This window comes from Raineyella sp. LH-20 (genome assembly GCF_033110965.1).
GTDB lineage: Bacteria > Actinomycetota > Actinomycetes > Propionibacteriales > Propionibacteriaceae > Raineyella.
Genome location: NZ_CP137003.1, coordinates 3,052,347 through 3,166,797 on the forward strand (window position 1 = coordinate 3,052,347; position 114,451 = coordinate 3,166,797).

The 114,451-nt window shown below is 70.6% G+C and carries 104 protein-coding genes, 1 pseudogene and 1 riboswitch (2 of these 106 only partly in view); of the genes and pseudogenes, 51 read left to right on the forward strand and 54 right to left on the reverse strand.

Going from position 1 to position 114,451, the window contains the following annotated elements; all coding sequences use genetic code 11:
* Nucleotides 1-645 carry the 5' portion of a sensor histidine kinase gene (locus tag R0146_RS13460; protein ID WP_317690363.1) on the reverse strand. 555 nt of this gene lie to the left of the window's left edge, so 645 of the gene's 1,200 nt are visible here — the first part of the coding sequence; the start codon lies at nt 643-645; its stop codon lies beyond the left edge, outside the window.
* 464 nt (nt 646-1,109) lie between these two features.
* Between R0146_RS13460 and R0146_RS13465 the strand changes: the two genes are divergently transcribed.
* A complete protein-coding gene (locus R0146_RS13465; protein WP_317690364.1) occupies nt 1,110-1,802 on the forward strand; it encodes a response regulator in 693 nt (230 codons plus the stop codon).
* A gap of 27 nt (nt 1,803-1,829) precedes the next feature.
* Here R0146_RS13465 and metW read toward each other — a convergent pair whose 3' ends face one another.
* Together metW and metX are read right to left on the reverse strand one after the other, a co-directional pair.
* Nucleotides 1,830-2,435, reverse strand: coding sequence for a methionine biosynthesis protein MetW (gene metW / locus R0146_RS13470; protein ID WP_317690365.1), 606 nt, complete (start codon nt 2,433-2,435; stop codon nt 1,830-1,832).
* A complete protein-coding gene (gene metX / locus R0146_RS13475; protein WP_317690366.1) occupies nt 2,432-3,622 on the reverse strand; it encodes a homoserine O-acetyltransferase MetX in 1,191 nt (396 codons plus the stop codon). Before metX ends, metW begins: the two co-directional genes overlap by 4 nt.
* A 394-nt stretch (nt 3,623-4,016) precedes the next feature.
* On the opposite strand from metX, the gene R0146_RS13480 reads away from it, so the two are divergent.
* Nucleotides 4,017-4,445: a hypothetical protein gene (locus tag R0146_RS13480; protein WP_317690367.1), complete on the forward strand. Its 429-nt coding sequence runs from the start codon at nt 4,017-4,019 to the stop codon at nt 4,443-4,445.
* Between the two features lie 49 nt (nt 4,446-4,494).
* On the opposite strand, the gene R0146_RS13485 is transcribed toward R0146_RS13480, so the two are convergent.
* From R0146_RS13485 to R0146_RS13495, 3 genes are all read right to left on the reverse strand, one after another.
* A complete protein-coding gene (locus R0146_RS13485; protein WP_317690368.1) occupies nt 4,495-5,724 on the reverse strand; it encodes a M23 family metallopeptidase in 1,230 nt (409 codons plus the stop codon).
* A gap of 177 nt (nt 5,725-5,901) precedes the next feature.
* Nucleotides 5,902-6,615 (reverse strand): hypothetical protein, encoded by a 714-nt coding sequence (locus R0146_RS13490; RefSeq protein ID WP_317690369.1) that lies wholly within the window; start codon nt 6,613-6,615, stop codon nt 5,902-5,904.
* Between the two features lie 174 nt (nt 6,616-6,789).
* Nucleotides 6,790-7,764 carry a quinone oxidoreductase family protein gene (locus R0146_RS13495; protein ID WP_317690370.1) on the reverse strand — a complete coding sequence of 325 codons (975 nt, stop codon included), beginning with the start codon at nt 7,762-7,764 and terminating at the stop codon, nt 6,790-6,792.
* Between the two features lie 112 nt (nt 7,765-7,876).
* Between R0146_RS13495 and R0146_RS13500 the strand changes: the two genes are divergently transcribed.
* The gene (locus tag R0146_RS13500; protein WP_317690371.1) at nt 7,877-8,974 is read left to right on the forward strand and encodes an AbrB family protein; all 1,098 of its coding nucleotides are present in this window, start codon (nt 7,877-7,879) and stop codon (nt 8,972-8,974) included.
* A 163-nt stretch (nt 8,975-9,137) separates the two neighbouring features.
* The gene (locus tag R0146_RS13505) at nt 9,138-10,847 is read left to right on the forward strand and encodes an AMP-binding protein (protein WP_317690372.1); all 1,710 of its coding nucleotides are present in this window, start codon (nt 9,138-9,140) and stop codon (nt 10,845-10,847) included.
* Nucleotides 10,848-10,979: 132 nt separating this feature from the next.
* On the opposite strand, the gene R0146_RS13510 is transcribed toward R0146_RS13505, so the two are convergent.
* From R0146_RS13510 to R0146_RS13520, 3 genes are all read right to left on the reverse strand, one after another.
* The gene (locus tag R0146_RS13510) at nt 10,980-12,455 is read right to left on the reverse strand and encodes a glucosaminidase domain-containing protein (protein WP_317690373.1); all 1,476 of its coding nucleotides are present in this window, start codon (nt 12,453-12,455) and stop codon (nt 10,980-10,982) included.
* Nucleotides 12,456-12,808: 353 nt separating this feature from the next.
* Entirely contained in the window at nt 12,809-13,468 is a 660-nt protein-coding gene (gene thpR, locus R0146_RS13515; protein WP_317690374.1) for an RNA 2',3'-cyclic phosphodiesterase, read from the reverse strand.
* A 15-nt stretch (nt 13,469-13,483) separates the two neighbouring features.
* On the reverse strand, nt 13,484-14,206 hold the full coding sequence (locus tag R0146_RS13520; RefSeq protein ID WP_317690375.1) for a competence/damage-inducible protein A: 723 nt from the start codon (nt 14,204-14,206) through the stop codon (nt 13,484-13,486).
* Nucleotides 14,207-14,353: 147 nt separating this feature from the next.
* Here R0146_RS13520 and R0146_RS13525 point away from each other — a divergent pair, with 147 nt between their 5' ends.
* The 6 genes from R0146_RS13525 (at nt 14,354) to R0146_RS13550 (ending at nt 21,871) form a co-directional block, all read left to right on the forward strand.
* On the forward strand, nt 14,354-15,565 hold the full coding sequence (locus R0146_RS13525) for an NAD(P)/FAD-dependent oxidoreductase (protein WP_317690376.1): 1,212 nt from the start codon (nt 14,354-14,356) through the stop codon (nt 15,563-15,565).
* 46 nt (nt 15,566-15,611) lie between these two features.
* A complete protein-coding gene (locus R0146_RS13530; RefSeq protein ID WP_317690377.1) occupies nt 15,612-16,637 on the forward strand; it encodes a heparan-alpha-glucosaminide N-acetyltransferase domain-containing protein in 1,026 nt (341 codons plus the stop codon).
* A gap of 216 nt (nt 16,638-16,853) precedes the next feature.
* A complete protein-coding gene (locus R0146_RS13535; protein ID WP_317690378.1) occupies nt 16,854-18,113 on the forward strand; it encodes an efflux RND transporter periplasmic adaptor subunit in 1,260 nt (419 codons plus the stop codon).
* On the forward strand, nt 18,113-18,805 hold the full coding sequence (locus R0146_RS13540) for an ABC transporter ATP-binding protein (RefSeq protein WP_317690379.1): 693 nt from the start codon (nt 18,113-18,115) through the stop codon (nt 18,803-18,805). Before R0146_RS13535 ends, R0146_RS13540 begins: the two co-directional genes overlap by 1 nt.
* The gene (locus R0146_RS13545) at nt 18,802-20,031 is read left to right on the forward strand and encodes an ABC transporter permease (protein ID WP_317690380.1); all 1,230 of its coding nucleotides are present in this window, start codon (nt 18,802-18,804) and stop codon (nt 20,029-20,031) included. The genes R0146_RS13540 and R0146_RS13545 overlap by 4 nt, the downstream gene beginning before the upstream one ends.
* Nucleotides 20,032-20,044: 13 nt before the next feature.
* Nucleotides 20,045-21,871 carry a permuted SH3 domain-containing protein gene (locus R0146_RS13550; protein WP_317690381.1) on the forward strand — a complete coding sequence of 609 codons (1,827 nt, stop codon included), beginning with the start codon at nt 20,045-20,047 and terminating at the stop codon, nt 21,869-21,871.
* 10 nt (nt 21,872-21,881) lie between these two features.
* Here the strand turns inward: R0146_RS13550 and R0146_RS13555 are convergent, their stop codons facing one another.
* Complete coding sequence (locus R0146_RS13555; protein ID WP_317690382.1) at nt 21,882-22,406, reverse strand: 2'-5' RNA ligase family protein; 525 nt, start codon at nt 22,404-22,406, stop codon at nt 21,882-21,884.
* A 143-nt stretch (nt 22,407-22,549) separates the two neighbouring features.
* On the opposite strand from R0146_RS13555, the gene R0146_RS13560 reads away from it, so the two are divergent.
* The gene (locus R0146_RS13560; RefSeq protein ID WP_317690383.1) at nt 22,550-23,848 is read left to right on the forward strand and encodes a low temperature requirement protein A; all 1,299 of its coding nucleotides are present in this window, start codon (nt 22,550-22,552) and stop codon (nt 23,846-23,848) included.
* Between the two features lie 116 nt (nt 23,849-23,964).
* Here the strand turns inward: R0146_RS13560 and R0146_RS13565 are convergent, their stop codons facing one another.
* Complete coding sequence (locus tag R0146_RS13565) at nt 23,965-24,390, reverse strand: OsmC family peroxiredoxin (RefSeq protein ID WP_317690384.1); 426 nt, start codon at nt 24,388-24,390, stop codon at nt 23,965-23,967.
* A 176-nt stretch (nt 24,391-24,566) separates the two neighbouring features.
* On the opposite strand from R0146_RS13565, the gene R0146_RS13570 reads away from it, so the two are divergent.
* The 3 genes from R0146_RS13570 to R0146_RS13580 are packed head-to-tail and all read left to right on the forward strand — an operon-like array spanning nt 24,567 to nt 26,490.
* The gene (locus R0146_RS13570; protein ID WP_317690385.1) at nt 24,567-24,941 is read left to right on the forward strand and encodes a GntR family transcriptional regulator; all 375 of its coding nucleotides are present in this window, start codon (nt 24,567-24,569) and stop codon (nt 24,939-24,941) included.
* Entirely contained in the window at nt 24,938-25,783 is an 846-nt protein-coding gene (locus R0146_RS13575) for an ATP-binding cassette domain-containing protein (protein ID WP_317690386.1), read from the forward strand. Before R0146_RS13570 ends, R0146_RS13575 begins: the two co-directional genes overlap by 4 nt.
* Nucleotides 25,784-25,785: 2 nt before the next feature.
* The gene (locus tag R0146_RS13580) at nt 25,786-26,490 is read left to right on the forward strand and encodes an ABC-2 transporter permease (protein ID WP_317690387.1); all 705 of its coding nucleotides are present in this window, start codon (nt 25,786-25,788) and stop codon (nt 26,488-26,490) included.
* 7 nt (nt 26,491-26,497) lie between these two features.
* On the opposite strand, the gene R0146_RS13585 is transcribed toward R0146_RS13580, so the two are convergent.
* Entirely contained in the window at nt 26,498-27,448 is a 951-nt protein-coding gene (locus R0146_RS13585; protein WP_317690388.1) for a helix-turn-helix transcriptional regulator, read from the reverse strand.
* 90 nt (nt 27,449-27,538) lie between these two features.
* Between R0146_RS13585 and R0146_RS13590 the strand changes: the two genes are divergently transcribed.
* The 3 genes from R0146_RS13590 to R0146_RS13600 all read left to right on the forward strand — a co-directional run bounded on the left by R0146_RS13590 (nt 27,539) and on the right by R0146_RS13600 (nt 29,638).
* Entirely contained in the window at nt 27,539-27,904 is a 366-nt protein-coding gene (locus R0146_RS13590) for a VOC family protein (protein WP_317690389.1), read from the forward strand.
* A 76-nt stretch (nt 27,905-27,980) separates the two neighbouring features.
* Nucleotides 27,981-29,123, forward strand: coding sequence for a glycerate kinase (locus R0146_RS13595; protein ID WP_317690390.1), 1,143 nt, complete (start codon nt 27,981-27,983; stop codon nt 29,121-29,123).
* 50 nt (nt 29,124-29,173) lie between these two features.
* Entirely contained in the window at nt 29,174-29,638 is a 465-nt protein-coding gene (locus tag R0146_RS13600; protein ID WP_317690391.1) for a YbhB/YbcL family Raf kinase inhibitor-like protein, read from the forward strand.
* Nucleotides 29,639-29,778: 140 nt separating this feature from the next.
* On the opposite strand, the gene R0146_RS13605 is transcribed toward R0146_RS13600, so the two are convergent.
* The 4 genes from R0146_RS13605 to R0146_RS13620 form a co-directional block, all read right to left on the reverse strand.
* On the reverse strand, nt 29,779-30,159 hold the full coding sequence (locus R0146_RS13605; protein WP_317690392.1) for a VOC family protein: 381 nt from the start codon (nt 30,157-30,159) through the stop codon (nt 29,779-29,781).
* A 161-nt stretch (nt 30,160-30,320) separates the two neighbouring features.
* Entirely contained in the window at nt 30,321-31,466 is a 1,146-nt protein-coding gene (locus tag R0146_RS13610; RefSeq protein ID WP_317690393.1) for a thiolase family protein, read from the reverse strand.
* Nucleotides 31,463-32,515: an AMP-binding enzyme gene (locus R0146_RS13615; protein ID WP_317690394.1), complete on the reverse strand. Its 1,053-nt coding sequence runs from the start codon at nt 32,513-32,515 to the stop codon at nt 31,463-31,465. The genes R0146_RS13610 and R0146_RS13615 overlap by 4 nt, the downstream gene beginning before the upstream one ends.
* A 100-nt stretch (nt 32,516-32,615) precedes the next feature.
* Entirely contained in the window at nt 32,616-33,245 is a 630-nt protein-coding gene (locus R0146_RS13620; RefSeq protein WP_317690395.1) for a LysE family translocator, read from the reverse strand.
* A gap of 140 nt (nt 33,246-33,385) precedes the next feature.
* On the opposite strand from R0146_RS13620, the gene R0146_RS13625 reads away from it, so the two are divergent.
* The 8 genes from R0146_RS13625 (at nt 33,386) to R0146_RS13660 (ending at nt 41,452) form a co-directional block, all read left to right on the forward strand.
* The gene (locus R0146_RS13625; protein ID WP_317690396.1) at nt 33,386-33,838 is read left to right on the forward strand and encodes an Lrp/AsnC family transcriptional regulator; all 453 of its coding nucleotides are present in this window, start codon (nt 33,386-33,388) and stop codon (nt 33,836-33,838) included.
* Between the two features lie 155 nt (nt 33,839-33,993).
* Nucleotides 33,994-34,590 carry a winged helix DNA-binding protein gene (locus R0146_RS13630; RefSeq protein ID WP_317690397.1) on the forward strand — a complete coding sequence of 199 codons (597 nt, stop codon included), beginning with the start codon at nt 33,994-33,996 and terminating at the stop codon, nt 34,588-34,590.
* Between the two features lie 293 nt (nt 34,591-34,883).
* Nucleotides 34,884-36,074, forward strand: a complete 1,191-nt coding sequence (locus R0146_RS13635; protein WP_317690398.1) for a Rieske 2Fe-2S domain-containing protein — start codon at nt 34,884-34,886, stop codon at nt 36,072-36,074.
* A 15-nt stretch (nt 36,075-36,089) separates the two neighbouring features.
* Complete coding sequence (locus R0146_RS13640; RefSeq protein ID WP_317690399.1) at nt 36,090-37,148, forward strand: 2Fe-2S iron-sulfur cluster-binding protein; 1,059 nt, start codon at nt 36,090-36,092, stop codon at nt 37,146-37,148.
* Between the two features lie 11 nt (nt 37,149-37,159).
* Complete coding sequence (locus R0146_RS13645) at nt 37,160-38,506, forward strand: M20 family metallopeptidase (RefSeq protein WP_317690400.1); 1,347 nt, start codon at nt 37,160-37,162, stop codon at nt 38,504-38,506.
* Nucleotides 38,507-38,508: 2 nt separating this feature from the next.
* A complete protein-coding gene (locus R0146_RS13650) occupies nt 38,509-39,597 on the forward strand; it encodes a VOC family protein (protein WP_317690401.1) in 1,089 nt (362 codons plus the stop codon).
* Between the two features lie 17 nt (nt 39,598-39,614).
* Complete coding sequence (locus R0146_RS13655) at nt 39,615-40,052, forward strand: lipocalin-like domain-containing protein (protein ID WP_317690402.1); 438 nt, start codon at nt 39,615-39,617, stop codon at nt 40,050-40,052.
* 14 nt (nt 40,053-40,066) lie between these two features.
* Nucleotides 40,067-41,452, forward strand: a complete 1,386-nt coding sequence (locus R0146_RS13660; RefSeq protein WP_317690403.1) for an amidase family protein — start codon at nt 40,067-40,069, stop codon at nt 41,450-41,452.
* A 24-nt stretch (nt 41,453-41,476) separates the two neighbouring features.
* Here R0146_RS13660 and R0146_RS13665 read toward each other — a convergent pair whose 3' ends face one another.
* Nucleotides 41,477-42,382 carry an NUDIX domain-containing protein gene (locus R0146_RS13665; RefSeq protein WP_317690404.1) on the reverse strand — a complete coding sequence of 302 codons (906 nt, stop codon included), beginning with the start codon at nt 42,380-42,382 and terminating at the stop codon, nt 41,477-41,479.
* Between the two features lie 148 nt (nt 42,383-42,530).
* Here R0146_RS13665 and R0146_RS13670 point away from each other — a divergent pair, with 148 nt between their 5' ends.
* On the forward strand, nt 42,531-43,115 hold the full coding sequence (locus tag R0146_RS13670; RefSeq protein WP_317690405.1) for a dihydrofolate reductase family protein: 585 nt from the start codon (nt 42,531-42,533) through the stop codon (nt 43,113-43,115).
* Between the two features lie 121 nt (nt 43,116-43,236).
* On the opposite strand, the gene R0146_RS13675 is transcribed toward R0146_RS13670, so the two are convergent.
* The 6 genes from R0146_RS13675 to R0146_RS13700 form a co-directional block, all read right to left on the reverse strand.
* On the reverse strand, nt 43,237-44,331 hold the full coding sequence (locus R0146_RS13675) for a transaldolase family protein (protein WP_317690406.1): 1,095 nt from the start codon (nt 44,329-44,331) through the stop codon (nt 43,237-43,239).
* 123 nt (nt 44,332-44,454) lie between these two features.
* Nucleotides 44,455-45,255 (reverse strand): AIR synthase related protein, encoded by an 801-nt coding sequence (locus R0146_RS13680; protein ID WP_317690407.1) that lies wholly within the window; start codon nt 45,253-45,255, stop codon nt 44,455-44,457.
* On the reverse strand, nt 45,252-46,022 hold the full coding sequence (locus R0146_RS13685) for an energy-coupling factor transporter transmembrane component T family protein (RefSeq protein WP_317690408.1): 771 nt from the start codon (nt 46,020-46,022) through the stop codon (nt 45,252-45,254). The genes R0146_RS13680 and R0146_RS13685 overlap by 4 nt, the downstream gene beginning before the upstream one ends.
* Entirely contained in the window at nt 46,019-47,773 is a 1,755-nt protein-coding gene (locus R0146_RS13690; RefSeq protein ID WP_317690409.1) for an ABC transporter ATP-binding protein, read from the reverse strand. Before R0146_RS13690 ends, R0146_RS13685 begins: the two co-directional genes overlap by 4 nt.
* Nucleotides 47,774-47,780: 7 nt before the next feature.
* The gene (locus R0146_RS13695) at nt 47,781-48,305 is read right to left on the reverse strand and encodes an ECF transporter S component (RefSeq protein WP_317690410.1); all 525 of its coding nucleotides are present in this window, start codon (nt 48,303-48,305) and stop codon (nt 47,781-47,783) included.
* Nucleotides 48,306-48,414: 109 nt separating this feature from the next.
* On the reverse strand, nt 48,415-49,899 hold the full coding sequence (locus R0146_RS13700; protein WP_317690411.1) for a type II toxin-antitoxin system RelB family anti-toxin: 1,485 nt from the start codon (nt 49,897-49,899) through the stop codon (nt 48,415-48,417).
* Between the two features lie 131 nt (nt 49,900-50,030).
* Between R0146_RS13700 and aceA the strand changes: the two genes are divergently transcribed.
* Nucleotides 50,031-51,302 carry an isocitrate lyase gene (gene aceA / locus R0146_RS13705; RefSeq protein WP_317690412.1) on the forward strand — a complete coding sequence of 424 codons (1,272 nt, stop codon included), beginning with the start codon at nt 50,031-50,033 and terminating at the stop codon, nt 51,300-51,302.
* Nucleotides 51,303-51,332: 30 nt separating this feature from the next.
* Nucleotides 51,333-53,561: a malate synthase G gene (locus tag R0146_RS13710; RefSeq protein WP_317690413.1), complete on the forward strand. Its 2,229-nt coding sequence runs from the start codon at nt 51,333-51,335 to the stop codon at nt 53,559-53,561.
* Between the two features lie 112 nt (nt 53,562-53,673).
* Here R0146_RS13710 and R0146_RS13715 read toward each other — a convergent pair whose 3' ends face one another.
* The gene (locus tag R0146_RS13715) at nt 53,674-54,363 is read right to left on the reverse strand and encodes an NUDIX hydrolase (protein WP_317690414.1); all 690 of its coding nucleotides are present in this window, start codon (nt 54,361-54,363) and stop codon (nt 53,674-53,676) included.
* A 136-nt stretch (nt 54,364-54,499) separates the two neighbouring features.
* Nucleotides 54,500-54,606: riboswitch (TPP riboswitch) on the forward strand.
* Between R0146_RS13715 and R0146_RS13720 the strand changes: the two genes are divergently transcribed.
* Together R0146_RS13720 and thiH are read left to right on the forward strand one after the other, a co-directional pair.
* On the forward strand, nt 54,605-55,423 hold the full coding sequence (locus R0146_RS13720; protein WP_317690415.1) for a thiazole synthase: 819 nt from the start codon (nt 54,605-54,607) through the stop codon (nt 55,421-55,423). (Overlaps the previous riboswitch by 2 nt.)
* Nucleotides 55,420-56,571, forward strand: a complete 1,152-nt coding sequence (gene thiH / locus R0146_RS13725; RefSeq protein ID WP_317690416.1) for a 2-iminoacetate synthase ThiH — start codon at nt 55,420-55,422, stop codon at nt 56,569-56,571. The genes R0146_RS13720 and thiH overlap by 4 nt, the downstream gene beginning before the upstream one ends.
* Before the next feature lie 72 nt (nt 56,572-56,643).
* On the opposite strand, the gene R0146_RS13730 is transcribed toward thiH, so the two are convergent.
* Complete coding sequence (locus R0146_RS13730; protein WP_317690417.1) at nt 56,644-57,489, reverse strand: NAD(P)H-binding protein; 846 nt, start codon at nt 57,487-57,489, stop codon at nt 56,644-56,646.
* Between the two features lie 96 nt (nt 57,490-57,585).
* Between R0146_RS13730 and R0146_RS13735 the strand changes: the two genes are divergently transcribed.
* The 3 genes from R0146_RS13735 to R0146_RS13745 all read left to right on the forward strand — a co-directional run bounded on the left by R0146_RS13735 (nt 57,586) and on the right by R0146_RS13745 (nt 59,326).
* Complete coding sequence (locus R0146_RS13735) at nt 57,586-57,948, forward strand: winged helix-turn-helix transcriptional regulator (protein WP_317690418.1); 363 nt, start codon at nt 57,586-57,588, stop codon at nt 57,946-57,948.
* A gap of 91 nt (nt 57,949-58,039) precedes the next feature.
* Complete coding sequence (locus R0146_RS13740) at nt 58,040-58,393, forward strand: MTH938/NDUFAF3 family protein (RefSeq protein WP_317690419.1); 354 nt, start codon at nt 58,040-58,042, stop codon at nt 58,391-58,393.
* A gap of 216 nt (nt 58,394-58,609) precedes the next feature.
* Complete coding sequence (locus R0146_RS13745; RefSeq protein WP_317690420.1) at nt 58,610-59,326, forward strand: AAA family ATPase; 717 nt, start codon at nt 58,610-58,612, stop codon at nt 59,324-59,326.
* A 15-nt stretch (nt 59,327-59,341) separates the two neighbouring features.
* On the opposite strand, the gene R0146_RS13750 is transcribed toward R0146_RS13745, so the two are convergent.
* The 3 genes from R0146_RS13750 to R0146_RS13760 are packed head-to-tail and all read right to left on the reverse strand — an operon-like array spanning nt 59,342 to nt 64,238.
* Nucleotides 59,342-61,846 carry a polynucleotide kinase-phosphatase gene (locus tag R0146_RS13750; RefSeq protein WP_317690421.1) on the reverse strand — a complete coding sequence of 835 codons (2,505 nt, stop codon included), beginning with the start codon at nt 61,844-61,846 and terminating at the stop codon, nt 59,342-59,344.
* The gene (locus R0146_RS13755) at nt 61,843-63,252 is read right to left on the reverse strand and encodes a 3' terminal RNA ribose 2'-O-methyltransferase Hen1 (protein WP_317690423.1); all 1,410 of its coding nucleotides are present in this window, start codon (nt 63,250-63,252) and stop codon (nt 61,843-61,845) included. The genes R0146_RS13750 and R0146_RS13755 overlap by 4 nt, the downstream gene beginning before the upstream one ends.
* A 29-nt stretch (nt 63,253-63,281) precedes the next feature.
* Nucleotides 63,282-64,238: a LysR family transcriptional regulator gene (locus tag R0146_RS13760; protein WP_317690424.1), complete on the reverse strand. Its 957-nt coding sequence runs from the start codon at nt 64,236-64,238 to the stop codon at nt 63,282-63,284.
* A gap of 143 nt (nt 64,239-64,381) precedes the next feature.
* On the opposite strand from R0146_RS13760, the gene R0146_RS13765 reads away from it, so the two are divergent.
* Nucleotides 64,382-65,566, forward strand: a complete 1,185-nt coding sequence (locus R0146_RS13765) for an MFS transporter (RefSeq protein ID WP_317690425.1) — start codon at nt 64,382-64,384, stop codon at nt 65,564-65,566.
* A 98-nt stretch (nt 65,567-65,664) separates the two neighbouring features.
* Here R0146_RS13765 and R0146_RS13770 read toward each other — a convergent pair whose 3' ends face one another.
* Complete coding sequence (locus R0146_RS13770) at nt 65,665-65,952, reverse strand: helix-turn-helix domain-containing protein (RefSeq protein WP_317690426.1); 288 nt, start codon at nt 65,950-65,952, stop codon at nt 65,665-65,667.
* A gap of 63 nt (nt 65,953-66,015) precedes the next feature.
* On the opposite strand from R0146_RS13770, the gene map reads away from it, so the two are divergent.
* The 3 genes from map to R0146_RS13785 all read left to right on the forward strand — a co-directional run bounded on the left by map (nt 66,016) and on the right by R0146_RS13785 (nt 68,665).
* Nucleotides 66,016-66,789: a type I methionyl aminopeptidase gene (map, locus tag R0146_RS13775; protein WP_317690427.1), complete on the forward strand. Its 774-nt coding sequence runs from the start codon at nt 66,016-66,018 to the stop codon at nt 66,787-66,789.
* Nucleotides 66,790-66,864: 75 nt separating this feature from the next.
* The gene (locus R0146_RS13780) at nt 66,865-67,887 is read left to right on the forward strand and encodes a type IV toxin-antitoxin system AbiEi family antitoxin (RefSeq protein WP_317690428.1); all 1,023 of its coding nucleotides are present in this window, start codon (nt 66,865-66,867) and stop codon (nt 67,885-67,887) included.
* Nucleotides 67,862-68,665: a hypothetical protein gene (locus R0146_RS13785; RefSeq protein ID WP_317690429.1), complete on the forward strand. Its 804-nt coding sequence runs from the start codon at nt 67,862-67,864 to the stop codon at nt 68,663-68,665. Before R0146_RS13780 ends, R0146_RS13785 begins: the two co-directional genes overlap by 26 nt.
* 524 nt (nt 68,666-69,189) lie before the next feature.
* On the opposite strand, the gene R0146_RS13790 is transcribed toward R0146_RS13785, so the two are convergent.
* Nucleotides 69,190-70,275, reverse strand: a complete 1,086-nt coding sequence (locus R0146_RS13790) for a type 2 periplasmic-binding domain-containing protein (protein WP_317690430.1) — start codon at nt 70,273-70,275, stop codon at nt 69,190-69,192.
* A gap of 802 nt (nt 70,276-71,077) precedes the next feature.
* On the opposite strand from R0146_RS13790, the gene R0146_RS13795 reads away from it, so the two are divergent.
* A protein-coding gene (locus tag R0146_RS13795; RefSeq protein WP_317690159.1) for an IS3 family transposase occupies nt 71,078-72,336 on the forward strand; the annotation gives its coding sequence in 2 pieces (ribosomal slippage) (nt 71,078-71,366 and nt 71,366-72,336; 1,260 coding nt in all).
* 94 nt (nt 72,337-72,430) lie between these two features.
* On the forward strand, nt 72,431-73,258 hold the full coding sequence (gene lexA, locus R0146_RS13800; RefSeq protein ID WP_317690431.1) for a transcriptional repressor LexA: 828 nt from the start codon (nt 72,431-72,433) through the stop codon (nt 73,256-73,258).
* A gap of 165 nt (nt 73,259-73,423) precedes the next feature.
* On the opposite strand, the gene R0146_RS13805 is transcribed toward lexA, so the two are convergent.
* The 4 genes from R0146_RS13805 to miaA form a co-directional block, all read right to left on the reverse strand.
* Nucleotides 73,424-75,484 carry an ATP-dependent DNA helicase gene (locus R0146_RS13805; protein WP_317692414.1) on the reverse strand — a complete coding sequence of 687 codons (2,061 nt, stop codon included), beginning with the start codon at nt 75,482-75,484 and terminating at the stop codon, nt 73,424-73,426.
* Nucleotides 75,485-75,679: 195 nt separating this feature from the next.
* Nucleotides 75,680-77,092: a GTPase HflX gene (gene hflX, locus R0146_RS13810; RefSeq protein ID WP_317692415.1), complete on the reverse strand. Its 1,413-nt coding sequence runs from the start codon at nt 77,090-77,092 to the stop codon at nt 75,680-75,682.
* A 329-nt stretch (nt 77,093-77,421) separates the two neighbouring features.
* Nucleotides 77,422-78,297, reverse strand: a complete 876-nt coding sequence (gene dapF, locus R0146_RS13815; protein WP_317690432.1) for a diaminopimelate epimerase — start codon at nt 78,295-78,297, stop codon at nt 77,422-77,424.
* A gap of 30 nt (nt 78,298-78,327) precedes the next feature.
* Complete coding sequence (gene miaA, locus R0146_RS13820; protein ID WP_317690433.1) at nt 78,328-79,296, reverse strand: tRNA (adenosine(37)-N6)-dimethylallyltransferase MiaA; 969 nt, start codon at nt 79,294-79,296, stop codon at nt 78,328-78,330.
* Nucleotides 79,297-79,766: 470 nt separating this feature from the next.
* On the opposite strand from miaA, the gene R0146_RS13825 reads away from it, so the two are divergent.
* Nucleotides 79,767-79,952 (forward strand): hypothetical protein, encoded by a 186-nt coding sequence (locus tag R0146_RS13825; RefSeq protein ID WP_317690434.1) that lies wholly within the window; start codon nt 79,767-79,769, stop codon nt 79,950-79,952.
* On the opposite strand, the gene miaB is transcribed toward R0146_RS13825, so the two are convergent.
* On the reverse strand, nt 79,892-81,463 hold the full coding sequence (miaB, locus tag R0146_RS13830; protein ID WP_317690435.1) for a tRNA (N6-isopentenyl adenosine(37)-C2)-methylthiotransferase MiaB: 1,572 nt from the start codon (nt 81,461-81,463) through the stop codon (nt 79,892-79,894). The genes R0146_RS13825 and miaB overlap by 61 nt on opposite strands.
* A 131-nt stretch (nt 81,464-81,594) precedes the next feature.
* On the opposite strand from miaB, the gene R0146_RS13835 reads away from it, so the two are divergent.
* The 4 genes from R0146_RS13835 (at nt 81,595) to R0146_RS13850 (ending at nt 85,082) form a co-directional block, all read left to right on the forward strand.
* Complete coding sequence (locus tag R0146_RS13835; protein ID WP_317690436.1) at nt 81,595-82,380, forward strand: amino acid ABC transporter ATP-binding protein; 786 nt, start codon at nt 81,595-81,597, stop codon at nt 82,378-82,380.
* A gap of 85 nt (nt 82,381-82,465) precedes the next feature.
* Nucleotides 82,466-83,302: a glutamate ABC transporter substrate-binding protein gene (locus R0146_RS13840; protein WP_317690437.1), complete on the forward strand. Its 837-nt coding sequence runs from the start codon at nt 82,466-82,468 to the stop codon at nt 83,300-83,302.
* A 191-nt stretch (nt 83,303-83,493) separates the two neighbouring features.
* Entirely contained in the window at nt 83,494-84,177 is a 684-nt protein-coding gene (locus R0146_RS13845) for an amino acid ABC transporter permease (RefSeq protein WP_317690438.1), read from the forward strand.
* Nucleotides 84,174-85,082 carry an amino acid ABC transporter permease gene (locus R0146_RS13850; RefSeq protein ID WP_317690439.1) on the forward strand — a complete coding sequence of 303 codons (909 nt, stop codon included), beginning with the start codon at nt 84,174-84,176 and terminating at the stop codon, nt 85,080-85,082. Before R0146_RS13845 ends, R0146_RS13850 begins: the two co-directional genes overlap by 4 nt.
* A 7-nt stretch (nt 85,083-85,089) precedes the next feature.
* Here the strand turns inward: R0146_RS13850 and rny are convergent, their stop codons facing one another.
* The 11 genes from rny to R0146_RS13905 all read right to left on the reverse strand — a co-directional run bounded on the left by rny (nt 85,090) and on the right by R0146_RS13905 (nt 97,589).
* The gene (gene rny / locus R0146_RS13855) at nt 85,090-86,865 is read right to left on the reverse strand and encodes a ribonuclease Y (protein WP_317690440.1); all 1,776 of its coding nucleotides are present in this window, start codon (nt 86,863-86,865) and stop codon (nt 85,090-85,092) included.
* A 287-nt stretch (nt 86,866-87,152) separates the two neighbouring features.
* Nucleotides 87,153-87,782 (reverse strand): regulatory protein RecX, encoded by a 630-nt coding sequence (locus tag R0146_RS13860; RefSeq protein WP_317690441.1) that lies wholly within the window; start codon nt 87,780-87,782, stop codon nt 87,153-87,155.
* Nucleotides 87,783-87,784: 2 nt separating this feature from the next.
* On the reverse strand, nt 87,785-88,846 hold the full coding sequence (gene recA / locus R0146_RS13865; RefSeq protein WP_317690443.1) for a recombinase RecA: 1,062 nt from the start codon (nt 88,844-88,846) through the stop codon (nt 87,785-87,787).
* 478 nt (nt 88,847-89,324) lie between these two features.
* Nucleotides 89,325-89,519, reverse strand: a complete 195-nt coding sequence (locus R0146_RS13870) for a DUF3046 domain-containing protein (protein WP_317690445.1) — start codon at nt 89,517-89,519, stop codon at nt 89,325-89,327.
* A 53-nt stretch (nt 89,520-89,572) separates the two neighbouring features.
* The gene (locus R0146_RS13875; protein ID WP_317690447.1) at nt 89,573-89,887 is read right to left on the reverse strand and encodes a helix-turn-helix domain-containing protein; all 315 of its coding nucleotides are present in this window, start codon (nt 89,885-89,887) and stop codon (nt 89,573-89,575) included.
* Between the two features lie 54 nt (nt 89,888-89,941).
* Entirely contained in the window at nt 89,942-90,400 is a 459-nt protein-coding gene (locus R0146_RS13880) for a CinA family protein (protein ID WP_317692416.1), read from the reverse strand.
* Between the two features lie 329 nt (nt 90,401-90,729).
* A complete protein-coding gene (gene pgsA, locus R0146_RS13885) occupies nt 90,730-91,341 on the reverse strand; it encodes a CDP-diacylglycerol--glycerol-3-phosphate 3-phosphatidyltransferase (protein ID WP_317690448.1) in 612 nt (203 codons plus the stop codon).
* The gene (rimO, locus tag R0146_RS13890) at nt 91,338-92,783 is read right to left on the reverse strand and encodes a 30S ribosomal protein S12 methylthiotransferase RimO (RefSeq protein WP_317692417.1); all 1,446 of its coding nucleotides are present in this window, start codon (nt 92,781-92,783) and stop codon (nt 91,338-91,340) included. The genes pgsA and rimO overlap by 4 nt, the downstream gene beginning before the upstream one ends.
* A gap of 55 nt (nt 92,784-92,838) precedes the next feature.
* Complete coding sequence (locus tag R0146_RS13895) at nt 92,839-95,487, reverse strand: DNA translocase FtsK 4TM domain-containing protein (RefSeq protein ID WP_317690449.1); 2,649 nt, start codon at nt 95,485-95,487, stop codon at nt 92,839-92,841.
* 163 nt (nt 95,488-95,650) lie between these two features.
* Nucleotides 95,651-96,571 carry a bifunctional hydroxymethylpyrimidine kinase/phosphomethylpyrimidine kinase gene (gene thiD, locus R0146_RS13900; RefSeq protein WP_317690450.1) on the reverse strand — a complete coding sequence of 307 codons (921 nt, stop codon included), beginning with the start codon at nt 96,569-96,571 and terminating at the stop codon, nt 95,651-95,653.
* The gene (locus R0146_RS13905) at nt 96,555-97,589 is read right to left on the reverse strand and encodes a thiamine-phosphate kinase (protein ID WP_317690451.1); all 1,035 of its coding nucleotides are present in this window, start codon (nt 97,587-97,589) and stop codon (nt 96,555-96,557) included. Before R0146_RS13905 ends, thiD begins: the two co-directional genes overlap by 17 nt.
* Nucleotides 97,590-97,688: 99 nt before the next feature.
* Here R0146_RS13905 and R0146_RS13910 point away from each other — a divergent pair, with 99 nt between their 5' ends.
* The gene (locus R0146_RS13910) at nt 97,689-97,934 is read left to right on the forward strand and encodes an Lrp/AsnC ligand binding domain-containing protein (protein WP_317690452.1); all 246 of its coding nucleotides are present in this window, start codon (nt 97,689-97,691) and stop codon (nt 97,932-97,934) included.
* 23 nt (nt 97,935-97,957) lie between these two features.
* Nucleotides 97,958-98,389 carry a DUF3515 domain-containing protein gene (locus R0146_RS13915; RefSeq protein ID WP_317690453.1) on the forward strand — a complete coding sequence of 144 codons (432 nt, stop codon included), beginning with the start codon at nt 97,958-97,960 and terminating at the stop codon, nt 98,387-98,389.
* Nucleotides 98,390-98,512: 123 nt separating this feature from the next.
* Here R0146_RS13915 and R0146_RS13920 read toward each other — a convergent pair whose 3' ends face one another.
* Nucleotides 98,513-99,631 (reverse strand): D-alanine--D-alanine ligase family protein, encoded by a 1,119-nt coding sequence (locus tag R0146_RS13920; protein WP_317690454.1) that lies wholly within the window; start codon nt 99,629-99,631, stop codon nt 98,513-98,515.
* A 76-nt stretch (nt 99,632-99,707) separates the two neighbouring features.
* On the reverse strand, nt 99,708-100,715 hold the full coding sequence (locus tag R0146_RS13925; protein WP_317690455.1) for an NAD(P)H-dependent glycerol-3-phosphate dehydrogenase: 1,008 nt from the start codon (nt 100,713-100,715) through the stop codon (nt 99,708-99,710).
* A 158-nt stretch (nt 100,716-100,873) separates the two neighbouring features.
* Here R0146_RS13925 and R0146_RS13930 point away from each other — a divergent pair, with 158 nt between their 5' ends.
* Together R0146_RS13930 and R0146_RS13935 are read left to right on the forward strand one after the other, a co-directional pair.
* Nucleotides 100,874-101,446, forward strand: a complete 573-nt coding sequence (locus R0146_RS13930) for a hypothetical protein (protein ID WP_317690456.1) — start codon at nt 100,874-100,876, stop codon at nt 101,444-101,446.
* Nucleotides 101,447-102,124: 678 nt separating this feature from the next.
* Complete coding sequence (locus R0146_RS13935; protein WP_317690457.1) at nt 102,125-102,709, forward strand: hypothetical protein; 585 nt, start codon at nt 102,125-102,127, stop codon at nt 102,707-102,709.
* Between the two features lie 93 nt (nt 102,710-102,802).
* On the opposite strand, the gene R0146_RS13940 is transcribed toward R0146_RS13935, so the two are convergent.
* Nucleotides 102,803-103,630 carry a TetR/AcrR family transcriptional regulator gene (locus R0146_RS13940; RefSeq protein ID WP_317690459.1) on the reverse strand — a complete coding sequence of 276 codons (828 nt, stop codon included), beginning with the start codon at nt 103,628-103,630 and terminating at the stop codon, nt 102,803-102,805.
* Nucleotides 103,631-103,800: 170 nt separating this feature from the next.
* Between R0146_RS13940 and R0146_RS13945 the strand changes: the two genes are divergently transcribed.
* Nucleotides 103,801-104,514 (forward strand): DUF4386 domain-containing protein, encoded by a 714-nt coding sequence (locus tag R0146_RS13945; protein ID WP_317690460.1) that lies wholly within the window; start codon nt 103,801-103,803, stop codon nt 104,512-104,514.
* Between the two features lie 276 nt (nt 104,515-104,790).
* On the opposite strand, the gene leuD is transcribed toward R0146_RS13945, so the two are convergent.
* Nucleotides 104,791-105,396: a 3-isopropylmalate dehydratase small subunit gene (gene leuD, locus R0146_RS13950; protein WP_317690461.1), complete on the reverse strand. Its 606-nt coding sequence runs from the start codon at nt 105,394-105,396 to the stop codon at nt 104,791-104,793.
* 12 nt (nt 105,397-105,408) lie between these two features.
* The gene (gene leuC, locus R0146_RS13955; protein WP_317690462.1) at nt 105,409-106,824 is read right to left on the reverse strand and encodes a 3-isopropylmalate dehydratase large subunit; all 1,416 of its coding nucleotides are present in this window, start codon (nt 106,822-106,824) and stop codon (nt 105,409-105,411) included.
* A gap of 206 nt (nt 106,825-107,030) precedes the next feature.
* Here leuC and R0146_RS13960 point away from each other — a divergent pair, with 206 nt between their 5' ends.
* Nucleotides 107,031-107,759: an IclR family transcriptional regulator gene (locus R0146_RS13960; protein ID WP_317690463.1), complete on the forward strand. Its 729-nt coding sequence runs from the start codon at nt 107,031-107,033 to the stop codon at nt 107,757-107,759.
* 230 nt (nt 107,760-107,989) lie between these two features.
* Here R0146_RS13960 and R0146_RS13965 read toward each other — a convergent pair.
* Nucleotides 107,990-110,197: pseudogene (locus R0146_RS13965) on the reverse strand (6-phosphofructokinase); the annotation flags it as partial.
* A gap of 88 nt (nt 110,198-110,285) precedes the next feature.
* Here R0146_RS13965 and R0146_RS13970 point away from each other — a divergent pair.
* Complete coding sequence (locus R0146_RS13970; RefSeq protein WP_317690464.1) at nt 110,286-110,879, forward strand: DNA-3-methyladenine glycosylase; 594 nt, start codon at nt 110,286-110,288, stop codon at nt 110,877-110,879.
* A gap of 56 nt (nt 110,880-110,935) precedes the next feature.
* Here R0146_RS13970 and R0146_RS13975 read toward each other — a convergent pair whose 3' ends face one another.
* Both R0146_RS13975 and R0146_RS13980 read right to left on the reverse strand, forming a co-directional pair.
* Entirely contained in the window at nt 110,936-112,870 is a 1,935-nt protein-coding gene (locus R0146_RS13975) for an ABC transporter ATP-binding protein (RefSeq protein ID WP_317690465.1), read from the reverse strand.
* A gap of 75 nt (nt 112,871-112,945) precedes the next feature.
* Nucleotides 112,946-114,451: the 3' portion of an NAD(+) synthase gene (locus R0146_RS13980; protein WP_317690467.1), read on the reverse strand. Its footprint extends 534 nt past the window's final position; only the last 1,506 of its 2,040 coding nucleotides appear in the window; its start codon lies beyond the right edge, outside the window; its stop codon occupies nt 112,946-112,948.

Here is a 114,451-nt window from a genome sequence, read left to right on the forward strand (position 1 = left end):
CGCCAGGCCCTCGGTGGCGGCTGATGGTGCGGTCCGCTCCCGTACGGTTCCTCTGGTGACGGCGTCGGACGGGGCGAGCAGCTGCACCTGAAGTGCGGCACGGGTGAGGGCATGTCCGATCGAGTCGTGGATCTCCCGTGCCAGGAGCGACAGCTCCTGCTCGTACGACTGCTGTTCGAGTGCCTGCACGCGTGCCAACTGGTGGGCATGCCGGTCACGCTGGGAGAAGTATCGGCGGGCGAGGAGACCGATCGACGTCGCCAGGAAGGCGACGGCGAGGATGAGCGCCAGGAATTGCACCCGGTGAGCCGGGTCGAACACCACCGCGGCGGCGGTCGTCCACGCCACTGCCCACGCCCAGGCGAGGACCACCCAGTGGCGTCCGCCCAGCGCGGTGGTCGTCAACAGGCCGACCAGGATCAGCACCGGGGTCCACTCGTAGTCGGCCAGGGAGAAGGTCAGGACGATGGACGGCACCGTCGACACCAGGAGCCATCGGGGCGCCCACACCGCAAGGAAGAACGACAGGTAGGCGAAGCCCTCGACGGCGACGACCTCGAGAGGTGTCCGGCCGCTGAGACCATCGACGGTGAAGAACTCCAACCCGATGTCGGCGAGGAGCACGGCCGCGATGAGCACGGTCATGGTCAACCGGAGTCTCCGGTCGGCGTGACCCATCCGCCAGCCGGGTGTCGGACCTGGGTGCATGCTCCCCCCACTCCACGAGTCGCCTACGGACACAACCAAGGGAAGAGCTGGCACGGGCCGAGGGCACTCTCCCCGTCGGCCACCGACATGGTCACCGCGGCCCACGCTCCGGGCGCTGCGCCCGGCACGGGCGTGGACGGCTGGAACGCGAACATCCACACGATGCCCAGTGTCGTGGCGATGACCATCTTCATGACTGTCCCCCAACAGAAGATAATGACAAGAGAATACCGACCGGAGGATGTCCGGCGGCACCGGAGCCCCGACGCGGCTCGGCACCGTCGGAGCGCCCAGCCTGTTGGTCGAGGGAATTCTTCCAGCACTCGGCGCTGGAGCGGCCTCCCCCGAACGGGGGATTTCCGGTGGCCGTCCAGCAGGATCGAAAGGCTAGGCTCATCGGTATGGACAGGATTCTGGTCGTCGAGGACGAGGATGATCTGCGCGCCCTCATGGTCGACCTGGTCCGCAGGGAGGTACCCACCGCCGAGGTCAGCGGTGCCGGGTCCGGCGAGGCCGCCGTCGCCGCCTGCGACCAGCAGGCGTGGGATCTGGTGCTGATGGACATCAGGATGCCGGGCATCGGCGGGGTCGAGGCGACCAGGCAGATCGTGGCCCGGCACCCGGACGCCCGGGTGGTGATGATGACCAGTGTCGAGGACTCCCGCTCCGTACGTCTCAGTGTCGCCGCCGGGGCGCAGGGCTACGTGGTCAAGGGGCTGTCCGGGCAGCTGGAGGCGGTGGTGCACCGGGCGCTCGGAGACGTCCCGGTGTCCGCCGAGGCCCTCGACTCACTGATCGACCACACCCGGCAGACCACCTATGCGTTGACGCCCGGGTTCAAGCCGCTCAGTGCGCGCGAGCGCGAGGTGTTCTGGCTGATGGCCGACGGCCTGTCCAACAAGCAGATCGCGCAGCGGCTGTTCCTCAGCCCGAACACGGTCAAGGACCACGTCGCCAGCATCCTGGTGAAGTGCCGGGTCTCCACCCGTGCGGCCGCCATCGTCGCCGCCCGGCAGAACGGTCTGGTCGACCTCACCGAGCGCCCCAACGACCTCACCGAGCGACCCCGCGGCCGCCAGACCGGGACGTGGTGACCGGGCCTTCGGAAGCCCGTCGGCGGCTCAGGCCATCGCCCGCGGGGTGAGCACGTAGATGGCGTTGGCCGCCAGCAGGTTCGCCCACCGGGCCGGGTAGTCACGCTGCCGCCCGTCGGGGGTGGACAGCTGACGATCCCAGACGTCCAGCCCGACCACGTCGAACAGGTCCTCCAGGTCGGAGAGCGTGGACAGGTGGATGTTGGGCGTGTCGTACCAGGCGTGCGGCAGTTCCTTCGACATCGGCATCCGGCCGCGCATCAGCACCCAGCGGTGGCGCCAGTAGCCGAAGTTCGGCACCGAGACGATGCACCGCGAGCCGATCCGGGCCATCTGGGTCAGCACGTCGCGCGGCTTGTAGGTCGCCTGCAGCACCCGGGACAGGATCACCACGTCGTACGACTTGTCGCCGAACTGGTCGAGCTGGTGGTCGATGTCGAGCTCGATCAGCGGCACGCCCTTCGCGATGGTGTCGACCACCGCGTCGGGGGCGATCTCGACTCCGGTGCCGGTGCAGTCTCGCCGGTCCATCAGATAACGCATCAGACTGCCGTGCCCGCAGCCCAGGTCGAGCACCCGCGAGCCGTCCGGCACGAAGCGGGTGACGACCGTCTGGTCCGGTCGCAGGGTCATCGCTCTCCCCTCCCGGCCGCGCGGTCGCCGGCGGCCCGTTCGTACGCCACCCGCTCCAGGAAGGCCGCCACCGTGCGGTGGTAGTCGTCGATCGTCAGCAGGAAGGAGTCGTGGCCCCACGGGGAGCGGATCTCCCGGAAGCTCACCGGCACCCGCTGGCTCTCCAACTGCCGGACGATCGCCCGGGAGTGGGAGGTGTCGAAGCGCCAGTCGGTGTCGAAGGAGAGCACCAGGCACGGCGACCCGACGGCGGCCAGCGCCGCCGCGGCATCCGCCTCCGCGAACGGGTCGAAGTAGTCCATCACCCGGGTGAGGTAGAGGTAGGACAGCGCGTCGAACCGGGACAGGAAGACCCGTCCCTGGTGGTCCAGGTAGCTCTCCACCGCGAAATCCACCCCGAAGCCGCGCCGGGCGTCCTCGCCGAACTGGTACCGCCGGCCGAACTTCTCCTCCATCCCGGCCTCGGACTGGTAGGTGATGTGGGCCATCATCCGGGCGATTGACAGGCCGGTGTCGGGGCTGGTGCCGGACTCCAGATAGCGGCCGCCGGCGAAGCCGGGATCGCGCATGATCGACTCGCGGGCCACCGCGGAGAAGGCGATGTTCTGCGCGTTCAGCCGGCTGGAGGCGGCGATGATCACCGCGCTGCCGACCTGTTCGGGGTAGGACAGCGCCCACTGCAGGGACTGCATGCCGCCCATCGAGCCGCCGACGACGGACAGCAGATGGTCCACCCCGAGGTGGGCCAGCAGCGCGCGGTGCACGGTGACGAAGTCGGCGATCTGGAGCAGCGGGAAATCGAGGCCGTACGGACGGCCGGTCGCCGGGTTGGTCGACGCCGGGCCGGTGGTGCCCTGACAGCCGCCGAGCAGGTTGTCGGCGATGACGAAGAAGCGGTCGGTGTCGATCGGCTTGCCGGGCCCGATGATGGAATCCCACCAGCCCGGCCGGTGATCATCCTCCTGGTGCCGGCCGGCGGCATGGGCGTCCCCGGTCAACGCGTGACAGATGAACACGGCGTTGTCGCGGGCGGCGTTGAGGGTGCCGTACGTCTCGTACGCGACGTCGACCTCGGGAACGACGGCACCGCTCGCCAACACGAGGGGGTGGTCCCCCTCGAAGAGTCGTACGGTGTGCTGCTCGACGATCCCCACCGAGTCCTCGGCGGTCGGGGGGCGGGAAGTCATGGTGGGTATTGTGTCACTTCCGTCCCCGCAGGTCGCGGGCGTCCGCCGCGGGGCGCCCCGGCGATCGTCGGGTTCGAGGGCATGCACGTCTGCGCAGACGCGGCGCTTCCATACGCAGACGCCGCGCTTCCACACAGACGACGCGCTTCCACACAGACGCCGCGCTTCCACGCAACCGCGGCCTGCCGACGGGCCGCATCTGACGGAAAGTGCGGCGGATGGCCGAACAGGCGGCAGATGTCGCCATCCGAGCAGCTACTCCGCCACGAAGATCCCGCCTGACGAGGTCTCGGTGTCACGGTTTGCCGTCGCGGGGATCCGGCTCGGCTGGTTCGACTAGGATCGATGGACCCCGGTGGCACTGAGGCGACCGGGCCGGCGGGAGGAGGCGGCCATGTTCGACCACCCACTGTTGGACTTCGGCGAGCGCTGCGCGCAGGCGGGTTTCGTCCCGATTGATGCGCGCGAGTCGCTGTGGCGGGAGATCGGTGCGGAGGAGCGCGCGTGCTCGCCCGCGGATGACCCGACCGAGGGGGTGCTGTCGATCGAGGGGGTCGGCCCGGGACGGTGGGACGGCTGGCACGGACGAGTCGCGACGGTGACGGCCAGCCTCCCGGTCGCCCCTGAGCAGGTCGACGCCGAACAGCAGGAGCTCGTTCGCGAGATGTCGACGATCTTCGGCGATCCGCATGTCCTCGACGGGCAGCGCGACCGGGTCTACCGCTGGCAGCTCGAGCGCTGGACGATCGAGGTGAGCATCGACAGCGTGGAGCGCAACCGGGTGGAACTCACCCTCGCCGACGCCGAGCTGCTGCCCCGCTGACGCCCCGCTGACGCCGACTACTCCCGGCGTGCCGCCCCCGGCCCGCGTCTCAGGGGGTGACACCGCGGGAGGCCAGCCAGAGCAGCGGATCGGATGCCGCGTAGGGCGTCTGCAGGCTCGCGCCTCGCGGGTAGTACTCGAAGTGGAGGTGCGGGCCGAAGGTCCGCCCGGTCATCCCGACGAACCCGATGATGTCCCCGGCCTTCACCCGTTGGCCGGGTCGTACGGTCGAGGCAAGCAGATGGGCATAGAGGGTGGATCCGTCGGAGTGGGCGACGATCACGTGGGTCCCTGCCCATTCGCCGGCGACCGGGATCACCACCGTGCCGTCGGCGGCGGCGCGGACCGGGGTGCCGATCGGGGCTCCGAAATCGACACCGGTGTGGTAGCTGGCCCAGCTGCCCACCGCACCCCATCGGGCGCCGAGCCGGTAGGTCCCCTTGGCGAGCGGAGTCACGGTGCGGCCGGTGGGACCCGTCCGACCGAGGCGCCCCAGCGTGGCGAGCACGGAGGCGGGCCACCTGCCGTCGGCCGACGGGCGGACGAGGGTGCCATCGGGCAGCCTGATCGCCCCGTCGGACAGCCGACCTGCGCCGAGCGCGGCCAGCTGGGCCCGGAGCAGAGCCTCGTCAGCAGCGGCCCGGTTCTGCTCGTCCACCAAGCGGGTCTGCTCGGTGCGGATCTCCTCGGCGGCGGCCGCCTGGGCGGCGACCCGCCGGACCTGCTCGAGCTTTCCGTTCTGTCGCCGCGCCTGCTCCACCCGGGTGTGCTGGTCGGTGATCCGCTGCCTCGCCGAGAGCTCGACCAGAGCGTGGTCGAAGGCGGGTGCCGCCGGACCGACAGCCACCTTGGCCGCCACCGCGGCGTCCGAGTCGAGGTATCTCGCCGGCCCGTCCGACGCGGACACCGCGCCCGTGCCGGCCACCGTCCCACCGGAGGTCTGCGAGGAGCCTGCGCCGGGACGTGATGCGGGTGGTGACCCGTCGACACTCGACGCCGGGGCGACGGGCGGGTCGGCCGGCGGTGGCGCGGTGTCGTGTCCGGCCGGGGTGAGCCCGTGGGTGCCACCCGTGTCGGCGGCGACCGCCACCAGATGGTCGCCCTCGGCAAGGGGCCGCACCTCCCGATCGGCGCCAGGGGCGGTGTTCGCCTGGTGAGTGAGTCCGAAACCGGCTGCGATGAGCAGGCCGATCAGTGCGATCGCGATGGCGAGCAGGCCTTGGTGGGCCCATTCGTCCCGCGAGAGTCGAGTGGTCGGCAATGCCGTGGCCATGGCCATGCGTGTCCCCCCTGGTCGAACCGGTCCCCCGCCGCGTTCGGCATCAGCCTAAGGGCGGGAGGGCGGTTGACGGGAGGGCTGACGACGAAGTTGTGGACAACAAATTCGTCGGTTCAATCTCCCCCAGAAGGTGACGGAGGCCACACCAGCCCCCGCGTGTTCTCGGGGGCTCAGTGATCAGGCGGCGTCCGGGGTGGACTGAGCGGGCTGCTCCTCCGCCACCGGGGCATCCTCGGTGCGCGTCTCCTCGGCGATCTCTCGGGCCACCTGGCCGGGCTCCTCGCGGGCCAGCGTGGTGCGCAGCCGGTCGTACGACACCTCCCACTCGCGGACGGTGCGACCGTAGCTGCGCAGGAAGGTGGGGTCTGTGTGTGCCAGCCGCCACATCGTCCGGGCGTCGTCGCGGTCGGCGTCGGCGGGGCCGGGCTCGATCCGGTCGAGCACCGCGGCGATCCGGATCACCTCGCGGCAGGCCTCCCCGGTGACGGTCACGGTGTGCCGCTGGGCCAGCATCCGTCCCCGGTTGGGCAACGACGCGAGCAGGACGGCGGCGGCGACCAGCACCGCCAGGGCGACCGGCAGGATCACCACGGCGGACTGTAGGAACAGGGCAAGCAGTCCGCCCAGCACCACGGCGGCCAGCACGCCGCGGAGGGCCCACCGGGTGCCGACCTGGATCATCCCGGCGCGATCGTCACGGAACAGGGTGGCGTGGATGATGTCCCGCTTCCACCCGGGAAGCCGCGGCTCGCACACCGTGTAGGAACGTTCCAGGCCGTCGTCGGTCTCGATCCACCGGGACCAGCCGAAGCGGGTCCGTTCCACGACCGAGCGTGGTCCTTCGTCGGGGTCCGGCCTGTTGTCGGGCTCGGACCTGAGGGCGGTGTCCATCCGCATCTCCTTGCGTGTCATACCGGGGAAGTTGCACGACGTCTCCACTGTCACATCGGACAGTGGGGTCCCGGGTGCGACACGCCGCGCACTTACCTGGCCCACAGTCGAGCAATCCGCTCCTGGGAACGGCGAATGCTCGTCGGGCCCGTTCGTACGGTCCGCTCCGGAACCTCAGTCGACGGTCAACACCACTTTGCCGAGACGGTGTCCGGTGCTGACCAGGGCGAAGCCGTCGGCGATGCGTTCCAGTGGCACCCGATGGCCCACCAACGGTGCCAGGGTGCCGTTCTCCAGCCCTGCACCGATCGCCGCCAGCGCCTGGCCGGCCTGGGTGGGGGTGATGTTCCACAGGGCGACCCCGAGGACGGCGGCCTCGGTGCGCATCACCAGTCGCGGGGTGATCTCGACCGGCGTACGGGCGCCGACGATCACCACCCTGCCATCAGTGGCGAGCAGACCGAGATCGGCCTCCAGGTTGCTGCTGGCGGCCATTTCGATCACCACGTCGATGCCCTCGGGGGCGAGCCGGCGCAACTCCTCGACATGGCCGGGCGTGCTGTGGTCGACCACGACGTGGGCCCCCTGACGGGCGGTCAACTCGCGGCCCTCGGCGCTGCCGGCGGTGGCCAGCACCCGGGCGCCGTGGGCGCGGGCGAACTGGACGCAGGCCTGGCCGACACCACCGCTGGCCCCGTGGACCAGCACCGTCTCCCCCGGCCGCAGGTCGGCTCGCTGGAACAGGGCGCGGTAGGCCGTCGCGTACGGCACGCCGAGCGCGGCGCCCTCCTCGAAGCCGACGTTGTCGGGAAGATGGCGGACCACCCGGGCCTCGGCGACGTGGTACTGGGCGAAGGCCCCGTCACTGGCGGCGAGGATGCCGGCGACGAAGACCCGGTCGCCGACCGCCAGTCCGGTGACGTCCGGGCCGAGTGCGTCGATCTCGCCGGCCGAATCGAAGCCGGGCACCCACGGCAGCGGATTGCGGAAGAACTCGTAGCCGCCCCGCACCATGTAGGTGTCGGCCGGGTTCAGCCCGGCGGCCCGCACCCGGATGCGCACCTGACCCGGCCCCGGCTCGGGAACCCGGGCGTCGACGTAGCGCAGCACCCCGGCATCGCCGTGCTCGGTGATCTGGACAGCCTTCATGGACATCCTCCTGGTGGATCGTGCCGACCCGTCGACCGGCTGACCCTCCCGAGACTAGTCCGTCCCCCGCGGGTGGTGAGGCGACCCTGTGGAGCTGTGATCGACTGGGGCCATGACATCCCCCGACCGCACTCCTGGTGACACGGCACGTCCGGTCGGGTGGCTGGTGCTGATCGCCGTGACGGCCGTGCTGGTCGCGGTGGCGACCGGCGTACGGATCCCTTCTCCCGAGATCCTCGCCGCGATGGTCGCCGGCACCGCGGTGGCCCTCACCGGGCGCGGACCACGGCTGGTCCCCACCCCGCTGGCAATGGCCGCGCAAGCCGTGATGGGCACCTCGCTCGGGGCGATGGTGACCTCCGAGGAACTGCGCGCGCTGGCCGCGGACTGGGCCGGGGTGCTCGTCGTCACGGTGGTCACGCTGGTGGTCAGCTTCGGCTCCGGCTTCGCGCTCGCCCTGCACCCCGCGGTCGACCGCATCACCGGTGTGCTCTCGATGGCCGCCGGCGGCGCCAGCGGGCTGGTCGCGGTGGCCGGCGACCTCGGCGGTGACATCCGGATGGTCGGCACCCTCCAGTACACCCGGGTGCTGCTGATCACCGCCTCCACCCCGCCGGTCGCGGCGTACGTGTTCGGCGCCCCGCCCGCTGGGGTGGCAGCCGCTCCCGCGGACGGTGCCGGGGGCATCCTGGTCGGGATCGGCTGCACGGTCGTCGGCCTGGCGCTCGGCCGGCTCACCCGGGTGCCCGCCGGCGACCTGCTCGGACCGATGGTCCTCACCGGTGCGGTCTCGATCTGGGGAGGGCTTCCCACGCCCGCACTGCCCGGGCTGCTGATCGCGGTGGCGTACGTGGTGATCGGCTGGACCGCCACCCTGGGGTTCACCCGGGAAGCCCTGGGGACGGTGGTCAAGGTGTTGCCGCTGTCGCTCGGACTGGTGGTCGCATTGATGGTGGTCAGTGCGGTGGCGGGCGTGTGGCTGGCCCGCCTGGCCGGGCTGAGCGACCTGGACGGCTATCTCGCCACCACGCCGGGCGGGATGATGGCGGTCCTCGCGGTGGCCGCGGCGTCGGGTGGCAACGTCACGGTCATCACCGGAGTGCAGGCCGTACGGCTGTTCCTGATGCTGGCCCTCACCCCGGTGCTCACCGGTTGGCTGCGGCGCCGCACCCTGCCCCCGATGGACCGGCCGGCCGGGACGGGCGCCTGATCGGCCGCCCTCATCCCCGGCTGTCGGGACCACACAACGACGGCGCGGCACGCTTGTCGGTCCTGATGACGAGACCGCACCGTCCGCCGCGTATCGTTCTACCTACGCTGGCGTAACCGACGCGGGCGTAACCACGCTTCTCACGTGAGATCAGAGGTGCCCCTTGAGCCGAGCAACCGAGCAGATCCGTGCCGCCCGAGACCTGCTGCTGTCCTTCCACGGTCGCATCGACGAGGCCCGGGCCGCCTTCACCTGGCCCGACATCTCGGGGCCGTTCAACTGGGCCATCGACTGGTTCGACGCGGTCGGCCGGGGCAACGACCGCACCGCACTGTGGATCTGCCAGGTCGACGGCACTGAGGAGAAGTGGAGCTACGACGACATCGTCCGGCGCTCCGACGCGGTGGCCGGCTGGCTGCGTGAGCAGGGGCTCGGCAAGGGCGACACCGTGATGCTGATGCTCGGCAACCAGATCGAACTGTGGGAGGCGATGCTCGCGGTGATGAAGATCGGCGCGGTGATCCTGCCGACCGCCGAGGCCGTCACCAGTGAGGATCTCGTCGACCGGATCGGGCGGGCGGACGTCCGCGGCGTCATCGCCAATGCCCCGGACACGCCGAAGTTCGCCGCCGTCCCCGGCGACTACGTACGGATCACCACGGCCGCCGCGCACGACGGCTGGCTCTCCTTCGCCGACGCGTACGAGCATCCGTCGGAGCCGCAGCCGGTGGTCACCGACGCCGACGACCCGGTGCTGGAGTACTTCACCTCCGGCACCACCAAGGAGCCGAAGCTGGTCGGGCACACGCAGTTGTCCTACCCGGTCGGTCACCTCTCGACGACCTACTTCATCGGGGTCCGGCCCGGCGACGTGCACCTGAACATCAGCTCCCCCGGGTGGGGCAAGCACGCCTGGAGCAGCTTCTTCGCTCCGTGGATCGCGGAGGCGACGATCTTCGTCTACAACTACCGTCGCTTCGACGCCCAGGAGCTGCTGCGGCAGATGCGCCGGGTGGACGTCGCCACCTTCTGCGCTCCGCCGACGGTGTGGCGGATGATGATCCAGGCCGACCTCGGCGAGAAGCCCACAGCCCTCCGCGAGGTCGTCGGTGCGGGTGAGCCGCTGAATCCCGAGGTGATCCGCACCGTCCAGGACCGGTGGGGGCTGACCATCCGTGACGGCTACGGGCAGACCGAGACCACCGCGCAGATCGGCAACGTGCCCGGCGAACCGGTGAAGCCCGGCTCGATGGGCAAGCCGCTGCCGGGCGTGCCGATCGAGATCGTCGACCCGGAGACCGGCGAGCCGTCGGAGATCGGCGAGATCTGCCTGCGGCTGGACGCCCGGCCGCTCAACCTGATGCACGGTTACGTCGGCATGCCGGAGCTGACCCGCCAGGTCGAGCACGGCGGCTATTACCACACCGGCGATCTGGTGACCCGGGACAAGGACGGCTACGTCACCTACGTCGGGCGCACCGACGACGTGTTCAAAGCTTCGGATTACAAGGTCTCGCCGTTCGAGCTGGAGAGTGTCCTGATCGAGCATCCGGCGGTCGCCGAGGCCGCGGTCGTGCCGGCCCCCGACCCGACCCGGCTGGCCGTCCCGAAGGCGTACATCACCCTCGCCCCGGGCTTCGACCGCACCCGGGAGACGGCACTGTCGATCCTGTCGTACGCCCGCGACCACCTGGCGCCGTACCTGCGGGTGCGCCGTCTGGAGTTCGACGACCTGCCGAAGACCATCTCCGGCAAGATCCGGCGGGTGGCGCTGCGGGGTCGGGAGCTGGCGGCTGCCCACGGCGGCCATGCCGAGCCCGGACGCACCGAGTACCGCTACGAGGACTTCCCGGAGCTCCGTACGCAGCACTGAGATCGACACAGCACTGAGATCGACACAGCACTGACCGACAGACGAGCAGGAGGGGCGGACCGTGGTGGTCCGCCCCTCCTGCCGTGTGCCCGGGTCCCGTCGTGCTCGGGGCTCAGCCCCGAGGCGATCGGGTCAGCTCTGGTTGCGGGCGCCGCGTGAGGTGGCGACCAGGGTGGCGCCGGCCGCGAGGATGCCCAGCCCCAGCAGGCCGAACACCGCTGCCGGACCACCGGTCCGGGGCAGCCGTCCCGCGAGGTTCTGTGCCGGGTCGTCGGCCGACCCGCCGGTGTGACTCGCCGGCACCGCAGGCGCCGAGGAGCTGGCCGGCGACGGGGCCGGGCTGGCCTTGGTGGACGGTGCCTTGGTGGCGGGCGCCTTGGTGGAGGGCGAGGCCTGTCCGGCCGGCCACACCGGCTTGACGCTCGGCGAGGACGACGCCGACGGAGAGGCCGACGCCGCAGCGGGCCGGGAGGCCGTCGCGCTGGCCGACGGGGCGCCGGCAGGCAGGTTGTCGTCGCGGTCCAGCCCGGTGTCGCTGGCCGAGGCGACCGACGGGTCGCCCGTCGTCAGCGGGCCGGAGGAGGAGGTCGTGGCGCCGGCCGGGATGGTCGTCGCCCCTTCGGTGTAACCGGTGCCGCCGGCACCCGGGAACCGGATGATGACCTCGTAGTTCGAGATCTTGGCCCATCCGGCGGGCAGATTCACCCCGGCGTTGAGGCGGCCCTGGGCGTCGGTGGTGACCGTTCCCAGCGAGGCTCCGGTCGTGTCGACCACCGCGAGGGCGGTGTTGACGAGCGGCTTGCCGTCGGCGTCGTACACGGTCCCGCTGAAGCTCACCCGGTTGGTCTGCGGGTTGATCACCCAGATCACCCCGGTGAGGCCGGCCGGCTTGGCGTCCGGCGCGGTGCTGGCCGACGGGCTGGCACTGGGGGTGGCCGACGGCTTGGCGCTGGGCGTCGCCGACGGGGAGGCGCTCGGCCTGGCCGACGGGGAGGCGCTCGCGGAGCGGCTCGGGCTCGGCGTGGCCGAGGTCGGCTTCGGGGTGGGCGTGGGGGTCTGCGTCTGGTCCGCGACCGGGTTGGCGGTCGGCTGGGGCGCCGGCAGCTTGTCGTACTGGTAGAGGTTGTACTGCTTCATGATCCTGATCACGGAGTCTGCGTACGCCGGATCGGTGGCGTAACCGCCGGCGGCGATCGCGCGGATGAACTGGTCAGGATCGTCCGTGTGGCTGAACGCCGCACGGTAACGGCTCAGCGAGCTGAGCAGCAGGCCGTAATCGGAGAAGGAATCCGCAGTGGTCGCGTACGTCCGGAATCCATCGACGATCGTCGTGGTCCCGGACGAGGTGTATTCATTCGTCTTCAACGAGACGCAGCCCTGCTGGAATCGGCTCTTCTGCGAGGTGCATTTGATGCCGAAATAGTTGTGATAGGTCCGGGAGAGGGTCGAATCGCCCCAGCCGGACTCGAGGATCGACTGTGCCATCGCGACCGAGGCGGGAACCTTGTATTCCCGTTGCACCCCTTGGGCGGCGTCGACCGTTTGCTTGATGTAGGTGGAGGGAGCGAGCGCCCTCGCGTACGGGGAGAAGATCGCTCCACCGAACACGAGAAGAACCGACGCCGCAGCGGTCAGAATTACTCGTAATGTTCGTGCCACCCCGCCACCATGGAAAAGCTCGTCGGGTGGCGGCAAGTATCAGCCTGAAGCTCAGGTTGAGAGAACGGGGCCTCACAAAGGTGGCTCTCAGCCTCCTGGCGGGACCTTTCCCTCTCTCAGGAACGCCGTGTGATGTCTATCTCACTGGGTCGGACACGCCGGGAATGTCCCTTGCAACGCTGCCGTCCTGTGGACACTGCGGTCACTTTTGCATGCCCCTCACAGACCGAACTCAGCCTATGTTTACACGATCTCCGGTAGCCGCGACGCGCCGGCGGTCCGCGGAACGGCACCCTCGCTGGTCACTCGACCGCAGGCAGGTACGGATCGCTGACGTACGTCGGCGTCGAGGCGCCGAGCGGCCACTCGGCGCGCTCGACATAGCGGGGTCGACCCCGCTCCCCCTTGCCCAGCTGCGACTCCACCAGCAGGATCCGGTCCGCCACCCAGGCAGGGCCGGCCGGAGCGCCCGGCAACGCCAGGTAGTCGGTGAGGTCGCGGGCCTGCCCACTGCGACCCACGGTGAGGTGAGGGCGGAACGCCGCGTGGTCGGGAGCGGCACCCGCGGCGGTGGCGGCGTGATGACAGGCCCGTGCCAGCGCGGCCAGCGTCATGGTCGGAGCAGGGTGATCCCGCACGCCGATCCAGGCGACGCGTGCCGCACCGGCGCGCGGGAAGGCGCCGGGCGGGGCCCAGTCGAGCGACAGTGGCACCGCACGTGACGCGATCCGGGTGATCCGGTCGACCAGCCGACCGTACGCCCACGTGTCGACGGCAGCCAGGAACGCCAGCGTCACGTGCCAGGTGGGTGCGGCCATCGCACGCCAGCCGGTGGGCAGCGGACCGTTCGCAGGGACCGACAGCCAGCGGGCGAGGACCTCTGTCGCCGCCGTGTCCGGCACCAGCGCGAGGAACAGTCGCCGGGTCTCGGGCTGCGGCGCGGGGCCGTCAGGAGTGGACACCGGGCCTCACCGCGGTCACCGCGGGAAGGCGGCGTGCAGTGCGGCGATCGCCGCGGCGACCCGGCCGGAGTCCTGGCCGCGGACGACGATCGTGGTGCCGGAGCGGCCGTCGAGCATCGACGGGTAGGACCCGATCGACAGGTCGGCGTACGTCCCCGCCAGCGCGCGCAGCTCTCCGGCGATCGAGCTCTCCGGGCGTTGCACCCGGTAGTCGCGGACGGTGAGCGGTCGGCCGTGGGCCAGGCCCGGCAGGACGACCTCGACCATGCCGCGGAAGATGATCGGCACACCGGCCAGGACGTGCACGTTGCCGACGGTGAACCCCGGGGCACCGGACAGGCCGTTGTCGATCAGGGTGGCGCCGGCCGGCACCCGCGCCATCCGCTGCTCCTCCACCGTGTAGGTCATCCCGCGGGAGTCGCAGAACGCCCGGATCCGACGTTCGGCCTCCGGGTCGATGACGATCGGGACGCCGAACGCCGCAGCGATGGCGTCGGCGGTGATGTCGTCATGGGTGGGCCCGATGCCGCCGGAGGTGAACACATGGGCGTACGCCTCGCGCAGTGCGTCCACCGCCGTGACGATGGCGTCGTGGTCGTCGGGGACGATCCGCACCTCCCGGAGGTCGATCCCGTGAGCGCTCAGCACACCGGCGAGGTGATACATGTTCTCGTCGCGGGTACGCCCGGACAGGATCTCGTCGCCGATCACCAGGATGGCTGCGGTGGGGTTGGACACGCTGATGATCCTAGCCAGGGCCACCGGTCGCGCTCCCGCGGAGGTCACGGCCGGGCGGCGACGCCCTGTCGGGACCGGTCCGCCCGTCCTACCATGGGACAACGCGACCGGGGAATCGGTCCCGGGTCCGTTGCGGACGGAGCGGACATGTCGGAGCAGAGGATCGTCGTCGTCGGCGCCGGACTTGCCGGAGCCCACGTCGTCCAGGGCCTGCGGGCCGAGGGATTCACCGGGCCCGTGACGATGCTGGGCCAGGAGCCGGAACTGCCCTACGACCGGACCAAGCTGTCCAAGGAGTACCTGCAGGGCCGGATGGACCGGGCCGCCATCCGGCTGCACGACGAGGCCTGGTACGTCGAGCACGACGTCGACCTGCGGCTCGGGGTGGTCGCCGCATCGATCGACCGTGCCGCGCGGGTGCTCCGGTTGGCCGACGGCGACGCGGTGGCGTACGACCGGCTGGTGCTGGCGACCGGCGCGGACTCCCGCCGGATCCGGTTCCCGGGCGCCGACTTGCCCGGGGTGATGACGCTGCGGGAGCTGCGGGAATCCGACGCGTTGAAGGACCTCTTCGCCGCCGGGGGCCATCTTGCGGTGGTGGGCGCCGGTTGGATCGGCCTGGAGGTGGCGGCCTCGGCCCGGCAGGCCGGGATGAGGGTGACGGTGGTCGCCCCCAACGCCCAGCCGCTCGACAACATCCTCGGCCCCCGGATCGGTGCGTACTTCGCCGACCTGCACGTCCGCAATGGCATCGACCTGCGGATGGGCGTCGGCGCACAGGGTGTCCTGGAGCGGGACGGTGTGGCCGGGGGCGTCATCACCGACCACGGTGACATCGCCGCCGACGCGGTGCTGATCGCCGTCGGCGCCGTCCCGCGGGTGTCGCTGGCCGAGCACGCCGGGCTGGCGGTGGACAACGGGGTGCTGACCGACGAGCGGATGGTCACCAGCGATCCGGCGATCCTGGCCGTCGGCGACATCGCCAACGCCCACAACACCCTCCTCGGCCAGCGGTTGCGGCGGGAGCACTGGGACAATGCGCTGCGCCAGGGCGCGCTGGCGGCCCGTACGATCCTCGGCCTGGAGGGGACGTACGACTGGCAGCCGTACTTCTACACCGACCAGTTCGACCTCGGCATGGAGTACGTCGGCAACAACCTCGCCGACGACGAGCCGGTGGTGCGGGGCGCGCTCGAGTCGGGTGAGTTCATCGTGTTCTGGCAGCGTGACGGGATCGTCACCGCGGCGATGAACGTCAACATCTGGGACGTCAGTGACACCCTGCGCGGGATCGTCGGCCAGCAGGTCGACCGGGAACGACTCGTCGACCGGAACGTCGCACTGGCCGACCTCACCTGACGACACCGCCACCCCGCTCCTGTTCCCACTCCTCCGGGACGACACCATGCACGGTCGTGCGGGTCGGGTCCACCCGCGCATCACACTCGCCACTGCCTCGTCGACGCCGCGCAACGCGGCCATCGACGCCTACCGGGGCATCGCCGTCCTGGTGATGGCGGTCGGCAACCTGGGGCTGGGCGTCCGCTGGGTGCCGGCGGCGCTGAAGCACGCCACCGACATCGGCTTCACCATCGCCGACGTGGTCGCCCCGATGTTCATGCTCTCCATCGCCCTCGTCGTCGGGCTGCGCGTCGAGGACTGGCGGGCGGCACCGGACAAGCGTCCGATCCGGGGTCGGATGGCCCGGCGGGGACTGATGCTGCTCGGCCTGGGGGCACTGATCAGCGGCGGTCAGGCGCTCACCGAGGTGGTCGGACCGACGGCGTTGTCCTGGGGCGTACTGCAGGCGATCGGTGCCGCTACCCTGCTGCTGCTCCCGGTCGTCCTGCTGCCGGCCTGGGCGCGGTGGGCCGCCGGCCTGGTCTGCCTGAGCGTCTACCAGGTGCTGCTCGACCGCTTCTTCCTGGCGGCGGTGCTGCAGATCTCGTTCGACAGCATCCTCGGCACGCTGGCCTGGGGAGGCTTCCTGATGATCGCCAGTGCGGTCGCCGAGCAGTGGCACCGGACCCAGGGGGCCATGCGCCGTACGGTGCTGCTGGCCGGGGTGGGCACGGCCTCGGCCCTGCTGGCCTGGGGCCTGTCCGGCTGGATCCCGGTCTCGAAGAACCGCGCGTCGTTCACGTACGAGTTGCTCGCGCTCGGCCTGTGCCTGCTGCTCTTCGCCATCGTCGCCGCGATCCTCGACGACCGTCCCCGCCGCTGGCGGTGGCTGCAGAGTCCGGGCCGGCACCCGCTGCCCCTCTATTTCGCCCATCTGATCACGATGGCCTTCCTCACCCTGCCCGGGGCCGACGGCTGGTACGCCGGTGCGCCGGTCTGGCTGACCCTGCTGCAGGCCGCGGTGATGGTGGGGGTGCTGCTGACGGTCGCCGCCGTGCTCGACCGGCGTGGCTGGTCGCTGCGGCTGTGAGGCCGTCCCGAGGCCTCCTCAGGAGGAACCCCCGGTCATCCCCGAACGACGTCTGCCCCCGTTCCGATCGGCCCCCGGGCCGGACTAGGGTCGACCCGGACACCACCGGATCCGGCCTGCGGGCCACCCACTGGCCCTGGCCTCGTGCACGAGACGGTGCACGAGCGGCGACGATCCGGCACCGCGCAGGGACCTGACGGAAGGCCGTAGGAACGCATGGGTGAGACTCCAGCCGAGGATCCGGCGCCGACTGCGCCGGCCACAGCACGGCCCCCGCGGCGGCGCCGTACGGTCGTCATCGTGGTGTCCGCTGTGGTGGTCGTGGCACTGGTGGTGGCGGTGATCGCCCTCGCCCTGCGCCCGCGCGGTGCCGCATCGACCGCCGGCTCGACGACGTACACCGTGCAGCCGACCTCGGTGACCCGCACGGTGAGTGCCACCGGGACCTTCCAGCCGGTGCAGCAGTTGTCGGTGAACTTCCCGGCCGCCGGCACCGTCACCGACGTCCGGGTGGCCGTCGGAGACAAGGTCACCAAGGGCCAGGTGCTCGCGACCGAGGACGCGGCGGCGCTGGACGCCGCCCTGCAGAGCGCCACGGCCGCGGTCGCCTCCAGCCAGGCCCAGGTCGACGCCCTCACCGCGTCGGCGACCACCGCGCAGCGGACCGCCGCCCGCGCCGCACTCGCCGCCGACCGGGCCAAGCTCACCCGGGCACAGGCGGACTACGACGGCGCGACGCTCACCTCGCCGATCGCCGGGACCGTCGCCGTGGTGAACATCAGCAAGGGCGGCGTCGCCGGCGGGACGAGCGGCGGGGCCACCACCAGCCTGCCCTCCTCCGCCGGCGGCACCGCCGGAGCGGTCGGTGGCGCCGGCATGTCGGGGGCGATGGCCGGTGCCGCCGCAGCGGCCGGAGCATCCGCCTCGAGCCCATCGGGTGACGTCGTCGTGGTCGACACCTCCTCCTGGCAGGTGAAGTCGACGGTGGGCGCCGCCGACCTGCCCTCGATCAGGAGCGGACAGGCGGTCACGATGACCGCCCCCGACGGACACACTTCCCTCACCGGCGCCGTGCGCAGCGTCAGCCAGGTCGCCACCACCGGCGTGTCCTCCACCGGCAGCTCCGCGGCGACCTTCCCGGTGGTCGTCGACGTGACCGATGCCAAGGGCGCCCAACTGTTCATCGGCAGTACGACCACGGTGTCGATCACGGCGGAGCAGCTCGACAACGTCCTCGCCGTGCCGACCGCCGCGATCGTCGAGGCGGACGGCCACCCCGCCGTACGGCTGGAGTCGAACGGCGCCACCACTGAGCGTCCGGTGACCCTCGGCGCGGTGATCGGCGATCGTACGGTCCTCACCGACGGCGTCAGCGCCGGCGACACGATCGTCCTGCCGCAGGCCGGTGGCGTACGTGCCACCGCGGGTCCCACTACCGGTCCCACCACCAGGCTGTCCCGTCGGGTTGGCCGCTGATGGCCCCGATCCTGTCCCTGCGCGACATCCACAAGACCTACACCACCGGCGCGATCTCGCTGGAGGCACTGCGCGGCATCGACCTCGACATCGAGCAGGGTGACTACGTCGCGATCATGGGCCCCTCCGGCAGCGGCAAGTCGACCTTGATGCACATCCTCGGCTGTCTCGACAACGCCACCTCCGGGAGCTACCTGCTGGCCGGGCGGGACGTGAGCACATTGTCGGAGAGCGACCTGGCGGAGGTCCGCAACCGGTCGATCGGATTCGTCTTCCAGCAGTTCAACCTGCTGCCGAGCATGACCGCCCAGCACAACGTCGAGCTCCCCCTGGTGTACGCCGGGGTCGGCCGCACCGAGCGGAGCACCCGGGCCCGGGAGGTGCTCGAAGCCGTCGGTCTGGGCGATCGGCGTGACCACCGACCCGGTGAGCTGTCCGGCGGCCAGCAGCAGCGGGTGTCGATCGCGCGCGCGATGGTCAACGACCCGGACATCCTGCTCGCCGACGAACCGACCGGCAACCTCGACTCGGCGTCCACCGAGGACGTACTCGACCTGCTGGCCGGTCTGCACGACCGGGGCCGCACCATCATCCTGATCACCCACGAGCACGACGTGGCGATGCGGTCGCAGCACCGGTACTCGATCCGCGACGGCCTGCTCGGCCCGCTGGAGACCGAGGTCTCGGCATGATGGGGTTCGCCGAGACGTTGCGGACGGCGATCACCGCCATCCTCGGCCGCAAGCTGCGGTCCGCACTGACGATGCTGGGCATCCTGATCGGCATCGCCGCGGTGATGCTGACCGTCGGGCTGGGCCAGGGCGCCCGAGCGCAGATCACCGGGCAGATCAACGCACTCGGGTCGAACCTGCTGATCGTCACCCCCGGCAGTGGCAATGCCTTCGCCGGGATGGGAGGCCTCTCCAGCGGCCCGACCACGCTCACCCTCGATGACGCCGCCATGCTGGCGGACCCTGCCGTCGCGCCGGATGTGCAGGCGGTCGCCCCGGTGTTGGAGTCGGCGACCTCGGTGGTCGCCGGGACCGAGGACCGGACGTCCATGGTGGTCGGCACCACGCCGGACTGGACCACGGTGCGGGCCCGGACCATCACCGAGGGCCGGTTCTTCACCGCCGACGAGAACGCCGCCCAGGCACCGGTCGCCGTCATCGGATCGACCACGGCGAAGGCACTCTTCGGCGACGGTTCGCCGATCGGGCAGACCGTCCGGGTGGAGGGGGCCACCCTCACCGTGATCGGGGTGCTGAACACCGCCGGCAGCTCCATCACCGGTGACCAGGACGACCAGGTGGTGCTCCCGGTGGCCACCTTCGCCCAGCGGATCCAGGGCACCGCCGGCCCGGGGGTGACGACCATCTACGTCTCCGCGGCCAGCCAGGAAGCACTGTCGGCGGCCTACCAGGAGACCCTCGCCGCCCTGCACACTGCACACCGCACCACGACCGAGACCGCCGACTTCGGGGTGGCCGCCCAGCAGACCCTGGTCGACGCCGTGTCCACCGCCACGACGGCGCTGACCGCCCTGCTCGGCAGTGTCGCGGCGATCTCCCTGCTGGTCGGGGGCATCGGCGTGATGAACATCATGCTCGTGTCGGTGACCGAGCGGACCCGCGAGATCGGCCTGCGCAAGGCGTTGGGCGCCACCCCGGCGGTGATCCAGCGGCAGTTCCTCACCGAGGCGAGCCTGCTCGGGCTGCTCGGGGGACTCGCCGGGGTGTTGCTCGGGGTCGGGGCGGCTGCCGTGCTGTCGCAGTTCCTGCCGTTCCAGGTCACGCCGTCCTGGTCCGCGACGCTGGTGGCGCTGGGGGTCTCGATGCTGATCGGCGTGGTGGCCGGGGTCTACCCGGCCGGGCGCGCCGCCCACCTGGCGCCGATCGACGCGCTGCGGACCGAGTGAAGGAACGTACGCCATGAGCGCAAAGGATCGAGGAGGACGGACGATGAGGCGACGCCGGATGGTGATCGGCGGGGTGGCCGCCGTCGTCGTGGTGGGCGTCGTGGCCACCACGTACGCGATCAACTCGACGGGCAGCGCGGCCGCCGCTCGCTACCGGACGACGACGGCGACCCGGGGCGATCTCACCGCCACGGTCAGCCTCGGCGGCACTCTCGCCCACGTCGACTCGGTCACTGCGGCCTTCCCCACCACGGGCACGGTGACCTCGGTGTCGGTGCGCGCCGGCCAACAGGTCAAGGCCGGTGAGGTCCTGGCGACCATGGACACCGCCCCGCTGCGTGCCGCCCTGCTGGAGGCCCAGTCCCAGGTGGCCGCCGTCCAGTTGGCGATCGAACAGGACCGGGCGGAGTTGGACGGCGGCACCCCCGCGGGCACCACCCCCGGCCTCCCGCAGACCGCCGTTCCGGGAGCCGGCGCGTCCGGACGTCCGGGGGCCCCGACCGTCCCGGCCGGGGCCGGCACGAGCGGGCCGGCGGCCGGTGGCGCGATGTCGCCCGAGGCCCAGGTCAGCGCGGCACTAGGGGCCGTCGACGCGGCGCAGACAGCGGTCAACACCTCCTGCACCGACCTGCTCTCCGGCCTCGGACAGGGAGTCGCCGGCGCACCCGGATCCGGCCGGCCGGCCGCCCCCGTCGCTGATCGTCCCAGCCCGTCCGGGAGCCCGCAGGGGTCGGCCTCGGCGATCCCGACGCCGACCCCCACTACCCCGTCCACGCCGCCGGCCACCGCTTCCCCGTCACCCACCGCCTCCCCCACGGCCAGTCCTTCGGGCACCCCCACGCCCACGGCCACGCCGACCGCGGCATTCCCCACCGTCGACCCGCAGGCCCTCACCAGCTGCATGGGCGCCCTCGAAGCGCTCAGCACGGCCCAGCACCGCGCCGCCCTGGCCCTGGACGCCGGCGGCACGGCGCTGGCCCAGCAGGCTCGCAGCCAGCAGGCCCTGAACCAGCAGGCCCTGAGTCAGCAGGCGACCGCACTGGCCGGCGGCGCCGGGGCGACGCCGACCCTGCCCAGCGGTCTCGGCGGAGGCTTCGGCCAGACCGGTGGTGGCACCTCGGCCAAGGCGAAGCTGCTCTCCGACCAGGCCACCCTGGCCGTGGTCCAGCAGCAGCAGACCCAGGCGCAGAACAACCTCGACGCCGCCACTCTGACCGCGCCGATCAGCGGCGTGGTCGGGGCGGTCGACATCTCCCCCGGCAACCAGGCCACTCCGACCCGGGGCATCGTCATCATCGGTCCCGGCGCGGCCCGGGTGGACGCCACCGCGACCCTCGGCAACCTGCAGCAGATTGCGGTCGGCGATCGTGTCGAGGTGCGTACGGTCGGCTCCGCGACCCCGCTGGACGGCACCCTCACCGCCGTCGGCGCACTGCCGACCAGCGGCGCGGGCACCGATGCGCCGAGCTACCCGGTGGTGGTCAGTGTGCCGGCCGGTGCCGCAGGGCTGCCCGAGGGAGCTCCGTCGACCGCCTCGATCGTGACCACCTCGCTGACCGGAGCCCTCGTCATCCCCTCCTCTGCGCTCGTCACCAGCGACACCGGAGCCACCACCGTCACCGTCCTGTCGAGCGGTGCGACCCGTACGGTCGACGTCTCGGTGGGTGCCCGCGGACAGGGCAGGGTGCAGGTCCTCAGCGGGATCGGTGCCGCTGACACGATCGTCCTGGCCGATCTCGTCGCACCGCTGCCGGCCCCCGATTTCGCGGCCTTCGGTGGTGGCCCCGACGGCGGGAGCAGTGCCTCCCCGGCGCCGAGTGGGTCGCCCAGCCCTCGCTGACCGGCAGGGCTCAGGGAATGCCGGCCAGCGGCCACCGCTGGCCGGTGCCGCTGTCGATCAGGGCAGCACTGGCCACCCGGACGGTCAGCGGCAGGGCATCGGACACCGCCCGGGCGACCAGCGGTAGCTGGGCCTCCTTGGCGCGGGTGGCCAGCGACACGTGTGGCACCCAGGCCCCGCGCGCGTAGTGCCGATGGAGGTCGGCGCCGGCGTCCTGCAGAGCAGCGGCCACCACTTCCTGACGCCGTGCGACCTCCGCGGTCACCGAGGCGGCCAGCGCCGTACGGCCGCGGGAGAACGCGAGCATGCCGTGGAACTCCACGGAGAAGCCGCCGGCATCGGGCAGCGCGGCGATCCACTCCCGGACCGCGGCCAGTTCCCAGTGCACCGCCACCGCGTACGACAGGTGCGGGAGGTGACGACCGTGGGTGTGGGTGAGCAGGGTCGGCACCCCCTCTCCCTCGAGGCGGGTCCAGATCTCCCGGATGACGCGATCACCCTCAGGGTCGAAGAGCAGACACACGGCGAGGGACATGGCCTCATCATCCTCCGGCCGGCCGCGGGTGGCAGTCAAACGTGGTGGTCGAGTGGCTCACCCGCGTTCGCACTCGGCTGCGCCACCGGGATGTCGGCATCGGGGTCTGCGGAAGGCATCGGGGCCTGCGGAACACTGTCCCCATGACACCCGCATCGGAGTCGACACCCACACCGGCATCCCTCGGCCGGCACCGCCTGTCCCCCCTCGTTCCCCGCGACACGGACGAGCAGCACCGGGTGTCGTCCCCTCTCGAGCTGCTGTTCGACCTGACCTTCGCCGTCGCGTTCGGGCTGAGCGGCACCCAGTTCGCCCACTTCCTGGCCGAGGGGCATGTCGCCACCGCACTGCTCGGCTTCGCTGTCGCGGGCTTCGCGATCGTCTGGGCATGGATCAACTACTCCTGGTTCGCCTCCGCGTACGCCAACGACGACTGGGCGTTCCGGCTGATGTCGATGGCGGTCATGGTCGGCGTGGTGGTGCTGGCGCTGGGCATCCCGCCGATGTACGCCTCGCTCGAATCGCCGCACTTCGACAACCGGACGATCATCCTCGGCTACGTCGTGATGCGGCTGCCGCTCCTGGCCGGCTGGGGCCGGGCCTGGACGGTGGACGTCCTGCGTCGGCCGGCGATCGGGCTCTACATCGGGTCGCTACTGGTCGCCCAGGCCTGCTGGATCGTCGTCGCCGTGCTGCCGTTGACCGTCACCCAGACACTCTGGTGCACGGCCGGGCTGGTGATCATCGAGGTGTCCGGGCCGTTCCTTGCCGAACGTCGGGCCGCCACGCCGTGGCATGCCCACCACATCGTCGAGCGATACGGGCTGCTGCTGATCATCACCCTGGGCGAGGGGGTGATCGGCACCGTCGCGGCACTGTCGGCCCTCATCGACCGGGAGCACTGGACCGTGGAGGCGGTGCTGGTGGTGGTCGCGGGCATCGGGCTCACCTTCGGACTGTGGTGGGTGTACTTCGCCGTCGACACCGCGCAGGTCCTGCACCACTACCGGGAACGCTCGTTCCTCTTCGGCTACCTGCATCTGCCGCTGTTCCTGACCGTCGCGGCCACCGGTGCCGGACTCCACGTCGCCGGGTTGTGGGTGGCCGGCGAGTCCGCACTACCGCTACCCGGAGTGGTCGGCACGGTGGCCGTGCCCGTCCTGGCGTACGTCGCGCTGGTCAACGGGATCTACGCCCTGATGCACCGGGGCGGCGAGGGTGGGCACGCACTCTTCCACACCATGGTCTTCGTCGTCACCGCGCTGGTGATCGCCGCCGCGGTCGGGCTGGCGTACGCCGGGGTCTCGCTCGGGTGGTGTCTGGTCGTCGTCATGCTCGGGCCCCTGGCGACGGTCCTCGGTCTGGAGACGCACGGCTTCCGGCACATCGAGGCCGACCAAGCGGCGCTGCTGGCGAAGGCCCCCTCCCGACACGAGGACTGACCCGCACGGACCGTCGGCAGCCAGCGAGCCGGCGGAGTCTCAGGGAGCGGCGGCGGGTCGAGAGGGGGCGACGGTGAGGCCCGTTCGGCAGGCTCGGGTCAGACGATGCGCTCAGGTCAGACGATGCGCAGTTCCTTGGGCACCGCCCGCAGCGCCTGAGACACCGGGCAGTTCTCCTTCGCCCACTCCGCCTTGGCCGCGAAGTCTGCCTCACTGAGACCGGGGACCACCCCGTGCACGGTGACGGTGATGCCGGTGATCCCGGTGCCAGGCACGAAGCTGACGTCGGCCCGGGTGTCGATGCTGGTCGGCGCGTGACCGTCCTGGGCCAGGGCGTTGCTGAGGGCCATGCTGTAGCAGGTCGCCAGCGCTGCGCCGAGCAGTTCCTCGGGGTTCGTGGTGCCCTGTCCTGGCTCGGCCCGCCGGGCCCAGGTCACGTCGAAGGTCGTCAAGCCGGAGGTCGCCAGCTCCGTACGGCCGCTGCCGTCGAAGAGGCTGCCCTCCCAGTGCGTGGTTGCGGTGCTGACACTCGGATTCGCCATGGAAATGCTCCTTGATGCCGCAGGTGCCTGTCGGCGTCGGAGGCGCCGCCGCAATCAGCCTAATCCGGCCGCGACGTTCTGGACAGGACCTCGTGGCGCCGTCCCCGTGCTACTGTCTATGTCGTACATATACAGTAGGTCCGCTGCGGTGGACCGGTCGACGAGGAGGGACGCCAGTGCGGATCGTGCTGTCCGAGACCACCGGCATCCCGCTGTACGAGCAGATCGTGGAGCAGTTGCGCCAGCAGATCGTCACCGGTCGGCTCGCCGCGGGTGAGCCGCTGCCCTCGCTGCGCAGCCTGGCCAAGGACCTGCGGGTCAGCCTGATCACCACGACCCGGGCCTACAACGAGCTGGCCGCCGCCGACCTGATCGTGAACGTGCCCGGCAAGGGGTCGTACGTCGCAACGGTCGACCCGTCGGCCGCCCGACGTCAGGTGGTCGAGGCGGCCCGTGCCGACCTGGCCCAGGCGGTGGCGACCGCGCGCGGCTCGGGCCTGGTGGCGCTGCCGGAGCTGGTGGAGATCCTGGAGGAGGAGTGGAACCGATGAACACCGAGCAGACGGTGATCGACATCGAAGGGCTGCGGAAACGCCGCGGCGAGTTCGTGCTGGGCCCGGTCGACCTGGCGGTCCGCCGCGGCTACGTCACCGCCCTGGTGGGGGTCAACGGGGCGGGGAAGACGACCCTGCTGCGGACCCTGCTGGGTCTGGTCCATGCCGATGCCGGCACGGTGCGGATCCCCGAGCCGGCACGGATCGGGGTGGCGTTCGACCACCCGTTCCTGGTGCCCGACTGGACCGTACGCCAAGCGTCCGACGCGGTCCGCGGGTTCCGCCCGGGCTGGGACGACGTCCGGTTCACCGCGCTGTGTGAGCGGTTCCGACTGCGCACCGAGGAGAAGGTCAAGGAGCTGTCCCGCGGCGAGAGCGGAAAGCTGATGGTCGCCCTCGCCCTGGCCCACCGTCCGGACCTGCTGATCCTCGACGAGCCCACCAGCGGGCTGGATCCGGCGGCCCGCGCCGACCTGATCGACGTGCTGCGCGAGCACATGGCCGAGGACGAGGGACACAGCCTGCTGTTCTCCACCCACATCATCGCAGACCTGGAGGGCTTCGCCGACGATCTGGTGCTGATCGACGCCGGCCGGGTGACGTACGCCGGGCCCGCCGACGAGCTCACCGAGACGTACGCCGTCATCCGCGGTGGGGCCGACGAACTCACCCCCGAGACCGCAGCGCTGGTGCACGGGCTGCGTCGCAGTCCCGAAGGCTTCACCGGCATCGTCCGGCTGGCCGAGTCGGCGGCCTTCGACCGGCGCGTCGTGCTCGAACAACCCACCCTCGACCAGGTCGTCGTCGGCCTCGGTCGGCACGATCCCCAGGAGTCCTGACCATGTCCGACGCCCCGCTTTCCGTCGTTCCTGTCCCGCGTTCCGCCGCTCTTGCCCTGCGTTTCGTCGGACTGGATCTGCATGCGCTCCGGCCGTACGCCAGGGGGGTGCTGGTCACCCTGTTGCTGGTGGCCGTCCTCTCCGTGCTCCCGTCCCGCAGCCCGTACGCGGTGATCCCCCCGATCACCCTGGTGGCGGTCATCCTCGGGCCGCAGTACCTGTTCGCCTCCGACGAACGCTCCGACCTGGACACCCTCTACACCGTCCTCGGACTCCCCCGGCGCGCGGTGGTGGCCGGCCGCTACCTCACCGTCACCGTGCTCGGCGTCGGTCTGGTGCTGCTCGGTCTGATTGCGACCGTGATCCTGGCGGCGGTGCTCCGGGTCCCGCTGGAGCTGCCGGTGACCGCCGGGCTGGCAGTGTTGGCGGTGGTCGCCCTGTGCGTGTTGTTCGCCTTCCAGTTGCCGGTGTTCTTCGCGATCGGCTACACGGCGGCCCGCCCGGTCGCGTTCCTGGTGCCGGGGGCTGTCATCGTCCTCGGCATCGTCGGCGCTCAACTGGTCCCCGACGCCGAGGCCGTGCTGTTGTCCGCCCTGTTGCGCACCGGCACGCCGCTGGCAGCGGTGCTGGCGGTGGCCGTCGCTGCCGCACTGCTCGTCGGGTCGTCGGCGGTGTCCCGGCGGCTGTACGCCCGCCGCGACCTCTGAGGCCTCATCACCGACGGTGTCGTGCGGCGAGGTCGGTGGCCAGTGCGTGGACCCGGTCCCGTGCCGCGGGCGGTGCGACCACTTCGATGTGGTCGCCGAACTGCAGGAGTTGTCGCACCGATTCCATCTCCGGATAACCGATCCGTACGGTGCACCAGCCGGCCACGACGGGATCGACGCCCAGGATGCGGCTGCCGAGGATCCGTCGGGCGAGGTCGAGGCGGGTCTGGCGCAGCCGGGCGGTGATCACCACGGACCCGGGGTCCTCGGTCCGGCGCCGCAGGTCGGCCCACACCGACCGCAGGTCGCAGCCCACGCGCGTCCGGGCCGGCTCAGCCAGCACCTCGCACGCCTCGAGGCGGTCCAGCGCGAACAGTCCCGGCTCCCCCGCCTGGTCGGCGACGAGATACCACCGGCCCGCCTTGGTGGCCAGACCGTACGGATCCACCACCCGCGCGATCGCACGGCTTGCGCCGCTGCTGCGATACCGCAGGCGCAGCCGGGGGCGGGTCCGCAGCGCGAGGGCCAGCTCGGCGACCGACACCCCCTGCCCCTCCGGGGCGAGCCAGGCCGCGTTGTCCACCACGATCAGGTCGGCCAGGGCCGCACCGGGGTCGGCATCACCGGACCGGCGGGCCGCGATCTTCCGGGTGGCCGTCTCGTGGACGGCGGCGAGATCGAGTTGGGCGCGTTGTGCGGCGTCCAGGCCCGCGACGAGCACCGCCTCCCGCTCCGCGGGGTCGAGGTGGGAGACGTTCAGGCGCGCGCCGGGCAACAGCACGATGCCCCCGTGGCGGCCGCGTTCGGCGTAGACCGGCACGCCCGCCGCGGACAGTGCCTCGACATCGCGCAGGATCGTACGGCGCGACACCTCGAGCCGGTCTGCCAATTCGACGGTCGTCATCCGCTGCCGCGCCTGCAGGAGCAGCAGCAGGGAGAGCAGCCGGGCGGACTTCATGGCCCCATCATCCGCGAAAACATGACAGGTTTTGACGTGATTGGCCGATTCCCTGGAGGCGTACTCATCGATCGTCACCAGGAGGCTCCGATGCCGACACCCAATCTCTTCCTCGTCTATGTCCGGGACGCGGCAGCGTCGACCCGGTTCTACCGTGACCTCTTCGAGGTCGACCCGGTGTTCACCAGTCCGCGATACGTCGCCTTCGAGGCTGCGCCGGGTGTCCTCTTTGCGCTGTGGACCGGCCGCCCTGAGCACGCCATCCCGGCCACCCCACGCACCGCCGAAGTCGGCCTGATGGTCCCCGGATCCTCGGCGGCGATCGACGCGCTGCATGCCCGGTGGGCGACCACGGGCATCACGGTGGTCGAGGCACCCCACGACGAGGTGTTCGGTCGTACGTTCGTCGTGGCCGACCCGGACGGCAATCTGATCCGCGTCTCGCCCGTCGACTGAACCGGCGTGACGGCGGTCGCTGGGGGCATTCCCGATGCGCCTGCGGACCGGGCGCGCGGGCGCGAGGATGGGCACCGTGAGGATCGTCTGCGCACCCGACTCGTTCAAGGAATCGATGACTGCGGCCGAGGCCGCCGCAGCGATGGCCCGTGGTGTCCGGCGGGTGCTGCCGGATGCCGAGATCGTCGAGGTGCCGCTGTCGGACGGCGGCGAGGGATTCCTGGAGTCGCTGGCCGCGGCGCTCGATGCCCGGCTGGTCCCGATCGAGGTGCCTGATGCCCTGGGCCGGCCCGTGATGTCGTCGTACGCCCTCACCGCCGACGGCTTGGCGGTGATCGAGATGGCCCGGGCCGCCGGGCTGGAGCAGATCGCTCCCACAGACCGCGACGTACACCACTCGTCGACGGCCGGCGTGGGCCGGCTGGTCACCGCGGCGCTCGACGCCGGCGCCACCCGGCTGGTCATCGGGATCGGCGGCTCGGCCACCAACGACGGCGGCGCCGGACTCCTCGACGCGCTGGGCGTGCGCTACCTGGATGCCGACGGCCGACGGCTCGTGCCCACGCCGGCCGGGCTCGTCGGCGTCGCCGCGGTCGACGCCTCCGGGCTGGACCCCCGGTTGGCTGCCGTCACGGTGGACGTGGCCTGCGATGTCACCAACCCGTTGTGCGGACCGTACGGTGCCTCGGCGGTGTTCGGCCCGCAGAAGGGGGCGACGGCCGAGGACGTACGCTCCCTCGACGCGGTGCTCGCCCGGCTGGCGCGACTCGACGGCGGGACCGACGTGGCCGACCAGCCGGGAGCCGGCGCCGCCGGTGGGCTGGGCTACGCGTTGCTGCGCCACCTGCAGGCCCGGCTGCGGCCGGGAATCGAGTTGGTGACCGAGACCGTCGGGTTGGCCCAGGCGGTGCGCGGCGCCGCCCTGGTGCTGACCGGCGAGGGGTCGGTCGACGCCCAGAGTCTGGCCGGCAAGACTCCCGTCGGGGTGGCCGCGATCGCCGCTGCGGCTGGGGTGGACACCGTCATCCTGGCGGGCCGGGTGGCCCCCGACACCGACGTACTGCTCGACCACGGCGTGCTGGCCCTGGTGCCGATCCTGCCGCGGGCGATGGACCTCGACGAGGCCCTCGCCACCGGTGTCGACAACCTGGAACGGGCCGCGGCGACGGTCATCCGACTCGTCTTCCGGGGAGGCCGGGCCGGACGCGCTTCCGACTGACGTGCCCGCCCGTCGGGTCTGATACTGGGAAGGTCCGACGAGGAGGCGCCATGAAGGTTCCACAGCCACGAGTGACCCGTACGTTGACGGTGACCAGCCCGGCGTTCGTCGACGACGGCCCGATCCCGGTGCGGCACACCTGCCAGGGTGAGGGGCTCTCCCCCGCGCTCTTCTGGTCCGGGGTGCCGGCGGCCACGGTCGACCTCGCCCTGGTGGTGAGTGACCCGGACGCGCCGCACGGCACGTTCCTGCACTGGCTGGTCACCGGCATCGCGCCGCGGGACGGCAGGTTCCCGGAAGGCGCGGCCCATCCGGGTGTCCGGGAACTGCCGAACAGTGCCCGGACACCGGGATGGTTCGCACCGTGCCCGCCGAGCGGGACCCATCGCTACGTCTTCGCGGTGCATGCGGTGGACCGTCGGCTGCGCGGTGAATCGAGTCAGCACGTGCTCGACGAGATCGCCGACCACACCATCGCTTGGGGCAGCCTCACCGGGCTCGTCCGAGCGCACTGACCCACGACCGCCACCGGGTCCCACGTGGCGGGCCCGGTGACGTGCTGGTGTCCTTCGTTCGTGTGTCGTTCGTTCTGGTCACGTACGTTCGTGTGACGTACGTTCTTGCGTCGTGCCTGCTCGTGTCGCCTCGGGTCCGCTCACATCCCCGTCTCGACGTTGATGATGTTGCCGTCCGGGTCGGCGAACCACACCGACCGGAATTCCTCGGCCGAGGCCACGCCATCGGTCCAGGTGGCACCCGGGAAGTCGAAGGTCTGGAACGTGACGCCCTTGTCACGCAGCCCTGCGATCTCGGTGTCGAAGCGGTCCGTGCCGACCGCGAACGAGACCGCGGTGGCCTTGTTGGTGCCGGCGAATGATGACGGGTAGACCAGCACCTGGGTCGATCCCGTCGTGTAGTTGATCCCGAAGTCGCCCTCGGAGGCGATCTGGAGACCGAGGACCCCCTCGTAGAAGCCGCGGGCGCGGGCCAGGTCCGTGACGGCCAGCGTGGGAACGGGGGTGATGTCGCCGAGCATGGAATCCTCCTGCTGCGGAGTCGGGCGACCGTCGCCCGATCGGCTCTTCCAGGGTAAGGCTGGCCTTTCCTGTGGGGAAGGTCACATCGGCGCGTCGCGACTCCCCTTGTCGGGCGGCGACCTCAGCCCTGGCCGGAAGCAGCTCGCAGCGCTCGGACGGGTCAGATCGCCTCGACCAGCATCGCGGTGCCCTGGCCGCCGCCGATCGCGATGGCCGCCAGTCCGAGCCGGGCGCCGGTGGTGTTGTGCCGCACCAATTGGGTGAACAGCCGGGTCAGCTGGACCGCGCCGGTGGCCGCCCAGGGATGCCCGAGCGCGATCGCCCCGCCCTGCGGACAGTTGCGGAGCTCGTCGATGCCCAGGGCGTCGAGGCAGGCGAGCACTTGGCCGGCGAAGGCCTCGTTGAAGTCGACCACATCCACCTCGTCCAGGTCGAGCCCCGTACGCTCCACCAGGCGGTGGACCGCGGGCACGATGCCCCAGCCGGGGCGATCGGGGGCGCAGCCGACACTGACCGTGTCCAGCACCCGCAGTCCGTGCAGACCCCGCTCTGTGGCGGTCCGGCCGTCGCAGAGCAGCACGGCGGCGGCCCCGTCGTTGATCCCGCAGCTGTTGGCCGCGGTGGCGGTGCCGTTCGGGGTGAAGGCCGGCCGGAACCGGGCGAGCCGCTGCGGGGTGAAGCCGGGTCGGGGCCGCTCGTCACGATCCAGGCCGGCGAGCGGCAGTGTCTCGTCGGCGTACGCCCCGGCGGCGGCCGCGGCCACCGCCCGCTGGTGGGAGCGGGCGGCGTACGCGTCCTGGCGTTGCCGGTCGATCCCCCGCTCGGCCGCCAGCAGGTCGGCCGCCACCCCCATCTCGGGATCGCCGTGGGCGGCATCGGTGAACGGCGCCCGCTGGTACTGCTGCGGCGCCTCGCCAGGGCGGGCCGGCGGCCAGAAGGTGAGCGGCTGGGTGCTGGCCGACTGCATCCCTCCGGCCAGCTGGAAGCCTCGGCGCGGGCCGCTGAGCAGGGCGACGCTGTACTCGATGGCCGCCATCCCGGAGCCGCACTGGCGGTCGAGGGTGACCGCGGGGGTCGCCACCTCGAGGCCTGCCCGCAGGGCCGCCACCCGAGCGGGATTGCCGCCCGGTCCGCGGATGTTGCCGATCGCCACCTCGTCGATCGGCACCTGCCAGCGCCCGGTCAGCGCGGCCAGCACCGGGGCCAGCAGTCCCGGCGCGTCCACGTCGCGCAGGCCGCCGCCGACGGTGCCGATCGGGGTCCGCAGCGCGTCGACGATCACCGGACGATCCTCGGGTGCTGTCATCGGTGTCCCTTCGGTTCGGGTGGTGCGTCGTCGCGGACCGGGTCACCGTCCGCGATGGGGGTCGCGGCGCCCCCCAGGTGCCGCGACCGGTCCGTGGTGGTGATCTCCTCGACCAGTCGGAGCCGGTCGACCTTGCCCGTCGGCGTCAGCGGCAACGCATCGCGGACCAGCCAGCGTCGCGGCCGTCGCGCGCCGGTCAGCGACGTACGTCCCCATCGCTGCACCGCCTCCCGGTCCGCGGCGCTCGTCACACAGCAGATCACCTCACCGAGACGTTCGTGCGGCACTGCCACGACGACCACCCGCTTCTGGCCGTGCGCCTGGAGCTCCGCCTCGACGGGGGCCAGCTCCACCGTGGTCCCCGCCGTGGTGGCGGCCCCTGGCCGGCCGAGCACCTCGACCCGATCGCCGTCGAGCCGGACCAGGTCGCCCACGGTGGCGAAGCCGCGATCGTCGGCCACTCCGCGGGCGAGCCACGGCGAGCGGACCCACAGTGCACCGTCGCGGACCTCCGCCGTCACCGCCTCGAAGAGTCGCAGGTCGGCAGCGTCGTGGCCCCAAGCGACCAGGGACAGCTCCGCGGCCCCGTAGTAGTGGTCGACCCGCAGACCAGCGGCCTCGGCCCGTTGCCGCAAGGCAGGGGCCAGGCTGTCACCGGCTACGAGAACCCGCAGCCCGGGCGTCGGCGACTCGTCGAGCACGGCGGCCAGGCGTGCCGGGGTCAGTTGCGCATGGGTGCAGCCGACCCGGTCGCTGCTCCAGCCGGCGCCGACGAAGGAGGCCAGGCAGGCGGCGAAGAGGTTCATCGTGGCGGTCAGCGGGCCGGGGACCCAGAATCGGTCCGCCGACCCGAGCGCCAGCCGTCGGGCACACAGGTCGAAGCTGTCCACCCAGGAGGCCGTACTGCGGATGATCGTCCGGGCGGTGCCCGAGGTCGTCCCCGAGGTCGACAGGGCGATGTCCCGCCCGGAGTGGTGCGCCTGCCAGAAGGCCGCCACCGGATCGGGGCCCTCGAGGACCGCGACGGCGTACGCCCCGTCCGTCGTCATCAGGCCTCCTCACCCGTCTCGATTGAACAGTGTTCAGCCAGCACTCTACGGCGGATCCGACCGGCCGGCCACCAGGGGCCGGGTCGGCGTCCGCCCTCGATCAGGCCGGTCGCAGCCGGAGCACCTGCTCAGCCACCAGGCCGACGCTGATCAGAGTCATCGCCACACCGGAGAAGCGGCTCACCGCCCGGGCCGCCGCAGGCCGGGTGCGGAGGATCGCCCGGGAGCCCGATCCGACGCCGGTGTAGACCACGGCGCAGGACAGCATGTGCATGCCGCCGAGAGTGGCGATCTGGACCGCCGCCGGCCACGTCCCGTGCGGATCGGTGAACTGCGGCAACAGCGCCAGGAAGAGCAGCAGCGCCTTGGGGTTGAGGCCGCTGACCGCGACACCTCTGCCCAACTGGGCGGCCCAGGAGCCTGTCGGCGCGTCCGATGCCGCCTGCGGTGTGGGTGGGCGCACGATGGTGGACAGGCCGAGCCAGCCGAGGTACGCGGCCCCGGCGAGGGTGAGCACCCCCAGCGCGCCGGGGGTGCGGGCGAGCAGCGCCGCCGCACCACCCGCCACGACCAGGGTGATCACCACATAGCCGGCCAGCAGCCCTCCGACCGCAGGGAGCACCGAGCGGTAGCGCAGGCCCGCGCTGATCGCGTAGGCCCAGTCCGCTCCGGGGGTCACCACCAGGAGGAACGACACCACCCAGAACGCCGCCAGCGACCCGATCGCCATCTCCCTGTCATCCTTCCCAGCCATGTCTTCGCCCCGGCGACGGTGACGGGTTCTCCGAAACGGAACGATAGAAGAGATCCCGCGACAAGTGCTTGCGTCTTCCGCTGCTCCTGGCGCGAAAGATGGGAAAGAATGTCCCTATGGACGCCCTTGATCGCGAGATCCTTGCGCACCTGCAGTCCGACGGCCGACTCACCCTCACCGAGTTGGCCGATCGGGTCGGGCTCAGCGTGTCGCCGTGTCACCGCCGACTGCGCGCACTGGAACGGGACGGGGTCATCACCGGCTACCGGGCGCAGCTCGACCCGGCGAAGGTCGGACTCGGCTTCGAGGCTCTGGTCTTCGTCACCATGGACACGACCAGCGCGGACACGGTCGCCGCCTTCGAGGAAGCGGTCGCCGCCGTGCCGCAGGTGCTGCGGGCCGAGCGGCTGTTCGGCGACCCCGACTACCTGCTGCGGGTCGTCGCCCGCGACCTGCCGAGCTACCAGGAACTCTGGGACACCCGGCTGGCCGCCCTGCCCGGGGTCCGCCGGGTCGGGTCGACGATCGTGATGAAGAGCATCGTCCAGGACCGAGGCCTCCCCCTCTGAGGTCAGCTCGAACCGGCCGCCTCTCACAGAGACATATGTCACTACGGCAATTACCTGTAAAATTTCTGGAAACTATTCCACCGCCGTAGCCGTCAGTTCCCGCATCGTCAACGTCGATCACGAGGACTGACCGGCCCGTTTGAAAGACTGACCGCATGTCCAGCCCAGACGATCGCTCCGCGACCCCATCGGCCACACCCGGGACCGAGTCCGAGATCCCGGCCTCGACGTGGCATCTCGGCCGTACGCCGGCAGAGGCCGACCTCGCCAGTCTCGAGTTCGCCCTGATGGCCGCCGGCGCGGCCTTCGAGCGGTACGTGACGCAGATCGCCCTGCTGATCGGGGACCCCGAGCTCACGTACAACGAGATCGTCATCCTGCACGTGATCCGGATGTACGACCGCCCCAAGGACGCCACCACGATCGCCCGGCTGGTCAATCGTGACGACCTGGCCAACGTCCAGTACACCCTGCGGAAGCTGGTGTCGGTGGGCCTGGTGAAGAAGATCCGATCCGGCGTCACCGCCCACTACGCGACCACCCCGGCCGGCGCGGACTGGACCGAACGGTACGTCAGCCTGCGCTCCCGGCTGCTGATCGACCTGATGACCCCGACCGAGCTCGCCGAGGAGAACCTCGCCGAGATCTCCCGGCGGCTGACCCGTCTCACCGTGCTGTACGAGTCGAGCGCGCGCGGTGCAGGCATCCTCAACCCGCACCGACTCTTCGACGAGCCGACCGCCGAGCACTGAGCCCCATTCGGACACAGACGCCGAAGACCCCCTCGGCCCCGGAGGCACGCCTCCGGGGCCGTGCCATGTCCGGATGACGCACAGAGCACCCCACCCCGACCGGAACGAGAGGGAGGTCAGCGGCCCAGCTATCAACCGGCCGAGACAATCTGATGTCGGATTCGTTACCGTCATAATTCTCTTGATTATCTATTGACTTTCGATCGAACCCCGCCGAGGCTTGTGCCACGGCGTCGAGTCGGTGCCCCAGCAGGGACACAGGCGCCTCCCCTTCAACACAGAAGGAGACACACGTGGCTCTCATCGAATCTGCGATCGGCAACTCAGGGAAGGTCGCACGACAGTACGCCCCGTACGTCCAGGCCGACTGGGGCTTCGCGAACCACTGGTACCCGGCCTGCTTCAGCGACGAGGTCGCTGTCAACGGAGTCATCGGGGTCACCATCGGCGGTCACGACATCGCCGTCACCCGTGACGAGGACGGCGTCGTCCACGCAATCGCCGACCGGTGCCTGCACCGCGGCGTGAAGCTGTCCGCCAAGCCGATGTGCTTCGCGAACAAGACGGTCACCTGCTGGTACCACGGCTACACCTACAACGCCGAGAACGGCAACCTGGACACCATCGTCGGCTCCCCCGACGACCACCTGATCAACACCGTCGGCGTCCGTACGTATCCCTCCGAGGAACTCGCCGGCCTGATCTTCGTCTTCGTCGGCGACGACGACTACGGCACTCCGCCACCGCTCGACTCCGACCTGCCGATGAAGGTGACCGACAAGGCGACGCCGCACTTCCGCGACGAGAAGATCGTCACCCGCGGCATCCGCCGCAAGCTCTACGGTAACTGGCGGCTGGCCGCCGAGAACGGACTCGATCCGGGCCACCTGCTGGTCCACTGGGACAACCAGATCGTCGTGGCCCTCGACCGGGCGATGCCGCTGGGCATGAAGGCACTGAAGGACGACGCCACCGAGTTCGTCGACATCGAGGGCGGCCCCAAGGGCGTGATGAACCGCTACGACCTGCCCGAGAACTACCAGCCGGTCTTCGAGAACCCGATGGTCGACATCAAGGCACGTGGCACCACCATGTACGAGCCGTTCCGGGTCAGCTGCTGGCTGCCGGGCATCCTGATGGTCGAGAACTGGCCGATCCCGGGGATCACCCAGTACGAGTTCTACGTCCCGATCGACGATCACCACCACATGTACTTCGAGGTGATCGCCGACCGTGCCAGCACGCCGGAGGAGGAGAAGGAGTTCGCGTTCAAGTACGAGAACTTCTACAAGCCGCTGGGCCTGCTCAACTTCAACAACAACGACATCTTCGCCCGTGAGGCCACCGAGGAGCACTACGAGCGCTTCGACGGCTGGAACAACGAGGTCCTCTCCAACATGGACTTCTCGGTGGTGGCCTGGCGCAAGCAGGCGGCCAAGCACGGGCGTGGCTTCTTCCAGTCGCCCTTCGTCGACGAGGACTGAGAGGAGCCGATTCCGATGACGATCGTGGAGGGCACGGAGATGACCGTGCCGCAGACAGCATCGCGTCACATCGCCCTGCGATTCACCGACGGGCAGGTGCGGGAATTCGACGCGGATCCTGGGGAGACTCTCCTCGCCGCGGCCAGACGGGCCGGCCACAGGCTGGTCAGCCAGTGCACCGTCGGCACCTGCGGCACCTGTGTCGGCACCCTGGTCGACGGCGCAGGCGAGATGCCGTCCGACCGGATCAGTACGCTGTCGGCGGACGAGCTGGCCGCCGGCCAACGCCTGCTGTGTCAGACCCGTGCCCTCTGCGATTCGTCGTTCGACCTGGACTATCCCGCCACTCTTCTGGAGGCGCATCCGCCGGTCGGCTTCCGGGCTCGGATCACCCGCCTGACCTGGGTCGCCGACACCGTCGTCGAGCTCGAACTGAAGGTGCCCAAGGCGATCAAGTTCGGCTTCACCGCCGGGCAGTACTGCCGTATCCAGGTGCCGGGCACCGATGAGTGGCGCAGCTACTCCATCGCCTCCGGGGAACATGAACGGTTCCGGCTCACCTTCCTGATCCGCATCCTGCCCTCGGGCGTGATGTCCGACTTCCTCCGGGACGCCGCGCGGACCGGGCAGTCCCTCGAGGTGGAGGGCCCGCTGGGCGGGTTCGTCCTGGAACCCGCTCCCCGGCCCACCGTTCTGATCGCCGGCGGCACCGGGCTGGCCCCGATGCTGTCGATGCTGGACCGGCTACGGACGGTCCAGCCGACCCCGCCGATCCTGCTCCTCTTCGGCTGCAACCGACCGGCCGAGCTGTTCCACGAGGACGAGCTGGCCGCCAGGATCAGCCTGATGCCGACGCTCGAGGTGCGTACGGTCCTGATGGACAACGCAGGCCGCGACGACCTGCCGGCCGGCACCCCGCTGTCGGTGCTGCGGGCCGACGACGTGGCGCCGGACACCGTCAGCTACCTGTGCGGTCCCCCGCCGATGATCCGGGCCGCCGAGGAACAGCTCGGCGCTCTCGGACTGCCCGCCCACGACATCCGGGCCGAGCAGTTCGTGCCGAGCGAGAACTGATGGGGCGCCCGATGCGTGTCACCACCCAGCCGCTGCCCCTCGACCCGGAGCGTCGCGCGATGTACGACGCGCTGGTCGCCCACCTCGACGCCGACCGGATGCGGGATCTGCTGGTCCGGCTGGTCGACATCCACAGCCCGACCGGCGCCGAGCGCGCCGCCTCGGAGTTCATGGCCGGCCACCTGCGCGACGAGGTCGGCATCGAGGCCGAGTACATGCCGATCTCGGAGGCGACCGGCAACGTCCACGGCATCCTGCCGGGCCGGGGCGACGGCGCCAATCTGCTCCTCTACTGCCCGATCGACACCCACATCGAGCCCGAGCTCGACGTCCCGGCGATCGGCCCGTACGCCCGGGCCGACATGCTCCCCACCGCCCGGGTCCAGGACGGCCTGGTGGTCGGCCTGGGGGCGTCCAACCCCAAGGTGATGGTGGCCGGCCTGACCGAAGCCGTCCACGCGATCCGCGACGCCGGGCTGGACTTCCTCGGCGACCTCACCATCGGCTTCGCCGGCGGCGGCATGCCGTGGCTCAACTCCCGGCGGGACCACGTCGGGATGAGCACCGGGGTCTACCAGCTGCTGATGCGTGGCCTCTATCCGGACTACTGCCTGCTGCTCAAGCCGCGCCCCGGCGTCTATCCCGAAGAGCCGGGAATGGCGTGGATCAAGGTTTCCGTCCGCGGCACCTTCGGCTACGCCGGCATCACCCGGGGCACTCCGGGCTTCCGTTCCTCCATCGTCCCGGCCGCCACGGTGATCGAGGAGCTCGAGGCGTGGCTGCCGCGCTACACCGCCGCCAACACGTACGGCACCGTGCTGCCGGAGGCCTGGATCGCCGCGGTCCGCGCCGGCGATCCCGACAAGCCGGCCTTCCCGTCGGCCACCACCGAGATCTTCCTCGACCTGCGGATCAATCCCCGTACGTCACCGGCTGACGTCCGCGCCCAGTTCGCACTGTTCGTCGCGGGCCTGCGGGCGCGCCACCCGGAGATCGAGCTGGACTGGACGATGTACGGCAGCCTGCCCGGCGGGCGCACCGACGGCGACAACTGGATCGTCCAGTCCGCCCAGCGCGGCTGGGAGCAGGTGTCGGGTGAGCCCTACACCGAGACGCCCTACCAAGCCGGACAGACCGACGGCGCGATGATCCGTACGCTCGGCGTCCCGACCGCCCGGGTCGGCTACCCGTGGCCGCCGGCCACCGCACCGGCCGACCTCAACGAGGGCCTGGGCGGCATGGGCGTCGCCTCGGTCGAGGACGTCCTGATCGGTGTGCGGAGCATCGCGTACGCGATCGTCGACACGCTCACCCGGACCCGGGCCGACCTCGGCCTGGCCGGCGACACGAAGGAATGACCATGGCAGACGACCAGACGGTGCCCGACGAACACCAAGCGCCGGACGAACACCAAGCGCCCGGCGGACAGCAGGCGCCGGACCGCTCCGACCTGCTGCTCGACTCCCTCGGATATGTCGGGATCTCGTCCGACCGGCTCGACGACTGGACCACCTTCGGTCACGACGTCGCCGGCATGCAGGTGGTCGACTCGACCCGGCACGGCCGGTCGCTGCGGATGGACAGCCGCGCGCAGCGGTTCCTGATCAGCGACGACGGCGGCCGCGGCTACTTCGGGTTCGAGGTGTCCGACGCGGCGGCGCTGGCCCGGGTCGGCGAGCGCCTCGACCTGCGCAGGGTGCGGCACACGGCGATGGACCGCCCGACCAGGGAGCACCGCCGGGTGACCGACGGCCTGTGGTGCCTCGACCCGGACGGCAACCGGATCGAGGTCTTCCACGGCCCCGAGCTGGCCGACCGGCCGTTCTCCCCCGGTCGTACGATCGGCGGCTTCCGCACCGGCGTGCTCGGCCTGGGGCATGCGGTGCTGCTCACCGCCGACCCGCGGGCGCTGATCGACTTCTACCAGGGTGTCCTCGGCTTCCGGCTGTCGGACTTCCTGTTCAGTCCGTTCGAGGCGCACTTCTTCCACCTCAACCCGCGCCACCACAGCCTGGCGATCGTCCGCTCGGACGGTCCCGGCATCCACCACATCATGGTCGAGCTGGCCCGGCTGGACGACGTCGGCGCGGGCTTCGACCTGGCCGAGAGTCGCGAGGACGGCATCCGGGTGTCGCTCGGGCGGCACTCGAACGACCACATGCTCTCCTTCTACGCCCGTACGCCGTCCCCGTTCATGCTCGAGTACGGCTGGGGCGGGCGCTCCATCGACGTCGACCGGTGGGCGCCGTACGAGCTGACCGAGGGCCCGAGTCTCTGGGGCCACGAACGGTCCTGGCTGTCCCCCGAGCAACGCCACACCGCACGGCAGCTGCGGATCGCCGCCTCGGCCGAGGGCCGCAGCTACCCCGTCCACGTCCGGGAGGGCAGCTACGACGTGGTGCCCCCGGAGAGCTGGATCCCCGCCACCCGACGGCCGTACGTCGGCTGACCCGAAAGGCAGACACCATGACATCGCGCACCATCACCCCCGAGGAATTCGAGGGCACCTGGCGGCTCCTCGACTGGCGCCAGGAATACGACGACGGCCGGGTCCGGTATCCGATGGGCGAGCGCCCGGTCGGCCTGATCAGCTACCGGGAGGGTCGGGTCTACGAGATCGCGACCAGCGCCGGCCGGCCCGACTTCGTCACCGGCGGCCAGTGGGACGCCGACGACGCGGAGAAGGCGATGGCCTACACCACCTCGATGTGCTACTCCGGGACGTACGTCCTGGACGGCGACCAGGTCGTGCACCACGTCGACCTCAGCGTGTTCCCGAACTTCGTCGGCAAGGGCCTGCGCCGCACCGTGCTCTGGGACGGCGCGACGATGACGCTGTCCGGCCGGATGGAGGAGGGCACGCCCGAGGCCCGCACCGTCATCCTCGACTGGTGCCGCTGGTGAGCGAGGAGACGACGATGACCGACCTCACCACCCCGACCGCCACCGGAGGCGTCCCGGCCACCGGCGAGTGCCGCACCCTGCAGGACTGGCTGCGGCTGCCCGTCGGCGCCCGTCAGGAGCTCGCCGCCGACGCGGTGCGGGCCGCCGAGCAGGCCCGCGACGACCTCAACACCTACATCAGCGTCCTCCCCCTCGACCAGCTCCAGCCGGCCGACGACGGCGAGCTTGCCGCGGTGCCGTACGCGGTGAAGGACAACATCGACGTCCGTGGCCTGCCGACCACCGCAGGCACCCCGGCGCTGATCGGGCACCGTCCACGGATCGACGCGTCGGTCGTCCGCTCGCTACGCGATGCGGGGGCGGTCGTCATCGGCAAGACGAACCTGCACGAACTGGCGTTCGGGCTGACCTCGAACAACGGCCGGTTCGGTCCGGCCCGCAACCCGTACGATCCTGCTCGGGTCTCCGGCGGCTCCAGCGGCGGGTCGGCGGCGGCGGTCGCCGCGGGCACGGTGCCGTTCGCGCTCGGCACCGACACCGGTGCGTCGGTCACCACCCCGGCCGGCTACTGCGGTGTGGTCGGCTTCCGGCCGTCGACCGGTCGGTACGCCGGCGACGGGATGCTGCACCTGACCTGGACCCGGGACGCGATCGGGGTGCACGCCCACACGGTCGCCGACGTCCGGATCATCGACCGGGTGATCACCCGCTCGTCGGTGCGGACCGATCCGGTCGAGCCGGCCGGTCTCACCGTGGGGGTCCCGGCGGAGTTCTTCGAGGACGTCGATCCGCAGGTGGCGCAGGCGGTCGACGCCGCGCTGGCGGCGCTGCGTACGGCCGGTGTCCGGCTCGTCGCGGTGGGCGTGCCGGGGGCGCTGGAGCTGGCCGCGGCCGGCTTCTCGATGGTGTTCTACGAGACCCCGATCAACGTACGGGCCTATCTCAACGAGACCGCGGAGGCGTATCGAGGACTCACCCTGGCCGAGATCGCCGCCCGCAGCGGGTCGCCCGACGTCACCGCGATGCTGCGGCTGATGCTCGACGACCCGATCAGCGACGACCGCTACGAGGCGGACGCCGGCGTCCGCAACCTGCTGCGACGGCGCTACCAGGCCTCCTTCGCCGAGCACGGGCTGGATGCGATCCTCTACCCGACCACGCCCAACCTGCCGCCGGAGTTCGGCAGCGACGACCGGATCACACTCAACGGCACCGAACGGGACATGTTCCCCACGGTGACCCGCAACGTGGCCCCCGGCGGACTGGCCGGCGCTCCGCAGCTCACCCTGCCGCTGTCGCGGCCCGACGGTGCGCTGCCGATCGCGGTCACCCTCGAGGGCGGCATCGGGACCGACGACCGGCTGCTGGCCCTCGGGGAGGCACTGCACCGGCTGATCTGAGCCGCTCGGCCGCGGGGCGACCATTCAATCCAGCAGATCCAGCAGCCAGTGCACGCGCTGGGTGGCTGCGCCGGCCGTGGTCACCCGCTCGGTCAGCCCGCGGTCGCTGGTGACCACGGTGACGGCCCGGCCCGCGGCGCGCAGCCGCTCGGTCTCGGCGACGATCGTGTCGTCGCCCGACCCGGGGGCCCGGACGACTCCGGTGGCGACGGTGTCCCGGTCGGACACGGCGCGCGCGTCCCCTTCGACGACCACCCGGTAGTCGGGGAACCACCGGTCCTCGGACAGCCCAAGTGCCCCGGCCGGGACGCCGCGCAGTGCCAGATCGTCCACCCGCCCGAGGAGCCGGCGGGCGGCACCGGCACGGTCGCGCCACCAGCCGTCCGGGGTGGCGCCGACGACGTTCGCCGCGTCGATCACGATCACCGGGCGATGGTCGAGCAGCGTACGGAGCCGGGGCCAGGCCGCCGCGAATCCGGGGTGCAGCGGGTGGTCCGCCACCTGGGCCGGCGGCACCCAGGCCAGTTCCAGGCTCTCCCGGTCGGCGATCACCGGCTCGAACGGCGCCACGACATCGCCGACCACCGTGGTGTAGCTCCACACGTCCAGGTCGAGGACGCTGAGGAACCGTGGTGTGATCGTCCCGTCCGGCACCCCGGCCTCCTCGCGGGCTTCCCGGCGGGCGGCGTCGACCGCAGACTCGCCCTCGTGGCGCGCACCGCCCGGCAGACCCCAGGTGCCACCGTGGTCGCTCCATTCCACCCGGTGCTGCAGCAGCACGCCGCGGGCAGGATCGAGCGCCAGCAGCCCCGCGGCGCCGAAACGCCCCCAGTACCGCTCCCCCGTCGGCGCCACCACCCAGGCGTCGCCGGGGTCCCGCGGACCGTACGGTCGGCGGGGCTCTCCGGGGAGGGGCGGCAGGATGGTCACGGCCCCACCCTGTCACAGCCAGAAGCTCACCTTGTCCACCCGGCAGATAACTCGTACGCTTGTGTTCAAGGTAGCCGACCGGGCCCGCGTGCGAGGTGACCGACCTACCCCGCCTGCGTGACAGGACGGCTCGACGAGAGGTCCTGCCATGCCACCACTCACGATCGACTTCATCACCACCCTCGACGGGTACGCCTCCGGGGAGGGCTGGCCGGGCTTCTGGGGGCTGGAGGGCCCCGAGTACATGGCCTGGCTGGACCAGCAACCCGTCGGGGCCGACGTGCTCCTGATGGGGGCGAACACCTATCGGCTGATGTCGGCATTCACAGCGGACCGCACCAGTGGCCCCGAGGAGGCCGAGGCCTTCGACCGCCTCGCCCGTGAGGACAAGGTCGTCTTCTCCTCCACCTTGCGTCCGCCGCTGGCGTGGCCGCACACCAGGCTCGTCGCCACCGACCCGATCGAGGCGGTGCGCCTCCTGAAACGCGACGGTGACAAGCCGTTGCGTACGCTGGGCAGCCTGATGCTGTGCCGGAGCCTGCTGGCCGCCGGCCTGGTGGACCGCTTCCGGGTGGTGATGTTCCCGGTGATCACCGGCCGCACCGGACACGAACGGATCTACGACGGCTATCCGGACGTGGCGCTGGAACTGGTCGACAGCCGCCTCTTCGATGGACGGACACAGCTGCTGGAGTATGTGCCGACGGTGCTGTCCGGCCCGCCGGGCGCCTGAGCGGGTCGCCGACGCGAGTATTCACGGAACAGCGACTCTCCGCCCACCCGGTCGCGCATCGCGGCGGGCGGACGGGGAGTGGCGGCGGACGGCGCCGAGGGGACGAGCCGGTCCGGAGATGTCAGGGCGCCGGGATCAGGATGTCGCGCACCAGGGCGTCGAGGTCGGCGTCGGCGGCGAGGAACTGGCGCAGGGTCCGCCGGGTGGGGCCGAAGTCCTCGAACTCCGGCGTGGTCATCCCGTCCACCTCGTAGGCGCGGACGAAGTCGGGGATGCGGCGCAGCTGTTCCAGGTAGTGCTCGGCTACCGGGACGTCCATCCGCGGGGTGACCTGGTAGTCGGAGGCGTTGATCAGGGCCTGCCACTTGAACGGCGGGGAGACCACGACGTCACCGCCGACGAACTCGGCCCACTGCAGCACGTTGCGGAAAGCCGCCGACAGCAGCCGGGCGCGCAGGCCGCGCTCCTGGAAGATGCCGTACGCGTGCTTGAAGGCGGCCACACCGGCCCACTCCAGCGCGGCCGGATCGAGGAAGATCTTGTCGCGGGAGACGACGGTCTTCAGCCAGTCGTCGAGCCGGCCGCACATGATGGTGACGACCGGTCCCATCGTGGCGGTGTCGAGGCCCTCGGCCTCGCGACGCTTGAGGGCCCGCTCGATCGCCTCACCGGCGGTCACCGCCTGCGGCACCGAGAAGGAGACGGTCACGTTGACCGAGACGCCACGGTAGGTGGCTTCCTCGATGGCCTTGATGCCGGTCTCGGTGGCCGGGATCTTCACCACGATGTTGGGGGCCAGCTCGCTGAACTCGACGGCCTGCGCGACGATCGCCTCCGCGTCGCGGTGCAGCCGCGGGTCGGTCTGCACCGACAGCCGGCCGTTGCGGCCGTGGTGCGCGTGGAAGATGGGCTCGAGCAGCTGGGCCGCCTCGACCGACATGTCCTTGACCGCCTGCCAGCCGATCTGCGATTCCCCCCAGGTCGGGTGGGCGGCCGCGATCCGGCGGATCCGCTCGGTCCACACGTCGGGGTGCTTGGAGATCGTGGTGTAGGCGATCACCGGGTTGCAGGTGGCTCCCACGCCGCCGAAGGCGATGGACTGGCGCAGCTCCTCCAGGTCGGAGGAGTCGTTCCAGAGGGCGGTGGGGGTGGTCTGGGCAGCCTCCAACAGTGGACCGGCGACGAGGGCCGTGTCGAGGTGGGCCGTGTCAATCATGGACTCAAGCTCCTGATCAGTGGCGTGGGGGCGCCGATGCCGCCCAGCTGGTAACCACACAAGACAATTTAGAGTCCATGACAGTACGAAGTCAAGAATATGTACGTACAAATAGCTGTGTCGTCACTGGTCGGTGGTCAGCCACGCCACCGGATGCAGCGGCACCCCCGCACCGACCACGCCCCGGAGCGCCTCCACCGCCTCGGGCGCGCAGCTGACCAGCACGCAGCTCGACGGGCCGCCCGAGTCGGTCAGGGAGACCGGCGCCTGCTCGATCCACACCGGCCGCAGACCGGCCGGTCCGGCGAGCTGGGGCACCTCCCAGGCGAGGCCGCGTGACCCGACCGGGACCGCGTCGTGGACGAGACCGGAGGCCAGGGCGGCCCGCACCGCGGCCACCGGGACGAGGCCGGGATGACCGATGACGATCCGGTCGCGCGGTGCCGACAGCGGGATGCCTGCGCACAGCACGACGTCGCCGGGCAGTGACCCGGCCCGCACGCTGTGCCCCGGCGGCATCCGGCCGATGACGGTGACGGCGATCCCGGTCGCCCGGGTGACCACGTTCTCCTCGGTGCTGCCGGTCACCGCCTCCGCCGGCACCCCCGCCTCCGCCGCCGAGCGGCGGATCTCGGCGATCATCGGCTCACCGGTCGGGTCCCGCTCCACGCAGAGGTCGTCGACCACGGCGATCGGCTCGGCGCCGACACACAGCACCTCGAGCAGTGGCACCCGCAGGGCGAAGTGGGCGACGGTGACCGCCTCGGCCGGCACCGTGTCGGCGGGCTTGGGGCCGATCCCGCCGATGCAGTCGGTGGCGACGACGAGACCGTCGCCGAGCACCAACAGGTCACGGAAGGGGCGTACGGACGGCGCCGGCAGGCCGGGCCTGGACAGGATCGTCGCCGCGGGATCGACACTCACAGCCGACCCCATCCTCGGGTGAAGCGCGCCCAGACCAGCACGGTCACGCCGACCAGGACGACGGTGAGCACCAGCAGGTCCGCCCGCCGCAGCCGCAGGTCGCGCAGCATGGTCATCGAGGTCCGGGCGCCGTAGCCGCGGTTGGTCAGGGCGACGGCGAGGTTCTCCGCCATCAGGACGGAGCCGGTCATCAGCGGGACCATGATCGGCACCAGGGCGGCGATCCGGCCGATCGGGCCCGAGGTGCGGACGTGGGCGCCGCGGGCGCGTTGGGCGTCGATGATCAGGTCCTTCTTCCGGGCGAGCGTGGGGATGAACGAGAGCGCGGTGGTGACCAGGATCGACAGCCAGATCGGGGCCCGCAGCGTCGCCATCACCACGAGCAGGTCATCGACCGAGGTGCTGATGGTGACGGCGTAGCTGGCCGACACCATGACGAGGATCCGGGCGACCAGGTTGAGCCCGACCAGCAGGCCGCCGACGGTGGCGGTCACCGGGCCGAGGGCGAAGAGCACCCGCGGGTGGTCGGCGGGTGCCGCCCGGTCCGCGGTGACCAGCGTGACGGCGACGACCAGCACGAGGACGGGCAGCAACGGTTCCACCAGCGCCCGCAGTCCACCCAGTGGCGTCCTCGCGAGCACGAGGGCCGCCAGCAGGACGGCCAGCAGTGCGGCGTTCCACAACGGGTGGGAGAGGACGATCGCCGCCACCAGCACCGCGGCGAAGCAGATCAGCTTGACCCGTACGTCCAGGATCTCCAGTCTCATCCGACGGCCTGCCCGACCAGTGCGCTCGCCAGGTGCCGGCCGAGCCGGGCCGGGTCAAGCAGCGGCGGTGCGCCCGGCCACAGTCGCCGGCAGAGTGCGGCGGTCTGCGGGACGGACACCCCGGCGGCCGCCAGGACGTCGGGCCGGGCCATCACCTCGGCGGTCGGGCCGTCGGCCACCGTCCGGCCGTCGGCGAGCACGATCACCCGGTGCGCGTGATCGCCCACCAGTTCCATGTCGTGGGTGACCATCAGGATCGTCGTGCCGTCCGCGTTGAGCCGGTCGACCAGGTCCATCACGGCGCGGACACCGACCCAGTCCTGACCGGTGGTGGGCTCGTCGACGACCAGGACGGCCGGCCGCAGCGCGAGCACCGACGCGACGGCGACCCGCTGCCGCACCCCTCTGCCGAGGGAGAGCGGGTGCTGGTCGGCCAGCTCGGACAGGCCGCAGAGCTCCAGCGTGTCGGCGACCCGCCGGCCGATCTCCCCGGCGTCCAGGCCGGCCATCCGCAGCCCGTAGCCGACCTCGTCGACGACCGTACGGTTGAAGATCTGGTGGTCGGGGTTCTGGAACACGTAGCCGACCTGGCGGGCGAGCTCCCAGGGCTCGAGTCCCGCCACGTCCACCCCACCGAGGCGTACGCTCCCGGCGCTGGGCTCCAGCAGACGGTTGAGGTGCTTGGTGAGGGTCGACTTGCCGGCGCCGTTGCGCCCGACCAGGGCGACGTACTCGCCGGGCCCGATCGTCAGGTCCACGCCGTCCAGGGCGCGATGACCGCCCGGGAAGACGTGCACCAGGTCCCGCACCTCGATCACCGGCGCGGCGCTCGCCGGCCACGGACCAGATCCCGGGACGCTCGCCGGGACATCCGCGACGACGGGCGCCGGGACGGCTCTCCCGGCGCGCACCCGGTCGACGACCGCCACGGCCGCGTCGACGTCCAGTGGCACGTCCGGTGGGTTGATCAGGCCGGCCTCGACGAGCGCCGTCCCGACCACCGCGACGGGCAGTGGTCTGATCGCGTGCCGTGCCGCCAACGCCGGGTCGCGGAAGAATTCCGCCGGGGCGCCCTGCCAGCCGACCCGGCCCTCGTCCAGGACCACCAGGTGGTCGGCCCGGCGGACGACCTCGGCACCGTCGTGGTCGACCACGATCACCGCGGTCCCCGGGCTGCGTCGGAGCCGGTCCACCGTGGCATAGACCTCCCGACGGCCCTGGGGATCGAGCGCGGAGGTGGGTTCGTCGAGGCAGAGCACCTCCGGTTCGAGCGCCAGGATCCCGGCGATGGCGAGGCGTTGGTGCTGGCCACCGGACAGCTCGGCCGTGCGCCGCTCCTCGAGTCCGGTGAGCCCGACCCGGGCCAGGCAGTCCGTCACGCGTCGCCGGATCTCGTCGCGGGGCACCAGGTAGTTGCGCGGGCCGAAGGCGACGTCCTCGGCGACCGTACGACCGACCAGCTGGCTCTCGGGGTCCTGCAGCACCAGGCCGACGTGTTCGGTGATCGTCTGGACGCGATAGTCGGCGAAGTCGGCGCCGTCCAGCCGGACCGTGCCGCGCAGCGTCCCCTCCGTCAGTTGGGGGATCACGCCGTTGAGCGTCATCAGCAGGGAGGACTTCCCGGCGCCCGTCGGGCCCATCACCGCAGTGACGGTCCCCGCGTGGAAGCTGAGGGAGACCTCCCGAAGGGCGTCGGCGTCGCTCCGCGGATAGCGGTAGGACACGTCGACCAGGTCGAGGCAGTCCCGCATCAGGGGGTCAGTCCACGAACCTGGTGTTGCGTACGGCGTAGTAGGCGACCGCCGCGATCACGAGGTTGACCACCGCCCCCGCCAGCAGGGACGGGACCGCAGCCACATACATCCCCCAGCCGCCCACCGGCAGGACGACCAGGCCCAGCCCGACGCTGTTCAGCAGTGCGGTGACGACCAGCCCGACCACCATCCCCACGGTCCCCCGGCGGGCGAGCCAGGAGAACACCAGCGCGCACACGCCCATCCCGACCGCGATCAGCAGGTGCAACGGCAGGGTCAGCGGGAACCCGGTGAGCGCCGCGGTCAGCAGGTGGCCGACGGCCGCGACGACGAAGCCGACCCACCCGCCGAAGGCGACCGCGGCGAAGAATCCGGGGGCCGAGTCGAGCGCGACCGTGCCGAGCGGGCTGGGGAGCTTGACCAGCGACCCGACGGCGCTCAGGGCGATGAAGATCGCCATCACGGCGACCTTCCGTGCGGATACTGCCGGGCGTGCTGCGCGGTCCGGTTGACGGTCGGCCAGGCTCATGGGCTGCTCCTCCAGGATGGTCGGACCATCGGACGATCCCGACGGCCCGTGTGAGACTAGCGCCCACCCGACCTGCCTCGATCGGCGGGGAGGCCGGGAACTTCCTCGGTCAGTCGTCGTGCGCCCCGGACCGTGCGTCGAGGAACTGGTAGACCTGCGCGTCCTCCACCCCGGGGAAGGTGCCCGGCGGGAGCGCGGCGAGCAGGTGGGCATGCGCCCGCGCACTCGGCCACGCGTAGCCGGCCCAGCGCTGCGTCAGTTCCGCCGGCGCCCGGCGACAGCAGCTCGGATCGGGGCACCGGGAGACCGAGTGTTCCTTGGTGTCGCGCCCCCGGAACCACTTCGATTCCTTGTAGGGCACACCGATGCTGGTGGAGAACGCGCCGGTGGCGTCGGCCCGGTCGACCCGGGCGGTGCACCAGAAGGTGCCGTCCGGGGTGTCGGTGTACTGGTCGAACGCGTTGAACTTGTCCGCGACGTCGAAGACCTGCCGGGAGGTCCAGTAGCGGCACAGCGGCTGACCCTCGATCGCCCCCAGGCTGTCCTTGGGGAAGGTGACGCCGTCGTTCTCGTACGCCTTGTAGATGACCCCGGACTCGTGGACCCGCTGGAAGTGGATCGGGATGTCCAGGTGTTCGGTGGCGAGGTTGGTGAGCCGGTGACAGGCGCCCTCGTAGCTGACCGCGAACGCGTCGCGCAGGTCCTCCGGTGCCAGCTCCCGCCGGTCCTTGGCCTGCTGCAGGAACCGTACGGCCGGCTCCTCGGGCATCAGCAGTGCCGCGGCGAAGTAGTTGGTCTCCACCCGCTGCCGCAGGAAGTCGCCGTAGCTCGTCGGCGGCGTGTGGCCGAGGATGTGGTGCCCGAGCGCCTGGAGCAGCACCGACTTGGGGTCGTGGTCCCCCAGCCCGGCGGCAGGCAGGTAGATCCGCATGTTCCGCAGGTCGGTGACCGAGCGGGTCGAGTGCGGCAGGTCGCTGGCGTGGTGCAGGGTGAAGCCGAGATGCTCGGTGATGTCGCCGATCAGCCGCTGTGACAGCGGCCCGGAGGCATAGCCGACGCGCTTCAGCAGCTTCGCCGCCTCCGCCTCCAGCTCCGCGTAGTAGTTGTTGCGGGCGCGCATCTCGTCGCGCAGCACCGAGTTGGCGCGCCGCGCCTCCTCGGGGGTGGCGACCCGTTCGGCGGCCTCACGGGCGAGTTCGCGATGCAGCTCGACGAGCGCCTCCAGCACGTCCAGCGGCATCCGGGGGGAGATCCGGACCGTCGGCAGGCCCTTGGACCGGGCCAGCGGGGAGTGCATGTGACGGTCGAGCTCGATCTCGAGCTGGGCTCGCCGACTGGGCACCGGGGCGGTCAGGTCGTCCAGCGACGCGTCGTAGACCCGGGCGATCCGCTGCAGCGTCGACAGCTTCGCCTCGCGCTTGCCGTTCTCGAGCAGGGAGAGCTGCGACGCCGAGACGCCGGACTGCTCGGCGACCTGGCCCAGCGTCAGGTTGTGCTCCTTGCGCAGGTGCCGCAGCCGTCGGCCGAGCGAAAACGGATCGAAAGCATCTGTCATCTGGGTCACATTGGAGAGGGCATCATCGTTGACATCCACGGAGTTGACGATACCGGAAGATCTGCATTTCTTCTCCAGAAAATCTCTGGATCATCGTTGCTGCGTCTCGCAAGGTAGTTCCAACGGGCCCACAGCAAGGGTGCTGGCCCGACGGACCGAAGGACATCGTCATGAGCTCCACCTCTGCAGAACTCATCCAGTACGACTGGCGGACCAACCCTCGCTGGGCCGACGTGAAGCGGGACTACACCGCCCAGGACGTGGTGCGTCTGCGCGGCACCGTCCAGGAGGAGCACACGCTCGCCCGCCGCGGAGCCGAGCGGCTCTGGGAGAAGATCCACACCGAGGACTACATCAACGCGCTGGGTGCCCTCACCGGCAACCAGGCCGTCCAGCAGGTCAAGGCCGGCCTGCAGGCCATCTACCTCTCCGGCTGGCAGGTCGCCGCCGACGCCAACCTCTCCGGCCACACCTACCCCGACCAGTCCCTCTACCCGGCCAACTCCGTGCCGCAGGTCGTCCGTCGGATCAACAATGCCCTGCTGCGCGCCGACCAGATCGAGCACGCCGAGGGCATCCGCTCGGTCGAGGACTGGCTGGTCCCGATCGTGGCCGACGCCGAGGCCGGCTTCGGCGGCCCGCTCAACGCGTACGAGCTGATGAAGGCCATGATCGCGGCCGGCGCCTCCGGTGTGCACTGGGAGGACCAGCTCGCCTCGGAGAAGAAGTGCGGCCACCTCGGCGGCAAGGTGCTGGTGCCGACCAAGCAGCACGAGCGCACCCTGAACGCCGCCCGGCTCGCGGCCGACGTCGCCGACGTCCCGTCGGTGATCATCGCCCGCACCGATGCCGAGGCGGCCACCCTGATCACCTCCGACGTCGACGAGCGCGACCAGGAGTTCATCACCGGTGAGCGCACCACCGAGGGCTTCTACAAGGTCCGCAACGGCCTCGAGGCCTGCATCGCCCGCGGCAAGGCGTACGCCCACTACGCCGATCTGCTGTGGATGGAGACCGGCACTCCCGATCTCGAGGTCGCCCGGAAGTTCGCGGAGGGCGTCAAGGCCGAGCACCCCGACCAGATGCTGGCGTACAACTGCTCGCCGTCGTTCAACTGGAAGAAGCACCTCGACGACGCCACCATCGCGAAGTTCCAGCGCGAGCTGGGCGCGATGGGCTTCACCTTCCAGTTCATCACCCTGGCCGGCTTCCACGCCCTCAACTACTCGATGTTCGACCTCGCCCACGGTTACGCCCGCAACGGGATGAGCGCGTACGTCGAGCTCCAGGAGCGCGAGTTCGCGGCCGAGGAGCGCGGCTACACCGCCACCAAGCACCAGCGCGAGGTGGGCACCGGATACTTTGACGACATCGCCACCGTGGTCAACCCGCAGAGCTCCACGACGGCTCTGAAGGATTCCACCGAGATCGCGCAGTTCTGATCGTCACGATGCGCGAGTGAGGAGACCACCATGACGACTTCGACAACGACCCCGGCGGGCCTCGGCACCGAGACCCATCAGCCGATCGGCGATCTGCTGGTCGACCGCAGACTGGTGGCGTTCCTCGACGAGGAGGCGCTGCCCGGCGCCGGCGTCCCGCAGGAGACGTTCTGGGACGGGTTCGTCCGCCTGTTCCACGACTTCGCCGACCGCAACCGCGCTCTGCTGGCGGAGCGCGACCGGCTGCAGACCGCCCTCGACACCTACCACCGCCGGCAGCCGGGCCTGCCCGAGCCGGTGGCGTACCGACAGTTCCTGCGCGAGATCGGCTACCTGCTGGACGAGCCGACCGGCGTGCAGGCGCGGACGGTCCAGGTCGACACCGAGATCGCGGAGGTCGCCGGGCCGCAGCTGGTGGTGCCGGTGATGAACCGCCGCTTCGCGATCAACGCGGCCAACGCGCGGTGGGGCTCGCTCTACGACGCGCTCTACGGCACCGACGCGATCAGCGAGGAGGGGGGCGCCGAGCGGGGTCGCGGCTACAACCCCGAACGCGGCCAGCGGGTGATCGCCTGGGCCCGTGGGTTCCTGGACCGGGCGGTGCCGCTCGCCTCCGGGTCTCACACCGACGTGGTGGAGTACCGCGCCGGCCAGCGGCTCCAGGCGACGCTGCGGTCCGGTGACGTGGTCGGCCTGGCCGACGAGGACGCGTTCGCCGGCTACACCGGTGCTCCCGGGGTGCCGAGCAGCATCCTGCTGCGGCACCACGGGCTGCACATCGAGCTCCGGTTCGAGGCGGACAGCGCCATCGGCCGGTCCGACCGGGCCCACATCAGCGACATCGTCCTGGAGGCCGCGATCACCGCGATCATGGACTTCGAGGACTCGGTCGCGGCGGTCGACGGGCCCGACAAGGTCACCGGCTACCGCAACTGGCTGGCGCTCAACGACGGCTCCGCGGCCGAGGAGATGTCGAAGGGTGGGCGTACGTTCACCCGTACGCTCTCCGACGACCGTTTCTGGATCGCTCCGGACGGTTCCCAGGTGCGCCTGCCGGGACGCTCGCTGATGCTGTGCCGCAACGTCGGTCACCTGATGACCACCCCGGCGGTGCTCGACGAGCGCGGCGAGGAGCTGCCGGAAGGCATCCTCGACGCCCTGGTCACCAGCCTGTGCGCGATGCCCGGTCTGCTGGCCGGCAACGAGCGGTCCAACTCCCGCGCCGGCTCCATCTACATCGTGAAGCCCAAGCAGCACGGGCCCGCGGAGGTGGCGTTCACGTCCGACGTGTTCGGCGCGGTCGAGGACATCCTCGGCCTGGAGCGGCACACCATCAAGATGGGCATCATGGACGAGGAGCGCCGTACGACGGTGAACCTGATGGCCTGCATCGGGGAGGCGCTCGACCGGATCATCTTCATCAACACCGGGTTCCTCGACCGGACCGGCGACGAGATCCACACCTCGATGGCGGCCGGCCCGATGATCCGCAAGGCGGAGATGAAGTCGGCCACCTGGATGACCAGCTACGAGGACTGGAACGTCGACGTCGGCCTGGCCGCCGGGCTGCCCGGGCACGCCCAGATCGGCAAGGGCATGTGGGCGATGACCGAGCTGATGGCGGACATGCTGGAGTCCAAGATCGGCCATCCGCGGGCCGGGGCGAACACCGCCTGGGTGCCCTCGCCGACGGGTGCCACCCTGCACGCCACCCACTACCACGAGGTGGATGTGCGGGAGCGCCAGGCCGAGATCGCCCGGGAGGGCCGCCGCGCCACCCTGGACGGGCTGCTCCAGATCCCGCTGGCCCCGAACACCGACTGGACCCCGGAGGAGCGCCGCCGCGAGGTGGACAACTCCTGCCAGTCGATCCTCGGCTACGTGGTGCGCTGGATCGAACAGGGCGTCGGCTGTTCCAAGGTGCCCGACATCAACGACATCGACCTGATGGAGGATCGTGCGACCTGCCGGATCAGCTCGCAGATGCTGGCCAACTGGATCCACCACGATGTCGTGTCGGCGGAGTTCGTGGTGGACGCGTTCCGCCGGATGGCGGTGGTCGTGGACACGCAGAACGCCGGGGACCCGGACTATCTGCCGATGACGCCGTCGACACCCGAGGGATCGTACGAGGACTCGATCGCCTGGTGCGCCGCGCGTGACCTGGCCCTGCACGGCACGGAGTCGCCCTCCGGCTACACCGAGCCGATCCTCCACGCGCGTCGCCGCGAGTTCAAGGCCCGCCACGGACTCGTCTGACGCTTCTCCACCCCGCCTGACCTCTCCCGTTCGGCAGGCGTGCTCACCCTGCGGCCCCGCCGGTCGACCGACCGACGGGGCCGCAGGTCTGTCCGGGGCGCCCCGGGATGCCTCAGCGGCGCATCACCGGCGGATACAGGGTGTCGGCGGGGCCCGACCGGTAGACCTTGGCCGGTCGCCCGCGACCGTGGACGACGTCGCCGGTCTCCTCGACGAACCCGTCCGCACCGAGCACCTTGCGCTGGAAGTTGCGCGGGTCGACCTCGGCGTCCCACACCGCCTCGTAGACCCGTCGCAGCTCGGGCAGGGTGAACGTACGGCCGCAGAAGGCGGTGGCGACGGTGGTGTACTCCAGCTTCGAGCGGGCACGTTCGATGCCGTCGCGCAGGATCCGGTCGTGGTCGAACGCCAGCTCCCGGCCGAACGCCTCGTCGACCGGCACCCACTCGGCACGGTCGGCGTCGGTGTCGGGGGTCGGCTGCGGCAGTCCGGCGCCCAGGGCGAGCCATGCCACCGACACCACCCGCTCGGGTCGCGGGTCGCGGCCGGGGTCGCCGTACGTCCGCAACTGCTCCAGCACCACGGCGTCCGCGCCGATCCCGGCCTCCTCCCCCAGCTCGCGATAGGCGGCCTGTTCCAGCGACTCCTCGATCCGGACGAATCCGCCCGGCAACGCCCACCGGCCGGTGAACACCTCGCCGGCGCGGCGCACCAGCAGCACACACAGCCGGTCGTCGCGCAGGGTCAGCACCACGATGTCGGCGGCCACAGCGAAGATCGGAAACCGGGACTCGTACGTCACCCTCCGCACCTTACATGTGCTCTTGACATATAGCGAGACGTGGCGCTGGGCTTCGTCCCCGCACCGGACCGACCGACTCAGCGGCCGCCGCACTCCGGCCCCCATCGAGCCCCTCGCACCGCCGGGTATAGCGTGGGCACATTCCCACGGGTGCCCCAGCAGGGGCTGAGATCGCGCTGACGCGCGTGGAACCGTCGAACCTGTCCGGATCATGCCGGCGTAGGAAGTGAGTGCACCTCAAATGTCTGACACGTTCACCCTCGGTGGACACGAGTTCTCGTCCCGTTTCATCCTCGGGTCGGGCAAGTACAACCTCGACCTGATCAGGGCGGCCGTCCACCAGGCCGGGGCGCAGATGATCACCCTCGCGCTGCGCCGGGCGACGGCCGGCACCGAGAACATCCTCGACCACATCCCCGAGCACGTCACCCTGCTGCCCAACACCTCGGGCGCCCGCACCGCCGACGAGGCGGTGCACATCGCCCGGCTGGCCCGCGAGCTCGGCTGCGGCGACTTCGTCAAGGTCGAGGTGATCCGCGACGCCAAGTACCTGCTGCCGGACAACCAGGAGACCCTTCGGGCGACCGAGACGCTGGCCGCCGAAGGGTTCATCGTGCTGCCGTACATGCACCCTGATCTGACGGTGGCCCGCGACCTGGTCGCCGCCGGCGCCGCGGCGGTGATGCCGCTGGCCGCTCCGATCGGGTCGAACCGTGGTCTGGCCGCCAAGGAGTTCATCCAGATCCTGATCGACGAGATCGACGTGCCGGTCATCGTCGACGCCGGCATCGGCCGGCCCTCGCAGGCCTGCGAGGCGATGGAGCTGGGCGCCACCGCGATCATGGCCAACACGGCGATCGCGACCGCCTCCGACGTTCCCGCGATGGCCCGAGCGTTCCGGCTCGCCATCGAGGCCGGCCGCGCCGGCTACCTCGCCGGGCCGGGCCGGGTGCTCGATCGCGGTGGCGAGGCCTCGAGCCCGCTGACGGGTTTCCTGGACGACGACCCGCTGGACGGGGCAGGCCTGGACGGGGCAGGCCTGGACGGGGTGGCCCGATGAGGCACACCGACCACATGGGCTACTACCCCCGGCAGGAACGGCTCGGCTCGGGGCTGATGGACCAGGTGCTCACCCGGGTGGCGGCGACCGACTTCTCGGTCTACACCAGCCGTGACGTCAGGGCGGCGCTGAGCCACCGGACCCGTACGATCGACGACTTCGCCGCCCTGCTGTCCCCCGCCGCCGCACCGCTGCTGGAGGACCTGGCCGTGGCGGCCAGGCGCGCGACGTGGGAGCACTTCGGCACCTCGATCCAGCTGTTCACACCGCTCTACATCGCCAACTACTGCGCCAACCTGTGCACCTACTGCGGCTTCGCCGCCGACAACAGGATCCAGCGGATGCGGCTCTCTCCGGAGGGCATCGACGCCGAGCTGCGGGCGATCGCCGACGCGGGCTTCGAGGAGATCCTCATCCTCACCGGCGAGAGCCCGAAGTTCTCCGACACCGATTACATCGCCGACGCCGTCCGCCGGGCCTCCGCCCTGTTCCGGACCGTCGGGGTGGAGATCCAGCCGGTCAACACCGACGAGTACCGTACGCTCCACGAGGCGGGCGCCGACACCGTCTGCGTCTACCAGGAGACGTACAACCCGGTGGCGTACGATCCGCTGCACCCGGGTGGCCGCAAACGCAGCTTCCCCTACCGCTTCGAGTCGCACGAGCGGGCGCTGCGCGGCGGGATGCGCGGCGTCGGGTTCGGGGCCCTGCTGGGCCTCGACGACTGGCACGCCGACGCGCTGGCCACCGGCCTGCACGCCGCGCTGGTGCAGAAGGCCTATCCGGCCGCGGAGATCAGCCTGTCCTGTCCCCGGCTGCGGCCGACGGTGGCGGACGCCACCGTCAACCCCCAGGACGTCCACGAGCGCCAGCTCCTGCAGATCCTGTGCGCCTACCGGCTGTTCCTGCCGTACGCCGCCATCACCGTCTCGACCCGGGAACGCGCCGGCTTCCGCGACAACGTGATCGGCGTCGTGGCGACCAAGGTCTCGGCCGGGGTCAGCACCGGTGTCGGTGCGCACGCGGAGGGGCTGGCGTCGGGCGACGAGCAGTTCGAGATCGCCGACGGTCGCAGCCTTCCGGAGGTGTGTGCCGCCATCCGGGCCCGGGGCCTGCAGCCGGTGATGAACGAGCACGTGCTGGTCTGAGGCCATCGGCTCCGCGGCGGCACAGCGGTCCGTGGGCCGGAGCCGAGGGAGCGCCGTGCCGCGAGCCGGGGATCAGGCCCGGGTGCGGAGGGTGTCCGCGATCGGCGCCGTCGGGTGTCCGATGAGCGCGGCGAGCTCGCCGGTGCGATCAGCGAGCTCCCCGGCGGCGATGGCGTCGTCGACGGCCACCAGGAAGCCGACCAGACCGGAGTCCAGACCTGCCCCTTCGAGGGCCGCCGCCTTCTCCTCCGGTGACACCCGTACGGCGCTGACCTCGCGCTCGAGCACCGCCGCGAAATCCCCCGCCAGCTCGTCGAAGCTCCACGCGATGTCGCCCGTCAGGGTGTACGTACGCCCTGTCTCCTCGCCGGCCAGCACGACCGCCGCGGCCTCCGCGAGATCGCTGCGCGAGGCGCTCGCCACCCGACCGTCCCCGGCCGCGGTGAGAACCTGCCCCGTGTGGGCCGCAGCGTCGAGGTCGGCCAGGAAGTTCTCGTGGTACCACCCGTTGCGGAGGATGACATGAGGCAGGCCCGAGGCGCCCAAGTACTCCTCGGTCGCCTTGTGATCCGGCGCGACCGGATTGATCGACGCATCCGCGCGTGGGGCGCTCGTGTAGACGACGCGGCCGACTCCGGCCTCCACGGCGGCGTCGACGACCGCCGCGTGCTGCGCCAGACGCTGTCCGACCGCCGTCCCGGAGATCAGCAGCATCGAGTCGACGCCGGCGAGGGCGGAGGCTTCGGGTCGGTCGTAGTCGAACTGCCGCACCTCGATGCCCCGGGCGACGAGGTCCGATGCCTTGGCGGTGTCACGGACGAGGGCGACCACCTCGTCGGTGGGCGTGCCACGGTCGATGAGGTGGTCGATGACGAGGCCGCCGAGGTGGCCGGTGGCGCCGGTGACTGCGAGGGTCATGGATGGTCCTTCCGAAGAGCACGTACGGACGATGAGTACTTACAAACAGTAAGCACTATACTCAAGTAAGTACCAAGCACCAAGGGGACCAGGACCATGACTCGTCCATTCGATGTGTTCGACCACGACTGCCCGTCGCGCGGGATCGTCGACGATGTCGTCGACCGGTGGTCGGCACTGGTCCTGGTCGCCCTCATCGACAGTCCCCATCGGTTCTCCGAGACGGCGCGAACGGTCGGGGGGATCAGTGACCGCATGCTGGCGCGGACCCTCACCACACTGACCGCCGACGGCCTCGTGACCCGGATCGAGCACTCCGGACAGCGCGTCGAGTATCGGCTCACCGACGCCGGGCGCCGAGTTGCCGTGGCCCTGCGGGGGGTGGTCGAGGCGATCTACGACGTGATGCCCGACGTGATGCGCGTCCACGGCGCCGCGACGGTGGCCGACCCCGCCTGATCGCCCGGAGCCGGCCACCACGCGCTGGTGCGACCAGGCGACGTACGCATCCTGCGCTGGGCACACTGGAGGCGAGGAGAGGGGATGGGTCATGAAAGCCCGCCTGGTGCGCTTCGGCGCTGTCGAGATCGACGGCCACACGTACGAACACGACGTGGTGATCAACCGGGGCCTCGTCCGGAAGCGCGACAAGAGCGCGTCCAAGGCGTTCCGCGGCCGGCTGGGTCACACGCCGCTGACCGTGGCAGAGGACCTGCCCTGGGGAGGCGACCGACTGATCATCGGGACGGGGGCGGACGGCGCGCTGCCGATCCTGCCCGAGGTCGAGCGGGAGGCGACCCGTCGGGGAGTCCGGTTGGTCGCCGTGGTCACCGACGAGGCCTGCCGTCTGATCGCCGCCACCAAGCGCCACCGGGTGCACGCGGTCCTGCACGTCACCTGCTGACCGCCCCACTCGCCGTACGCCTCAGGACTTCCGGAAGCGGACCCGCGGCGCGATCTTCCGGCGGGTCGCGTTCATCCCTGCGCAGAGGATCACCACCAGAGGCGGAGTCCAAGCCGGTAGCCTCCTTCAGACCGAGCCCTGGGCCCAGGCTCCGCGTGATCACCACGCCGCGGGCACCGCGCGGACAGGTCCGGATCGGTGACCTACGGTGAAGCCATGACCGCGTTCAGCTCACTGCCTATCCGCGAGGTGATCGGTGAGACATCGGTCGAGGACAGTCACTGGCCGTTCACCATGGCCCCGGTGGCCCAGCTGCTCCGCGACGGGCTGGAACTGTCGGAGTTGACCGTCCTGGTCGGCGAGAACGGGGTCGGGAAGTCGACCATCATCGAGGCGATCGCGATGGCGTACGGTCTCAGTCCCGAGGGCGGCAGCACGTACGTACGGCCCTCGGATCGGCCCACGGAGTCACCGCTGTACGAGCGGATCCGGCTCGTCCGTGGCGTCGGCCGCTCCCGGTGGGGCTACTTCCTCCGCGCCGAGACGATGCACGGGCTGCTGACCTTCCTCGAGGAGCATCCGGGCGCCGACGGCCCCTACCATGAGCGCTCCCACGGGCAGGCGTTCGGCGAACTCCTCGCGACGAAGCTGGCGCACATGGCCGGCCGTGGCGGCTTCCTCGTGCTGGACGAGCCGGAGTCAGGGCTGTCGTTCCTGTCCCAGATCAAGCTGGCGAACCAGCTGGCCGCCCTGCGCGATGACGGCATCCAGGTGCTGATGGCCACCCACTCCCCGATCCTGTCGGCCACTCCGGGGGCACGGATCGTCGAGGTGGACGAGGATGGCTTCCAGCACCGGCGGTGGGACGAGCTGATGACTATCGCCCTGTACCGCCGGTTCCTCGCCGATCCCGGCTACTTCGGTCTGGAGTGAGTCGCCACCGGTCCGTCACAGACGCGGGTCGACGGGTTCGGATTCGAGGGCGAGCACCCCGAACACGGCTTCGTGAACGCGCCACAGGGGCTCCCTGGCGACCAGACGGTCGATGGCCTCCAGCCCGAGGGCGTATTCGCGCAGGGCGAGGGACCGCTTGCGGCCGAGGTTGCGGTCGCGGAGCCGGCCGAGGTTCGCCGGCTCGGTGTAGTCCGGCCCGTAGATGATGCGGAGATACTCGCGACCACGGACCTTGAGTCCGGGCTGGGCGAGCTGGCCCTTGGTCGTACGGGTCAGGTTGGCGAGCGGTTTGACCACCATGCCCTCGCCGCCGGCGTCGGTGAGCGCCTCCCACCAGGCGACGCCGGCGGCCCGTCCGGCCGGGTCGGCGGTGTCGACGCGGTGCCGGCGGGTCGTCCGGAACAGGCCCGGGTCCGCGGCGACCAACCGGTCCGCGACCCCCAGATGCCAGTCGTGGTCGCGATCCGCGAAGGACGCGCCGGCGGCCCCGAGCACCTGGAAGACGGCGAGTTCGACGCCGTCGAGCCCATCGGTCGGCCACGCGTAGCGCTGCCAGGCGGCGTCGTACGCACGGGCGTTCTCCAGACGTGCGGTGGTGCGGGCGAGCAGCGGTCCGACGTCGAGGCCACGAGCCTGGGCTGCGGCGAGCGCCCCCACAGCCGGGGGAAGTGACATCAGCGCGGCGGCGCCGACGGGGGCGTACTGCTCGCGCAACAGCGGCCCGGCCTTGGCCGACCAGGGCAGCAGTTCGGCATCCAGCAGCAGCCAGTCGGTCGCCAGCTCGTCGAACACGCCCGCCCGGGACACCGCGTCGCGGACGCGGCCCAGCAGGGTCGCAGTGAGGCCGGGGGTGAAGAAGGTCCGACCCGTGCGGGTGTAGACCGCTCCGCCGTCCGGCGTGACGTAGACCACCGCCCGCGAGCCCATGTGCTTCTCCTCACACACGACCCGCCCGATCCCCCACTCGGCGAACTGGCTGAACGCCTCGTCGGGATGTTCGAGGTAGCCGTCGCGGTGCGAGGTGGCGACCGGCGACATCGTGGGCGGCAGGTACGGCAGGAGCCGCGGGTGGAGCGCGAACCGGCTCATCACCTCCAGGGCGCCGGCGGCGTTCTCGGCGGTGATGGTGACCCGTCCCAGCGCAGCGGTCTCGATGCTGCGCTTGCCGACGACGTCGTCGAGGCGGAGTTCGTCCGCACCGCGCGGAGTGGCCGTGGCGGCCGGGAACGGCTTGGCCGGTTCGTAGTGGACGGCGAGTGCGTCGACCTGGACGGTCTCGCGCTCCGGGTAGCGCAGCGCGGTGAGCCGTCCGCCGAACACGCAGCCGGTGTCGACGCACAGCGTGTTGTTGACCCAGTCGAGGGTGGGCGTCGGGCTGTGCCCGTAGACCACGGTCGCCCGGCCGCGGTACTCCTCTGCCCACGGGTAGCGCACCGGCAGGCCGTATTCGTCGGTCTCACCGGTGGTGTCGCCGTACAGCGCGAACGCGCGCACCCGGCCGGACGTACGGCCGTGATAGGCCTCCTTCAGCCCGGCGTGCGCGACCACCAGCCGGCCGTCGTCCAGGACGAGGTGGGACACCAGCCCGTAGCACCACTCCCGCACCGCGACGCGGAACTCCGCAGACTCCTCGGCCAGCTCCGCCAGGGTGCGCTCCAGCCCGTGGGAGACGGTGACCGCACGACCGTCCAGGGCACGGATCAGCTTGCTCTCGTGATTGCCCGGCACCGCCAGGGCGTGACCAGCGGCGGTCATCCCCATCGCCAACCGCAGCACACCGACCGACAAGGGGCCACGGTCGACCAGGTCGCCCACGAAGACCACCCGTCGACCATCCGGATGACTGGCGTCGACGGCCGTGCCGTCCCCGTCCCGACGGACGGTGTAGCCGAGCCGGTCGAGCAGCTGCAGGAGTTCGTCGAGGCAGCCATGCACGTCGCCGATGATGTCGAACGGGCCGTGCTGGTCGCGGTGGTCGTTCAACAACCGGTCGCGGACGATCCTCGCCTCCGCCACCCCCGCGTCGCTCGACAGCACGTGGACCGTACGGAACCCCTCCCGGCCCAGCCCCCGGATGGACTTCCGCAACTGGGCGGCCTGACGCCGGATCGGGCCGTCACCGAAGGCGCGGTCGGGCCGCGTCCGGTTGCGCTCGATCGCGATGTCGGTCGGCACGTCCAGGACGATCGCCACCGGCAGCACATCGTGGTCGCGGGCCAGCTTCACCAGGCCGGCACGGGCCTCCCGGGAGGTGTTGGTGGCGTCCACCACGGTCAACAGGCCGCGGTCCAGCCGCTTGCCGGCGATGTAGTAGAGGACGTCGAAGGCGTCGGTGGTGGCCGACTGATCGTTCTCGTCCCCGCTCACCAGCGCCCGGCAGTAGTCCGAACTGAGCACCTCGAACGGCGCGAAGGCCTGCGCGGCGAAGGTCGACTTCCCGGAGCCGGAGACGCCGACCAGGGCGACCAGGGCCAGCGCGGGGATGTGCAGATCGCTCACTGGACCTCCCGGGAGAACAGCGCCAGCTGCGTGGGCGGGCCGGCCTCGGGGTCGACGGCGCCGACCGTACGGAACTCCACCCGGTAGCCCCGACGCCCGGCGACCCCGTCGGCCCAGGCGGCGAACTCCGCCCGCGTCCACTCGAACCGGTGATCGGGGTGACGCCGGCTGCCGTCCGCCAGACCGTAGACCGGGTTGTAGTCCCGATTCGGGGTGGTCACCACGACATGGGCGGGACGGGCGGCGCCGAACACACCGGCCTCCAGCGACTCGATCCGGTCCGGCTCCAGGTGCTCGACCACCTCCACCAGGAGGATGGCATCGAAGCCGGCCAACTGATCGTCCCGGTAGGTCACCGACGACTGTCGCAGGGTGATCTTCTCGCGCTGGTGGTCGGGGAGCCGGTCGAGGCCCAGCCGCCGTTCCGCGGCCGCCAGCACCCGGGGTGACACATCCACCCCGATCACCTCGGTGACGGCCGGATCGGCGAGCAACGCCCGCAGGTAATAACCTTCGCCGCAGCCCAGGTCGACCACGCGCCGGGCACCGATCTCGCGGAGCAGGCCCAGCACCGTCTCCCGACGCTGCACCTTCAACGGGGCAACCGTCTCCTCCTCGGTGTCGTCCCCCGGCTCGTCGACCACGGAATCGTCCAGCGCCGCCAGCCGCACGGTGGCGGCCTCGACGTAGTCGCGGCGTGAGGCCAGGTAGCGCCGTACGATCAGCTCGCGCAGCGGATGGTCGGCCAGCCAGCCCTCGCCGCGGCGCACCAGCTTGGTGACCTCGTCCGACCCCACCCAGTAGTGCTTGGCGTTGTCCAGCACCGGCAGCAACACGTACAGGTGGGACAGCGCATCCGCCAGCCGCACCGACCCGGTCAAGGTCAGATCGACATACGGTGCCGGCCCCCAGCTACCGTCCGGTCCGAACGGAGCCTCCAGCGCCCGGACGTGCCAGCCCAGCGGCTCGAACAATTGCTGCACCAGCTGCGTGCCCGTCAGCGGATCACCGTCCGTCGTCGCGCGGGCCGGGACGTACGGGACGCGGATCTCCAGCGGCAGGGGCGAGGCAGCCAGCTCGGGGAAGGAGTCGCAGCGCCCGTTCATCGCCGTGGTGAAGACCCTGCCCAGCGCGACGGCGAGCATGGAGGCCGCGGCGTACGGGCGATCGGTGACGTAGTCGGTCAGCGCCAGACCCTCGCGTGACGTCAGTCGCCGTTTCACCATCCCGATCGGATCGACCTCCAACAGCAGCGCGGCCGTGACCCGCTCCGCGGAGGACTCCGGATAGAACACCGTCGCCTCGCCGACCGGCAGCGCGAAGGTCTGCACCCGGTCGGGATGCTTGTGCAGCAGGTGGCCGAGCGCCGGAGCGTCCGGGCCCGTCAACGACAGAGTCACCAGCACGCGCTGAATCTAGCAGCGGCCGGACGGTCTCACGCCTGGTTTCGCGCGCCACCGACCAGCGGGAGATCAGGGCGAGGGAGCCATTCGTCGCTCCGCCGGGCGATGTCGAAGAGCGCCCGGGCGGCGGGTGATGGGTCTCCCCCGGTACGCCAGGAGACCCCGATCTCACGGATGGCGCTCTTCTCCGCAATGGGGATCTCGACGACGTCCGGGAACGGCTGGTGGGCCGGCGGCAGGATGGCGACGCCGAGGCCGACCGCGACGAGGCCGCGCACCGTGTAGGCGTCTTCGCCCTCGAAGCCCCGCTCGGGTTCGACGCCGGCGGTCCTGAGGATCGAGTCGACCTGGCCGCGGAGTCCGAACTCAGGACGCATCTGGAGCATGCGCTCGCCGGCCAGCTGGCGCAGCCGAACGCGCTTGCGGTGGGCGAGGGGATGCGACAGCGGCACGGCCAGGACCAGGGGCTCGTCATACAGCCGGACGGTCTCGGTGTCGCGCCCTCCGGCATAGGGCGGCGAGACGAGCACGATGTCTGCTTCGCCGGCCTCCAGCATCTCGACGCAGAGTTCGTGCGGCCGCTGGTGCAGTTGGAAGCGTGTGCTGGGACGGACGTCGAGGACGGCTCTCAGCAGCGCCGGGACGACGGTTCGCCCCAGGGTGTTCTGGAAGGCGACCGAGGCGGTGTCCGCCCGCTCGGCAGCGCGCTTGCTCACGACGTCGGTGCCGGCGGTGACGGCATCAAGCGCTCGGCGTGCGTACGGAAGGAGCTCGCGGGCTTCCGCGGACAGCTCGACACCGCGCCCGTCGCGCGTCAGCATCGAGGCCCCGACCGTACGCGCCAGCCGTGCGAGTCCCCTGCTGACGGTCGGTTGGGGAACGCGGAGTTCATCGGCGGCCGCGGTGACACCGCCGGACTCTGCCACTGCGACGAGGTAGGGCAAGTCGGCGAGCACGTCCCGCAGGTCGGTCGTCGTCAGTTCATTCATGCCACTATCGTATGGGAGTGATCTCACGTATGCATTAGTGCTATGAGCGTCCGGTGCCTACCGTCGTACAGGTGACAACAACAGATAGCATCACCACGTGGGAGGGGCACCTCCGCGAGTCACCCGAATACCTTCGCATCCTGATGGCACTGGCATGTGCGGGAGTGGCGACGTTCGGACAGCTCTACTCACCGCAGGGCATCCTCCCCGAGATCGCCACCGCTCTCCACGTCAGCCCTGACCGGTCCGCCTTGCTCGTCTCCGCAGCAACGATCGGACTCGCGATCGGCGTACTGCCGTGGTCGTGGTTCGCCGACCGTGTCGGGCGACTTCAAGCGATGAGATTCTCGTTGATCGCCGCGACGGTCTTCGGCATCGCCGTGGTCCTGTGCCCGACCTTCACCGGGATCCTCATCCTCCGCGTCTTGGAGGGCATCGCCCTCGGCGGCCTCCCCGCGCTGGCGTTGACCTATCTCCAGGAGGAGATCCACCCGGCGCACACCGCGGCGGCAGCCGGAACGTACGTGGCCGGGACCTCGGTCGGCGGACTGATCGGGCGCATCATCGCCGCCCCCGTGACCGCATGGCTCGGATGGCGGTGGGGGGTCGGACTCGTCGTCGTTCTCGCGGCCCTGGCATCCACCGGATTCATCCTGCTCACACCGAAGGCCCGCGGCTTCCAGCGCGCCGCCGCGAGCGAGCGCGGGTCACTTGCCCGGATCATCTGGACGAACCTCCGGACCCCGGCGCTGCTCGTGCTCTTCGGCCAGGGCTTCCTGCTCATGGGCGGCTTCGTCACCATCTACAACTACCTCGCGTTCCGCCTGCAGGACGCCCCGTTCAACCTCTCGACGACCGCCACGTCGCTGCTGTTCCTCGCCTATCTCGCCGGCACGTGGTCGTCACGTCAGGCAGGCCGGGCCGCAGGCACGCATGGCAGACTCCGGGTGCTGCTCGTCGCGATCGCGGTGATGATTCTCGGCAGTCTGCTCACGCTGATCCCCTCCATTCCGTTCGTACTCGCCGGGCTCGTCACGCTCACCATCGGCTTCTTCGGAGCGCACTCCATCGCTTCGGGGTGGACCGCTGCGCGCGCGACCATCGGGCGGGCACAAGCGACCTCGCTCTACAACCTCTTCTACTACCTCGGCTCGAGCATCGTCGGATGGCTCGGGGGCTACGTCTTCACCGGTCTCGGCTGGGACGCCACCGCTCTGACCGTCGCGGGTCTCGCCGTCGTCGCTGCAGTATGGGCCGCCGTGGCAGCGGGGACCGGCACGCGCGCACCGCGTCGAGATGCAGTACGTCAGCGTGCCGTACGTCAGTGAACTGCCATCGATGGGCCGGCCGTCGATCGGTCCGCCCGGATGTCGAACTCAGGGATGCGCGCCGACCGTCTGCTCATCGGACTGATCGCGGGTGGCCGTCAGGCCGACGCCAACGTCGTACGGCCCGGCGTTCCCGTCGCGGAGACGTGACGGAGGTCGGCCCAGAGCTCATCCAGCGACAACCCCAGCACATCGGCGATCGCCGCGATGGTGGGGAAGGACGGTGTGGCCACCCGCCCGGACTCGATCTTCCGCAGCGTCTCGGGGGAAATGCCCGCCTCCAGGGCGACATCCAGGATCGTACGGTCGCCTCGCGCGTGACGCAGCAGCGCGCCGAGCTGCTCGCCGCGCTGGATGTCCTCCGGCGTGAGGGGAAGTCTGACCATGTGCCCGATTCTAATACCGGTGTAGTTTGACCGGTATAACTATTGGGACTGAAAGGGGTCACCGTGATCGAGATACTCACCACCGACGAGCTCGCCCGCGCCAGGCAGACCGGGCGCCTCGTCGGCACCATCCTCCAGACCCTCAAGGCCCGGTGCGCGGTCGGCACCAACCTGCTGGAGATCGATCAATGGACGCACGAGATGATCCTCCGTGCCGGCGCCACCTCCTGCTACATCGACTACGCGCCCTCTTTCGGGCGGGGGCCGTTCGGGCACTACATCTGCACCTCGGTCAACGACGCGGTGCTGCACGGCCTGCCGTACGATCACCGGCTCACCGACGGCGACTTGTTGACTCTCGATCTCGCGGTGGTCAAGAACGGTGTCGCCGCGGACGCCGCGATCAGTTTCATCGTCGGCAACGCGCGCCGGGATGAGGATGTGGCGATGATCGCCGCGACCGAGCGTGCGCTGGCCGCAGGCATCCGCGCCGCCGCGCCGGGCGCCCGCATCGGCGACATCTCGCATGCGATCGAGCGCGTACTCTCCGCGGCCGGATATGCGATCAATCGCGAGTTCGGCGGTCACGGCATCGGCTCCACCATGCATCAGGACCCCCATGTGGCCAACGCGGGCCGCCCCGGGCGTGGATACACGCTCCGTCCGGGGCTTCTCCTGGCCCTCGAACCATGGGTGATGGCCGACACCGACGAACTCGTCACCGACCCCGACGGCTGGACCCTCCGCAGCGCCACCGGACGTCGGACCGCGCACAGCGAGCACACCATCGCGATCACCGAGACCGGCGCGGAGATCCTGACCCTCCCGACCGCGTGAGTGGTCCTCCCAGCATGGGAACCGACTCGTGACCCGGGTGTTCAAAATTACCATCCGTTCAGATATATTGAACATGTGAGTCTTTTGAACTACCAAGGCGACGTGTTGGCGCATCGCGTCCAGCAGGGGTTGGCGCGCGCCGGGATGAAGGACATCACGGTCTTGTCTGTGCAGCCCGCCAGCGGACGCCGCCTCATCCTGCGCTACGGGCCACTCATGTACCGACTCCATGTTCACCCCGTCGAGCGCCGGCTTCGCGCACCCGCTGAAGAGCCCGGGTGGCTCCCGCTTCTTGTGAGCACCCGCGTCGACGAGGCTACGGCGGACGAGTTGGCCGAAGCACACGTCAGCTTCCTCGATGACCTCGGCAACGCACACGTGTCGCTGGACGGGCGCACTGTCCTGTTCACGCGCCGCAATGAGCCGGGAGGTCCCGACGTGCGCGACACGCCAGCGACCCCGCCTACAGCCAAACGGGCCGCGGGAGCGCTGGCCCTGAACCGCGCCAGCCATCGCGTGGCCTTCGCCCTCTTGGCTGATCCCGAACTGGCCGCCCGCCCGGTCCGCGCGCTGGCCGCAACCGCCAGAGTGTCGGTCGGCACCGTCCACAACACCGTTGTTCAGCTCACCGAAGCCGGGCACCTGCTGGACGGGAGACTTCACCACGCCGGCCGCCTGCTCGACGCCTGGGCTGACGCCTACCGCAGAGTGACCATCCGCCCCCTCGCGCCCCGCGCTCTGTATGCACCCGACGGGACCTGGCCCGACAAGACGCGGCTCGAACCCACAAGCGGGGTCCTCCTTGGCGGGATCGCCGCGGCAGCCGTCCTGGACAGCCACGTCCGCGCCACTGACGGCATCGTCTATGCCCCAACTCTCGGGCCCGCCGTGACGCTGTTGCGACTCACGCCCACGCCCACGGCGTTCCGCGTCGAGGTGCGGCAGCGCTTCTGGGGGGATGCCCTGCCCTCCTCCCAGCCCGGAGTGGTGCCCTCGGTGCTGATCTACGGCGACCTGCTCCGCGACGGCGACGCCCGTTCCCTCCATATCGCCGCTGACCTCAGGAAGAACGATGCGCACCTTCGCACCCTTGACTGACAGCGACCTTCCCGTCCCGGGCGAACTGTTGGACACCCTCGCCGACGCCCTCGGTGCCTCCGGCCGGTGGGTGCTCATCGGCGCGACCGCAAGGGATCTCATGCTCATCCTCGGTGGAGTCTCCCTGCCCCGCCGTGCAACGAACGACGTCGACATCGCCGTCGCCGCCCACGACGCTTCCGACTTCGACACGACGCTGGCGAGGCTGGGCGAACCCACCCGGGCGTGGCAACGCCGCCGACTCTTGGGCCAGCAGGTGGACGTGGTGCCTTTCGGTGACGTGGAAAGCGACGGCGACGTCGTCATCCACGAGTCCAGCCTCACCGTGCTCGGCTGCGCTGAGGCAGCCGAGCACGCGGACCTCCTCACTCTGCCGTCCAGGAGACTGCTGCCCGTTGCGCCCCTCGAACTCATCGCCGTGCTGAAGCTGATTGCGTTCAACGGCCGCCAGCCTGCCGAGACCAAGGACGCCGACGATCTCGTCACTGTGCTGCGCGCATCCTCACAGGGCGTCTACGGCGACGAGACCTGGGACGACGAACTCGCCCTGGCGGCTACCGACTTCGACCATGAATTGGCCGGCGCCTACCGACTCGGACGTCGAGCCATCACTTGCTTCAGCCCCGATCGCGCCGAGCAAGTCCTCCAGGTGGCGATGAAGGCTCAGTCTGCCCTGCGGCTGGCCTGGCGGGGAGCCTACGACGAACTCCTGGAGGCATGGCTGGCCGGACTCCGAGTAGAGGGTCGACCCAGCGCGGTCAGAGGGAGGCCAAGGTGATCGGCGCCGGATGCGCGACCTACACATCCTTAACCAGCCTCCGACAAGGAAATTCATTGGTCGGGGTGCTGGGAAGCAGCCAGCAGGCGCGTCAGACGACTGAACTCATCGGGCTGCTCAGCGATGCGCGGGAGTCGAGCAGGGTTGTCGATGGCCGCCCGCTCCCGCGGCAGCAGGCAGTCAATCGGGCGGTCGTGGCGCTGCTCTAGAGGACTTCAAGGCTGGCGTATCACCCTACGAGTTGGCTAAGCGGTACAACCAGCAGCGCAACACGGTGCGAGCTGTGCTGCGCCGACAGACCTCGACACCAGCGCCGGAGGGAAGCCAGCACTGCTGACCGATGCCGACAAGGTCAATATCCGAGCGCAGTATGCCGCTGGGAAACCCAGCGGGAGCTTGCGACGACGTCTGGGGCAAGCGTGTCGACGATCCGGCGAGCGCTGCAGGCGGACCGCAAGTGAAGTGACGCGCCGCTTCCTGTCGGATCGGCGGAGCAACGATCGCATATTCGTTCCACATCCTGTCTATATCTCCGCGCTTTGACCGAATGGACGGTAGAGGCCGGAACAGTGCGCCAGACAGAAATCGCAACTCACGTCCATGCCCGGCTTGAACTCGGGTCCAAGTGCGCTCTCGAGATCCGCAAGATTGACTGTTTGACTATGGATGCGGGCGTCGGGCATCGCGGGCTTGCCGACAAGGCTGATCTCGTTCAGATCGCCTTGGTCGATGATGGAGACGACGCCGGCGCGGTAAAGCTGAGTCGGCACATGCTCGCAGCGTTCGCGGGTCAGACAGACACGGCACCAGCCGAGGTCGGCTGTGCCGCCCGGGACGAGGTAGTCGCGTCCGGGGACGTGTTCACACTCAGACAAGTCCTGCCCGCACAGCGAACACGTCCTGTGTGCCCGCCCGCCGATGCTGAGCCCGACGCGCGTGTGAGCGAGCCTCACTGGGCACGTCAGAGAGTAGGTCCGCCCCTCGCGGGCAAGTCGGCAGCCGAAAGTCTCCCGGACCCAGCGACCGGCCAGATCGAGAGCTGCGTGAGTGTCAGATTCCGACGGGCCGTCCTCGGCCCAGTCGAGTGCTGATCGGAGGCGTTCCAGGGCGCTGCGGGCATGCGATTCTGCATCCTGCCCATCAGCCTTCAGCGATAGGGCCGCTTCGCCGATTAGCGCCTTCCCCTCGAGGGTGAGCCGCTTGATCATGCGGGCGACGTGTGCGCTCGGCGTCGGCATGCTGGACGCCGTGGTTTCGGATTGTTCGGTGCGGTGTGTCGATGAGATGGCCTCGACCTGAGGCGCAGGGCTTCGGTAGAGTTCATGCACTCGGATATCGACCTTGTTGTGTGCTTGGCGGAACTTGGTAATGATCGCCTTGCAGCTTTCCCAGATTGCTGTACCAGCCAGCCCCGTGCCGATGTTGATCGCGACGTTGATGACGATGTCAGCAAGGTCAGCGCTCTTCCTGACCTCGAAGGTGCGAGACTCTGATGGGTCCAAGAAGTCGACCCGCAGACCGGCCTCTCGCAAGGCTTTCGCAAGTGCGATCGAATGGCTGTCGTACTCACCCGCCTCGCCGTCAGTACGTCTGGTGGGCAGAACGACCATATCCGCGTCCAACTCAGCGGCCGCACGCAGGTCTACAGCCAGTCGCCCATCCGGTGACTCTGACATCAAGGACCTCCCCCTCATGGCCGCAGGCGTGCACGACCGGCTCCACCGCCACAACGGTAAGCCTCGGAGCGAACCAGCGCACGGCGCTCCCATCTGAACCTCGTCTGCACAACAGTCACGAGATCTCACTGAGCTGACACCCCACTGATCCCCTGAACCAGACGCAACACGGTGCGGGCCGTCCTGCGCCGCGATGGCCTCGCCACCGGCGCCGGAGTCAATCGGTCGCTGTTGAGCGAGACTGATAAGGCTGAGATCCGCAAGCAGCGCGCGGCTGGTGTGAGTCCGCGTCAACTCGCGACCGCCTACGGCCTGGGCGTGTGGACTATCCGGCGCGTCTCCAAGGCTCGTCGCGGGTGACGCTGCCGTGTCTCCCCAAACGTCCATCCCCGAAGCGGTCATCGAGGTCGGTCAAGCCTTGCGCTTCAAGGCGACTCTACTAGCCATCTACCTAGCGCGCTGGTCGTGAAGTCCGCAACAGACCATCGAGTCTGTAACAAGGCAGACCAGATCAGTCCTAAACACGGTAGCCCGCTTCGCGGAGCGCCGCTCGAACGGCGCCAGGCTCCGGAGGCAACGAATGACTCGAACCTACGCACCGCAGGTTCGAGCCATTCCGATGTCCTGAGACATCACATCGTGGCGGGGGCAGTGTGTGATTTCAGGACATCCCGGACGATGTGTCTGAACCGCCCCGGCATGTCCGGAGACTCCGAACCTTGGGAAGGTTGGAGTCATGGCAGGGAACACGTCGAAGAGGTATCCGGCTGAGCTGAAGGCCAGGGCGGTGAGGATGTATGCCGAGATCAGGCCGGATCAGGACACCGATTGGGGTGCGATGGCCCGGGTCGCGGAGCTGCTGGGGATCTCCACGGCCGAGACGGTGCGTAAGTGGGTGCGGCAGGCCGAGGTCGACCAGGGCGCCCGGCCGGGGGTCACGTCGGAGGAGTCGGCCGAGGTCAAGCGGTTGAAGCGGGAGAACGCCGAGTTGCGGCGGGCGAACGCGATCCTGAAGGCGGCGTCGGCTTTCTTCGCGGCCGAGCTCGACCGGCCCGGGCAGTGATCGTGGACTTCATCCGCGAGCACGCCGACCACCAGCCCGCCACCGGTGGGTTGCGATGGGGGGTAGAGCCGATCTGTGCCGTGTTGTCCGAGCATGGTGTGAAGATCGCCCCGTCGACCTACTACGAGTGGCGCGACCGGCTGCCCTCCAAGCGCGAGCAGCGCGACGAGGTGCTGCTGGCACATATCCGGCGGATCCATGCCGACAACTTCGGGGTGTACGGACCCCGCAAGGTGTGGCTGGCGCTGAACCGGGAAGGCATACCCGTCGCCCGCTGCACCATCGAGCGGCTGATGCGCCAGGCGGGGCTGGCCGGGGTGGTCCGCGGCAAGGTGAAACGGACAACGATCGCCGGGATCGGGCCCAAGCCGGCCGACCTGGTGAATCGCAACTTCGAGCCGCTCGCGCCGAACCGGTTGTGGGTCGCCGACTTCACCTACGTGTCGACCTGGGCCGGCTGGACCTACGTGGCGTTCGTCGTCGACGCCTACGCCCGCCGGATTATCGGCTGGCGGGCCGCTACCACGATGACCGCCGACCTCGTCCTCGACGCGGTCGAGCAGGCCATCTGGGTGCGTGAGCGGGAGGACCGTGCCGACTTCACCGCCCTGGTCGCCCACCACGACCACGGCAGCCAATACCTCTCCCTGGCCCACAGCCAACGCCTCGCCGACGCCGGCATCACCCCCTCAGCCGGCGCCGTCGGATCGAGCTACGACAACGCCCTGGCCGAGAGCATCAACGGGATGTACAAGACCGAGGTCATTCGCCGGCAGGGACCCTGGAGGGACGTGAACGCCGTCGAGATCGCCACCGCAAAGTGGGTCGACTGGTACAACCACCGCCGCCTCAACGAGTACTGCGGAGACATGCCACCGGTCGTTCTCGAGCAGGCCCACTACGCTCAACAACAACCCTCAGCAGCAAGCTGAGGAGTCAAACCAGCGAGTCTCCGGACATGCCGGGGCGGTTCACACCCTCGAACAGGTGTTTGATTGGGGGATTCGTTCGCGATAACGTGGCCGCATGGCCGATGGACCGGACGACACCACGACTCCCCGGCGGGGTCGCCCCCGCACCAGCACCGTCGAGGCGCAGGTCCGAGCGGCGCGCCGGGCTCAGCAGCAGGGCCTGACCGAGCGCCGCGACCACCGCCACACACCGCCGGTTCCGGAGCGCCGGGAGCTGACCCCGCGCCAGCAGCTGATCCTCGACATCATCCGGGCCACCGTCGAGGACCGCGGCTATCCTCCGACGGTCCGGGAGCTGGGTGACGCCGCCGGGCTGTCCAGTCCGTCGAGCGTGTCGCATCAGCTGAAGGTGCTGGAGGAGAAGGGCTACATCCGCCGCGATCCGAATCGCCCCCGGGCAATGGAAGTCGTGGTCCCCGACCAGGACAGCTCGGCGCCGGCGGCATCCTCCCGGCCCGCTGCCGAGGTCGCACCGTTCGATCCCACCGGCCTGCACGACGCGCTGCCGTCGGCGGTCAATGTCCCGGTCGTCGGTAGGATCGCCGCCGGAGTGCCGATCACCGCCGAGGAACACATCGAGGACGTCTTCGCCCTACCGAAGCAGTTGGTGGGTGAGGGGAACGTCTTCATGCTTGAGGTGCGCGGCGATTCCATGATCGACGCGGCCATCTGTGACGGCGACTGGGTCGTGGTGCGCCAGCAGCCGGACGCGGTGAACGGCGACATCGTCGCCGCGATGCTGGACGACGAGGCCACCGTGAAGACGTTCAAGCGAACCGCCGACAAGGTCTGGCTGATGCCGCACAACAGCGCGTACGAGCCGATCGACGGCACCCACGCAACGGTCCTCGGCAAGGTCGTCGCGGTCCTCCGTCGGGTCTGACCGCTGTCCCGACGCCCGAGGTCCTCCCGGCGTCACCGCCACGGCTTGCCAGGAGGACCTCGCCCGGCAGCGGGACCTCACCTGACAACAGGACTCACCTGACAGCAGAACAGTTCCTGACAACCGACCAGGGCCGGCAGGAGGAAGCTCTCCCACGCCGGAGGCTCAGACCCCCCGGGTGTCCCCCTTCTCGGTGTCGTGCTGCTCGGTGTCCTCCTGCTGGGTGTCGTCCTGTTCGGCGTCCGCCGCGAGCCGCTGGAGCGCCCGGACCGCCACGTCGGAATCGGTCGTGGTCCACATCGATGGCAGCGAGGCCCTCAGGAAGCTGCCGTAGCGGGCGGTGACGATCCGTGGGTCGAGTAGTGCGACCATGCCTCGGTCAGTGGTCCGACGGATCAGTCGGCCGGCGCCCTGGGCCAGCAGCAGCGCGGCATGCGTGGCGGCCACCGCCATGAACCCGTTGCCACCGTGCTGCTCGACCTCCTGCTGGCGGGCCTGCATCAGCGGTTCGTCGGGACGAGGAAAAGGGATCTTGTCGATGATCACCAAACGACAGGTGTCCCCCGGCACGTCGACGCCCTGCCACAGCGACAGCGTCCCGAACAAGCTGGTCTGCGGCTCGGTGACGAACCGACGGGTGAGCTCGGCCAGATGAGCGTCGCCCTGCAGCAGGATCTCCATTGCGGGCAGCTCGTTGCGGACATGCTCGGCGGCCGCCTGCGCGGCACGCTGGGAGGAGAACAGCCCCAGGGTGTGCCCGCCGGCCGCCCAGACCAGCTGGGCGATCTCGCCCAGCACGGCCGGATCCGTGCCGTCCCGCCCGGGGCGCGGAAGATCCCGGGCGAGGTAGAGGATCCCCTGCTTGCGGTAGTCGAAGGGCGAGCCGACGTCGAGCGCCCGCCACGGCAGCACGCCCTCCATCGCCGCGGTGAAGCCGGCGCCCATCACCTCGTCCGCCGACGGTCCGCGGTCGGCCGACGGTTCGTTGCCATCGACCAGCTCCGCGGCGCGCAGGCCGAACGAGCCGGCCACCTTGGTGAAGCCGCCGCCGACCTTCAGGGTCGCGGAGGTGAACACCGCCGTACGGTCCGAGAGGATCGAGCCGCGCATCAGCCCGGCCACGGACAGCGGAGCGGCGCGCAGCTCGCGGCCGGAACGTTCCCGGTCGATCACCCAGACGACGTCCCCGTCCGCCGGAGTGGCCATCCGCTCGGCCACCTCGAACACCTCCTGGAGGGCCGCCTGCGCCTGGCGCCGCTCGTTGCTGTCCGCGTCCTTGCCGTCCTTGCCTTTGCCGAGTTGGGAGACACCGTCGCGGGCCAGGTCGCGGACCTGCGCGAGCGCGGTCAGCAGCGCGGACTCCCCCGGCTCCACCCGGGCCAGCGCCGCGCCGTCGAGGGCGGTTCCCAGCGACTCCCCGGCGTCCATCAGGTCCAACGCGGTGTCGTCGTCCATCCAGGCCATCGCCCGCTTGGCGACCCGCTCCACGATCTGCGAGCTGAGTTCCGCCGAGGCCGCCCCGGTCACCCGGGAAACAAGCTCGTGCGCCTCGTCGATGATGACCGCCGAATGCTCCGGGAGCACCGACCCCTCCTGCATGGCGTCGATCGCCAACATCGCGTGATTGGTCACCACCAGATCCGCAGCGCGGGCCCGCTCCCGCGACTTCTCCACGAAACACTCCGCCCCGAACGGGCAGCGCTGCGCGCCCAAGCACTCCCGCGACGAGATCGACACCTGGGCCCAGCCGCGGGCGGTGTGAGTCGGGGCTTCGTCACGGTCGGCGAGTCGGTCGCGCTCTGCCTGGTCCTCGGCCCACTCGCGCAATGCCAGGACCTCCGCGCCGAGGACGGAGACCTCGTCGGCCCCCGAGTCACGGATCTGGTCGGCGACGTCTGCGCCACCGAAGAGCCCCTGCTGCTCCACCGCCCCGTTCCCCCGCACCCGCAACAGACAGGCGTAGTTCGTCCGGCCCTTCAGGACGGCGGACCGTACGCGCTTGCCGGCCACCTTCTCCATCGCAGCCAGCGCGTGCGGGATGTCACTGTCGGCCAGCTGCGCCTGGAGCGCCAGTGTGGCGGTCGCGATGACGACCCGGTCGTCCGGATGGGCGGCGAGATGGGCCAGCACCGGCGCGAGGTAGCCCAGCGACTTGCCGGTGCCGGTGCCCGCCTGGACCAGCAGGTGCTCCCGACCGGCGAGGCACTCGGCGATCGCCCGCGCCATCGCCTGCTGCCCCGGACGGGGGCTGCCGCCGATCACGCCGACCGACGCCTCAAGGAGGTCGTCGGCGGTCACCGTGGGCGCGTTCTGGGATGGCACCCGTCAACACTAGACGCTCCACCCGGCTCGGCCGGGACCGCGCGCGGAGCGGTCGCCCGGCCGGCGCCTCCGGCACCGACGGAACGGTCGTCGCCGGGCTCACTCCTCCACGTACGCGCGGAACTCCCCCGCCAGGTCGGCGTTCACCAAGGCGACGATCCGGGTGCCTTCGGGGGTGAACTCCTGGGTGACGAACTCACCGTGCTGGTGCACCTTGTCGAGCAGGTCTCCCCGCGAGTACGGCACCAGGGCGCGGACCTCGATCTCCGGTCGGGGCAGCGCAGCCTCGACGGCCTCCCGGACCGCGTCCACGCCGACGCCGGTGCGGGCCGAGCAGAACAACGCCGATGGATAGGCGGTGGCCAACTCCAGCCGGGTGGTCGCATCGACCAGGTCCATCTTGTTGAAGACCAGCAGCTCCGGCACGTCGGTCGCCTCGATCTCGCCGAGTACCTGGCGCACCGCATCGACCTGGCCGGCCGGATCCGGATCGGCCCCGTCGACGACGTGGACCAGCAGGTCCGCCTGGGAGGACTCCTCGAGGGTCGACCGGAACGCCTCGATCAGCTCCGTCGGGAGGTGACGGACGAAGCCGACGGTGTCGGTCAGCGTGTAGATCCGGCCGTCGGCGGCCTCGGCACGCCGGGTGGTCGGGTCCAACGTCGCGAACAGGGCATCCTCGACCAGCACCCCCGCCCCGGTCAGCCGGTTCAGCAACGAGGACTTGCCGGCATTGGTGTAGCCGACGATCGCCACCGACGGGATCCGGTGACGGTGTCGCTCCGACCGCTTCGTCTCGCGAGTGACGTCCATGTCGCGCAACTTGCGCCGCAGGATCGCGATCCGGGTGTTGATCCGGCGACGATCCGTCTCGATCTTCGTCTCACCGGGACCACGCCCACCGATGCCGGCACCGCCCGCGGCCTGACCACCGGCCTGCCGGGAGAGGTTGCCACCCCAGCCACGCAGGCGCTGCTTGCGGTACTGGAGCTGGGCCAGCTCGACCTGGGCCTTGCCCTCGGCGCTGCGGGCGTGCTGGGCGAAGATGTCGAGGATGAGGATCGTACGGTCGACGACCTTGACCTTGATCTCGTCCTCCAGGTTGCGCAGCTGGGAGGCGGACAGCTCGCCGTCGCAGATCACCGTGTCGGCACCGGTCGCCTGGACCACCTCGCGCACCTCGGTGACCTTGCCCCGGCCGATGTAGGTCGCCGGATCGGGCTGCTTGCGACGCTGGATCAGGCCCTCCAGCACCTCGGAGCCGGCCGTCTCGGCGAGCATCTTGAGCTCGGTCATCGCGTTGTCCGCGTCGGCCTGGCTGCCGGTGGTCCACACGCTGACCAGCACGACCCGCTCCAGCCGCAGCTGGCGGTACTCGACCTCGGTGATGTCCTGCAGGTCGGTGCGGATGCCCGCCACCCGGCGCAGCGACAGACGCTCGGCCAGCTCGAGCTGGTCGCCGTCGTACGCCTCCGGATCGTTGCCCTCGATGCCGATGAACTCGTCGGTCATCAACGTGGGCCCGAACTCCTCGGTGTCCTCGGACAGTTGCTCGGCCCGGTCATCGACGGACTCGTCGGGTCCGGCGTCCTCCGGAAGGTCCTCGGGGTGCAACCGGCGGGCGCGGATCTGCGCCGCCCGCTCTCGTGTGGGCCAGTACCCGTCCTGAGCGTCTGCCGGACCGGGTCCGGTCGGGGTGATGGCGATGGTGGTCCTCCTCGGTCTCCGATTCCCCCAGTGTAGGAGGTGGCACCGACAGCGAGCAGGTGTCCGCTCGTCCGGGGGGCCTGCCGCAGACGGGGAGGGGCGGCGGCCGCCGCGGCGCGGGTGTCCGGCGGCCGTCAGCCGAGGTCGGGGATGACGATCGATCCGCGGTAGACCAGTTCCGCCGGTCCGGTCAGCGTCGCCACCACCGGGGCGTCGGCGGTCGCCCTGCTGAGTCCGACCACCACCACACCGCCGGGCACCTCCACCCGGATCCGGCGCTCCTCGGCCCCGATCCGCAGGCCCAGGCGGGCCGCGCTCGCCGCGGCCACCGCGACCGTCCCGGTGCCGCAGGACTCGGTCTCGCCGACGCCTCGCTCGTAGACCCGCATCGCCACATGGCCCTCGTCGTGGATCCGGACGAACTCGGCGTTGACGCCGAGTGGGAACTCCCCGGTCGGCCAGACCGGCTGCCGAGTCAGGTCGAGAGCCCCGATGTCGTCGGTGAAGGACACCGCATGCGGGTTGCCGACGTCGACCGGCTGGGCCTCCCAGGTGCGCGGCCCGCCCCCGTCGATCGCCGTGATCGGGACGGTCGGCGCGAGCAGGCCGTCGTGCAGCCGGACCGGGCCCATCTCGACCCGCACCCGCTCGTCGGGCAGCAGCGCCGCGTGCCGGGCGCCGGCGCGGGTGCCGATCGTCATCTCCCGGTCGTTGACCAGCCCGCACTCGGCGAGGTAGCGGACGAACACCCGCACCCCATTGCCGCACATCTCGGCCACGGATCCGTCGGCATTGCGGTAGTCCATGAACCAGGCGTCGGGGTCGCCGTCCCACTCCGGGATGTGCTTGCCGCGCACGGCCCGCAACAGGCCGTCCGCCCCGACACCACCCCGCCGGTCACACAGGTACCGGACCTCGACCGGGGCGAGGTCCAGCAGGCCTGCCTGGTCGGTGAAGACCACGAAGTCGTTGCGGGTGCCGTGGCCCTTGACGAAGGTGATGTCACGCATGGCGACCATCATGGCACGGGGGATGTCACCTCACCGGCGGCCTTCCGGTCGGCCGGCCTCCAGCCCGCGCAACGGTCCCGCGAGCAGGGCACCCGCCAGCTCCGCGGTGGGGCGAGTGGCGTCGACCCAGACGATCCGGTCGTCGCGACGGAACCAGCCGAGCTGCTTGCGGGCGAAGCGCCGGGTCCGGGTGATGGTCGTCTCCTTGGCGGTCGCCTCGTCGATCGTGCCGGCCAGGAAGTCGAGCACCTGACGGTAACCGAGGGCCCGGCAGGCGGTACGTCCCTGGCGCAGGCCCTGCGCCTCCAGTCGGCGCACCTCGTCGACGAAACCGTCGGCCCACATCCGTTCCACCCGCGCGGCGATCCGCTCGTCGAGCACGTCACGCTCCAGAGACAGCCCGATCTGCACCACGTCGGCCACCGCGTAGCGGTGCTCGGGCAGCGTCGAGGTGTAGTGCCCGGTCAGCTCGATCACCTCCAGGGCCCGGATCACGCGGCGCGCGTTGTTCGGCTCGATGCCCGCCGCGGCGGCCGGATCGGCGGCGAGCAGCCGGGCGTAGAGCTCCGCAAGGCCACTGTGGTCGGCCTCGGCCTCCAGACGGAACCGGACGGCGGGATCAGTGCCGGGGAACTCGAACTCGTCGAGGATCGCCCGGATGTAGAGCGACGAGCCCCCGACCAGCAGCGGGACCACCCCACGGTCCCGACAGTCCGCGATGGCGGCGCGGGCGAGCCGCTGGAAGTCAGCGACCGTGGCGGTCCGGTGGATGTCCCAGACGTCGACGAGGTGGTGGCGTACGGCAGCGCGTTCCTCGGCAGTCGGCTTGGCGGTGCCGATGTCCATGCCGCGGTAGACGAGCATCGAGTCGGCGTTGACGATCTCGGCAGCCCGACCGGCCGCGCCCAGCCGACGGGCCAGTTCGATCGCCAGGGCCGTCTTGCCGGAGGCGGTCGGTCCGATCACGGCGATGACGGGCAGGAGAGAGGCTTCGGGCACCCCACCAGCTTGCCGCAGCGAGCGGCCCGGACGCGACCCGACGGGCGGCACGCCGGTGCCGGGGAGATCTACGAGGCGGTCGACGGGCCCCCTCGACGAGTCCGCCGGCCGTGTCGGTGATCCCGCAGCCGTGTCCGTGATCCCATTGGCCGGCGGATCGACCGCCGCCCGTCAGGGAGACGTGAGGATCCGCAGGCCGCCCCGGCGCCGTACGGTCCTCCCCCCGGCGCCGCCCGGCGAGCGGTTCGTCCCCTTGTCAGCGGGCGTTACGACGTTGTGTCGAGCGGCGTACGGTGCGGTGACGATGCCGGCCCGGGCCGTTACGGGTCCGTGAAGTCCCTTTCCTCCGGGCCGGCCGCTGCGTCTACTGGAGGCAGGGCTCCCCGGAGCGTCCCCGACATCGCGGGACGCGGACCGGCGGGACCCGGTCGGACGCCACTCGGACGCCCGGTGCACGAAAGGACACTGCCATGGATCCCGTGAACATCATCGGTGTCAGCCTGCTCGCCATCACCATTCTCCTGATGGTGATCGATGCGGTCCGCACCTGGTACCAGGACCGTACGGCGCCGGTGCGCCGTACGGACCGGCGCGCTCAGGAACGCCTCGCCGGCATCCCGAGCTGGACGCTGGTCGGCCGCAACGACCCGTTCTGATCCGCCGTCGGCAGGTCCGCGAGCGATCCCGCCGCGGCCTGCCGGGCCGTCCAGGCGTCACCGCCGCGAGTGCGCCGCAGCCCGCTGATGCCGGCATCGGCCGTCAGGTGATGGGGCGCCGCGTACGTGATGACGGTCTCGGCGATGTCGCCCGGCCGCGGACGCAGCGCCGGATCGTCCGGGACAGCCACGTGGACCAGCCGGTTGTCGCGGGCCCGACCGGACATCCGGTGGGTGTCGCCGTCCTTCTTGCCCTCCCCGTCGGCGAACATCACCTCGACGGTCTGTCCGACGAGCTTCGTGTTCTCCGCCCAGGCGATCTCGTCGACCAGCGCGACCAGCCGCTGGTAGCGGGCGTGCTTGACCTCGTCCGGCACCTGGTCGGGCATGGTGGCCGCCGGGGTGCCGGGGCGGATCGAGTAGAGGAAGGTGAACGCGGCGCTGAACCGAGCCCGGCGGACCACCTCCAGGGTCTGTTCGAAGTCCTCCTCGGTCTCCCCCGGGAAGCCGACGATGATGTCGGTGGTGATGGCCGCCTGCGGCAGGGCCGCCCGCACCCGGTCGAGGATGCCGAGGAAGCGTTCTGACCGGTAGGAGCGCCGCATCCGCCGCAGCACGTCGTCGGAGCCGGACTGCAGGGGCATGTGCAGTTGCGGCATCACGTTCGGGGTCTCGGCCATCGCGGCGATCACGTCATCGGTGAAGTCCTTCGGGTGCGGGCTGGTGAACCGGACCCGCTCCAGGCCGTCGATCTCCCCGCAGGCGCGCAGCAGCGACGCGAAGGCGCCCCGGCCGGCGTACGGTCCGGAACCGTCGCCGTCATCCCCGGCGGACCAGCCGGTGCCGTACGCGTTGACGTTCTGTCCCAGCAGCGTGACCTCCTGGACGCCCTGGTCGACCAGCGCGCGGACCTCGCCCAGGATGTCGCCCGGGCGGCGGTCGCGCTCCTTGCCGCGCAGCGACGGGACGATGCAGAAGGTGCAGGTGTTGTTGCAGCCGACGCTGACCGACACCCACGCCGCGTAGGCGGAGTCGCGGTGGGTCGGCAGATCGGACGGGAAGGTCTCCAGCGCCTCTTTGATCTCGACCTGCGCCTCGTGCCGGATCCGGGACCGCTCCAGCAGCACCGGCAGCGCGCCCAGGTTGTTGGTGCCGAACACCACGTCCACCCAGGGGGCCCGCCGGACGATGACGTCGCGGTCCTTCTGCGCCATGCAGCCGCCGACGGCGACCTGCATGCCGGGCCGCTCGGCCTTGACCGAGGCGATGTGGCCGAGGTTGCCGTAGAGCCTGTTGTCGGCGTTCTCCCGCACGGCGCAGGTGTTGAACACGACGACATCGGCCGGTGTCCCCTCGGGCGTGGGCCGATAGCCCGCCTCGTCGAGCAGACCGGCGATCCGTTCGGAATCGTGCACGTTCATCTGGCAGCCGTACGTCCGGACCTCGTACGTACGGGGCGCGGACGGGCCTGGACCGGCGGACCGGTCGGCCGTGGTGGGGGTGTCGTTCATGGCGCGCCCACTCTACAGGAGACACCCAGGAAGGCCCGGCCGCGACGGCGGGGATGACAGCCTGATGACGATCAGGAGTGGGGACGTCGGAACCTCTGTGCAATCGGCCTGATGGGCCCTATCGTGCGAACATGACATCAATCCAGCCCGAGGCAACCGGCCCGCTGGTCCACGAGACGGATGCACCGGTCGTCCTCCTGCAGGACGTGAACAAGCACTTCGGCGAGTTGCACGTCCTGCGGGACATCAACCTGTCGGTGGCCAAAGGAGAGGTTGTCGTCGTGCTGGGGCCGTCCGGCTCGGGCAAGTCCACCCTGATCCGGACGATCAATCGCCTGGAGACGATCGACTCCGGCACCATCGCCGTCGACGGACGTACGTTGCCCTCAGAGGGCAAGCAACTGGCCCAGCTGCGCGCCGAGGTCGGCATGGTGTTCCAGTCGTTCAATCTCTTCGCCCACAGGACGATCCTGGAGAACGTCACCCTCGGCCCGACCAAGGTCCGCAAGACGGCCAAGGCGACCGCCGAGTCCGAGGCGATGGCGCTCCTCAAGCGGGTCGGAGTCGCCGACCAGGCGAAGAAGTATCCGGCCCAGCTCTCCGGCGGCCAGCAGCAGCGGGTAGCGATCGCCCGGGCACTGGCGATGAAGCCCAAAGTGATGCTCTTCGACGAGCCGACCTCCGCCCTCGACCCGGAGATGGTCCAGGAGGTCCTCGACGTGATGATCAACCTGGCCGGCCAGGGCATGACGATGATCGTGGTCACCCACGAGATGGGCTTCGCCCGCAAGGCGGCCAACCGGGTCGTCTTCATGTCCGACGGGCAGATCGTCGAGCAGGGCGATCCGAACGCCTTCTTCACCGCCCCGAGGACCGACCGGGCCCGCGACTTCCTGTCGAAGATCCTCCCCCACTGAACCTTCCGGCCACCCACCCCGCGTACGACTCCCGTACGCACCCACCCGGGCTTCGACGCCCGGACACCACCGAAAGGAACCCCCGATGCAGCATCGCAGGATCGGCCTCGCCGTCGGCGCCGCTGTGATGAGCCTCGCCCTGTCCGCCTGTGTGGCGGGCGGGACGGGCGGCTCGTCCACCGGAGGCACTGGCCAAACCATCACCATCGGCATCAAGTTCGACCAGCCCGGTCTCGGCCAGCAGGTCGGCAGCGAGTACAAGGGCTTCGACGTCGACGTCGCCCGCTACGTCGCCAAGGAACTGGGCTATCAGGAGAACCAGATCAAGTGGATGGAGGCCCCGTCGGCCCAGCGCGAGACGCTGATCCAGTCCGACCAGGTCAAGCTGGTCTTCGCCACCTACTCCATCACCGACGCCCGCAAGCAGAAGGTCGACTTCGCCGGCCCGTACTTCATCGCCGGTCAGGACATCCTGATCCAGTCGAACCGTACGGACATCCACGGCCCGGCCGACCTGAAGGGCCACAAGCTCTGCTCGGTGGTCGGCTCGACCTCGGCCCAGAAGATCAAGGACACCTATCCCGAGGTCCAGCTCCAGGAGGTGGACACCTACTCGAAGTGTGCCGAGGCCGTCGCGGCAGGTTCGATGGACGCACTGACCACCGACGACATCATCCTGGCCGGTTACGCCGCCCAGGACCAGTACAAGGGCAAGCTCAAGGTGGTCGGCGCGCCGTTCACCCAGGAGCGCTACGGCGTCGGCCTGAAGAAGGGCGACACCGAGCTCCAGAAGAAGGTCAACGACGCCCTCACCAAGATGATCGACGACGGGTCGTGGCAGAAGTTCCTCGACGCCAACGTCGGCGCCTCGGGCTACAAGCCCAACGCGCAGCTGAACCCGCCGAAGCCCGGCACCGCCTAGTCCGACGGCTGCGGGTGGGGCGCGACCGCGCGCACCCCACCCGCGGCCCCGGCGCAGCCGTCCCCTCTCTTCCGGACGGCGTGACCGCTCTTCCGGACGGCCTGACCGCCGGTCCTGACCGGGCGGCACCGACCCCGTCGCGGACGCGACCCGGCGCTTCCCGGGACCCCGATCCCCGGAGGTGATCCACCGTGCAAGGCCTGATCGAGCTCCTCCAGCAGTACAACGTCCTGTCCGCCTTCTGGATGACGATCCGTCTGACGTTGCTCTCCGCGCTGGGTGCGTTGGTCATCGGCACGGTGATCGCCGTGATGCGGGTCTCCCCCATCCCGTCACTGCAACGCTTCGGCGCCGCGTACGTCACCCTGATCCGGAACACCCCGCTGACGCTCATCGTGACCTTCTGCGTGCTCGGCCTCTACCTCTTCATGAACCTGCGCCTGTTGCCACCGACGGTCGATCCACGGGCGCAACTGTTCATCTGGGCGATCATCGCCCTGTCGGGCTACCACGCGACGTTCGTCGCCGAGGGGATCCGTTCGGGCATCAACACGGTGCCCAGCGGACAGGCCGAGGCCGCCCGGGCGGTCGGCCTGACCTTCGGCCAGTCGCTCACCCAGGTCGTGCTCCCCCAGGCGATGCGGGCGGCGATCACTCCACTGGGCAACACATTCATCGCGCTCACCAAGAACACCACGGTCGTGTCGGCGGTGGGCGTGGCCGAGGCCTCCTACCTGATGAAGAACATGATCGAGTTCAGCCCCCAGCACCTGTACGCCATCTTCTTCCTGATGGCGCTGGGCTTCGTCATCCTCACCCTGCCGGCCGGCCTGCTCTTCTCCTGGGCCTCGACGAAGTGGCAGGTGCAGCGATGAGTACCCGGGAAGCGACCGTCCTGTTCGATGCGCCGGGACCGCGAGGGATCGTCCGCAACCGGATCATCGGCCTCGTCGGCATGGTCCTGATCGCCGCCCTGGTGGTCGGCCTGGTCTGGGGGTTGCGGGCCCAGCTGACCGGCGCGAAGTGGTCGCCGTTCCTGCGTGCCGACACCTGGCTGGCCTATATCGTGCCCGGCATCATCAACACCGTCCAGGCCGCGGCGATGTCTGTGGTCACCGCCTCGCTGCTCGGTCTCGCCCTGGCTCTCGGACGGATGTCGTTCAGCCGACCGCTGTCGTGGGTGAGCACCGTGATCATCGAGTTCTTCCGGGCCGTGCCGGTGCTGATGATGATGCTGTTCGTCTACTTCATGACGATCTTCGCGCCCTTCATCGCCGATCTCTTCCCCGGCCAGGCGGTCCAGATCAAGCCGCTGGTCGCGGTGGTCGCCGGCCTGACGTTCTACAACTCCGCCGTGATCGCCGAACTGCTCCGCTCCGGTGTGAGCAGCCTGCCGCGCGGCCAGACCGAGGCCGGCCTCGGCATCGGTCTCAGCATCGGCCAGACCCGGCGGCTGATCCTGCTGCCGCAGGCGATCACCGCGATGCTCCCGGCGCTGGTCTCCCAGCTGGTCGTGATCGTCAAGGACTCCGCACTCGGCTACATCATCAGCTACCCCGAGTTGCTGCGTTCCTCGCAGACCCTGGCCGCCCGCTGGTCGAACTCCATCGCGGCGTTCCTGGTCGCCGCGGTGCTGTTCATCATCATCAACTACACGTTGACGCGACTGGCCGGTTACCTGGAAGGCCGCTCCCGGTCACGCCAGGCCGGCCGGATCCTCCGACTCGAAGCCCTCGACATGGAGGACCACACCCACCAGGAGGTGCCGTTCAAGGAGTGAGGGTCGATCAGCGGGCCACTTCGGTGGCCCGGGACTCCCGCACGACCGTCACCCGGATCTGACCGGGGTAGGTGAGTTCCTCCTCCACCTGCTTGGCGATGTCGCGGGCCAGCACCTGGGCCCCGATGTCGTCGACCGCGTCGGGCTCGACCATCACCCGGACCTCACGCCCGGCCTGCATGGCGAAGACCTTCGACACCCCCTCGTGGGCGGCGGCCAGCGTCTCCAGGCGCTCCAGGCGCTGGACGTACGATTCCAGGGACTCCCGGCGGGCGCCGGGACGACCGCCGCTCATCGCGTCGCAGGCCTGGGTGAGCACCGCCTCCACCGAGTGCGGCTCGACGTCGTTGTGGTGGGCCTCGATGGCATGCACGACATCGTCCGACTCGCCGTACTTGCGGGCCAGGTCGGCGCCGATCACCGCGTGCGGGCCCTGTACCTCGTGGGTGAGCGCCTTGCCGATGTCGTGCAGGAACGCGCCGCGCTTGCAGCTGGCGACGTCCAACTGCAGCTCCGCGGCCATCACCCCGGCGATGTTGGCGCACTCGACCAGGTGCTTGAGCACGTTCTGGCCGTACGAGGTGCGGTAGCGCAGCCGTCCCATCAGGGTGACCAGTTCCGGGTGCAAGTCGTGGATGCCGACCGCCAGCAGCGCGTCCTCGGCGGCCTGCTGGCAGCGGTCGGCGATCCGGCGCTGGGACCGCTCGTAGACCTGTTCGATCCGGGCCGGGTGGATCCGGCCGTCGGCGATCAGCTCCATCAGGGTCAGCCGCGCCGTCTCGCGGCGCACCGGGTCGAAGCAGGACAGCAGCACCGTCTCGGGGGTGTCGTCGATCAGGACGTTCACCCCGGTGATCTGCTCGAAGGAGCGGATGTTGCGGCCCTCGCGACCGATGATCCGGCCCTTCATCTCGTCACCGGGCAGATCGACGGTCGACACCACCGATTCGGCCGTCTGCTCCGGCGCCAGCCGCTGGATCGCCTCGACGATCACCGCCTGGGCCTTCACCTCGGCGTGCCGGCGGGCCTCCGTCTCGATGTCGCGGGCGATGATCGCGGCCTGCCGCTTGGAGTCCTGCCGGGCGACGGCAAGGACCTCTTCGCGGGCCTGGTCCGCGCTGAGCCCGGCGATCCGCTCCAGCGCCTCCCGCTGCTCCGTCTCCGCCGCGGTCAGTGCCGCCGCCCGCTCCTGCAACGCCTCGCTCTGTTCTTGGGCCTCGGCACGACGCCGTTCCAGCTCCGACCCGTCCCGGTCCAGGCGCTCCTCGCGCTCGGTGAGACGGTGCTCCCGGCGTTCCTGGCTCAATCGGATCTCGCGGATCTCGTCGTGCTGGGTCTGGGAGAACGACGCCGCCTCGCCGCGCAGCCGCTCCCCTTCGAGCTGCGCCTCCTCCGCCTCACGCAGGGCGGTCTGGGCCTTCAGCCGCAGTTCCTCGGCGATCGACCTGATCGACTGGTCGTAGCTGTCCGCCTCGTCACGCACGGTGCGCTGATAGGTCTCCGCCTCGGCTCTCAGCCGGGTGGCCTGGGAGCGCACCGCCTCGGCCTCGGCCTCGCCGTCCGCGCGCAGATCACGAGCCTCTTCCAGCGCCCTGACCCGCAGCGCCTCGATCTCCTGCTGGGCCTCGGCCCGCAGTCTGGCGACCTCCTCCAGCTGCGCCGGCGTCGGGCCCTGCGGCCCGGCCGCCCGGGAACGGCGCAGCAGGATGGCGGCGAGCACCCCGATGGCGATCAGGACGATCACCAGAAGTCCGAGGACCAAGAACCCGACCGTCGAGTTCATGTGGCATGCACTCCCTTTCAACACGCGTCCGTGCAGGTTGGGAGGGCGCTACAGCGTGGTGCACCGAATGGCCGGACATCTGCCGATGCCGGCCACCTCGGTAACCATCTCTATCGTGCGTGGGGTCGTACGACCCCGATATGCATCACGTACGTCGGTGAAGGATCACGCGTCGGTGAAGGATCACTGCACTACCCTCAGCCGGCATTTTACTGAGGGTCGCCAAACTGTGCTGAACCTTGGCTCCGTCGATGGGCCGTGTCGGACCCAGATCGCCGCGGCGAGCCTCAGTGGTCGTCGCCGAACCCGGCGGACCCACCGGTCCCCGGCCTGGTGCCGAACCCGCCATCGGCGTCGAACCCGGCCGAGTCGATTCCCTCGCTCGACTCGAACCCGGAGGACTCGTCCAGGTCGAGGTCGACGGCAGAGGCCACCCGCGAGGTCACCGAGGCGGAGAACCCGCGGCGGGCCAGGGCCGCGACCAGCCGTCGGCGCCGGACCTCGGGAGCCAGTCCGGTCATCGACCGGACCTTGCGCTCGGCCAACGCCAGGGCGGCGTCGTACTCCGCGTCGGCGTCGACCACCTGCAGCACCTCGTCGAGAATGTCCCGGTCGATGCCCTTCTTCACCAGTTCGTCCCGCAGAGCCCGTACGGACAGGTGCTTGCGCTCCTGCCGGGAGGCGACCCAGGCCTCGGCGAAGGCCCGGTCATCGACCAGTCCGACCTCGGTCAGCCGGTCGAGCACGACCGCGGCCACCTCGGGATCGGTGCCCCGTTTCGCCAGGGCCTGCTCCAGTTCCCGACGGGAGTGGGCGCGGTCGGTGAGCCGACGGAGCACGATCTCCCGCGCGATGTCGTACGGATCGGCCTCCGGGTCCGGATTGTCCTCCGGACCCGGTGCGCGGCGTCCTGACATGCTCAGAACTTCACCTCGCCCGTCTCAGGGTCGATGTCCTCCTCGGCATCGCCCGCGACGGCGTCAGGATCGACCCCGATGCCCATCTTGGCCTTGATCTTGGTCTCCAGCTCGGTCGCCACCTCCGGGTGGGTCTTGAGGAAGTTACGGGCGTTCTCCTTGCCCTGACCCAGCTGGTCGCTGTCGTAGGTGAACCAGGCGCCGGCCTTGCGGACCAGGCCGGTCTCCACACCCATGTCGATCAGCGAGCCCTCGCGGCTGATGCCCTCGCCGTAGATGATGTCGAACTCGGCCTGCTTGAACGGCGGGGCCACCTTGTTCTTGACCACCTTGACGCGGGTCCGGTTGCCGACCATCTCGGTGCCGTCCTTCAGCGTCTCGATCCGCCGTACGTCGAGACGCACCGAGGCGTAGAACTTCAGCGCCCGGCCGCCCGTGGTGGTCTCGGGGTTGCCGAACATGACGCCGATCTTCTCGCGGAGCTGGTTGATGAAGATCGCTGTGGTGCCGGCGCTGCTGAGTGCACCGGTCATCTTGCGCAGTGCCTGGCTCATCAGTCGGGCCTGCAGGCCGACGTGCGAGTCACCCATCTCGCCCTCGATCTCGGCGCGCGGGGTCAGCGCGGCGACCGAGTCGATGACGATGAGTGCCAGCGCGCCGGAGCGGACCAGCATGTCGGCGATCTCCAGGGCCTGCTCGCCGTTGTCCGGCTGGCTGACCAGCAGCGCGTCGGTGTCGACGCCGAGCTTCTTGGCGTACTCGGGGTCGAGCGCGTGCTCCGCGTCGATGAAGGCGCAGATGCCGCCCTGCTTCTGCGCCTGGGCCACCGCGTGCAGAGCCACGGTCGTCTTGCCGGAGGACTCCGGACCGTAGATCTCGACGACCCGGCCGCGCGGCAGGCCACCGACGCCGAGCGCGATGTCCAGCGCCACCGACCCGGTGGGGATCACCTCGATGTTGGCGTGCGTCCTGTCCCCCAGACGCATCACCGACCCCTTGCCGTACTGCTTCTCGATCTGGCCGAGCGCGGCGTTCAGCGCCTGCTCGCGGTTGTTGACTGCCATCGGCTCGCCCTTTCGTCTCCCCGTCGCCGGGACGTTCGTTCCCCGCTTGGCGGGTAGGTCGGGGGCGCCGCGCCTCGTGCCCGAGCCCCGTTGTCGTCGGTCGTCACCGTCACCGCTCTTCGCGGTCACCGTTCTCCCTGTGGCCACCTTCCGGGTGACAGTCCTGCGCGCTGCCGGCTGTCGCGTCGCCCGTCCCGGTGGTGTCGATCCTGCAGTTGTCGATCCTGTTGCGCCCCCGTCGCTTCGCTCGGGTCCGCCCTGTCCTTCGGTCTTCCTCGCCGTCGTCGTCATCGCCGACAACATTAGGCTGGACCACTGACAGTGCCGCGGCCCTCTTGTCTGCTGGGGACAGATGACGGGGACACCACGTCCTCCGTGAACAACTTAGCGAACAGGTGTTCGATCCTGCACAATTCCGTCGGCGTGTCGGCACGGATCGTACGACGGTCCCGGCGCCGTGCCGGCAACGGCAGCCGCGTCAGCGCTCCGAGGCGGGGAGCTCCAGAGCGGCCCAGCAGGCCCGCCAGACCGTCTTCGGTGGCACTCCTGCGGCCAGCGCTTCGACCGCGGTGCGTCCGGCGAGGTCGGCCATCACGTGTTGCTCCGCCCACACCCGGGCGTACGCCGACCCGAGATGATGCTCGAGTCTGCGCCACAGTTCCGTCTCCCGCACCCGGACACAGTACCCGCCCGCGCACGTACCGTCGGTCCTCCGACCGGGATCGGTCAGGCAGCGGTCGCGGTCGCCTGGGGCCGCAGCGGAAGCGGGGTGATGGTGCGCTCGGTGACGGCCATCCGCTCGGCGACGTCGCCGATCACGTGGGACATCGGCACGTTGAGCGCACCGCAGATCGCCGCGAGGAGCTCACTGGAGGCTTCCTTCTGGCCCCTCTCGACCTCCGAGAGGTACCCCAGACTCACCCCGGCACGCCGGGACACGTCCCGGAGTGTCTTGCCCTGTGTCACACGCTCGGAGCGCAGAGCGGCACCAAGGTGCTCGCGCATCAACGCGGGCCTGGCGATGTCGGTGACAGGGGTCATGGCGTCAGCTTACCCGCCGGGCGATCACCCGCCCACCCGGACGCGCGCGCCGATTCAGTGGCTCCGCCACGCCTCGACCAGCTGTCGGAGGGCGGCCTCGACGGTCTGCGTACGGATCGCATGGCGGTCGCCGTCGAACCGATACTGCTCGACCGCCGCGCCCACCCGATCCGCCACCGCGACGTAGACCGTGCCCGCCGGATGGTCCTCCTGCGGGTCGGGCCCGGCGACACCGGTGACGGCCACGCCCCAGTCCGCGGCGCAGGTCTCGCGCGCACCGGCGGCCATCGCCAGCGCCGTGGACGGGGCGACCGCGCCGTCCCGGGCCAGCTCGCCGGGATCCACCCGGGCCAGGGTGTGCTTCAGGTCGGTGGCGTACGTGATCAGACCGCCGCGGAAGACCGTCGAGGCACCGGGCACGGAGGTCAGCGTCGCTCCGAGCAGGCCGCCGGTCAGCGACTCGCAGGTCGCCAGGGTCGCCGCCCCGCGCTCGAGGAGCGCCAGCACCGTCATCGCAAGGGCGTACGCCGCATCGCTGGGGGCCGCCCCGCGGGAGACCCCGGCCGCCCCGCCGGATCCGACCGCGCGGTCGATCGCCGTCGCGCGCCCCACTGCGGCGGACCGGACGTCGGCGGTGCGGACCGCGGTCCGGCCGGTGAGCAGGTCCACCGGAGACCGGTCCCGGGGCGCGAACACCACCGGTGCGAGGCCGCTCACCGGACCGTCCGTAGTGGCAGGACAGGGCGTCGGCGGACAGGGCGTCGTCGGACAGGACCGGGGCATCGCCGCCGGATAGCTCCAGGGCGCCGGATCCAGGCGGTCCGTGGGAAGGTCGGGGCGGATCATCGTGCGTCGGGATGGTCGGCCAGGTAGGCGGCCCGCATCCGCACCGCCTCCCGTAGGTAGTCCAGACCGGTCAACACGGTGAGCAGGAAGGCCGCCGCCATCAACACCCAGGAGATGACCTCGACGACACCACCGAGGGACAGGCCCGCTGCGGGCAACGGCAGCAGGTAGAGCACCAGTGCCGCCGACTGGGTCATCGTCTTCAGCTTCCCGCCGCGGTTGGCCGCCATCACCCCGTACTTCAAGATGAAGAACCGCATCACGGTGATGCCCCACTCGCGCAGCAGGATGACGATCGTCACCCACCACCACAGTTCGCCGATGATGCTCAGGCCGATGAACGCCATGCCGGTGAGCGCCTTGTCGGCGATCGGGTCCATCAGCTTGCCGAAGCTGGTGATCAGGTGGCGCGAGCGGGCCAGGTGGCCGTCGACGAAGTCGGTGGCCATCGCCACGATGAAGACGCCGGTAGTGGCCCACCGCCAGCCGGCCGCCTCCGGGTGGGAGAGCAGCATCCAACCGAACAGCGGCACCAGCAGGATGCGCAGGACGGTCAGGGCGTTGGGGACGTTCCAGGGGGACGGCTCGGCACCGGGCTCCGCGCTCATCGGAGGCCCGCCAGCGGTCGGGCCACCAGGTCGATGCCCTCGGCGTCGGTCACCCGCGCCCGGACGAGGTCGCCGACGGCGTACGACTCGCCGTCCGGTCCGTCCGGGGCGGAAAGGTCGAGACTGGTCACCCCGTCGACCTCCGGTCCCTGGTGGGCGGCACGGCCCACCCAGCTGCCGTCCTCCTCGTCACGCCCCTCGAGCAGGACGGTGATCTCGTCACCGACCCGGTCGGCGGCACGGTCCTCCATCACCTCCATGACGAGGTCGGCGAGCATCGCCCGACGGTCCTCGATCTCGTCCTCGGGCAGGTGCCCGTCGAGGCGTACGCCCTCGGTGCCCTCCTCGTCGGAGTAGGGGAAGACGCCGCACACGTCGAGCCGTGCCGCGCGCAGGAAGTCCGCGAGCAGTTCGACGTCCCGCTCGGTCTCGCCGGGGAAGCCGGCGATGACGTTGGCCCGGATGCCGGCCTGCGGGGCGGCGGCGCGGACCCGGCCGATCAGGTCGAGGAAGGACTCCGGGTCGCCGAAGCGGCGCATCCGGCGCAGCACGTCCGGCGCGGCGTGTTGGAAGGACAGGTCGAAGTAGTCGACCACCGTGTCCAGCCGGGCCATCGTCTCGACCAGCCCGGGGCGGATCTCGGCCGGCTGCAGGTAGCTGACCCGGATCCACGGAAGCTCGTCGATCCTCGACAGCTCGCGGAGCAGTGCCTCCAGATCGTGTCCGGCGCCGAGATCCTTGCCGTACGAGGAGGTGTTCTCGGAGACCAGGAAGGCCTCGCGCACCCCCTGGCTCGCCAGCCAGCGGGCCTCCGCGACGACATCGTCGAGAGTACGGGAGACGTACGATCCGCGGAAGGACGGGATGGCGCAGAAGGCGCACCGTCGGTCGCAGCCGGAGGCGATCTTCAGCGGCGCGGACGGCGCCCCGGAGAGCCGACGGTGGAACGTACGCGGACCACTGGCCGGCGCGGCGGCATCGGCGTGGGTCACACCGGGGACGACGATGCCGGCCGCGGCCGCCTGGCGCTCGACCGGGGTGATCGGCAGCAGCTCGCGGCGGTCGCGCGGGACGTGCGGGGTGGGCCGGGCGCCCTGCAGGATGCCCTGCAGACGGGCGGCGATGTCGTCGTAGTCGTCGAAGCCGAGGATGTCGGCCTCCGGCAGCTCGGCGGCCAGGTCGGCACCGTAGCGCTCCGCCATGCAGCCGACCGCCACGACGGCCTTCGTACGACCCTCTGCCTTCAGGTCGGCGGCCTCGAGGAGCACCTCGACGGACTCCTGCTTCGCCTGGGTGATGAAGCCGCAGGTGTTGACCATCACCGCGTCGGCGCCCTCGGCGTCGTCGACGAGGCGGAAGCCGCCCGCGGCCAGCCGGCCGGCGAGTTCTTCGGAATCGACGTCGTTGCGTGCACAGCCCAAGGAGACCAGGTGCACCGACAGCAGGTCTGATGTTTCGCCACTCATGATGCCGTCCAGTATCCCCCACGTCCGCCGTTCAGGCCTGCTGCAGGTTCTCCAGCACCTCGTCGAGGTCGTCCGGGGTCACCATCACCTCGCGCGGCTTGGAGCCCTCCGACGGCCCGACGATCCCGCGGGTCTCCAGGATGTCCATCAGCCGGCCGGCCTTGGCGAAGCCGACCCTCAACTTGCGCTGCAGCATCGACGTCGACCCGAGCTGGAGGTTGACCACGAGCTGGGCGGCCTCGAGCACCAGCTCCATGTCGTCGCCGATGTCCTCGGCGACCTTCTTGGCGGCGGCCGGCGCGGTGACGTCCTCGCGGTAGCTCGGCTGCAGCTGGGTCTTGACGATGTCGACGACGTCGCGGATCTCCTGCTCGGTGACCCAGGAGCCCTGCACCCGGACCGGCTTGGAGGCGCCCATCGGCAGGAACAGGCCGTCGCCCTGGCCGACCAGCTTTTCGGCGCCGGGCTGATCGAGGATGACGCGGGAGTCGGTCATCGATGAGGTGGCGAAGGCGAGCCGGGAGGGCACGTTGGCCTTGATCAGGCCGGTCACCACGTCGGTCGACGGGCGCTGGGTGGCGAGCACCAGGTGGATGCCGGCGGCGCGGGCCAGCTGGGTGATCCGGACGATCGAGTCCTCCACGTCGCGGGGGGCGACCATCATCAGGTCGGCCAGCTCGTCGACGATCACCAGCAGGTAGGGGTACGGCCGGACCTCCCGCTCCGAGCCGGCCGGCGGCTGCACCTGGCCGGCCCGGACGGCCTTGTTGAAGTCCTTGACGTGCTTGAACCCGTACTCGGCCAGGTCGTCGTAGCGCTGGTCCATCTCCTTGACCACCCACTGCAGCGCCTCGGCGGCCTTCTTCGGCGAGGTGATGATCGGGGTGACCAGGTGCGGGATGCCGTCGTACGCGGTGAGCTCGACCCGCTTCGGGTCGACCAGGATCATCCGGACCTCGTCGGGGGTGGCCCGGATCAGGATCGAGGTGATCATCGAGTTCACGAACGACGACTTGCCCGAGCCGGTGGCACCGGCGACGAGCAGATGCGGCATCTTGGCCATGTTGGCCAGCACGTAGCCGCCCTCGACGTCCTTGCCGAGGCCGACCGTCATCGGCTCGTGGTCGTTGCGCGCCTTGGTGGAGCGCAGCACGTCGCCGAGGGAGACGATCTCCTTGTCCTTGTTCGGGATCTCCACGCCGATGGCGGACTTCCCCGGGATCGGCGAGAGGATCCGGACGTCGGCGCTGGCCACCGCGTACGCGATGTTCTTGGAGACGTTGAGGACCTTCTCGACCTTGACGCCGGGGCCGAGCTCCACCTCGTAGCGGGTGACCGTCGGGCCGCGGGTGTAGCCGGTGACCCGGGCGTCGATGTCGAATTCGTCGAACACCTCGGTCAGCCGGTGCACGATCTCGTCGTTGGCCGGCGTACGCGGCTGCGGCGGGGTGCCGGCCTTGAGCACGGTCATCTCCGGCAGCCGGTACTCGACATCGCCGACCTGTTCGACGCGCTGCGGCAGCGGCGAGTCGTCCGGCACCTCGGCCGGCGGGTTGACGGTGACCTTGGCGGGCAGCCCGGCGGTGACCGGGCCGGTCTTGGCGGCCTCCACGGCGGTCGCCGGCTTCGGCCGCGGGACCGGACTGGCATCGATGATGCCGGTGTCGAAGGCCATCGGGTCGATGTCGGTGAGGTCCGGCCGTTCCCGCGGCTCGGGCGCGCGGGCGATCACCACGCTGTCCTCGCGCGACCGGCGGCGTCGGCGCGCCGGGGCAGGCGTCGCGCTGGTCTCCTCGTCCTCCGCGCCGTCCTCGGGGTGCGTCTCGCGGACCGTACGGCCGCGTCGACGCTCGCCGACGATCGGGGTGTCGTACGCCTGCTCGTCGACGCCGTACTCGGGCCGCGGCAACGCCCCCAGCCGGCGCTCGCGGGCCTCGGCGATCCGGGTCGGGATCTCATGCAGCGGGATGCCGACGATCAGGATGACGCCGTAGAAGGTGAGCAGCACCATCAACGGCACCGACACCCAGGCGGTCATCAGGTCGGTCAGCACGCTCGACGACACGAACCCGAGCACGCCGCCGGCCTCCCGCAGCGCCACCGGGTCGGCGGGGCGGGGCAGGCCGTGCGCCACACTGACCAGGCCGAGCAGGCCGAGCGCACCGGTCAGCCAGCCGACCACCTGGCGGCCGGCCGGACCGGTGGTGTCGGGGTGCCGGATGGTCCGCCAGGCCATCGTGCCGGTGAGCAGCGGCGAGGCGTACGCGGCCATCCCGATGACGGAGGTGACGGCATACGTCAGCCAGCCGCCGACCGGCTCGGGCAGACCCCACCAGAACTCGGCGGCCAGCACGATGGTGGCGCCGATCAGGGCCAGACCGATGCCGTCGCGGCGCAGGTCCGGCGGAACGTCGCGGGCGGTGGTGCCGATCGAGCGCACCCCGGCGCCGACCAGCCCGGCCAGACCGTCCCAGAGGACGGTGAGCGGGTTGCGCGGCCGCGGCGGGGGCGTACGACGCCCGCTCGCGGGACGCTTCTGCGGCGCACGGGACGACGAGCCGCCCTTGCGGGTGCTCGCCGAGGATCCCTTGGATCCCCCGGAGCGCACTCCACCGGAGCGGGCCTGCGAAGAGGTCCGCCCGCCGGAAGAACGCGCAGGGGAAGTCGCGCGTGTCGCCATGGCACCGACCCTAGGCCATCGACCCGAATCGGCCCCGGCGCACACGCCGGGCGGGCCACGCCGGAGCGCCCGCGGACCGGACGCCCCGGCGGATCCACACCCCGGCGAGGCCCCCGGGCGGGCGAGAGCCTCCGGGCCGGCCGGACGAGAGAGCCGCCGGGACTCAGCCCTCCGCCGTGCGCAGCCGCGGCCCGGGGGTCCAGCCGCCGTCGGCCAAGGCCTCGCGCAGGTGCCACAGCGGATCCACCGGCCCGATCCCGGCACCGAGGGCGTAGCCGGCCGGGATCGCCCCGATCATGAACCGCTTCGCCAGACCGACCGCCTCCGGCGCGGTGAGGCCCTGGCCGAGGCCGGCGGCGATCAACGAGGCCATCGTGCAGCCGGTGCCGTGGGTGTGGGTGTTGTCGGCCCGCGCGGCGCGGAACAGGTGGCGTTCGCCGGTGTAGGACACCAGCAGGTCGTCGGCGTCGCCCTCCTTGTGCCCACCCTTGATCAGCACCCAGTCGGCGCCGAGCTCCAGCAGTGCCCCGGCCAGGATGGTCGGTGGCGTCGCGGTCGACATCCCGGCCAGCAGTGCCGCCTCGGGGATGTTCGGGGTGAGCACCGTCGCCAGCGGCACCAGTGCGGACCGCAGGGTGGCGATCGCGTCGGCCGCCAGCAGTGGATCGCCGTGCTTGGACATCGCCACCGGGTCGACGACGAGCGGGACCCGCGTGCCGTCGGCGCGCCGCGGCACGGTGTCGACCAGTTCCGCCACCGTCGCGACGATCTCGGCGGACGCGAGCATCCCGGTCTTCAGGGCATCCACGCCGATGTCGTCGACCACACTGCGGAACTGCCCGCGGATGGCGTCGAGCGGCAGCGGCCAGGCGCCCTGGACGCCGACGGAGTTCTGGGCGGTGACCGCGGTGACGACACACATCCCGTGCGTGCCGAGCGCCATCATCGCCTTCAGGTCGGCCGGCACCCCCGCTCCCCCACCGGAGTCGGTGCCGGCGATGGTCAGCACCCTGGCGGTGGGCAGCGCGACGGGTCGTGCGTCGGCGGCCCCGGCTGGGGCGGTCCGCTCAGTGGAAGTGGTCATAGCCCTGCTGTCCTTCCCATCGCCGGCCGTCCACCGTGACGGACGGTCGTCCTGCTGTCGGTGCGTCCCCGACCGTACCGATCACGGTCCAGCCCTCCGGCACCACCCCGGGTGGGAACGTCGCGGCCAGCGCGTGGTCCTCCCCGCCGGTCAGCAGGAAGACGTACGGGTCGACGCCGGTCGCCTGCCCGACCGACCGGATCGGCTCGGGCATGCCGAGGGCGGAACGATGCACGTCGATCGACACCTGCGACCGCTGCGCGATGTGACCCAGGTCGCCGAGCAGGCCGTCCGAGATGTCGATCATCGCGGTCGCCCCGGCCCGGGCGGCCTGCTGCCCCGCGCCGTACGGGGGCTGCGGCACCTGCTGGGCCTCGACCACCGCCTTGGGCGTACGGAACCCCTTGCTCAGCGCGGCGAGTCCGGCCGCTGCCCAGCCGACGCGCCCCTTCAGGGCGACCAGGTCGCCGGGCCGGGCACCGGACCGCAGCACCGGCCCCTCCGGCCCGACGTCGCCGAGGATCGTCACCGAGATGGTGATGTCGCGGGACTTGGTGATGTCGCCGCCGATCAATGCCACCCCGGCCCGGTCGCACTCCTCCCGGATGCCCTGGACGAAGAAGCGCACCCAGGTCAGGGCCAGGTCGCCCGGTGCGGAGAAGCCCATCACGATGCCGATCGGGCGGGCCCCCATCGCCTCGAGGTCGGCCACGTTGACCGCGACCGCCTTGCGGCCGATGTCCGTGGCCGACGACCAGTCGCGGCGGAAGTGGACCCCTTCCACCAGCACGTCGACGCTGCACAGGGTCCGGCCACCACGGCTGTGGATGATCGCCGCGTCGTCGCCCGGGCCCAACTCCACCTGGTCGTTGCCGGGCAGTCCCCGGGTGATCAGGTCGATCAGCTCGAACTCGCCGATGTCGGCGATGGTCTGCTGGGTGGCCGCCGGCTCCTCCTGCCCGGGACGTGGACCGGGATAGGGCCAGGGGGTGCGCCCGGAGGTGGCGATGTGGTTCATCGGGACTCCTCGTCGGTGTCGTTGTCCTCGACACGGTAGCGTGAGGCCACCCGGGGTCGCCCCCCGGCGCAGGAAACCGGCGCAAGGAAAGGGGAAACCATGGTCGGCACGGCGAAGGTCGAGGCGTACGTCCTGGTGCAGACCGAAGTGGGGCGCAGCGAGGAGGTGACCGCCGCGATCCGCAGCATCGGCGGTGTCGCCGACGCCGACGGGGTGACCGGCCCGTACGACGTGATCGTCCGCGCGCACGCCGACGACATGCTGGCCCTGGGACGACTGATCCGGGCGGTCCAGGAGGTGGACGGCATCACCCGCACCGTCACCTGCCCGGTGATGGCCGAGTGAGGGACCCGCGGCCCGCCGCTGTCGTGGCCGCAGCAGGCCTGCTCCTGCTCGCCGGCTGCAGCGCCCCGGTGCAGCTGCCCGATCCGCCGGTCGACGACGCGACCCGTGCCGTCTGCACGGCCCTGGTGTCCGATGCTCCCGCCACCGTGTTGGGCTCGCCACGGCGGCCGACGACCGGGTCGCTGTCGGTGGCCTGGGGGGACCCGCCGATCACCCTGGCCTGCGGCGTGCCGCAGCCGGCAGAGCTGACCCCGACGAGCCAGTGCCTCGAGGTCGACGGCGTCGGTTGGTGGTCCCAGGACGGCGTGACCGGGACGGTGTTCACCACCGTCGGCCGGGCGGCGTACGTCCAGGTGGGGGTGCCGAACTCCTACGGCAACACCGGCGACGCGCTCGCCGAGCTGGGCCCGGTGGTGTCGCGTCACGACACCCTGCTGCGACCCTGCGCCGGCTGACGGTCCCCGACCGCCCCTGGACCGGCGTACCGGAGGCAATGTCAGGCAGTCGGCGGGCCCGACTCAGTGCAGGGCGATACGACTCAGCGCAAGGCGATACGACTCAGCGCAGGGCGAAACGACTCAGCGCAGGCCGACCGGACGGGCCAGCGCCAGCTCGATCAGCCGGCTGATCAACTCGGGGTAGGCCACCCCGGCGGCGGCCCAGACCTGCGGAAACATCGAGAACCGGGTGAAGCCGGGCATGGTGTTGAGTTCGTTGACCAGCACCCGGTTGTCCTCGGTGAGGAAGCAGTCGACCCGGGCCAGACCCTCGCAGTCGAACGCTTCGAAGACCCGGATGGCGACCTCACGCACCTCGTCCGCGACCGCCGGGTCGAGGCTGGCCGGCACATGCAGACTGACCTGCTCCTCGGGCAGGTACTTGGCGTCGAAGTCGTAGAAGCCGGACTCGGTGTGCATCTCGATCTCGGCGACCACCGACGCCTCCGGACGGGCGCCGGCGACCCCCTCCAGCACACCACACTCGATCTCGCGGGCATCGCAGATGCCCTCCTCGACGATCACCCGCGGGTCCCAGCGCTGCGCCTCGGCGATCGCTGCGGGCAGCCCGGAGGGATCCACCACCTTGGTGATGCCGACGCTCGACCCGCCGCGGGCCGGCTTGACGTAGACCGGGAACCGCAGCGCCTCGATGGCCGTCAGGCAGGCCTGGGGATCGGCTGCCCACTCGGCCGGACGGATGCCGACCCACGGGCCGATCGGCAGGTCGCTGAGCGTCATCACCTGCTTCATCCGGATCTTGTCCATCGCCAGCGCGCTGGCCGTCACGCCGGAGCCGACGTAGCGCACGCCGTACATCTCGAACAGACCCTGGATCGTGCCGTCCTCGCCCATCGGGCCGTGGAGCAACGAGAAGGCCAGGTCGATGTCGTGGATGTCCACCAGCCCGTCGCCGTCGACCGAAGCGATCCGAGCGCCGTCCGCCGTCCGCACCAGCACCGCGTCGGCCCGGTCCTCGGGCACCTCGGGGAGCACGCCGTCGACGGTGGTCAGCGCGACCACCTCGTCGACGCCCAGCTGGACCCATCGGCCGGACCGGGTGATGCCGACGGCCACCAGGTCGTAGCAGGTCCGATCGATCGCGGACAGCACGCCCGCCGCGGTCAGGCACGAGACCCCGTGCTCGGAGCTGCCACCGCCGAAGACGACGGCGACGGTCGGGCGGGCGGGCGTGGTCATGGGACCTCCTGGGACGGCAACGGGCAACACCCTACCGCCGCCCGCTTGGTGCCCCCGACCGGCGAACGGGCACCGGTCACAGCTCCGGTTTGGGTTCGCGTTCCATCAGGATCGGCACCATCGCCGCCGGGGTCGTACGGCCCTCCAGCACCGCCACCACCCCCTCGACGATCGGCATGTCCACGCCGTACGCCCGGGCCAGGTCGCGGACCGCCTGACTGGTCGCCACCCCCTCGGCCACCCCGGCGCTCTCCCGGGACGCCTCCGCGACGTCGAGGCCCCGCCCCAGCCGTTCCCCGAAGGTCCGGTTGCGCGACAGCGGGGACATGCAGGTGGCGATCAGGTCGCCGAGCCCGGCCAACCCGGCGAAGGTGGTCTGCCGCCCGCCGAGCGCCTCACCGAGCGCGGCCACCTGGTGCAGGCCGCGGGTGATCAGCGAGGCGAGGGCGTTGTGCCCGTAGCCGAGGCCCTCCCCCATGCCGACGGCCAGCGCGATGACGTTCTTGGCCGCCCCGGCGAACTCCACCCCGACCACGTCGTCGACGGTGTACGTACGGAACGAAGGGGTCAGGCAGAGCTGCTGGATCCTTACGGCGACCGACGGGTCGTGGGCAGCGACGACCGACAGCGAGGGCTGACGTTCGGCGATCTCCCGGGCGAGGTTGGGGCCGGACAGCACCGCGATCCGCTCGGGGGCCACTCCGCCGGCCTGGGCGATCACCTCACTCATCCGCATGTCGGTGCCGGTCTCGATGCCCTTGACCAGGCTGAGCACCGGCGCGGTCGCGTCGCGCCACACCGGCAGGGTGGCCAGGTGACGCAGGTAGCCGCGCAACTGCTGGGCGGGCAGGGCGAGGACGATCAGGTCGGCACCTGCCAGCCCGCGGACCGGGTCGGTGGAGGCGTCGACCCGGTCGCCGAGGTCGATGTCCGACAGGTAGTCGGGGTTGCGGCGGTGCTGGTTGATCGCGTCGGCGACTGCCGGGCGGCGGGCCACCATCGTGACGTGGTGGCCGGCGTCGGCCAGCACCCGGGCGAACGCGGTCGCCCAATTGCCGGCCCCGAGGATGCAGCACTGTGCCATCCCGCCAGCCTATCGTCGCGAGCGGGATCGCCGGGCCTCTCCCGCGCCTGCTGTGGTCCTCCTCGCCCCGGGCCTCCCCTCGCCCCGCCGGCCCGTCCCTTCGCCGCCGGCCATCCCCTCGCTGGCGGCCGCGCGCGGGGTGTGCCAGCATCCGAAGCATGACCGACCTCGCCGATCCCGTCCACTGGCTGCTGCCGCCCGATCCGGATCGGGCCCCGGCGTTCCGGGGCTGGCCCGCGCCGGCGCGGCACCGGCTCGCCCTGTGCGCACTGCTGGATCGGATCGAGGAGCTGAGCCCCTCCGGGGCGGGGATCGGCGTCGTGGTGGCCGACGCGATGGGCTCTGCGTGGATCGGGCTCGGCGCGCTGCTGCGGTCGTACGGTTCGCAGGCGCAGGTCGGCGGCCCGGTCAGTGAGCAGGTCGAGCACATCGAGCAGGTCGAGCAGGTCGAGATGCCGGCCGATGAGGGCCGTGCCCGGGAGGGACGGCATGGCGCGGCGATGCTGGGCCCGGCCGACACGCCCGTACGACACCTCGGGGTGACGGTGACGGGCACACCGGACGCGACATCGTGGACAGGGCCGTGGACCGTGGTGACCGACGAGGGGTGGCGGGTCGACCTCTCCCCCGACGCTCTGCTGGACCCCGTCGTCGGACTGCGCCCGGGACAACGGTTGCAGGCGATGGTCACCCTCGGCGCCGGGCCGCGGGTCGTCAGCGCCTGGCACTGAGCCGGTCCCGGTCCGAGGACAGCGTGACCCGCCTTCGGGTGGTCGCCGAGGCCACGCCAGTGCGGGCACTGGGATCGCATGATCAGGCCCCTTGGCGTGGTTCCCGGCGCGGTTCCTCACGTCCCGCAGGCCGTGGAACCTCCCTGCGCAGCCTCCCTCACGCACAAACGCTCAGCTCTTCACCTCGCCCGTACGTTGGCGCTGAATGACGGACACCTCTGCACGGACGAAATGCAGAGGTCTTCACCTGTACCTGAGCCGGCGCAGTGGGGCCGCCCCGACGATTCTCAGGAACCCCGACCCTCGCAAGGAACCCCGCCCTTCTACGGCCGAATAGCGTCGGGGAAGACGGCCACCATCGGCCGACCTGAGAATGATCGGGGATCCGAGACCACGCCAGGGACCTGAGACGACGCCGGAGACCTGAGACCACACCCACATGGGGTCACCCCGCCCCCCACCCATCGCGACGACGACTACGTGAGGAACCGGAAGCTCTTCGCCGCTGCCACAGGTGATGATCGTCGCTCAGTACTTGGGGCGCCACACTTGAGTAGCGTTGAGAACGTGCACCAGGCGGAGAAATTCAGCAGCGGCGGGTCCGGCAGCACAAGCGGAGGTCGGACTCACCGGCGGATCAGGACTCTGCTCAGGTACACCGCAAGCGTAGGTGTGGGCGTGGTGATCTGCCTGTCAGTGGCCGGCATCCGTACGCTCGCCACTCCTGAGGACACCCCGATGACTGAGGAGTCGATCCTGCGGGAGTCACCACCGGCGCTCCGGGAGCACGTCAGTGGGAGGGTGCCGGCGGACGAACTCGCCTCGGCCGAGGTCGGCCTGCGGATGTCATACGTCGCCGATGAAGTGCGCACGATGTCCGACCCGCAGGGTTTTGCGGGATTGGTGACCGACTGGGACCGGTCGGCCATGACCGTCCACTGGCGCGGTGATCCCAGCCCCGAGCTCCTGGACCACGCCCGAAGCGTGCCCTACGGCATCACGATCGAGGTGGTGCACGACGCCCGCTTCACCCGGGTGGAGCTGATGCGCGCGTCATCGGCACTCCTCGGCGATCGGGCCCTGGTCGCGGAACTGGGCATCGTCACCACCTCGGTGCGTCCCGACGGTTCGGGTCTCGCGGTCCAGGTCTCCGGCAAGGCACCCGACAGCACTACTCGGACACAGTTGGAGGGGCGATTCGGCCTCCCCGATGGTCTGTTCTTCGAGCCCGATTCCCCGCCGCTGGTGCTGCAGCAGGGCTGATCCGGACCAGGGATCGCCGGGCGTCAAGGGTGGCGACGGCGCTCGAAAACTGGACGGTCTCGGCGGAGCGTCGACGCGGGATCGGGTCTCGTGTTACCGGTCCCGCGACGACCACCCTGCCGCGTCGAGCCGCCGGAACGCCTCGAGCAGCAGGTCCAGCGTGAACACGAACTCGAACTCCTCGTCACACCCGGGCACCTCGGGGACCCGACCGCGCGCCGATTCCCTCGCGATCGCGACGATGTGCGGATAGGTCGCCGTCACCTGGCGCACCGCCTCCTCCCGCTCCACGGGGTCGGTCGGGAGCGCCAGCGCGTCCGGGTCCTCGAACGCCTCTGGGCTGAAGCCCCAGATCCGGTGTCCGAGCGCATGCATCGCGTGGTGGGTGAGATCGACCGACAGTCCGCCGCCGATGAACATCCCCGCGAGCGAGTCCATGTAGGCGAGGACCTGCGGCGTACGCGTCCTGCGTGACTCGATCACCAGTCGGGCCCACGGATGCCGGAGCAGCACCCGCCGCGCCGACAGGATCCGGTCCCGTACGGCCGTCTGCCAGTCGCCGCCCGCAGTCGGCGGGTCGTACGACGCGATGATCGTGTCGATCATCCCGCTGAGCAGATCCTCCTTGTTGGCGACGTGCTTGTAGAGCGCCATCGGGGTGACGCCGAGTCGCGCGGCGAGGTTGCGCATGCTGACCGCGTCGATGCCGTCACCGTCGGCCAGCGCCACGGCGGCGCGCAGCGCGCGTTCACGGGTCAGTGCGGGGCGCGCAGGGTGGCTGGGGTCCTGGTCGGTGGAAGGCGGATCGGTGGAGGGCAGATCGATGGACGGCGGATCGGTGGAGGGCAGATCGATGGACGGCGGGTCGGTGGACGGCGGGTCGGTGGGCGTCAGGGTGCTGGGCTCACCCCGGACGGGCACAGGGCGTGTCGATCGGGGCATGGTCCTCCCTCGGTGCAGGTCTTCGTGTGCTCGGGGCGATGTGCCGATCCTCGGGCGCCACACCACTTGACTGGTGTACACCGTACACCACACACTGAAGGTGTACGGCGTACACCACCGTGTCCCGACGCCCGAGAGGAACCCACGTCATGTCCCACCCACGTCGCCTCGCCCTGATCGCCGGCCTGCTCTACCTCGCCACGGTCGTGACGTCGATCCCCGCGCTGGCGTTGAAGGCGCCCATCCTGAAGGACCCTGCGACGCTCGCGAGCCCGACTGTCCGTACGGCCCTGCTCGGCGCCACCCTGCTGGAAGTGGTCCTGGCCATCAGCTGCATCGGCACGGCGGTGGCGCTGTACCCGATCGCCCGTCGCCAAAGCGAGATCGCGGCACTCGGTTTCGTCACCTCGCGAGTGGCGGAGGCGGGCCTCGTCCTGCTGGGCGTCGTCGCCATGGCATCCCTGACGACGGTCATCGGCGGCGAGACCGGGACGGCATCCGCTGCGGTCCCAGGCGCAGCGTCGGCTCTGGTGGCGGTCCACGACTGGGCGTTCCTGCTCGGTCCGGGTCTCGCCCCGGCGGTGAACGCGCTACTGCTCGGCTCGGTGATGTACCGCTCCGGCCTGGTGCCGCGGATCATCCCTGCCGTCGGACTGATCGGCGCTCCGCTGCTGATGGCGTCGGCGGCCGGCACGGTGTTCGGCCTGGTCGACCAGGTCTCCGCGCTCGGCGGACTCGCGTCGCTCCCGGTGGCCCTGTGGGAGATCTCGCTCGGTCTGTGGCTCACCGTGAAGGGCTTCCGACCCGAGGCCGTCGCACGGCTCGTCGACCGATCCGTGGAGCCGGTGCCGGTCACCGCCTGACGCGCCGCCGTGGCACGCACGAGTGACCGATCCACACCGCGGCCGACCCGAGATCACGACCATCCACAGGGGACGGCAGCGCACACCACGACGCGCCTCGGCCGGGAGCCATGACAGCTCCCGGCCGAGGCGCGTCAGCGAAGGGCAACCCCTGACATCCGAACGCAAGCGAGGGTCGCCTGGAGGTGACGGCGGCGTACGCCGGACAACCAGGCCCTCGGTTCGTGACGGCCGCCGTACATGACGGCCCTCCGGACATGACGGACGCCGTGTGGCTCAGTCCTGCGTACGCAGCGGAAGAGTGGTGACCTTCCAGCTCGGCCGCTTCGCCTCGTACGCAGCGATCTCGTCCTCGTGGGTGAGCGTGACGCCGATGTCGTCCAGCCCGTTCATCAGGCGGTAGCGGGTGTAGTCGGGCACGTCGAAGGACGCGACCAGGTCACCGGCGGTGATGGTCCGCGCGTCGAGGTCCACGGTCACCTGCAGGGAGGGATCGGCCTCGGTGGCGTCCCACAGCTGCTCGACGACCTCCTGCGGGACGACCGCGACGAGCAGGCCGGACTTGCCGGCGTTGTTGCGGAAGATGTCGCCGAAGCGGGAGCCGATGATGACCTTGAAGCCGTAGTTCTGCAGCGCCCACACCGCGTGCTCACGCGACGAGCCGGTGCCGAACTCCGGACCCGGGATCAGGATGGTGGCACCCTGGCGCTCCGGCTTGTTCAGGATGAACTCCGGGTCCTGGCGCCAAGCGGCGAACAGGCCGTCCTCGAAGCCGGTCTTGGTGATCCGCTTGAGGTAGACCGCCGGGATGATCTGGTCGGTGTCGACATTGCTGCGGCGCAGCGGCAGCGCCGTGCCGGTGTGCTCGATGAACTTCTCCATGGCGATGACTCCTCAGGCGTTCTGCAGGACGGGCAGGTCGGCGGGACCGGCCAGGTGACCGGCCACGGCGGTGGCGGCGGCCACAGCCGGCGAGACGAGGTGCGTACGACCACCCTTGCCCTGACGGCCCTCGAAGTTGCGGTTCGAGGTGGAGGCGGAGCGCTCCCCAGGCTTCAGCTGGTCGGGATTCATGCCGAGACACATCGAGCAGCCGGCGAAGCGCCAGTCTGCCCCGGCCGCGGTGAAGATCGCATCCAGGCCCTCGTCGATCGCCTGCTGGCGGACCCGCTGGGAGCCCGGGACGACGAGCATCCGTACGCCCTCGGCGACCGTGCGGCCCTCGAGGACGGACGCGGCCAGCCGCAGGTCCTCGATCCGGCCGTTGGTGCAGGAGCCGACGAACACGGTGTCGACCGGGATCTCCTTCATCGGGGTGCCGGCGGTCAGGCCCATGTACTCCAGCGCCTTCTCGGCCGCCGTACGGTCGACCGGATCGGCGAAATCGGACGGGGACGGGACGGCGGCGGACAGCGGCACCCCCTGGCCGGGGTTGGTGCCCCAGGTGACGAACGGGGTGAGGGCGGTGGCGTCGATGTCGATCTCGACGTCGAAGGTGGCGTCGTCATCGGTGCGCAGGGTCCGCCAGTAGGCGACCGCCGCCTCCCAGTCGGCACCCTGCGGGGCGTACGGACGGCCCTGCAGGTAGCCGAAGGTCTTCTCGTCGGGCGCGACCAGGCCGGCCTTGGCGCCCCACTCGATGGACATGTTGCAGATCGTCATCCGGCCCTCCATCGACATGTTCTCGATGGTGGAGCCGCGGTACTCGACGACGTGGCCCTGGCCGCCGCCGGTGCCGACCTTGGCGATGATCGCCAGGATGACGTCCTTGGCGGTGACACCGTCAGGCAGCTCGCCGTTGACATTGACCGCCATCGTCTTCAGCCGTGCCTGCGGCAGGGTCTGGGTGGCGAAGACGTGCTCGACCTCGGAGGTGCCGATGCCGAACGCCAGGGCCCCGAAGGCGCCGTGGGTGGCGGTGTGCGAGTCACCGCAGACGATGGTCATGCCCGGCTGGGTCAGGCCCAGCTGCGGGCCGATGATGTGCACCACGCCCTGGTCCAGGTCGCCCAGGGAGTGGATCGGCAGGCCGAACTCCGCGGCATTGGCCCGGACGGTGTCCAGCTGCAGCTTGGAGACCGGGTCGGCGACCGGGGCGAAGATGTCGTCGGTCGGGGTGTTGTGGTCCTCGGTGAGCATCGTCAATTCGGGACGGCGCACCCGGCGGCCGGCCTGGCGCAGGCCGTCGAACGCCTGCGGGCTGGTCACCTCGTGGGCGAGCTGCAGATCGATGTAGAGCAGGTCGGGCTCGCCGTCCGCGGACCGGACCACATGGTCCTCCCAGACCTTCTCGCTGAGGGTCTTACCCATCGAATGTCCTCCATCCGGATCAACCAGGACCGTACGGACGCCGTCCTGCGAGACCGCCGACGCCGCGACACCGCAGCAACCAACCCGACTCATCTCACAATGAAAGACCGTGGTCCCATTTCGTGAGATCAGCGTAGCAACACCTCCACCGTTTCCGGTAACGATGGCGACTTGCGTTTCACATCCCGAGACTGCAATATCGATATATGGATAACGGAAGCGGAGTCGGCGTCCTCGACAAGGCGGCATTGGTGCTGAGCGCCCTGGAGACCGGTCCCACCACGCTCGCGGGACTCGTCCAGAGTACGGGCCTGGCGCGCCCGACGGCTCATCGTCTGGCGGTCGCGCTGGAGCACCACCGCCTGGTCGCCCGCGACCTGCAGGGCCGGTTCGTGCTCGGCCCGCGACTCGCCGAGCTGGCCGCCGCCGCCGGTGAGGACCGGCTGGTCGCCACTGCCGGCCCGGTGCTGGCCCGGCTGCGCGACATCACCGGGGAGTCGGCACAGCTCTTCCGCCGCCAGGGCGACATCAGGATCTGCGTCGCCGCCGCCGAGCGCTCCTCCGGACTGCGCGACACCGTCCCGGTCGGCAGCCAGCTGACCATGTCGGCCGGCTCCGCCGCGCAGGTCCTGCTCGCCTGGGAGGACCCGGACCGGATGCAGCGGGGCCTGGAGTCGGCCGAGTTCACCGCCGTCGCCCTGACCGGCGTACGTCGGCACGGCTTCGCCGAGTCGGTCGCCGAGCGCGAGCCCGGGGTCGCCTCGGTGTCGGCGCCGGTCCGCTCCCCCTCCGGCAAGGTGATCGCGGCCGTCAGTGTCTCCGGACCGATAGAGCGTCTCACCCGTCAGCCCGGCCGACTGCACGCGCCGGCCGTGATGGCCGCGGCGGATCGGCTCAGCGAGGTGCTGCGGCGCTCCGGCGGCCAGGAGTCCTGACCGCGGCCCACGGGTGACGGGCGGGGCCCCGGCGCGGTGAACGCTCCGAGACCGACCGGCGTCAGCGCACCGCGGCCGACGGCGATCGGCCCGGCGTCAACCGACGAACCTGCCGGTCAACCGACGAACTTGCCGCGAGCCCGACGCCGGCCGGCCTTCTCGCCCCGGGCCTGGGCCGCGGCGAGCTCGCCCGGCGCGGTCCCCAGCGGCTGGTCGGCGAACGAGCGGGTGTTGACCTTCGCCGCCACCTCCCGCAGGCTCAGCCACCACTGGTCCGTGGGCCGGCGGGCGACCATGTCGACCATGTCGTCGAACTCCTTGAACGGCGTCATCGCGTACGCCTCGTCGCTCTCCGTCGCGAAGACGTAGCCGGCGGTGCCCGCGGCGAACTGCCGGTCGAGTTCCTCGATGGCGACGGCCGCCAGCCGGGTCGCCACCAGTCGGTCGAACGGGGTGGGATTGCCGCCCTGTTGGATGTGTCCCAGGATCAGCGGCCGTACGTCGAACAGGTCGCCACCCTCCGCCTCGAAGAGCCGGGCGAGGAAGTCGGCCGTGTAGTACTCGGCCGCCTCCTCGTTGCGGACCGCGAGGTAGAAGCGCCGGCCCTGCTCGAACGCTGCGCGCATCTGGCGGACGTCCTCCTCCAGCATGGAGATGGTGATGCCCTCCTCGTTGAGATACACCCGCTCGGCGCCCGCGGCCAGTCCGCTGGCCTGGGCGAGGAAGCCACAGTTGCGGCCCATCGTCTCCACCACGAAGCAGCGCCGGCTGGCGGCCGCCGACTGCTTGATCCGGTCGAGCGATTGCATCGCCGCGTTGAGGGCGGAGTCCGCGCCGATGGCCATCCGCCACCCGGGAAGGTTGTTGTCGATGCTGGCCGGCACCACGACGATCGGCAGGTCGAACGCGGGATAGCGTCGCCGTTCGGCCATCATCAGCGCGACGGCCTCGTACGCGTTGAAGCCGCCGATCACCAGCAGTGCATCCATCGCGTTCTCCTCGATGGTGCGGGCGATGCCGTAGAGCTCCTCCGAGCCAGGCACCTCGCGGCGGGTGCCCAACTCGGCCCCGCCCATCCCGGTCCAGCCCTCGACGTCGCCCCAGGCGAACTCGCTGACCCGGCCCCGCATGAAGCCGGGGAAACCGCCCTGGATGCCGAGCATCGTGTGGCCGGCGTCGATGCCCAGGCGGACCGCCGCCCACACCGCCGTGTTCATCCCCGGCGCCAGGCCGCCGGCGTGCACGATGCCGATCCGCTTGGTGCGCTGCCCGTGGGTGACCCGCGGTTCGGCCTCGGCGAGGGCGTGGAAGATGTCCACCATCCGCCGGAAGCCGTGTCCGCGCCCCTCCACCGCAGCGTCGAAGTCGTGGGCGTGGACCTGGTCGGCGATCGCCCGGGTCGCCTGGACGGCGTCGGCCAGCGGACGTCGGGTGATCCGGTTGCGATGCACCCCGATGACGACCGGGACGGTGGTCCGGGCCGCGGTGAGCAGTTCATCGGCGGCCGCCACGCCCACCATGGATGACATCCACCGGTCGTACGCGGTGGGCGAGCCGCCGCGCTGGACATGGCCGAGGATGGTCACCCGGGCGTCCTGGCCCAGGTTGTCACGCAGCGCCTGGCGGACGTCGTCGCAGCTGATCGGGTTGCCGGACCGATCCCGGGCGCCCTCCGCCACGATGATCAGCGAATCGCGCCGTCCGGCCTCGCGGCCGCGCACGATCAGCTCGCACATGTGCTGCTGCCAGCCCTCTTCCGGCGGTGCCTCGGGGATGAACATGAAGGCGGCGCCGCCGGCGACCGCGCTGTTCAACCCCAGGTAGCCGCACTCGCGGCCCATCACCTCGACGATGAAGATGCGTTGGTGACTGGCGGCGGTGGAGGCGATCGCGTCGACCGCCTCCATGATCCGGTGCAGAGCGGTGTCGGTGCCGATCGTCATGTCGGTGCCGACCATGTCGTTGTCGATCGAGCCGACCAGCCCGGCGATCATCAACTCAGGGTGGGCATCGGCCACCTCGCGCTCCAGCCGCCCCTCGGCGACGAGTTCGTCGAGCAGTTCGCGCCACTCCTGGCGCAGCATGTCCGCCCCGGTCAGCGACCCGTCGCCGCCGATCACGGCGAGCCGGTCGATGCCGTGACTGACCAGGTTGAGCGCTGCCGTCCGGCGGCCGTCGCGCTCGCGGAACTCCTGGCACCGGGCGGTGCCGATCACCGTGCCACCACGCTGCAGGATGCCCGAGACGTCGTCCCATTCCAGCGCGACGATGTCGTCGCCACCGTTGACCGCGCCCTGCCAGCCCTCCCTCACCGCAAAGACTTCGGCGCCGGCCGCGATCGCCGACCGGACGACCGCGCGGATCGCCGGGTTCATGCCGGGGGCGTCACCACCGCTGGTGAGAACACCGATACGTACGGGTCCGGAATGCTCGAGCATAGGGTGTCCTTCCGCAGGTGACGACGAACGCGCCCAGTGTATGGACCTCCCGTGTCCCCCAGCTGGGGTGGGGTGGGACAGTGGCGTGGTGCTGCCCGATCTGTCCCGCCCTGCCCTCGACGTGGCCCCACTGCTGGTGGGCTGCCGCCTGCAGGCCGGCCCGGTCACGGTCCGGCTGGTCGAGGTCGAGGCGTACGAGGGGAGCGCCGACCCGGCCTCCCACGCCTACCGTGGCCGGACCTCCCGCAACGCGGTGATGTTCGGCCCGAGCGGGCACCTCTACGTCTACACGCTGCACGGGTCGGTCTGCTGCAACGTGGTGTGCGGCCCGGAGGGGACCGCCACCGCGGTGCTGCTGCGGGCCGGTGAGGTCGAGGCCGGCCGGGAGGTGGCCCGGGCACGGCGGTTGGCGCATCGGGGCTCACCGCTGCCCGACCGGGACCTCGCCCGTGGTCCGGGGAATCTCTGCCGGGCGTTGGGGATCACCGCAGCGGACAACGGCGCCGACCTGCTCGGGGGTGGCGCCCTGCAGCTGTTGCCGGCGGAGCGCTGCGCGATGGACCTGAGCACGGGTCCCCGGGTGAACGTGTCCACCGCGGCCGACCGGCCCTGGCGGTTCTGGGATGCCTCCTCCGGATCGGTGTCGCTGTTCAAACGTCATCCGCAGGCCGCGAACGGCTGAGGTGGGCCGGAGCGCGGAGGCGCCCAGGAGCCCTGGGTGCAGCCCTGTGCCGCGGCTCAGCGCTGACCGGCTGCCGCGCCGGTCACCCCGAGATGCGCATCCGGGTCGCCGACGCCCGGGCCCACGTCGATGCCGTACGCGGTGAGCCGGGCGCGGTCGGCGAGGTCGCCGGAGGCCTGCAGGGCCAGCAACTCGGCGTAGATGCCACCGGAGACGGCGAGCTCGGCCGGGCTGCCGATCTCGTCCACCGCCCCGTCCCGCAGGGTGACGATCCGGTCGACGGTGGAGATGGTGGACAGCCGGTGGGCGATGATCAGCGTCGTACGGTCCGCCATCAGTTCCTCCAGCCCCTCCTGCACCAGCCGCTCGGACTTGGTGTCCAGCGAACTGGTCGCCTCGTCCAGCACCAGCACCGGCGCGTCCTTGAGCAGCGCGCGAGCCACCGCGACCCGCTGCTTCTGGCCGCCGGAGAGCTTGACGCCGCGCTCGCCGATCACCGCCTCGTACCCCTCGGGGAACCGCCCGATGAACCGATCGGCGTTGGCGCGCCGGGCAGCCTCGGCGACCTCGTCATCGGTGGCGTCCGGGCGTCCGTACGCGATGTTCTCCCGGATCGTCCCGGAGAACAGCGACGGGTCCTGGAAGACGACGCCCGTCGTCCGTCGCAACTCCTCGACCGGCATCGTGGTGATGTCGCGGCCCTGCAGGCTGACGATGCCGCCGTCCGGCGGGTAGAGGCCGAGCAGCAGGTTGACCAGGGTCGACTTTCCACCACCGGACTCCCCCACCAGCGCGATCCGTTCGCCCGGGTCGACGTGGAACGTGATGTCGCGCAGCACCGGCCGTCCCGGCGTGTAGGCGAAGTCGACGTGGTGGAAGGCGAAGGCGTGCGCGTCGACCCGGCCGCCGCCCGCCGATGCGGCGCCGGTGGCGGCCCGCGCAGGCTCCACCATGTCGGCGGCTGCAGCAGCGTCGGACGCGCCCGCGGTGTCGGCCGGCGCCACCGGTAGGGCTCGACGGACCTCCGGAGTCTGGTCCATCACCTCGAAGTACGACCGGGAGCCGGCGATCGCCCGCTGTCCGGAATCGACGATGAAGCTCATCATCGTCACCGGCGTGCGGGCCATGCCCATCAGTTGCAGCAGGAGCACCATCACGCCGATGCTGAAGGCACCGTGCGCGGTCTGCAGGAAGAGCACCAGATAGATGCCGAGGAAGGCGAGGTTGAGCACGGCCCGCCGCGCGGTGTCCATGCTGTGCCAGTGCCGGGCCTGCTCCCGGGTCATCCCGATGGTGGCACCGTAGCGGTCGCCGAAGATCGCCAGCTCCGAGCGCTCCCGGACGAAGCTCTTCACCACGCGGATCTGGCCGATCACCTCGGAGAATCGGCCGTTGGCGACATCGATCAGGTCGTTCTTCTCCCCCTCCAGCCGCTGCCAGTTCGACGACGTCCGGGTGGTCAGCCACATGTACGCCGGGAACATCACCGCCAGCATCACCGCCAGCGGCCACGAGTAGACGGCGCTGATCACCAGCACCGCCACGGTCGTCACCAGCATGGTGAAGAACGTGTTCGCCATCGACTTGAGAAAAGTGGTGACCTCGGCGATCGAACGCGACAGCCGCCCGATGATGGTGCCGCTCAGCTCGTCGTCGAAGTACCGCTGGGGCAGGCCGAGGAGCTTCTCGAAGTAGCGCACCGAGAGGATCTGCCGCAGCCGGGCAGACATCGTGTCGCCCAGGTAGCCGCCGACGTTGGTGAGCACCGTGTTGAGCAGTTCGGCGGCGAGCAGCCCCAGGGCCAGCCAGACGATCGTCCGGACCGTGCCGCCCTGGCCGCCGGCCAGCGCGACGACCTCGTCGGTGGCCCGCCCGATGACGAACGGGGTCACCAGGGCGGTCAGCGACATCAGCAGTGAGGTGACGACGATCCCCAGGTAGTACGGCCAGAGGTCCTTGGTGGTGGACAGGATCCTGACGAGGGATCGCATGCGCGCTCCGGATGCTCGACGACGGGGACGGTCCCCATGCTAGGGCGCACCGGTGACAACGTCGTACGCCCGGGCTCAGGCCTCCGGGACGTCCCGCTCCAGCTCGGCCAGCCAGGTCCGTGCCGCGGTGTCGGAGGGCATCCGCCAGTCGCCACGGGGCGACAGGGCCCCGCCGGCCATCACCTTCGGACCGTTGGGCAGCGCCGACCGCTTGAACTGGTTGCCGAAGAAGCGCTGGAGGAACACCTCGAGCCAGTGCCGGATGGTGGCCAGGTCGTACGCCTCCCGCTCGTCGGCCGGGTAGCCGGGCGGCCAGGCGCCCCGCTCCGGGTCGTGCCAGGCGTGGTGGGCGAGGAAGGCGATCTTCGCCGGCCCGTAGCCGAGCCGGAGCAGGTGGTGCAGGGTGAAGTCGTGCAGGGCGTACGGTCCGATGGAGTCCTGGGTGGACTGTGGCTTCTCGCCGTCGGCGACCGGGATCAGCTCCGGGCTGATCTCGGTGTCGAGGATGGAGCGCAGGATCGCCGCGGTCTCCTCCCCCACCTGCCCCGACGCGATCACCCAGCGGATCAGGTGCTGGATCAGGGTCTTCGGCACTCCGGCGTTGACCCCGTAGTGGGACATCTGGTCGCCGACACCGTACGTGCACCAGCCGAGGGCCAGCTCGGAGAGATCACCGGTGCCGACGACGATCCCGCCGCGCTGGTTGGCCAGCCGGAACAGGTAGTCGTAGCGCAGCCCGGCCTGGACGTTCTCGAAGGTGACGTCATAGTGCGGCTCCCCGTCGGCGAACGGGTGGCCCATGTCAGCGAGCAGCTGACGGGCCGCGGGCCGGATGTCGAGCTGCTCGAAGGTCACCCCGAGCGCCCGGCACAGCTCCTCGGCATTGCTGCGGGTGTGCTCGGTGGTGGCGAACCCGGGCATGGTGAAGGCGAGGATGTCGGTCCGCGGCCTGCCCAGCAGGTCCATCGCCCGGGCCGCGACGATCAGCGCGTGGGTGGAGTCCAGGCCGCCCGACACACCGATCACCGCCTTGGGGGTGCCGATGGCGGTCAGCCGCTGCGCCAGCCCGGCGACCTGGATGTTGTAGGCCTCGTAGCAGTCGAGGGCGAGCCGCTCCGGATCGTCGGGGACGAACGGGAACCGGTCGACGTGGCGTTCCAGCCCGATGTCGTGACGCGGCGGGTCGAGCCGGAACCGGACCGTACGGAACGCCTCCGCCCGCGCAGCGTGGGTGCGCCGGTTGTCGTCGAAGGTGCCCTGCCGGAACCGTTCGGCGGTGAGCCGCTGCAGGTCGATGTCGGCCACCGAGCACCGCCACCCGTGGGGGAACCGCTCGGTCTCCGCCAGCAGGTCACCGTCCTCGTAGACGAAGGTCTGCCCGTCCCAGGACAGGTCGGTGGTCGACTCGCCCTCCCCGGCCGCCGCGTAGACGTACGCCGCCAGGCAGCGCGCCGAGGCGGCGCGGGCCAGCAGTTTGCGGTGCTCGGCCTTGGTCACGGTGATCGGGGAGCCGGAGAGGTTGGCCAGCACCGTTGCGCCGGCCAGGGACGCCTCGGCGCTCGGCGGCACCGGCACCCACAT

Coding starts and splice junctions, on each gene's coding strand:
- R0146_RS13465 (WP_317690364.1), top strand. CDS start 1,110: ATGGACAGGATTCTGGTCGTCGAGGACGAGGATGATCTGCGCGCCCTC.
- metW (WP_317690365.1), bottom strand. CDS start 2,435: ATGACCCTGCGACCGGACCAGACGGTCGTCACCCGCTTCGTGCCGGAC.
- metX (WP_317690366.1), bottom strand. CDS start 3,622: ATGACTTCCCGCCCCCCGACCGCCGAGGACTCGGTGGGGATCGTCGAG.
- R0146_RS13480 (WP_317690367.1), top strand. CDS start 4,017: ATGTTCGACCACCCACTGTTGGACTTCGGCGAGCGCTGCGCGCAGGCG.
- R0146_RS13485 (WP_317690368.1), bottom strand. CDS start 5,724: ATGGCCATGGCCACGGCATTGCCGACCACTCGACTCTCGCGGGACGAA.
- R0146_RS13490 (WP_317690369.1), bottom strand. CDS start 6,615: ATGGACACCGCCCTCAGGTCCGAGCCCGACAACAGGCCGGACCCCGAC.
- R0146_RS13495 (WP_317690370.1), bottom strand. CDS start 7,764: ATGAAGGCTGTCCAGATCACCGAGCACGGCGATGCCGGGGTGCTGCGC.
- R0146_RS13500 (WP_317690371.1), top strand. CDS start 7,877: ATGACATCCCCCGACCGCACTCCTGGTGACACGGCACGTCCGGTCGGG.
- R0146_RS13525 (WP_317690376.1), top strand. CDS start 14,354: ATGTCGGAGCAGAGGATCGTCGTCGTCGGCGCCGGACTTGCCGGAGCC.
- R0146_RS13530 (WP_317690377.1), top strand. CDS start 15,612: ATGCACGGTCGTGCGGGTCGGGTCCACCCGCGCATCACACTCGCCACT.
- R0146_RS13535 (WP_317690378.1), top strand. CDS start 16,854: ATGGGTGAGACTCCAGCCGAGGATCCGGCGCCGACTGCGCCGGCCACA.
- R0146_RS13540 (WP_317690379.1), top strand. CDS start 18,113: ATGGCCCCGATCCTGTCCCTGCGCGACATCCACAAGACCTACACCACC.
- R0146_RS13545 (WP_317690380.1), top strand. CDS start 18,802: ATGATGGGGTTCGCCGAGACGTTGCGGACGGCGATCACCGCCATCCTC.
- R0146_RS13550 (WP_317690381.1), top strand. CDS start 20,045: ATGAGCGCAAAGGATCGAGGAGGACGGACGATGAGGCGACGCCGGATG.
- R0146_RS13555 (WP_317690382.1), bottom strand. CDS start 22,406: ATGTCCCTCGCCGTGTGTCTGCTCTTCGACCCTGAGGGTGATCGCGTC.
- R0146_RS13560 (WP_317690383.1), top strand. CDS start 22,550: ATGACACCCGCATCGGAGTCGACACCCACACCGGCATCCCTCGGCCGG.
- R0146_RS13565 (WP_317690384.1), bottom strand. CDS start 24,390: ATGGCGAATCCGAGTGTCAGCACCGCAACCACGCACTGGGAGGGCAGC.
- R0146_RS13575 (WP_317690386.1), top strand. CDS start 24,938: ATGAACACCGAGCAGACGGTGATCGACATCGAAGGGCTGCGGAAACGC.
- R0146_RS13580 (WP_317690387.1), top strand. CDS start 25,786: ATGTCCGACGCCCCGCTTTCCGTCGTTCCTGTCCCGCGTTCCGCCGCT.
- R0146_RS13585 (WP_317690388.1), bottom strand. CDS start 27,448: ATGAAGTCCGCCCGGCTGCTCTCCCTGCTGCTGCTCCTGCAGGCGCGG.
- R0146_RS13590 (WP_317690389.1), top strand. CDS start 27,539: ATGCCGACACCCAATCTCTTCCTCGTCTATGTCCGGGACGCGGCAGCG.
- R0146_RS13600 (WP_317690391.1), top strand. CDS start 29,174: ATGAAGGTTCCACAGCCACGAGTGACCCGTACGTTGACGGTGACCAGC.
- R0146_RS13605 (WP_317690392.1), bottom strand. CDS start 30,159: ATGCTCGGCGACATCACCCCCGTTCCCACGCTGGCCGTCACGGACCTG.
- R0146_RS13610 (WP_317690393.1), bottom strand. CDS start 31,466: ATGACAGCACCCGAGGATCGTCCGGTGATCGTCGACGCGCTGCGGACC.
- R0146_RS13615 (WP_317690394.1), bottom strand. CDS start 32,515: ATGACGACGGACGGGGCGTACGCCGTCGCGGTCCTCGAGGGCCCCGAT.
- R0146_RS13620 (WP_317690395.1), bottom strand. CDS start 33,245: ATGGCGATCGGGTCGCTGGCGGCGTTCTGGGTGGTGTCGTTCCTCCTG.
- R0146_RS13625 (WP_317690396.1), top strand. CDS start 33,386: ATGGACGCCCTTGATCGCGAGATCCTTGCGCACCTGCAGTCCGACGGC.
- R0146_RS13630 (WP_317690397.1), top strand. CDS start 33,994: ATGTCCAGCCCAGACGATCGCTCCGCGACCCCATCGGCCACACCCGGG.
- R0146_RS13640 (WP_317690399.1), top strand. CDS start 36,090: ATGACGATCGTGGAGGGCACGGAGATGACCGTGCCGCAGACAGCATCG.
- R0146_RS13645 (WP_317690400.1), top strand. CDS start 37,160: ATGCGTGTCACCACCCAGCCGCTGCCCCTCGACCCGGAGCGTCGCGCG.
- R0146_RS13650 (WP_317690401.1), top strand. CDS start 38,509: ATGGCAGACGACCAGACGGTGCCCGACGAACACCAAGCGCCGGACGAA.
- R0146_RS13655 (WP_317690402.1), top strand. CDS start 39,615: ATGACATCGCGCACCATCACCCCCGAGGAATTCGAGGGCACCTGGCGG.
- R0146_RS13660 (WP_317690403.1), top strand. CDS start 40,067: ATGACCGACCTCACCACCCCGACCGCCACCGGAGGCGTCCCGGCCACC.
- R0146_RS13670 (WP_317690405.1), top strand. CDS start 42,531: ATGCCACCACTCACGATCGACTTCATCACCACCCTCGACGGGTACGCC.
- R0146_RS13675 (WP_317690406.1), bottom strand. CDS start 44,331: ATGATTGACACGGCCCACCTCGACACGGCCCTCGTCGCCGGTCCACTG.
- R0146_RS13685 (WP_317690408.1), bottom strand. CDS start 46,022: ATGAGACTGGAGATCCTGGACGTACGGGTCAAGCTGATCTGCTTCGCC.
- R0146_RS13690 (WP_317690409.1), bottom strand. CDS start 47,773: ATGCGGGACTGCCTCGACCTGGTCGACGTGTCCTACCGCTATCCGCGG.
- R0146_RS13695 (WP_317690410.1), bottom strand. CDS start 48,305: ATGAGCCTGGCCGACCGTCAACCGGACCGCGCAGCACGCCCGGCAGTA.
- aceA (WP_317690412.1), top strand. CDS start 50,031: ATGAGCTCCACCTCTGCAGAACTCATCCAGTACGACTGGCGGACCAAC.
- R0146_RS13710 (WP_317690413.1), top strand. CDS start 51,333: ATGACGACTTCGACAACGACCCCGGCGGGCCTCGGCACCGAGACCCAT.
- R0146_RS13720 (WP_317690415.1), top strand. CDS start 54,605: ATGTCTGACACGTTCACCCTCGGTGGACACGAGTTCTCGTCCCGTTTC.
- thiH (WP_317690416.1), top strand. CDS start 55,420: ATGAGGCACACCGACCACATGGGCTACTACCCCCGGCAGGAACGGCTC.
- R0146_RS13730 (WP_317690417.1), bottom strand. CDS start 57,489: ATGACCCTCGCAGTCACCGGCGCCACCGGCCACCTCGGCGGCCTCGTC.
- R0146_RS13735 (WP_317690418.1), top strand. CDS start 57,586: ATGACTCGTCCATTCGATGTGTTCGACCACGACTGCCCGTCGCGCGGG.
- R0146_RS13740 (WP_317690419.1), top strand. CDS start 58,040: ATGAAAGCCCGCCTGGTGCGCTTCGGCGCTGTCGAGATCGACGGCCAC.
- R0146_RS13745 (WP_317690420.1), top strand. CDS start 58,610: ATGACCGCGTTCAGCTCACTGCCTATCCGCGAGGTGATCGGTGAGACA.
- R0146_RS13760 (WP_317690424.1), bottom strand. CDS start 64,238: ATGAATGAACTGACGACGACCGACCTGCGGGACGTGCTCGCCGACTTG.
- R0146_RS13765 (WP_317690425.1), top strand. CDS start 64,382: ATGGCACTGGCATGTGCGGGAGTGGCGACGTTCGGACAGCTCTACTCA.
- R0146_RS13770 (WP_317690426.1), bottom strand. CDS start 65,952: ATGGTCAGACTTCCCCTCACGCCGGAGGACATCCAGCGCGGCGAGCAG.
- R0146_RS13785 (WP_317690429.1), top strand. CDS start 67,862: ATGCGCACCTTCGCACCCTTGACTGACAGCGACCTTCCCGTCCCGGGC.
- R0146_RS13790 (WP_317690430.1), bottom strand. CDS start 70,275: ATGGTCGTTCTGCCCACCAGACGTACTGACGGCGAGGCGGGTGAGTAC.
- lexA (WP_317690431.1), top strand. CDS start 72,431: ATGGCCGATGGACCGGACGACACCACGACTCCCCGGCGGGGTCGCCCC.
- R0146_RS13805 (WP_317692414.1), bottom strand. CDS start 75,484: ATGGCGCGGGCGATCGCCGAGTGCCTCGCCGGTCGGGAGCACCTGCTG.
- hflX (WP_317692415.1), bottom strand. CDS start 77,092: ATGACCGACGAGTTCATCGGCATCGAGGGCAACGATCCGGAGGCGTAC.
- dapF (WP_317690432.1), bottom strand. CDS start 78,297: ATGCGTGACATCACCTTCGTCAAGGGCCACGGCACCCGCAACGACTTC.
- R0146_RS13825 (WP_317690434.1), top strand. CDS start 79,767: ATGGATCCCGTGAACATCATCGGTGTCAGCCTGCTCGCCATCACCATT.
- miaB (WP_317690435.1), bottom strand. CDS start 81,463: ATGAACGACACCCCCACCACGGCCGACCGGTCCGCCGGTCCAGGCCCG.
- R0146_RS13835 (WP_317690436.1), top strand. CDS start 81,595: ATGACATCAATCCAGCCCGAGGCAACCGGCCCGCTGGTCCACGAGACG.
- R0146_RS13840 (WP_317690437.1), top strand. CDS start 82,466: ATGCAGCATCGCAGGATCGGCCTCGCCGTCGGCGCCGCTGTGATGAGC.
- R0146_RS13850 (WP_317690439.1), top strand. CDS start 84,174: ATGAGTACCCGGGAAGCGACCGTCCTGTTCGATGCGCCGGGACCGCGA.
- rny (WP_317690440.1), bottom strand. CDS start 86,865: ATGAACTCGACGGTCGGGTTCTTGGTCCTCGGACTTCTGGTGATCGTC.
- R0146_RS13860 (WP_317690441.1), bottom strand. CDS start 87,782: ATGTCAGGACGCCGCGCACCGGGTCCGGAGGACAATCCGGACCCGGAG.
- recA (WP_317690443.1), bottom strand. CDS start 88,846: ATGGCAGTCAACAACCGCGAGCAGGCGCTGAACGCCGCGCTCGGCCAG.
- R0146_RS13875 (WP_317690447.1), bottom strand. CDS start 89,887: ATGACCCCTGTCACCGACATCGCCAGGCCCGCGTTGATGCGCGAGCAC.
- R0146_RS13880 (WP_317692416.1), bottom strand. CDS start 90,400: ATGACGGTGCTGGCGCTCCTCGAGCGCGGGGCGGCGACCCTGGCGACC.
- pgsA (WP_317690448.1), bottom strand. CDS start 91,341: ATGAGCGCGGAGCCCGGTGCCGAGCCGTCCCCCTGGAACGTCCCCAAC.
- R0146_RS13895 (WP_317690449.1), bottom strand. CDS start 95,487: ATGGCGACACGCGCGACTTCCCCTGCGCGTTCTTCCGGCGGGCGGACC.
- thiD (WP_317690450.1), bottom strand. CDS start 96,571: ATGACCACTTCCACTGAGCGGACCGCCCCAGCCGGGGCCGCCGACGCA.
- R0146_RS13905 (WP_317690451.1), bottom strand. CDS start 97,589: ATGAACCACATCGCCACCTCCGGGCGCACCCCCTGGCCCTATCCCGGT.
- R0146_RS13910 (WP_317690452.1), top strand. CDS start 97,689: ATGGTCGGCACGGCGAAGGTCGAGGCGTACGTCCTGGTGCAGACCGAA.
- R0146_RS13920 (WP_317690454.1), bottom strand. CDS start 99,631: ATGACCACGCCCGCCCGCCCGACCGTCGCCGTCGTCTTCGGCGGTGGC.
- R0146_RS13925 (WP_317690455.1), bottom strand. CDS start 100,715: ATGGCACAGTGCTGCATCCTCGGGGCCGGCAATTGGGCGACCGCGTTC.
- R0146_RS13930 (WP_317690456.1), top strand. CDS start 100,874: ATGACCGACCTCGCCGATCCCGTCCACTGGCTGCTGCCGCCCGATCCG.
- R0146_RS13945 (WP_317690460.1), top strand. CDS start 103,801: ATGTCCCACCCACGTCGCCTCGCCCTGATCGCCGGCCTGCTCTACCTC.
- leuD (WP_317690461.1), bottom strand. CDS start 105,396: ATGGAGAAGTTCATCGAGCACACCGGCACGGCGCTGCCGCTGCGCCGC.
- leuC (WP_317690462.1), bottom strand. CDS start 106,824: ATGGGTAAGACCCTCAGCGAGAAGGTCTGGGAGGACCATGTGGTCCGG.
- R0146_RS13960 (WP_317690463.1), top strand. CDS start 107,031: ATGGATAACGGAAGCGGAGTCGGCGTCCTCGACAAGGCGGCATTGGTG.
- R0146_RS13975 (WP_317690465.1), bottom strand. CDS start 112,870: ATGCGATCCCTCGTCAGGATCCTGTCCACCACCAAGGACCTCTGGCCG.